Raw genomic sequence first — 101,769 nt, forward strand, 5'->3', positions numbered from 1 at the left:
TTCCGGGGCAGCCGTGTATTTACATATCGATATAAATAATATAAAATGGAATAAGATTTCAATTGTATACGTCTTATGACGCGTGCAGGTTACAATATATTATGAGGTGATTAAATGAGTGAATTGCTTCGCGTGGAAAATCTCCACGTTTCCGTAGGCGGGAAAGAACTCCTCCACGGCATTAACCTCACCGTAAACAAGGGGGAAGTCCATGTTATTATGGGTGTTAACGGGGCAGGCAAGTCGACGCTGCTTCATGCCATCATGGGAAATCCTGTTTACAAGATAACTGAGGGTCATATTTATTTTGAAGGCCAGGAAATTACAGGCCTGTCTGTAGATAAAAGAGCAAAACTGGGAATCTTCCTTTCTTTCCAGAATCCTATTTCGGTGGCCGGCATTACCATGGAAAATTTCATCCGTACTGCCAAGACTACCATTTCCGGGAAACAGCAGCGCCTTTTCCCTTTCAAACGTCTGATGAAAGCAAGGATGGAAGACCTTTCCATGGATCCCTCCTATGCGGACCGCTACCTCAATGACGGTTTCTCCGGCGGCGAAAGAAAGAAGAGCGAAATCCTGCAGATGCGTATTCTGGATCCCAAGCTGGCCATGCTGGATGAAACTGACTCGGGTCTCGATGTGGACGCAGTGCGCATTGTTTCTAAAAATATTTCCGAATACCATAATGAGAATAATTCCCTTCTCATTATTACCCATCTGAACCAGATTCTGAAATTCATTACGCCGGAATTTGTGCATGTGCTCATTGATGGACGCATTGTTAAAGAAGGCGGCCCGGAACTGGTTGATGAGATCGAAACCAACGGCTTTGATGCATACCGCAGTGAGGTGTAGTCATGGCTGAAGAAAAGAAAAAGAGCCAGGTAGAGGATATTAACCGCAGCATTTATGATGTGAAGGATAAGGTGGAATATTCCTACAAGGCAGACAAGGGACTAACGGAAGATGTGATCCGTGAGATTTCCAGAGAAAAGGATGAACCGGAATGGATGCTGGAAAAGCGTCTCAAGGCCCTTGCAATTTACAACAAGCTGGACGTACCGCCCTGGGCGCCGGACATTTCGGAACTGGACATGGAGCACATTGATACCTATGTCCGCCCGAAGACTGATATGAAAGCCCGCTGGGAAGACCTGCCGGAAAACATCAGGGAAACCTTTGACCGGCTGGGAATTCCGGAAGCGGAAAAGAAATCGCTGGCCGGTGTAGGCGCCCAGTATGATTCCGAAGTGGTATACCACAATATCCAGAAAGAACTGGAGGAACAGGGAGTCATTTATGTTGACTTTGAAACGGCAGTCAAGAAATATCCGGAACTGATTAAACCCTATTTCGGAAAGCTCATTACACCGAACTACCATAAGTTTGCCGCCCTTCACTATGCCGTATGGTCCGGCGGATCCTTCGTGTATGTGCCCAAAGGGGTTCATGTGAAGATGCCGCTGCAGAGCTACTTCCGCCTTAATGCGCCGGGAGCAGGCCAGTTTGAACATACCCTGATTATTGTGGAAGAAGGAGCCACCTGCCACTTCATCGAAGGCTGCTCGGCTCCCCGTTACAATGTGGCCAATCTCCATGCCGGAGCTGTAGAACTTTTCGTCAAGAAAGGAGCCACCCTTCGGTACTCTACCATTGAGAACTGGTCCAAGAATATGTACAACCTGAATACCAAGAAATCCCTGGTAGAAGAAGATGGTCATATGATCTGGGTGTCCGGTTCCTTCGGATCCCATACCTCCTGCCTCTATCCGGATACGGTGCTCAAGGGAGACCGTTCCACCTGTGAATTTACAGGCATCACCTTTGCCGGCAAGGGACAGTTCCTGGATACCGGGTCCAAAGTGGAAGCACTGGGGAAAGATGTGTCCATGACCGTCAACTCCAAATCCATTTCCAAAGCCGGCGGCACCGCCATTTACCGCGGCGTAGTCTATATCGGACCCAATGCCAAAGGGACAAAGGGCTCTATCAGCTGCGAATCCCTCATGCTGGATAATGAGTCCCGCTCCGATACCATTCCGGACATTGTCATTGAAAATGATGATATTGACCTGGGACACGAAGCCAAAATCGGACGCATTCCGGACGAAGATATTTACTACCTTATGAGCCGGGGCCTTACGGAAGAAGATGCCAAGGCCATGCTGGTCAGAGGCTTTGCAGAACCGATTTCCAAGGCCCTGCCTCTGGAATATGCAGTAGAAATGAACCGCCTCATCGATCTTGAATTCGAAGGGGCCATAGGATAAGGAGGCATTATGGAAGAAATCAGAATCAACCGGCTGCCTCTTCTCACATACCGTTATCTTCATACCAACGATACCCCTGTATCCTTTGAAGCACCGAAGAGGGGCGGAGAACCTCATTTTTCCGATCTTTCCTATGTGAAAGAAGGGGGAACCCTTCCGGCGGACTTTAAAGGGGCTTCCGAAGAAACGGTGAAAGCTCTCAAGCAGGGCAGTCATTACACCATAACCATTCCCGCTGAAACAAAGGCGGAACTGACCATCACCCTTAGCGGCAAGGGCCAGGCAGACTTTGCAGGAAGTTTCCTTTTCCACCTGGGAAAAGAATCATCCCTGAACCTCATCTGGATTTTGCAGGGGAAAACAGAAAAAGGCACCTGTGTCGCAGGAGCCTACTATGACCTGGCAGAAAATGCCAATTTGAAAGTATCCCGGCTGGAAAGCGGCCTTTCCGGTGTGGAAATTTTCGACCAGCGTCATGCAGTACTGGCCAGAGGCGCCAGAGCTGATTTTTCTGCTGCCGAATTGGGCGGTGAAAATATTTACGTTCACAGCTACGGCCTGCTGGCCGGCGATCATTCTGCCATGACGGAAAAAGCAGTCTATGCCGGCACGAAGAAACAGCATCTGGATTTCTTCTACCACATCGATCATGTGGGAAAGAAAACCCATGCGGAAATCGACGTGAAAGGCGCCCTGGACGATGATTCCAAAAAGATTTTCCGGGGTACCCTGAATTTCAAAAAAGGCTGCAGCGGCTCTGTGGGCGACGAAGGAGACTATGCCATCCAGCTTTCCCCGAAGACGAAAAACATTTCCCTGCCCCTCCTCCTCTGTACGGAAGATGATGTCCAGGGAAACCATGCATCCAGTGCAGGACAGCTGGATGCCAATACCATTTATTTCCTCATGAGCCGCGGATTCTCCCTGGAAGAAGCCAGAAGAATCGTGATTGAAGCCCTGATCCGGCCGATTATTGATGGCATGGATTCATCGGTGAGAGATGAAATTATTACAGAACTCAGGCAGAAACTGGATTCGAAGGAGTTATAATGAACAGCGAATTACTTAGAAAAGATTTTCCCATACTGGAAACCAAAGTGAATGGTCATCAGATCGTTTATTTTGATAATGCTGCCACCACCCAGCGGCCGCTTCCGGTAGTGAATGCCGTTTTGGACTATGTTACCCACGACAACGGCAATCCCCACAGAGGTGCCCATATTTTCGCCATTTCCGCATCAGAAGCCTATGATACATCCAAGGAAGTGGTACGGAAATTTATTAACGCCAAAAGCGCCGGCGAAATTATTTACACCAGAAACACCACCGAATCCCTGAACCTGGTGGCCCGTTCCTATGGCGAAACCCATCTTCACAAGGGCGACCATATCCTCATTACCATTGCGGAACATCATTCCAACCTGGTCACCTGGCAGCGGGTGGCAGAAAAAACGGGCGCCGTGCTGGACTACATCTATGTAGATAAGAAAACCGGTCATTTCCCGGAAGAAGAACTGAAGAAAATCGACGACCCCAGAGTGAAAATCCTGGCCTTTGCCGAAGTATCCAACGTACTGGGCATCGATTTCGACCCCAAGCCATTGATTCAGCGGGCTCATGCCCATGGCGCCGTGGTGGTTCTTGACGGTGCCCAGTCCACCCCTCATAAGAGAGTGGATGTACAGGATTTGGACTGCGATTTCTTCGCTTTCTCCGGCCACAAAATGTGCTCCATGGGAGGCATTGGTGTCCTTTACGGCAAAGAAGAACTGCTGAACGATATGGAACCATTCCTCATGGGCGGCGATATGATTGATGAAGTGCAGGAACAGAAAACAACTTTCGCCGACCTGCCTGCCAAATTTGAAGCAGGCACCCAGTACGTGGAAGGGGCTGTCAGCCTGGTAGCTGCCATCAAATATGTGGAATCCGTAGGCTATGACGAAATCAGAGCCCAGGAACGGCGCCTTGTCACCCGCTGCCTGGAAGGCATGAAAAAACTGCCCTTCATCCATATCATCGGACCCACCAATCCCGAAGAAAAAGAAGGCCTCGTAGCCTTTGAAGTGGAAGGCGTACATCCCCATGATGTGGCCCAGATCCTTTCTGCCAAAGGCATCTGCATCCGCACCGGCCATCACTGCGCTGAACCGCTCCATCATTACCTTGGTATCAACGCCAGCTGCCGTGCCTCCTTCTATTTCTACAATACAGTGGACGAAGTGGACTATTTCCTGAAAGAATTGAAGGACGTACGGAAAGTCATGGGGTATGATGACTGATGGAATTAAAACAGCTCTACACCGATCTTATCCTGGAATATAACAAGGACAAGACCAATAAACGCAAAATCAGCAGCCCTACAGTCCACGAACATGGACACAACCCCAGCTGCGGTGATGATATCGATATCGAAGCCAAAGTAGAAAACGGAGTCATCACCGACCTGGCCTATACCGGCACCGGCTGCGCCATCAGCCAGGCATCTACCGCCATGATGGCCGAACTCCTTCAGGGAAGAACCGTGGAAGAAGGCCTCCGCCTCTGCCGCCTCTTCCTGGATATGATCTGCGGCAAAGTCACCGATGACTCCCAGCTGGAAGAACTGGAAGCCGCCATTACCCTGAAAGACATCTCCCAGATGCCTGTCCGCGTCAAATGTGCCACCCTGGGATGGCACACCCTGGAAATGGCACTGGAAAAAGTGGAAAAACAGCTGAAAGACAACGGCTGACATCAAAATAAAAAGCATGGAACCTCATAGAGGACCATGCTTTTTTATTTGACAGAAAAGGGACAGATGAGATGTGGCCTGGCTCCATGGTCTGACTGATGACTGGGGACAAAAGGAACAGGGCATCCTTCTTTTAGTTAAGTTTTATGCTGATAACAGCTATTGATACCCATACCTGAGGGCATCAAAGATGGTAAAAGAATATAAATTGAAATTTGACAATTAAAGGAAAAGAGTAGATAATGAGTAAAGACTAAATAATAATTATAATAATAAATCAGCAAATTAAACTTTTGATATATTATGATGGGGAATATGAGAACTGAAGCGCATTGCGCTTTTTTCAGTTCTCTTTTTTTATGTCAAAAAGCGGGGAGAAAACGTATGAATCAGAAAATCAAGTATGCAGCTCTGGGAATTGCTCTTGCCTGCACCGGCTGGACCGGCGCTTCGGCAGAGCAAGTGTATGAACTGAATCCCATTACCGTAACGGCACAGCGTTATGAGAAAAAGGACGTTGATGTGCCTGCCACGACACAGACATTTACTGAAAAAGACATTGCTGCTACCGGTGCAGATAATATGTCTGTAGCTTTAGGATATTTGGATGGCGTTGTTACCTCCGGCATGGGGCCCAACGGGGCGTCTAATTCTTCCATGACCAGCAAAATCGTGATGCGCGGCGTTGAAAATGGCACGGTGGTTATGGTTAACGGTACCCCTATCAACTGGAGAAATCTTTATAATCTGGAAAATATTCCGACCAGTGCGGTATCCCGGGTAGAAGTGGTTCACGGCGGCGGTGCGGTGATGTACGGCAGCCAGGCCACCGGTGGTGTCATCAATATCATTACCAAGAAAAAACTGGATAACCAGGTGGAAGCAGGCTGGGGGAATCGGGGAAGACAAAGTTATAAGGTCTCTGCCAATGCAGGCCGTTTTTCCTTTGCCTATGATTACAATAAATGGGGGACCATTGATAAGGTCTCCGATTATAATACAAAGGTGACTACAAAGAAGGATGGGAAGACAGTCACCCTTTTCCCGGTCCATATGCAGCAGAAATTCAGAGGTTCTGAAAAGAACAATTTCAATGCCATGTATCAATTCAATGACAAGCTGGATTTGCTTTACAACCATAATGAATCCACCAATCGCTGGTCCTATAAGTACAGCGGGATACCGGAGGGAAATAAATATGCGGGCCTGAATGGTCAGACTCGGTATAAGACCAAATTTGAAAGAGATGGAGATTTTATCCAGTTAAATCTTCATGATATGGATGGCTTCAGCGGCCATATTTTCTATAACTATAACTCCCTTGCCACTCACCAGACCAATTTCTACAGTTCCACAGCTTCGCCGTATAAACCGGATAATCCCAAATATAGAAGCTATAGCAAGGAAAAGAATAAGACCTATGGCTATGATTTCCAAAAGGTGTGGGACCAGAAGGACAAACAGACCTTCCTGCTGGGGACATCCCTGGTTCGAGAAGAGTATAAGAACCATGACCCCGGTGCCACCAGCGCTCTGGATAGAGAAATCAGTGAAGGAAGAAATATTTATGCAGCCTTTGGCTCATGGAACAGAAATATCACACCGAAGGATACCTTTACCTTGAGCGGACGCGGCACATGGACCACGGGAGGAAAGAAGCAGTATCACAATTTCAGCACCCAGGCACAGTACCTGCATAAGCTGAATAACAACCAAAGCATCTATGCCGGCTTTGGTCAGTCCTTTGTGCTGCCTACCCTTCGCCAGCTGCATTCCCGATTTGATATTTCTTCACCGGACCGTATTATTGGGAATCCCGACCTGAAACCGCAGAAGGGTACCCACTATGAAATGGGCTGGAAGATGGAAACGGAACATAGACAGTACAAGGCAGCCCTGTTTACCGAAAGAATCAAAGATGATATTTCTTTTTCAAAGCAGACCGGTCAGGATTACTGGGATACAGTCAATGAGGATTTCAAGAATAAAGGACTGGAATTGACGGTGAAAGGGCAGGAAAAGAACGGGTTTGGCTGGCATGCCGGATTTACTTACCAGAATCCGAAAACTAAGGAAAAATCGCAGAAAAAGACTGCTAAAACCTATTGGGACCGCCATTATGGAAGAATCCTTTTGAATGGCGGCGTGGATTATACAAAGAATAAATGGGAAACGGCATTGAATTTCAGTTACCTGGCTGACAGGGTCATGACACCTACCAGTGCCCATTCCTATGATACAAAGCCTTATCTGCTTACCTCTTTCTTTGCTAAATATTCACCCAACAAGTCCGATGATATTATTCTGACCGTGGATAATATCCTTAACAGGGAAGATGTGACGTCCCACACGTCAAGTGATTATTATTCCACGCCAACTACATTCCTTTTGTCCTATCGTCATAAATTTTAAACAGCCATTTTCATACAAAGATATATGACATAAGGGCTGGTCATAATATATGAGGAAGTGCCTGAGTGCAGGGAAACATAGATTTAATGCGGCAAGTATCGAGTATTTTGTCTTGGTTTCCTTGACTTAAAAGGCGCTTCCTTTGTATTTCAAAGGAGTTTCTCTTGAAACGGTTTGCTCTATTTCTCCTCTCCCTTCTTTTCGGTACCCTTCTCCTGTCCGGCTGCGGAAAAGTGCAGCCGAACAGCCACCTGCGGCAGGTGGTGGACGATACAGGACAGTCCGTATCCCTCCCCAGCCATCCCTCCCGTATTGTGTCTCTTACCTATGGCACCGACGAGATTCTTCTGGGTCTGGTAGATACGTCCCGGGTGGCGGCCCTCTCCCGATATGCCGGAAATCCGGATATTTCCTTTGTGACGGAGGAGGAGGCTGAGGCCGTGGGGAGGAAGGTGGACATGAATGCAGAGTCCATTATGGCCCTGAAGCCGGACCTGGTTATCGTCTCAACAGCGGTGTCTCCTCAGCTGGTCAGTCTTCTACAGCAGTCCGGCATTCCGGTGTATGTGTCCCTGGTTGCGGTAAGCTTTGATGAAATGGAAGAAAAGGTCAGAGGAGTGGCCAGGGCAGTGAACGAGGAAGCCGGCGGTGAAGCCATGGTACAGGATATGGAAAATAAAAAAGCGAAGCTTGAGGAAAAACTTTCCGCCATAGGTCCTTCGGATGAGCGGTGTGCCCTGGGACTTTCTTTCAGGGGAATTCTGGGAAAGAAGGGCACCCTTTTCAGTGAGGTGCTGGCCATGGCCCACGTGAAGGATGGAGCGGCCCGGTATGATGTACCGAAGGGGACCAATGCCTATCTTTCCATGGAAATCCTGCCGGAAATCAATCCCGATGTGATTCTTATGCCCGTATGGAAGGTGAAAACCGGGGATGATGAGGAAGCCTTTGCCCGGGAAATCATGGAAAATCTGGCTTACCGGGATGTAAAGGCTGTTAAGAATGGAAGGCTTGTACCTTTCCCGGAAAAGTATAAGTATGTCATGAGCCAGCATATAACTGAAGCCATAGAGGCCAGTGCCCGGGCGGTGTATCCGGAACTTTTTGACGAGGCTTCCAGCTGATTGCAGGCATCTGATTTCATATAAGGCAAGGGAGAATAGAGATGGCAGTGAAACTGATCTATGTAACAAATGTGGACCGCCGGTTTTTCATGATGAGCCGAGCCATGGAGTCCCTGCAGAAGGAGGGCCGGCTTTCCGAAAGCTGCTGGACGCTGAAGGTGAAAGATGACAGCAGTTTTGCTTCCTATGCGCCTCTTCTTGAGGGAGCTTCCCTGGTGATGATCAAGTTCATGGGAAATACAATCCGTACGAGGTTCTGGCAGCAGTGCCTTGCCTTTTTAGAGGGCCGTGGGATTCCCTATTACATGGATGCAGCCGGTTCGGCGGAGGAAGAATGTGGGAAGTGGATAGGAAAAGAGGACATTGACGCTATTAAAAAGTACAGCTTTTACGGCGGAATGGAAAATTATAGGAATTTATGGCTCTATGGCGCTTTCCTCTTTGAGACTTCCCCGGTAAAGCCACCGGATCCCAGTCCCCTCTGCTGGGCGGGACTCTACCATTTTGGCATGAAGGACAGGTATATGACGGATCTTTCTTCCTATAGGGAGAGATTCTGCAAGCCGGAAAGGCCTACCGCCGGCTTTCTTTTTTATCGGGATGAATGGATCTGGGGAGATACAAAATACCAGGATGCTTTCATTGCGGAGGCAGAGCGGCAGGGGCTTAATGTCATTCCTGTTTTCACTAACGGGCTTCCAGATACGAAACTGGGTATGCCATCCCTTGATGAAGTATTTCATCGGTATTTTATGAAAGATGGAAAGCCTGTGATTGACTGCCTGGTGAATGTAATGAAATTTTCATTCACCACATCCGGCTCCATATCCCGCGAGGTGCTCCATGAAATGGGAATTCCTGTGCTGCAGTGCTATTCCCTGCTTATGCCGGAGGAGGAGTGGAAAAAATCAACGGAAGGCATGAATGCCATGGAAGTGTCCATCAGTGTTTCCATGCCTGAATTTGACGGCATTATCCACGGGGTGCCCATAGCGGCCAAGCATGTGAAGAAAACAGGAGAGGTGGAATACCTGCCTTTGAAAGAACGGATAGCTGCCATGGCAGCAAAGGCCGGTGCTTGGGCCAGGCTTCACAGGAAGAGAAATGAAGACAAGAAAATTGCCATTATTTTTCACAACTATCCGCCTAAGAATTCCAATATCGGTAGTGCCTTCGGCCTTGACAGCATAGAAAGCGTGCGCCGTCTCCTGGAAAAGATGAAAGCGGCGGGGTACAGGATAGATTATGTCCCGGAAACAGGCAGCAAGCTCGTTCAGCTCATCACCAGCCAGGCCACCAATGATTTGTCCATGATGACGGAAGCGGAAGAGAAGGCCTGTCATAAAGTGACAGAAAAACAGTACAGAGACTTTTTTCAGACCTTTCCTGCAGATGTGAGGGCGCAGATGGAGAAAGACTGGGGCAGCCCTCCCGGCAGTGTCATGGTGGATGAAAAGGGCAGTATCCTTGTTCCTGGTGTCATGGATGGACATGTTTTCATCACGGTCCAGGCACCCCGGGGCTATGGTTTTGATGCAGCCAAAATCTATCATGATCCTTTTATCGCTCCTACCCATCAGTACCTGGCCTATTACCTGTGGATACGGGATATCTGGAAGGCGGATGCCGTCATTCATGTCGGAACCCATGGAAATCTGGAATGGCTGCCGGGCAAGGGCGCGGGACTTGACCGCAGCAGTTATCCGGATCTGGCACTGGGCTGTCTTCCCAATGTGTATCCTTACCATATGACCATTACCGGAGAGGGTATACAGGCCAAAAGACGGGGAAGCGCCTGCCTGGTAGACCATATGCCTGCACCCATGGCAGATGCAGGCACCTATGACGAGCTCTCAGAGCTTGAGAAGAATATGGATGAATATGCCCATTTCCTTACAGTGGAGCCGGAAATAGCATCCCGCATGATAGGGGAAATACGCAGTCTGGCTGTGAAAGCGGAGCTGGATGGGGAAGTGCCCTATGATGCATCGAAGCCATTTTCTGAATATCTGACAAGGCTGCATCAGTACATAGAGGATATTAAAAACAGTGAATGCCATGTGGGTCTCCATATATTGGGACAGATGCCGGAAGGAGAGATTCTCAGAAATGAAATTATCCAGCTCATGAGGCAGTCTGATGGTTCCTGTCCTGCCATTCTGGATGTGTTTGCAGAAAAATACGGATACACAGCAAAAGAATTGATGGAAAAATCACAGACCCTTCTTCCGGAGAAAAAAACAGGCAGTGAAATGATGGCGGCAGTCAGAAAAGAAACGGAACAATTTATCGACACTCTGATGGTTCATCATTTTAGTGAAGAAGGTATCAGAAAAGCCCTTTCAGCCAAGTCAGTACGGGAAGGGGATGCCTTGTGGCAGAAGCAGGTAGAAAAAACGGCCGGTTTTATCTGTCATGACCTGTACAAAAGGCTTTCCGGCACGATTCAGGAAATGGATCATACCCTGGAAGGAATAGAAGGGAAATATATTATGCCCGGGCCCTCAGGCTCACCTCATGCCGGTGGTGTATCCCTCCTTCCGGCAGGAATTAATTTCTATGGGATTGATCCCAGAAAGCTTCCTACCAAAGCGGCCTGGGCGGTAGGCAAAGAGCTGGGTGATGAGGTCATATCTCGATATATCAGGGAGGAAGGAAAGTACCCTGAAAATATTGGCATGGTTTTCTGGTCCGGTGCCAATATGCGAAGTCACGGGCAGTGTATAGCGGAATTTCTTTATCTCATGGGCATTCGTCCTATCTGGGAAAAAGGAAGCCTTTATGTGAAGCGCCTGGAGCCGATTCCCCTTTCGGAGCTGAAAAGGCCCAGACTGGATGTAACAGGCAGAATCAGCGGCCTTTTCCGGGATACCATGCCGGCAGCAGTTTCTCTTATGGACAAAGCAGTCCTGCTGGCTGCATCCCTTCCGGAGAAGGAGGAAGACAATTTTATACGTAAACATGTCCTTTCCGAAAGCAGTGCCATGGAAAGGAATGGAATGACGACAGAGGAAGCCTGGCGGGAAGCCTGCTATCGTATTTTTGGTGATGCGCCGGGAACCTATGGCGCCGGTGTGGGTGTCCTGCTGGAGTCACGAAACTGGAACAATTTGGATGACCTTTCCCGCGTTTTTGTCAGATGGGGCGGCCATGCCTACGGCAGCCGTTCCAAAGGAACCTACAAACCCGGGCTTTTTAAAGAGCGCCTGTCCCATATGGATGTGACCTTGAAAAACGAGGATAACCATGAAACGAATATGATGAGCAGTGATGATTACAATGCCTATCATGGCGGCATGATAGCGGCTGTACGGAGCCTTTCGGGTAAATCTCCCCGCTCCTATGAAGGCGACAGTACGGAAAGGGGCAGCGTCAAGGTCCGCAGCGTGCAGGAGCAGGCTAAGCGGGTTTTTCGCATGGAAACCATCAATCCCCGGTTTATACAGGGCATGATGAAGCATGGCTACAAAGGAGCAGCCGACCTGTCAAGCCGTGTATCCATCAGCTTCCAGTGGGATGCTACCAGCAAGGTGATGGAAAACTGGATGTATGAAAAACTGGCAGAAAAGTACGCGCTGGATGTCACAGTACAGGACTGGATGAAAGAAGTCAATCCCTGGGCACTCCAGCGCATTACAGAAACTTTGCTGGAAGCGGAAAAGCGGGGCCTGTGGCAGGCAGCGGATGAAACGATAGATCAGCTGCAGGCCCTGTACCTGGATATAGAGGGAGAGCTGGAAGAGAGCCAGGATGATACGTGAAACCAGGGCTTATGGGAAATAGAAAACTCTGTCAGGGAGATGTCTTTCATCGGGCTGCAGAGGCTTCATCCTTCTCTATGGGATTTCTGTTTTTAAAGGAACATGGACCTGCATAGAGGATCGGCTTTCATTATGAACTAATATCGGATAAATAGATAATTATAAAAAGGGGCTGTGATAAATGTAAATCATTTCTTCACAGCCTTTTTTATAATTTTTCCTGATGGTAAGATTCCAGTCCCTTTGTCATCTCGAGTGGGGAATGTGCCGGCGTGAGTGGAAAAACTTTGGACTCTATTGAAGCTCTGAACCAAGAAATCTCCTGCCACCAATGCTCTCTGTACCATTGAAAAGTGATATTTCTCTACTCCGCTTCGCAACGTTTGAAATGACAGTGGGGCGGAGTGGTATCCATGTCATTCATGTATTTTTTCACAGACCCGTCCATCATTGAAGGCACTACGAAAAGCCTGAAAAGAGCGTGCGCACAGGCAGATTCCTAGGTGAAACTGTCTGATCCATAGAAGGACACTTTCTTCAGGCTTTTCTATCGCGAAGGCGATTGATTTCTTCTTGAGTTCTTGGCCGAAAAGGATTTGAAAACTCAGAACGCATTGAACGGGCTTGAGACCCGGAGCTCTTATGTATTCATCTTTGCGAGATGGCTTGCAGCCGAATCAGGAACCGGGTATTTTTTTGTGGCCACTCCCCGGACCTTTTCCATGCTCTCATCTGTTCTCTATTATACCGGATAGGGAAGAAAATGGGAATAGGAAATATAGAAATTATGTTTGCTGATTTTGGAGGCATGGAAGGGAGAACTATGAGTTTTATAGATACATTTTCTCGGGAATTCATAGAGAATGTAAGAAAGATTCACCGGCCTTTTCCTATTTCATCGTCACTCATGGTACAATAGAATATATTATTGTATGTTCGGAGGAATGAGCATGGGATTTTTTGACAAAATCAAAAGAGGTCTCACAAAGACCAAGCAGAGTTTGATCAAGAATATTGAAAGCGTAGTTATCGGCTATGCCCAGATTGATGAGGATTTCCTGGAAGATTTGGAAATGGTACTCCTTTCCGGTGATATCGGTGTCCGTACTACGGACTATCTGATGCGCCAGATTCGCCGGGGCGTCACGGAAGGGGTAATTCATAATACGAACGAAGTCATGCCTTTCATGGAGAAAACGGTGAAGGAGCTTTTGAAGGATGATACGGCAGGTGAAGAGTTTACCCATCATCCCGAGGTGATTCTGGTGGTCGGTGTGAACGGGGTAGGCAAGACCACCACCATTGGCAAGCTTTCCGGCCGTCTCCACAAGGAAGGAAAGAAGGTTCTTCTGGCAGCGGCTGATACTTTCCGCGCTGCTGCATCGGAACAGCTCACCATCTGGGCGGAAAGAACGGGTGCTGATATTGTAAAGCATGCAGAAGGCGCCGATCCTGCAGCCGTTGCGTTTGATGCCGTATCGGCTGCCAAAGCCAGAGGGGCTGATGTGGTCCTCATTGATACGGCCGGCCGTCTCCAGACGAAGGTAAACCTCATGGAAGAATTGGGGAAAATCAGCCGGGTGGTGAAGAAAGTGATTCCTGATGCACCGCACCAGACGCTTCTGGTACTGGATGCCACCACCGGTCAGAATGCCATCAGCCAGGCAAAGAATTTCGGTGAAATCGTGCCCCTTACCGGCGTGGTTCTTACCAAGCTGGATGGCACCGCCAAAGGGGGCGTGGTGCTTTCTGTTCATGAAGAACTTCATGTGCCGGTGAAGTGGATCGGCATGGGTGAAAGGGAAGATGACCTGGACCGCTTCAATCCTGATGAATTTGCGAAGGCTCTTTTTGAAACGGATGACCATGTGCTGCAGGAAAGCACGAAGGTGTAACAGGTATTCAGTCATGGCAGGGGTGCATATCCGATGCATCCCTGCTTTTTGAGTGCTGCCCCGGGGCGGGGAGAAGGACAAGAGGAAGGAGTCAGGGGAAAAGTGATGAAAAAAAGGATGGAGGAAATGGAACCTTTCGCCTATGCTGTAACCATTACACGGAAAAGGGGACTCAGGGCTATTTACCTTCGGATTTCCAGGACCGGGAGGGTTCTTGTATCAGCACCATCGGCCATGGCTTTAAAGGAAGTGGAACGTTTCGTGGCTTCAAAGGATGGATGGATCCGGGAAAAGCTGGCCAAAATGCCTGCCGTCCCCTGCTATACCTATGACAGCGGCGAAAAACATTTCTTTCTGGGCAGGGAATACCCCATTGTTTATGAACGAGGCCCCGTGAGCTCCGTGTCGGTAAGGGAGAGAAAACTCTGTCTTACGATAAGCCCACGGACGAAGGATCGGCCCCGGGCTTACAGGAATCTTATGAAGGAAGAACTGCGGAAGGTTATAGAAACATATATAGAAATCTGGGCGCCCCGCATGGGCGTCCAGCCTTCTTCCCTGACCATTCGCATTCTAAAGAGCCGATGGGGCAGCTGCAATGTAAGGACCGGAGAGCTTTCCTTTGCCCTGGACCTCATCACCAAACCGGAGGCATGCATCGAGTCGGTGGTGGTGCACGAGCTGAACCATCTTCTGGAAACAGGTCATACCCGCCGTTTCCATGCCCTCATGGCCCGCTGGCTTCCGGACTATAAGGAAAGGACGAAGAAACTATACGACTACCCCAGAGAGTTTATTTAACAGGGCTCCTGTGGCTGGTTTCCTGGTTTCTGGTGCCAGGAATGATTGAAATACTTATGCAGTTCCCGTAACGCATAAGGTCCTTTTCTAAAATCTGCGGCGTCAGCCGCCACCACATCCTCTGAACCTTTTGAACCTTTTGAACCTTCTGAACCCTGTGAACCCTCACGCCGTAGGCGTGTCCAATAGCAAAGCCGCCACCACAACCCTCGGCCCAAAGGGCCGTCAAACTTAAGAACCTTCCGGCCCCCTGGGCCGGTCCATCTTAAGAACCCTTTCCATGCCCCCTGAGCGAAGCGATGCACAACCCTTCTACACAACCTGCGGCGCCAGCCGCGCCCCTCTTTTTAACCTGCGGCCGGTCAATTGTAAGAACCTTTCCTTACGCCCCTACTTCTCTTTACAGAAATATGGTATAATCTAATAAAATAATTTTATACCAAAAGATTTTTATACCATAGTATTCGTATTATGGTGAGTAAGGGGTATTTCAATGAATAACACGGACTGGAAAATCCTTATCTATCTTCGTGAGGAACGAAGCATCAATAAGGTAGCAAAGCGGCTTTTCATGACTCAGCCGTCCTTAACCTATCGCCTGAGCCAGATGGAAAAGGAAATCGGCTGTCCTTTATTTATTCGTACCAATAAAGGGGTTCATTTCACCGATGCAGGCAATCGCCTTTTCTCCTTTGCAGAAAAGGAGCTGCAGCAGTACCAGGACATGAAGAATTATGTGACCCATGAGCCTAATTCCATTTCCGGCGTACTCCGCATCGGTGCCAGCCAGTCCTTTGCCCAGTCCCATATGCCTGCCATCCTGAAGGGCTTTGTGGATAAGTACAGCGACATTGAAATTTCCCTGACCACCGATACCAGTGATGAACTGGTGAAGCTGGTAAAAAAAGAGGACATCCATCTGGCCATTGTCCGTGGGAACCAGGAATGGCCGGACGCCGATATTCTTCTGGAAGATGCGCCGCTGTACTTGATTTCCGCCAAGAAAATCGACTACAGCACGCTGCCGGACCAGCCTTCCATCCGCTACCGCAGCGATCCTTCCCTGGATGAGCTCCGTACCCGGTGGTGGCGGCAGAATTTCACCGATTCTCCCCATTTCATGCTTACTGTGTCTGACTGCCTGACCTGCGTGGAAATCGTGAACCAGGGCCTTGGCCACTCTCTGATTCCGGCGGACCTGCTTCCTAAGTGCGCGCCCCAGGTGAACAGGGAAATGATTTACGACAAGCAGAAGAGACCTCTTCTGCGGCCCAGCCATCTGATTTTCAAACAGCCCATGCTCCAGTCCACACCGGTAAGAATCTTCGTGGATTACCTGCGCAGCTATTTCAAGGTATGAAAAAAGCCCTGTGAAGCTATGACTTCGCAGGGTTTTATAATTTTACAAGAAATCCCAGCATGCTGAAGAGCCAGGTGGAAATTCCGAGAAACAGGGCACAGCAGAGCTTTTCCAGCTTCAGCCGGATGGCAAAGCGCCGGTGATGGTGGGCATTACCCCATACGGCATTGATGAGGCCGTGATAGTCTACATGCATCATGCGGGCCAGGGTGCAGTAATTGAGCAGCAGGTAAGTACAGATCAGGGCGGGACGGAGTTCATCCATCATGAACCAGGCCATCCAGGGAAAACAGAGATTATATACAAAGGCTATGTGTCCGCCAAGAAAGTAGGCCATTTTCTGGCCAAAGGTTTCGGACAGATCAGTTTTATAGGCAAAGACAAGGTATCCGTTGATGGCGCAAAGAAAAAGACACCAGAAAAACAGGAACGGCATACAGATTTCCTCCGGACATATTATTATTATTGTTCGCTTATAATTCGATTATAGCATGATATCTTTTGCCTGCCCATAGCTGAAAGGCCGGATGAAATCGATGAAATTAGGCCATTCGGAAGCACCGCCCATGACCGCGGAGGAGATGGAAGGACGGAAGAGGAAAAAGAATCACCGGTGGTAAGGATTTTATATTTTTGCCTGAAAAGAGGCAGAAGAAAAGTATATTCTAAAAATAAAGAGATATAGAAAAAATCTTCCAGTTCTTTATAAATAACTTATAACTAGCCAGAATAGAGGAAAGTGATAGAATGGGGCTGGAGACTGGAGGAGCGGCTGTCCGCTGTCTGCTGTCTGCTATCTGCTATCCGTTGTCCGCTTACCACTTCCTTAATGCCGACTGTTTCATACGCGGCCTGTACCGAGATTCTTCGCCTGCGGCTTAGAATGACGAGTGGGAGGAGGTCAGTTTCAGCACGTAACGCCCAGTCCCCTTTCTGTGGAAGGGGGCTCCGGATCTTCGTTATAGAGATATGGTTGACAAAAAACTAATTACGTAACGCTGACTTTGTAAGCATTGCCGCGAGGCGGCTATCCACCACCCTCTGAACCCTCTGAACCCTCTGAACCTTTTGAACCCTTATAACCAAAGGAGGTTTCCATGAAAAAACTGATTGCTTTTTTACTTTCTTTTTTCCTTGCCCTGTCCCTGGGCCTTCTGGCGGAGGCGTCGGATACACTGGAAATGAATCGGAAAATGGGGTATTTTGACAATACCCGCACGGTACTTCTCCTGTCTCCCCGTGTAAGCGGGAACGGCGGCGAAGCGGCATCCTATGTGAATCGGGAAATGAAGCAGATTTTCCGCTATCCCTATTACCGGACCTTGGATACCACGGGCTATGAGGGAGCAGTGTCTCCGGCAGACCTGCCCCGGCTGGCTGATGAATCGGGGGCAGATATAGTAGTGATGCCTGTAATCCAGTGGCATCAGTGGATTTTCCATCGGTTCCTCTTTGATGATGGCGACGATATTATCCAGACCCGGGCTATCGTGGATATTTACAGCTATAAGAAAACCGAGGGCACTGTGCGGGATGACCGGGGCACCTATTTTGATACGGAAGACGAGAGTACTGCCCGGAATGTGTACATTCTTGACGATATCATGAAAGAGGTATACAAAACATTCCCCTATCGCCGGGTGCCTACCGATGTGTCCAAGAGCCTCACAGGAGAGACGGAGGACCATACGCCCAAAGCGGTGATGAGATAGTGGGCTGGTGGGGAGAAAGAAAGCTGCCCGCTGCCGGCTATCGGCTGTCCGACTTCTGAACCATAGGGCTCTGCACCGGTGCCAAAGGGCAGGGAACCCATGACAAAAAGGACCTGGAAGAAATGGTCTATCATTTCTTCCGGGTCCTTTTATTTTACAGCCCTTTCTGTTCAATGCCGCTCACCAGGTAACCCAGATGGGCGGTGCTGTTTAATGTGACCAGCCGCCAGGTGCCTTTGTCACATTCCAGTACATTGATACAGGCATTGTCCTGCTTGATCTGCCAGAAGTGGCTCATATCAAGGCCCAGGAGGTCGCAGATAATGGCCTTGTTCACGGCGTCGTGGGCAGCCACAAGCACCGTTTCGCCATCATAGGTTTTTGCATATTCATCGAAGGCTTCTCTGGCCCGTTTCCGTACGTCCTCCAGATTTTCTCCTTCCGGCATCTGCACCAGGTCCGGGCGGGTGTGCCAGAGGCGGAATTCCTCGGGGTAGCGGGCTTCGATTTCATCGGCGTGGATGCCTTCCCACAGGCCATGGGAGATTTCCGTCAGCCTTTCGTCTTTCATCACGGGAAGGTGGTGGAAATCGGCAGCCAGGCGGCAGGTTTCATAGGAGCGGGAGAGGGGGGAGGAAATGGCCCGGTCTATGGGCACATCCTTCAGAGCCAGCGCCGCTTTTCGGCCCTGGTCCCAGCCCCTTTCGGACAGGGGTGTGTCTTCCTGGCCCTGGTAGCGGCCTTCTATGTTCCAGGTGGTTTCTCCGTGACGGAGAAGGATGATGCGTATCATAGGTGCTCCTTAATGTTCACAGTGAACGACTTTGACATCGTGGATGCCGTCGATATTCATGAGGGCCGGAATCAGGGCCGAGGGGATATCCTTGTCCACTGCCACCACCATGACGTTGGTGCCTGCTTCCTTGCCGGCGCCTACCTGCATGCCGTTGATGTTGATATGTTCTCTCCCAAGTACCGATGCTACCTGGCCGATCATGCCGGGCTTGTCTTCATGAGGCGCAATGATGATGCAGCCTTTCGGTTCGATATCCACGCGGAAGTGGTCGATGGATACGATTTTGGCTTCCTTCCGGTCGAAGAGGGAGCCTGTAATGCGGTGGCTGCCTTTGTCGGTGTCTACGGTGAGGGAAATGGTATTGGTGAAATAGTGGCCCTTCTTGGCTTTCACTTCTCTTACATCCATGTGCCGCTCTTCCGCGATACCCCGGGCATTGACGAAATTGACGGTCTGCTGCAGTACCGGAGCCAGAAGGCCTTTCAGTACGGCCGTGGTGAGAGGTGCTGTTTCTGTTTCTGCCAGTTCACCGGTATATTCCACGTTCACCCTGTTAATGCGGCCGCCGGCCAGGTCGATGGCAATATTGCCCATGCGCTCGCAGAGATCGAAGTAAGGCTGAATCACATGGAGGGTAGCTTTGGTAATGGGGGAAGCGTTCACGGCGGTGGCCACCGGTTCTCCGTGGAGGGCCTGCATAACACCTACAGCCACATCGGTGGCAACGCCGGCCTGGGCTTCTTTGGTGGAAGCGCCCAGATGAGGGGTGAGGGCTACATTGGTCATGCCCAGGAAGGGGTTGTCTTCCGGTTTCAGCGGTTCATTGGGCCATACGTCGATGCCTGCGCCGGCTACCTTGCCGCTCTTCAGCGCTTCAGCCAGGGCGTAGATATCCACCACGGCGCCCCGGGATGCATTGACAAGGCGGACGCCATCTTTCATTTTGGCAATTTCTTCTTTGCCGATCATGCCCCGGGTTTCATCGGTGAGGGGCGTATGAAGGGTGATGTAGTCTGATTCCTTCAGCAGGGTATCCAGGTCCACCAGCTCCACGCCCAGCTGCTTGCCTCTTTCCAGGGGAATATAGGGGTCGTAACCGATGGTTTTCATGTTGAAGGCCTGGAGGCGTTTGGCCACATTGGAACCGACCCGGCCTACGCCGATGATGCCTACAGTCTTGTTCAGAAGCTGGATGCCGGTGAAGCTCTTCCGGTCCCAGCGGCCTTCCATAATGGACTGATGGGCCTGGGGAATGTGGCGGGTCATGGACAGCATGAGGGCAATGGTGTGTTCGCAGGCTGCAATGGTATTCGACTCCGGCGTATTGACTACGGTAATGCCTTTTTGGGTGGCTTCCTTTATATCAATGCCGTCGATGCCTACGCCGGCGCGGCCGATGACTTTCAGGTTCTTAGCGGCGTCAATGACTTTTTTCGTGACCTTGGTCTGGCTTCTTGTAATGATGGCATCGTAGTCACCGATGACTTTTACCAGTTCCTCTTCCTTCATGTTCGGCTGGATATCTACAATAAATTCCTTTTCCAGGATTTCTTTGGCTTCTTTAGCTACGTCGGCAGTAATGAAAATTCTAAACATAATGATTTCCTCCTGTACATAATCAAATTATCCGTTGACTCTTTCGTATTCTTTCATGAACTGGGAGAGCGCTTCCGCTGCTTCCGGTGTTACCGCATTGTAGAGGGATACCCGGAGGCCGCCTACCAGACGGTGGCCTTTCACGCCTATGAAATCATGGGCCTTTGCTTTTTCCACGAAATCCTTCTCCATGGCTTCATTGGCCAGATTGAAGGTAATGTTCATGCGGCTTCTGGCATCCTTTTCCGCATGGCCCCGGTAGAATCCGCCGCTTTCATCAATCACGTCGTAAATCAGGGCTGCTTTGACCTTATTTCTTTCTTCAATGGCCTTGAGACCGCCCATATTTTTGATCCAGTGGAGCATGCGGTTCAGGGTATAAATGCAGAAAACCGGCGGCGTATTGTAGGTAGAATCTTTTTTCACAAAGGTCTGGTACTGCAGGAATTCGGGGATATCAGTGCGGGCCGTTTCCAGAAGGCTCTTTTTGATGATAGCCAGAGCCACACCGGCGGCGCCCAGATTCTTCTGGATACCGGCCCAGATCATATCGAACCGGTTGAAATCGATGTCCCGGGAAAGAATGTCTGAAGACATATCGCAGATCAGGGGCACCTTCACCTCTGGGAATTTCCAGTATTCCGTGCCGTAGATAGTATTGTTGGCGCAGATGTAGAGGTAGTCCGTACCATCCTTGATGTCATAGGTGTCAGGAATATAGGAGTAATCTTTGTCCTGGGCGGAATTGGCATCGTAGGTTTCACCGAAGAAGGCGGCCGTATTTCTTGCCTTGTGGGCCCATACGCCGGTGTCTGCATAGGCAGCCCGGGTATGGAGGAAATTGTATCCCGTCATGAGGAACTGCATGGTGCCGCCGCCCTGGATGAACACGATTTCATAATCCGGCGATAAATGCATGAGCTGCCGCAGGAGATCCTTTGTCTCATCCAGCATATCCTGGAACTCTTTGGACCGATGGCTGATTTCCGTAATACCCATGCCTGTGTTTTTGAAATTGGTGAGATCCTCCTTCATAGCCTCCAGCACTTCCAGGGGCATAGGGGACGGACCGGCGTTGAAATTGAATACTCTCTTCATCATGAACCTCCAAATAACACAAAAAGAGAAGACGTCCCATGGGACGAGCTTCTCTTTTCTCGCGGTGCCACCCAATTTAGCCAGGGCAAAAAGGAGCGAGGTATAAAAAAACGCTCTCCATCCACTAAGGGACGAGAGCACCCGCGATACCACCCAAATTGCCAGAAGGCCATCTTTGAAAGGCTGTAACGGGCCGGCCCGAAGGATTCTTCATCCATGTCTCCGAAGTGGAAAGATAATCAGCCCCTGACAGCTCTCACCGGCCGCTGTCTCTCTGAAAAGGTCTCATTACCCCTTCTTCATCATCGCTTGTTTCGTATGGCTGAATTATAGCGCCGGAACTTTCACTTTGTCAAGATGAAAATTTTTGGACACCATCTGCGGCGCCAGCCGCGTCCCTTTTTTAAAATCTGCGGCGAAGCCGCCACCGCAACCCTCAGCGCCATAGGCGCTGTCGCCCCCTGAGCGAAGCGAACACAACCTGCCGCCATCGGGCGGCCATAACCCTCGGGACGAAGTCCCGTCAACCCTCACACCGAAGGCCGCCATCGCTACCCTTTGAACCTTTATGCAGGGAGTGGTATAATACATGCATATTATCATGTAAAGTAATTATACTATGCATGGTAAATATAATGCAGAATCCATATAGGAGAAGAGAAGTATATTTCCTGGAGAAAGGCACTGACAGCCCATTCCCGGAAAATCAGGAAAAGGAGTGTGGAATTTGTATGTCTATTAAAACAAGGAAAATCGGTATTATCGGAGCAGGCAATGTAGGATCTCATCTGGCCCTCCAGTTTGCCGTGCAGGGTCTGGCAGATGAAGTGGTATTCTACGATACCAACATGGACAAAGCCATCGGCGAATCCCTGGATCTTCTGGATGCCGTCAGCTACCAGCCCCATCATTTTGAGGCCTATGCAGGCACCATGGACGATATGAAAGATGCAGATATTCTGATCAATGCATCCGGCAAACCCCGGAAACAGGGACAGAACCGTCTGGACATGATGGATGGCGCCATTGCCACCAGCAAGGAATTCCTGCCGCTGATTCAGAAATCCGGCTTTGACGGCATTATTATTTCCATTTCCAATCCCTGCGACATTATTGCAGAATACCTGCAGTACAAACTGGACTGGCCGAAAAAGAAAATCATCGGCTCCGGCACAGCCCTGGACTCTGCCCGCCTGCAGATGCAGCTTTCTACCCAGCTCAAAGTCAACCGCCGCTCTCTCACCGCCTACCTTCTGGGCGAACACGGCGATTCCAGCATGATTCCCTGGAGCCATGTCAAAGTGGCAGGCAAGCCCATCGATGAACTGCTGAAGGAAAAGCCGGAGCTCTACCATATGGATTCCAAGGAAGAAATCCTGAAGAAAGTCCATGAAGAAGGGAATATTGAAAATGCCAAGAAAGGCTGCACCGAATTTGGCGTTTCCTCTGCCACCGCCGAACTGGTCCGTGCCATTTACCACGATGAACATAAAATCCTTCCCTGCTCCGTCTATTTGGACGGCGAATACGGCATCCATGACAGCTTTGCTTCCGTACCGGTGAAAGTAGGCAAGGACGGCGTGGAAGACATTATCGAACTCCATTTGACCGATGAAGAAAATGAAGAACTCCAGCGTTCCATCAAAATTTTGAAAGAACACTTCGAAAGAGCGCTCACACTGTGATCGTTTGAACAAAAAGGGTACCCGCCGGGGCGCCCTTTTTTGTTTTGTAAGTGCTATGCCCTTATGAAACATGGTTCACTGGTTTTCTTTCTGTTTTTCTCCTCAAATTTCTTGTTTCCCCTTGAGGGGAAATGCCACGTAGTGGCAAAAGGGTGTACGGGGCTGAGCAGCAATGTGATACTCTATAGCTATCCTGACCGCCAATCGGCGGCCTCCCTCGCCACCTCATGGTTCTCTCCCCCTTGCAAGCAGGTGGCACTCGTTTTAATAAATGCAGTTCTAAAGGTTTTTTCATAAGAGGGCGCCTTCTATAAATGTAGAGGCGCCCCAGTCCCCATTTATAGAGAAAATCCCTTTTCACAGCCCCGTCCCATGGGGTATAATGGTATGACGCTTATTTTAATTTTGAGGTGAAACATGACTGATTTGGAAGAAATAAAAAGACGCCGTACCTTTGCCATCATTTCCCATCCGGATGCCGGCAAGACGACGCTTACTGAAAAACTGCTGCTCTACGGCGGAGCCATCCATCTGGCAGGATCCGTCAAGGCAAGAAAGACAGCCCGCTATGCCGTTTCCGACTGGATGGAAATTGAAAAACAGCGTGGTATTTCTGTCACCAGCTCGGTGCTCCAGTTCGACTACCAGGGCTGCCGCATCAATATTCTGGACACCCCGGGGCATGCGGACTTTTCTGAAGATACTTACCGTACCCTTATGGCGGTGGACTCCGCCGTCATGGTCATCGACGTGGCCAAGGGCGTGGAAGCCCAGACGAAGAAACTCTTCAAAGTCTGCTCTGACCGGGGCATTCCGATTTTTACCTTTGTCAATAAAATCGACCACTTCGGCAAGAACCCCTTCGACCTCATGGCCGATATTGAAGATGTACTGGGCATCCGCTCCTGCCCCATGAACTGGCCCATCGGAGTGAATGGCGATTATACCGGCATTTACGACAGAGAAACGGAAATGTGCCATCTCTTCATCAAGGACAATGCCCATGGCGTAAAGAAACTGGAAATGATTTCCGGGAAAATGGACGATGAAAAAATCACTTCCCATCTGAGCCCTGAAATCATTCAGTCCCTGAAAGACGACCTGGAACTTCTGGACGAAGCAGGGGACCCCTTCGATGAAGAAAAAGTGGCAAAAGGAGAACTGACCCCCATGTTCTTCGGCTCCGCCATGACCAATTTCGGCGTACAGCCCTTCCTGGAAAAATATCTGCAGCTCGCTCCGCCGCCGGAACCGAGAAAGACACTGGAAGGCACTGTGGCCCCGGAAGATCCCAATTTCTCCGCCTTCGTTTTCAAAATCCAGGCCAATATGGATCCCAAGCACCACGACCGGGTGGCTTTCATGCGCATCTGCTCCGGCGTCTTTGAAAAAGGGGCGAGCGTGCTTCACCGCCAGAGCGGCAAAATGATCCGCCTCTCCCAGCCCCAGCAGTTCCTGGCTACGGAAAGACAGACCGTGGAAAAAGCCTATCCCGGCGATATTATCGGCGTTTTCGATACAGGTGAACTGGGCGTAGGGGATACGGTATGCGAAAAGAAACATCCTGTCACCTTCATCGACTTCCCTGTGTTCCCGCCGGAACTTTTCGCCCGGCTTTCACCGGTGAGCAGCATGAAGAGAAAGCAGTTCCTGAACGGCGTTACCCAGCTGGCCCAGGAAGGGGCCATCCAGGTGTACAAACAGCCCTACATCATGGAATCCTTCATTATCGGTGCCGTTGGCCAGCTGCAGTTTGAAGTCATGAAATACCGGCTGGAAAACGAATACAACGTATCGGTGAACCTGGAACCCTTAGGCTTCACCGCTGCCCGCTGGACCGAAGGCGACGTGCCGCCGGAAGAACTGGTAGGCATCGACAATGCCATGGTGGTCTACGACCGCCGCGAACGGCCGGTGTACCTCCTGCCCAATGCCTGGCAGGCAGGCTGGCTGGCCCAGAGAAATCCAAAGGTCAAATTCCTGGAAAGCCCGCCCCTGGGTGTGGCAGAACTGGAAGGAAATTAATCAAAAGCAGCAGAACCATAGATGGCTCTGCTGCTTTTTTTGCATTCTGGCAAGCGCAGTGAGCTAATCAGCAGACTGTTTTTCATGCCATATAGAACAGAAAGGGAAATCCAGTCCCTTATGAGTGTGAAGGTTCAAGCGCCTTTCGACGCGGTCGGGATCGGGACCAGCGCGGTGCTTTCCAGTATTCCCGAAGGTTGACACGCTCTTACGGGCGTGAGGGTTGAGCCAGCCGTCGGGCCTTTGGCCCTGGGCTGCCAGGGTTCTGCCTGTGATCGGCTTCGCCTTACAGGCGGGCTCCATGCTCTCGCCCTCGGGAGTTATATAGTATTGTGGAGGTCCTGCATAGGACCTCCAAGTCAGCCAAAGTAGGCCCTTAGCCTGTCCATAAAAGGGCCTACCTATTGGCTGGCTGACCGTGCCCACTGGCGAGGTACGGCGCCTTCGGCGCCATTTTTTATACTGCCTTTGACGGCGAAAACCATACAACCGCCCTGGCGGGCGAGGAAATGCATTCCCCCTTTGGTGGCTGGCACCACCACCTTTCCGCCCCGCTGGGAAGCGTGTCACTGGATTCTCAGTCGCCTGCGGCTCCTTGCGAATCCAGTTCCCTTGCCACCCCGCAGTTCGGTGAGGCGGCAAAAGGAAAGCGCCTTAATGGGCAGGCTAGGTGTCCCGTGCGGCTTCCGAGGAATATTCTCTTAACGATAGACAGGGGGGGCAAGGGGGTGCATCGTTATTTGTATCAAAAAGACCTTCACACCGGACTTCCCCACGAAGAAGGTGGTGAAGAACACGGGGCAAGTCCCCAGCTACTTCGTGGAGCAGAGCCATCCCGCCATCATCGACCCTGTCACCTTCGAGATGGTGCAGTCGGAGGCAGCGCGGCGCAAGCGGGAGGGAGGCAGATACAGCGGCGTGAGCATTTTCTCCGGGAAAATCAAATGCGGCGAATGCGGCGGCTTCTTCGGAGCCAAGGTCTGGCATAGCACCGACAAGTACCGCAGGGTCATCTATCGTTGCAACAACAAGTACGACGGGCATAAATGCCAAACGCCCCATGGGTAATATGCCGGTGGCATATTACCGAGGAGGAAATCAAAGTAGCCGTCGTCACGGCCTTTAACAAGCTGGTGACGGAGCGGGCTGGCGCAAACGTCGCATCACGCTCCTGCGCCAGCACTAGCGCATCCTGCGCGTCGGAGGAGATTGCTGCCAACGCCCGGCTCGTCCGGCAGACGCTCTGCGATACTGCGGAGTTGGAGCGGGAGAAAGCCTCCTTGGGGCAGGAGCTTGCGGTGCTGGTGGAGATGACCCAGAACTGCATCGCCGAGAATGCAAGGATTGCCCAAGATCAGGGCGAGTACCAAAAACGCTACAACGGCTTGGTGGAGCGGTACGAGAAAGCCAAGGCACGGTTTGACGAGGTGATGGAGGCCATCGCAGAGCGGTCAGCCAAGGGCGAGAGTCTGGCGGGGTTCATCAGGACACTTGAGGCGCAGACCGAGCCTGTGGCAGAGTTCGATGAGCGGCTCTGGGGTACGATGGTGGATTATGTGACGGTGGGCGTGGACGGCGGCATGACGGTGGTGTTCCGCGATGGGACGGATATACTGGTTTGAATACTTGCACAGTGCAGACGGACGTCTTTCCATACGGTGAATAATTATTGGTGCATATCAGCACAAATAAGGCAAGACGCAGTCTGTATGGTTTTTAGCCTCACTGATGAATTTTTGTACGGCAGAGTTTTTGTTTAGGGCAGAGTCTTTGCGATAGTATATGCCCATTGGTGCACGGGGAGATTCGTCCCAAGGCAGAAAAGCAAGTTCCTTGTGAGGCAACGCTAAATGCTCGGGGATAAGCGCAAACCCCGCACCCGTCAGCGCCAGATTGTAGGCTTCGCTGATGGTAGCACAGAGAATATTGTCCAGTTCATCGTTGACGGGAATGATGCGGTGGCCACGGGAAAAGGTACGCTTCAGAAGATACAGCGGTATGGCGATAATTTGACGATGAGGCCATAACCCCGAAGAAGAGACGCTTTTTTGGCGTCTTTTTTTGCATTGGAGAGCAAGTGCATGCGCCTTGCTCACGACGCAGATAAAACCATCGTCATGGAGCTTTACAAAATGAATTGCCTCGTCAGAAAATTTAGCATCCTTCATGCCAATGACCAGATCAAGCTGATTGACAGCAAGGCGGTGCAGATTGGCATCTGTTTGGTCGAGGGTAAGCTCCGGCAAAATGTTGTCCTGCGTCTCAAGCAGTGGAGTGAGGATTTTGCTGATGAGCCAATTTGCGTGGGAATCGGCGTAGCCAATTCGCAGGACATTCCGCTGACTTTTGTGAAAGCTCTCCATCCATTCTTTTGAGCGGTAGTAGATTTCGAGGATTTGCCGTGCATCGGGTAGGAACTGACAGCCGATTTGCGTCAGCGTCACCGAACGGGTGGTACGCTGAAAAAGCTGCACGCCCAGCTCGTTTTCCAGACTTTTGATTTGACGGGAGACGGCGGGCTGCGTCATGGAGAGCTGCTCGGCAGTCCTGGCGTAGTTCAGTGTCTTTGCGAGGGTGGCAAAGCATTCCAACTGTTGCGTGTTCATGGAAATCACCTCATCCCTATTATGACATGTCACACGGATTATTGATACGCCTAGCGTATCAATAATCCGAAATTTGCATTTCACAACCATGGCTGTTCCTGTTATTATGAACCTGTCGAAAGTTAATGCCAGCTAAAAGAAAGGATGATTCACATGGCACTCAAGAATTTAGCAGCATGGAACAAGAAGGCAGCCATGAATCTGACCGGCTCCTCCTGCGGATCCGGCGACAAGATTATGTCCGTGGCTTGCGGTTCCGGGGATAAGGTATTGCCTGCCGCTTGCGGTTCCGGTGACAAGGTCGTGCCGACGGCTTGCGGCTCCGGCGACAAGGTCGTGCCGACGGCTTGCGGCTCCGGCGACAAGGTCGTGCCGACGGCTTGCGGCTCTGGCGACAAGGTCGTGCCGACGGCTTGCGGCTCCGGCGACAAGTAATTTTGGTGTTCCGGTGGGCATGAATGTCCCCGTGGGGGCGTAGGTGCAAAATACACCTACATCCGATGACAGGAAAAAGCAAGGAGGGCGGTCGAGTGAAACCGTATTTTTCATTTCAGTGGCATATCACCGATGATTGCGATCAGCGCTGCAAGCACTGTTATATTTTCGCCGAAAACAAGGAGAAATGTATCAGCAGAATGACGCGGCAGCAGATGACGGCTGTACTGGAAAACTGTGAGGATTTTTGCGAAACCTTTGACCGTCAGCCCTACTTCTACCTGACCGGGGGAGATCCCATCCTGCATCCAGATTTTTGGTGGTTGCTGGAAAAATTCCGGGAAAGGAGCATTCCTTTTACTATCATGGGGAATCCCTTCCACCTGACGGAGGATGTATGCAGACGCATGAAGGAATGCGGCTGTGTGCGCTATCAGATGTCTATAGACGGTCTTTGGGAAACCCACGATTGGTTCAGGAAGCCGGGTTCTTACAAAACTACCCTGGAAAAGGTTGCCACCCTGAATGCTGCGGGTATCCGCTCCATTCTGATGACTACCGTTTCCGGGAAAAATATAGATGAAGTGCCGCAGATAATTGATGCGGCGGTGGCGGCGGGAGCGAAGGTCTATGCCTTTGCCCGATACTGCCCCACAAGCGAGGAAAAAAGTACCAATATCACGCCTCGGCGCTATCGGCAGCTTTTGGCCGAGTGTGACAGGAAGTTCCGTGCCTATGAGGAATCCGGCTGCGAAACCTATTTCAATCGCAAAGACCACCTCTGGACGCTCTATGATTACGAAGAAGGAAAATTTACGATTCCAGAGGATGCGGAGCCTGATATGATTTACGGTGGTTGTAACTGCGGAAACGGGCATTTGACGATACTGCCAACGGGGGATGTCTATGCCTGCCGCAGGGTGCAAAACAGTCGTGTGGGCAATGCCTTTACAGACAGGCTGGCTGATTTGTGGGTAAACGAGCTGGAAGATTATCGGGAATATGATAAATTTGCCAAGTGCAGCAAGTGTGAGCTAAAGGCTTGGTGCCGTGGCTGTCCCGCCGTAGCATCTGCCAATTCCGGCGGAGATTTTTATGCCGCCGACCCGCAATGCTGGAAGGAGATTTGAGAGATATGGATATACTCACGCTGATGAAGGAACGCCGTTCTATTCGGAAATACCAAGACAAACAAGTTCCAAGGGAACTGGTGGACAAGATTGTAGAGGCAGGGCTGTATGCTCCCAATGCCGGAGGTGGTCAGCGCAGCATGATTGTTACTCTGCATAATGCAGAGTTGGCGAAGAAGCTCGGCAAGCTGAACTTTTCAACCTTTGACCGCAGTAAGCTCCTGGGCGGTCATGTGTCCGATGAGCAGCCTTCTGTCATTGATGATCCGAATATCAGGAACGGCTTTTACGATGCACCTACGGTCTGCGTGATTTTCGGGCAGAAGGATTTTCTTTTTAGTGTGGCGGATGCCTTCTGCATAGCAGAAAATATGATTTTGGCTGCTCATGCGCTCGGGGTTGATTCCTGCATTATTTCCCGTGCCGAGGAAACCTGTGCCCTGCCGGAAGGCAAGGCGTTCATGGAGGAATGGGGTGTGCCGGACACAATGGAGGCCAAGGCTTTTGTAACCTTGGGCTACCATGCGGGGGACTATCCGAAGGGCAAGCCCCGCAAAGCGTGCCGGAACATTGTGATTGAGTGAACTTTGTAAATTTGAGGGGAGATTCTGTCGATGAGTTTGATTAAAGGACTGCATCATGCGGCTTTGCGCTGTTGTGGCAAAGCGTAAATGGACGCTGTGATCGCGTTTTATTGTGATGTGCTTGGCATGAATATACTTCGCAGCTGGGGCGATGGCGTGGAAGCCGGAGCGATGCTGGACACGGGGAACGGCGTGATAGAGCTGTTTGCCAACGCCGAGCCGGGGCGCAGGCCGGGGCAGGTTGACCATATCGCCCTGGCTACGGATAAGGTAGACGAGTGTATGGCGGCCTGTGCCAAGGAAGGACTGAAAGTCATCATGGCGCCGCAGGACATTGTCGTACCCTGCGAGACGCCCTACCCCTTGCATATTGCCTTTGTAGAGGGCAAAGCCGGGGAAATCATTGAATTCTTTGACGAGAAGTAAGAAAGAAGGGTTAAGACCATGCATTTTTCCAGCGGTATCAATCGTCCTCCTTATGAGGCCAATGACGGATTTTTGCAGATTACATCAGGCTGCAGTCATGGGAGTTGTAAATTCTGTACCTTTTACAAGGAAAGTCCCTTTTCCCTGTCGCCCATGGAGGAAATAGAAGCTGACATTAAAGAACTGGCTCATTCGGGCTGGAGATTTGACCGCATTTATTTGCAGGGGGCTGATCCCTTCATTCGCAAGACCGAGGACTTGCTGAAAATCGCCGACATGATTTATCATTATCTTCCTCGGGTGAAATCCATCGGCGGCTACGCCCGTGTGGACAATCTCAAAAACAAGACGGTAGAGCAGGTGAGACAGCTCAAGGATGCGGGCTACAACTATTTCTACTTCGGCGTGGAAAGCGGCGACGATAAACTCCTCGACCGCATGAACAAGGGCTATCATGCCGACTATGTGCTGCACGAGTGCCGCAAAATGGACGAGGCGGGAATGCCTTGGATCGCCAATTTCCTCGGCGGACTTGGCGGCCATGGCTGGGGACTGTCCCATGCACGGGAAACGGCAAGGCTCTATAATCAGCTCAAACCAGCCATGATTTATGCTTCGGAACTGACGCTCTTTCCCGATACGCCGCTTTCCCGTGATGTGGAGGAAGGAAAATTCGCCGAGGCCACGGAGCGGGAACGCATGGAGGAAATGCAGGAGTTTATCCGCTGTCTGACCGTGCCCACAATTTTCCGCGCCGAGCATGTCACCATGCCTGTGCGCATCAATGGCCGGGTGCCGGAGGACAAGGAGGCCATGATAAGCCGCTTGCAGGAAACCATGGATACCAACGGTGAGGAAAGACTGCAAATGTATCGAAGCAGCGTGTACAGCCTGTAAGAAGGTGTCAACGTGATTCTCTACTTCAGTGCCACAGGCACCAGTAAATATGTGGCGGAACAAATCGCCAAGGCAACCAACGACAAGATTGTTCCGCTGAAAGAATTGGTACGACAGGAGACGTATTCCATCGCTGTGCCAGAAGGGGAAAATTTCGGGGTGGTCATGCCGACTTATTGGGAAGGCCTGCCTGCGATTTTGCTGGACTATCTGCAAAAAGTCGAGATAAATTTGGAAGGGAGCAGCCATTACTGCTATTTTGTGGCTACTTATGGATGCGACTATGGTAATATTTTATCCACGGCGCAAAGGGGATTCAGCAAGGTGGGAATTCAGTTTGACAGCTTGTATGCGGCTCGTTTTGTCGATAATTGGAGTCCCATGTTCTACCTGAAAGATGCCCAGCACAACCGCCTCGCCGAGGAAAATGGCGAGGCCGAGACTCGTACCATCATAGAGCAGATACTGCGCCGTGAAAAGGGGCACAGTTTGCCAGATCAGATGTCAAGTATCATGGCGGCGGCAGCTAAGGCAAATTACAACCGCATCCGAAAAACGAAAAACTTCCGTCTGGACAGGGAAAAATGTATCGGCTGCGGGCTATGTGCCAGACAATGCCCCCTCGATGCCATTGTCATGCAGGAAGGAAAGCCAAAGTGGGTCAAGGAAAAATGTACCCTGTGTCTCGGATGCTTCCATCGTTGTCCGGCGGCAGCGATTGACTACGATGGCGGACTGCGCAACGGGCAGTATGTCAATCGTCATGTCACGCTGGATGATTGAAAGGGGGATAACGATGAATTACAGGCAAATGGGTGAGCGGGTTTACATCCGCATCGACAAAGGTGAGGAAATTCTCGCACAGATGGTGGACGTGTGCCGACAGCTTCACATATCCGCCGCGACATTTCAAGGCATCGGGGCTTGCGGCGAGGTGGAAGTAGCAACTTATATCCCGGACAGGCAGGAATTTCTGCCCCATGTGCGGAATGGTATGCTGGAGATGATTTCCCTCATGGGAAATCTCGTGACCGGAAGGCAGGGGGAATTGGTGCAGCACGCCCATGCTCTCTTTTCTGCCTTTGATGAAGCAAAGGGACGTATAGACTATCTTGGCGGTCATTTGAAAAAAGCGACGGTGCTCTACACAGCGGAACTGGTTCTTGTCCCTGTGCAGGGCGGCAAGATCGGGCTGAGATATGATGCAGCTGCGGGAATTGATGTCTGGGATTTGGAGGCATAGGTATGATTTGGCAAAAAATGCTCTATGGGACTGGCGCACTTCTGCTGAGTACGGCGATTCTGCTGGCGGGAAGCATGGAAATCGGCGAGGCGGCTAAAGCCGAGAGCGGTATACGCTATTTTATGCAGGCACCGAAAGCCAAGGGCAGCGATACGCCCTACGGCAACAACACAGCGGCAGGGCATTATGCGCAGGCCGGCGATGCAAAAATTTACTATGAGATTTATGGCAAGGGCAAGCCGCTTTTTGTCTTTCATGGCGGTGGAGTAGGTACGCCATATGAGATGGGACAGATGATCGACAACTTGCGGAAGAATTACCAAGTGATTGTTGTGTCCACTCGCGGACACGGACGCTCGGAAATCGGACATTCGGAGCTGACCTATGAGCAGAAGGCGAATGATATGCTGGCGGTGATGAGGGAAGTCACCGATGAGCCTGCTGTCCTGCTTGGCTTCAGCGACGGCGCATACACGGCCTACAAGGTCGCTTCCATGTACCCGGAGCGTGCCGAGCGCATCGTGGCCATCGGTGCCGGGACTCTCAAGCCGGGCTTTTTCGGCGGAGAAATGAAGGTAGCGGATTTGGAGAAAATAGATGCGGCATTTATTGAGCAGCAGAAAAGAATCATGCCGGAGCCGGAACGCTATCAGGAATTTTGCACGAACTATATGAACTTCTGGAGCAAAATGGAAGTCGGCGAAGATTTCCTGCGGACGATTGAATGCCCAGTGCTGTTGATTGCCGGAGACGAGGATGACCATGCGCCTTTGGTGACGATGGTGGAGGCAGAGCAGTATATCCCCAAGTCCAGTCTATGTATCGTCCCCAAAGCATGGCATACGGCATTTCTTGATAATTTCGATGTGACATGGACGGCCGTAGAACAATTCCTGCAAACGGATAAAGCAAAGCTAATCGGCAGCAGGAAAGTGGAGTATAACAGAAAATAATGTGATATAGGTTTTGAGGGGGTGCAAATGCACCACCCCTTCTCTTTTTGCGGAAGCCTTGTCCTGAGCGGCTTCCAAGGCATACTCGCTTAACGATAGGCAGGGGGGTGCAAGGGGGTTCATCGTTAAGAGGGTTTGGGGGGGGCATCGTTATTTTGTATCAAAATTTGCGGTAAAGGGGAACTCCTCATCACCATCATGAGCAGCCTGGCACAGGAAGAGAACCGGAGAATTTCGGAAAACGTCACCTGGGGCCATCGGAAGCGATTCGCTGACGGGAAGGTGTGTGTGCCGTTCGGCCATTTCCTTGGCTATGACCGGGGACCGGACGGGAATCTGGTCGTCAACCGGGAACAGGCCAAGACGGTGAAACTGATTTACCGCTTGTTCCTGGACGGGTATACCTTCCACTCCATTGCCAGGGAGCTGACTTCCAGAGGGCTGGAAACTCCGGCAAGAAAGAAACGCTGGTATCCGGGGACGGTAGAGAGCATCCTGACAAATGAGAAATACAAGGGCGATGCCCTGCTGCAGAAGCGGTTCACCGTCAACTTCCTGACCAAAGAAACGAAAGCGAATGAAGGGGAAGTGCCGCAGTACTATGTGGAAAATAACCACGAAGCCATCATCAGCCCGCAGGTCTTCGACTGGGTACAGGAAGAAATCAAGCGGCGGCGTGAAGGCAGGGGACGTTACAGCGGCGTATCCATCTTCTCCAGCAAAATCAAGTGCGGCCAGTGCGGAGGCTGGTACGGGGCCAAGGTCTGGCATTCGACCGACAAGTACCGCAGAACCATCTACCGATGCAACGATAAGTTCAAGAGCCATTGCAAGACACCACATCTGACAGAGGATGATATCAAGGAAGCCTTCGTCCGGGCCGTCAATCAGCTCATCGAAAACAAAGCGGACGTACTTGACAGCATCACACTGCTGAAGGAACGGCTCACTGACACAGAAGACTTGGAAGAGGAGCGGGACAGGATAAGCACAGATTTGAACCTGCTGGCCGACAAGATACAGCAGCTCATAGCCGAGAACGCCAGGGTCGCGCAGAACCAGGATGATTATGACCGGAACTACAACGAACTGGTCAGTCGGTATGAAGCAGCGAAGACGCAGTACGACAAGACCTGTGAAGCCATCCAGTATCGCAAGGCCCGGAGCCGTCAGATGGACAGCTTCATCAAGGAGCTTAGGAATCAGGATCTCATTAAGGAGTTCGATGCCCGGCTGTGGGGCAGCCTGGTGGATTTCATCACAGTGTACAGCAAAGACGATATCCGGGTGACCTTCAAGGACGGGACGGAAATCAGAGCATAAGCAGGAAAAAAGGATTACGGCAGAGAATCCAAGAGGAAACGCAGGATTCTCTGCCGTATTTTTGATGAAGAAAATCGGAATATGATATAATAGTAAGGGTTTCAGGTGTGCGAAGTTTGAGTGAGATATAAATGTTTGGCGAAATATTTTTGCGTGATGGCCCTCTCTGCCCATCGGCAATACCGATGCTATCAAGCCCCTTTAAAATACTAAATTATCAAAAATTCGTTTTGCCGCCTCCGCAATCATAGCGTCGTCAGATTTTGCATTTTTTTCCGTGCGGCGCGACATTATCGCCATGACAATGGGTTTGCGATTGGGCGGATAAATCACGGCAATATCATTCCGCGCCCCATAATCGCCTGAACCGCTCTTGTCGATAACTTTCCAACCTTGCGGAGTTTCTGCCTTGATAAGCGTGTCGGTTATGGAATTGTCGCTCATCCAATCAATCAGCAGTTTTTTCTTGTCGTCGCTCAAAATATCGCCGAATATATAGACTTGCAAATTTTTTACCATCTGTCTCGGCGTGCTAGTATCACGATTATCTTTTGGATTGAAAAGATTAAGTTCAGGTTCATTTCGCGCAGGTTTGGTAGTTTTGTCGCCAATATTTTTAAGTGCCACCTTGAAATTTTCCACGCCGCCGATCTCCTGCAAAATTAAATTTGCCGCCGTGTTGTCACTCCACCTGAGCGATGCCGAACAAATTTCCGCCAGCGTCATGCCATCAGCAACATGGTCTTTGGTGATTGGCGCGTAGGACAAAATATCTTCCGCCGAAAACTTACGAATTTCATTCAAATCGGAGGTATTTTTTTGTCTTAGCAATTCTGCAGCCGTAAAAACTTTGATTGTCGAGCAGTAGGAAAAACGCGTATCAGGTTTGTAGCAAATTTTTTTTCCATTCTCCATGTCAACGGCGTAAACACCAATCACGGCGTTATATTTATTTTCCAGATCAGCAAGATTTAATTTCTGCCGCGCTTGACAATCCTGAAGGCTGAAAACCATCAAGCCACAGATTATCAAAAACAAAAAACAAAATTTCTTCATAATAACCTCCTACTATCTGTTGAACGACCCGCCAAATTCAACGGGTCGTATTGGCTCAATAGAGCGTGATCATCAGCAATTAGCACTCTTATTGCCATTACTAATACATCACTTCATACAATCAAAGATGCAGTCACTTGCACTTGTCAACAAAAATTGGACACAAAACTAAAAAAATCAGGCATAAAAAACGAATCGATGTACAAGATTCATCAACTTTTCTGACATCCTTCAAGCTTGTTAGACAAACCATGCCATCGATAATGCAGACGAGATCAGCAGATGGGCGTGTGACGTTCCCGATACTGCTTCGGCGTCAGGTAGCCTAAGGAATAGGCTGGCCTCTGTTCATTGAAGAAAAGAATGTAGTCATCCACCTCCTCCTTGACCGGTTTCTCGCCGGTCACATGCAAGTCCATGAACAGCTTCGCCTTGATCCATCCATTGATGGACTCCATAGCGGCATTGTCTGTGGGGGTCCCGGCACGTGACATGGATCGGGTGATGCCGTACATGGGCAATAGCTCGTTGTAGGCTTTGGAGGCGTAGACCGATCCCTGGTCAGAATGGAGAACCATTTGGTGCTCCGGATGCCGTTTTTGCCACTCAATCAGATTTTCCAGTCCGCTGATGTAAGTCATGCGATCACCGCGTTTTGCAGAGAGGGAATGACTGACAATCTCATTGTTCCATAGATCCATATAAAGAGTCAGTTCATGGTAGATGCCTTTCACATAAAAAGCGGTCATATCACTCACGATGCACTGCATTGGCCCATCGATCTGCATTTCAGACATGAGCAGGTTGGGAAATATCCGCGCTGGATCGCCAGCCTTCTTGTACCTGTAGTGCTTGGATTTGCTCTTGATTCCCGCAATCCTACAGCATTTGTGGGCATAGGGATCGGACAGGACAATCTCTTTGTCCAACCGTATCTTGGCGTTCAGCCAGCGATAGCCGTGCGATGGATACTTCCAATGGTACTCCTGGAACAGCAGGACGTTGCTCAAAAGGCGCTTTTCTTTGCCCGACGGCTGAGAAAGATGTTTTTTCCAAGCGTAGAAACTGCTCCTCTGGATGCCCATTGTCTTGCAAAGAAGCTTCACCGGAATTTCTCCGGATAGTTCCATGATTACTTGATAATCTTGTTGCCGTACAGAATTACAGTACCATCCCCCTTCACCTCGTAGCCTTTTTTTAGCCGTGCCTCGGTTATCTTGGCCTTGATTAGTTCCTGGATAAGTTCTTCCTTTGTCATCGCCTTCAGTTCATCCAGCTCTGCCGGAGCTTTCTTGAACGAGGGCGCACAGATGCTTCTTCGTCCCTGCTTGGGCGGCAACTGGTTGGCATCCCGGTACATTCTCATGTAATTCCGTGCCGTCTGCTCATTGATAACGTATTCCTCTGCAGCTTCATACCGGCTGATTTCGCCGTCGTAAATGCGGCGGCCAATGTCCAATCTCTGTTCTTTTGTGTACTTCACGGCAAACCTCCTGTCCTGTGAGGGAGAATTTCTGTCCGATAATTAATTTCGTACTATCCGTACAGTATACACCGTATGTCCAAAAATTACCCCCTCCGTGTCCAATTTTAGTTTACCACTTCAAGATTCACCACAAACCAAACACGAGAGGTGCTACGTGATGTCTCAATTATACACCAGTCAGCCGACAGTTAACAGACTCCTGACGACTTTTTCTTCCTTGTTCCCATCTGCGACGAGACGGACGCGCCATCTGCTGGCGTGGTTACTCATTGCTCAACTGGCTCTGGAGTCGGCGCCGTCGGTGCGCTGCCTGTTCCGGCAGTTCCTATCGAAGCAGACGGACGCATCGCTCAACAGCTATTACCGCGCCCTTGGCAACGGCCTCGTCACGGATGCATCCATTCGCCAGGCCTTGGCGCTGCAGGCGCTTGCCATAGTGCCAGAGGCACTGCGGCAGGAGCCTATCCGGCTCAGCGTGGACGACACGTCCATTGCCAAGTGGGGCAAGCACTTCGACGGTGTAGGCATCCTGTACGACCACGCCAAACACGATGGCAAGTCCTATTTCAATGGGCATGCCTTCGTCAGCCTGACGATGAGCGTGCCGGTCCTCCATGAGACCGCAGGCAAGCAGCAGATCCGTTATATCGCGGTGCCGATTGGCTACGTCATGAGCAACGGCGAAGCCTCGAAGCTGACACTTGCCTGCCAGCTTCTCGATGAAGTCATGCCAATCCTTGAAAAACGCCAGGTCATCCTGCTCTTCGATAGCTGGTACGCCAAGCGCGAGTTGCTCGCACATGCTCTCAGCTATCCGAATCTCAATGTGACCTGCAATGCACGCCACGATACGGCCATGTTCGAGTTGCCGGATTCGACGGCAGGCCGTCGCGGCCGTCCACCAAAGTACGGTAAACGCTTGATGCTGGACGAGATTGCCAATGATCTCACGAATTACCTTTGCCGGATGGACAACTATTTTGTTGCTCACCGTCTGGTGAAAACGCGCATCTTTGGCGACCATACCGTCCATGCCTATGTGACGCTGAGCAAGAGTGGCTCGTACCGTCTCTTTTTCAGCACCATAGATCCGATGGCGCTGCACATGAGCATTGCTTGGCAGGAGAACAAAGGGCTCCGCAACACCAGCTCCAAGCATATGGCGATTTACCCGCTCAAGCTCTACAAGCTCCGCTGGGGCATTGAGACGAACTACTACGAGCAGAAGATGTTCTGGGAGCTCGGCAGCTACAAAGTTCGCACAAAGACTGCGATTGAGCATCTGCTGAACCTAACGAATTCCGGGCACGCTCTCATGAAGATCCTGCCGTATGAGGACGAGCGGCTGAACACCTACCGGGACAAGAGCCCGCAAGAGCTGCGGCACGCGCTAAGCCAGCAGATCCACAAGGAAGTATTTTTCGCCACTTTGGTGTCCAAAGCCCAAAGTAGCATAAATTCAAGCACATTGCTCAAGGCTTTGCAAGCATTGGCTTGGGGCGATGAGCAAGCGGCTTAAAAGCTGTAAACTGTTGTATAATAGTAGAAAATTATGGAACTCAGGGACGGCAGGTGAAGCGACAATGGAACGGATTGAAGGAACAGTTACAACGGCAATATCGTATGCCAAGAGTATCGATGAGAAAGCGAGGGAACAAATCCGCCGCATGTGCAGCTATGAGCTGACGAAGGGGAGCCGGGTGCGGATTATGCCGGACGTCCATGCCGGGAAAGGCTGTACGATTGGTACGACGATGACAATCACAGACAAGGCAGTACCGAACATCGTCGGCGTGGACATCGGCTGTGGCATGTATACGATTGCTCTTGACAAGCAGCCGATTGATTTTGCCAGACTCGATGAAGCGGCTCACATCGTACCTTCCGGGATGAATGTCTGGCCTGAGAAACAGGCTGACTTCAATTTGCAGCGGCTCTATTGTTATGACAAGCTGAAAAAACTGTCTTGGATTGCCTGCAGTATCGGTACCCTGGGAGGCGGGAATCATTTCATCGAGGTCGATAAAACCCATGATGGTCGACATTATCTCGTCATCCATACAGGAAGCCGGAACCTGGGAAAACAGGTGGCGGAGATTTATCAGCGCATGGCCGTTGAGCTGAATGCCCATGATGAAACACTGGAAGAACGGCTCCAGCATATCATAGCAGAATACAAGGCAGCAGGACGGCAAAAAGAAATCCAGAAGGCCATCCAGCAGGCGAAGTCAGAACAACGCAGAGAAAAGCTGCCGGAAGATCTTTGCTTTGTCTCCGGAAAATACCTGAGGCAGTATCTGCATGATGTGGCTCTTTGCCAGCAGTTTGCTAGACTGAACCGGGAGCAGATTGCCAAAAAACTGCTGGAAAGAGCCGGCCTTCAGCCCGGCGAAGCGTTTCATACCATTCACAACTACATCGATGTCGATGAGATGATTCTCAGAAAAGGAGCCATCGCCGCACATAAGGGTGAAAAGGTTCTCATTCCCATCAACATGCGTGACGGAAGCATCCTGGCACTCGGCAAAGGCAATGCCGAGTGGAATTACTCTGCCCCGCACGGCGCAGGCCGCATCATGTCCCGTACCCAGGCAATCAAAGAGCTTTCCCTCAAGGAATACCAGCAGGAGATGGCAGGCGTATATACAACATCGGTAAACGAAGGTACCATTGACGAGGCTCCTATGGCCTACAAATCCCTTGACGATATCTTGGATGTCATCGGTGACACCGTGGACGTTATCGACGTGATGAAACCAGTCTATAATTTCAAGGCGGCAGAGGAGAAGCATTTCTAAAGCATCGGGAAGTGAAGTGACATATATGGAAAAACTAGGGTGCATGAAACGGATTGATGACTTGCGGTCTATCTGGCCGCATGAGGAACAGGATTTTTCAAAATGGCTTGCCCAAAAAGAAAATCTGGAACAGCTGAGTGATGCCATTGAAATTGACCTAGAGCTTGAGGAAACGGAATCTCCAGTAGGAAGTTTCAGTGTAGACATCTACGCCCGCGAAAGCGGGAGTTCCCGTGGGATTATCATCGAGAATCAGCTGGAAGATACCGACCATGATCATTTGGGAAAAATCATTACGTATGCGGCAGGGAAAGACGCTGAAATTATAGTCTGGATTGTCAAAAGGGCTCGTGATGAGCATAAACAGGCTATCGGATGGCTGAATCAGCATACGGATGAAAATATTGGTTTTTTCCTGATTGAAATTGAACTCTGGCGCATTGGGGATTCGCTGCCAGCACCACGGTTTAATGTTGTAGAACGTCCCAACGAATGGGCAAAAACGGTGAAAGCTGCAGAAACCCTGACGCCGCTGCGGAAATTCCAATTGAACTTCTGGCAGCAGTTCTGTGACTATGCCTTCGATAAAGACAGTAAGTTCAGCAAGAGCTTCTCATGCAGAAAGGCTTTCGCGACCAATTGGTACAACCTGAGTACCGGCGTATCGTCTGTGGTGGTAGAATTTACAATCAACACATCCCGCCATCGGGCGACAGCGGGCTTGTATGTTGCCAAGGGGAAGGATTGGTATAGGCAGCTGAAAGATAATCAAGATACGATAGAAAAGGAATTAGGCGCTTCCATTGAGTGGTCAGAAGGTGAAAAAGATGGACGTATGCTTTTGACCAAGGAGCTTGATGCGGCGTTTGATAGAAAAGAATATAAAAACTACTTTGACTGGTTCATGGAAAAAGCACTTCTGCTCAAGAAGATAGCCAATCAGTACAACACCGATTGAAGTGAACACGGGGGTGTTCAAAATCCCTGCTATCGTTCGATTGTATCAAATACAGACACCTTTGAGACCCCGATGGCGGAATAGTTGGCTTTCTGAACGATGCGGCCATCTTTACGGACGTTGACAGGGTCAAAAATACCAGGTTTATTAACAGGAATCTAATTTACACAAAGAATTTTACACTCTCGGCAGTCGGGATAGCGATAGAGTATCACATCGCTGCTCAGCCCCGTACACCCTTTTGCCACTACGTGGCATTTCACCCATAGGGAAGCGTGTCACTGGATTCGCGGGTCGCTTCTCTCCCCTATGAATCCAGTTCCCTTGCCACCCTCGCTTCGCGGGAGCACTATAACCCGTGCTTACTGTAGAGCCGCTTATGAAGCGAGGCTTCGAGGTGTTTTATTGTCCCACCGCTTCGCGGGGGGAAGGTGGTGCCGTAAGGCACCAAAGGGGGGAAAGCCACCGAAGGTGGCTGATCACCATAATGCTTATTTTGCCATATGACACTGAAAGCCAATCCCGTAACGCTGACTTTATAAGCATTGCCGCAGAGCGGCAATCCGCAACCCTCGGCTCGAAGGGCCGTCAAACTTAAGAACCTTTAGAACCCTCGGGCCGTAGGCCCGTCAACCTTCACACTGCAGGCCTGTCCTTCTATCTTAATAACCTTTTTCCTGTTGCCGTAAAATGGTATAATATCCTAAATAGCGGAAAAGGCGGTGGAACGATGGCACGGCGCAAAGGGCTGAAGAAATGGGACCGGATTACGGAAGAGGGCTGGCTCATGCTCATGGGAGATACCTCTGTCATGAGTCGTCTCATGATGGATATTTTTGATAGGCTCTATGATTCCACGGACCATATGGACAACGGCAAAAGCATTGCTGCCGCTCTCCACATGGAGTATCGGGCCCTGAATTCCGCTGTGGGATGGGCCGGCGGAAAAATCCGTGACATGGCGGAAAAGGGACTCCTTCCCCTGTATCCGGAAGAAAAGAAGGCCCGGAGGCCGAAGAAATCAGCGCCTCTTGTGCAGGAAAACCTGGAGAAGGAAGAAGAACCGCTGCAGGAATCCTTGGCCATGGCGCCCTGGGAGTATGTGTTTGACGGGGTGGAAGGGGAAAACGGTACCTATTTCTGGATATTGAAGCCTGCAGCCGCCGCCGCTTTCGGTGAAATGAAGGAAGCCGGGGACCGGAGGATTCGAGCCATTTCCAAAATCCTGGAGGATGATAAGACCGCAGAGGGGCGGGAAGAAAATCTCTTTTCCAATTCTTCCGACACCTCGGTGAGGGCGATCCGGCGGCTTCTGGAGAAGGACCGGGATTTCCAGCGCAAATCCTTTGGCCGGGACCACCCCTGCTGTCTGGTCTGCGGAGCGGATCGGATGTCCCTTCTGCGGGCCTTTCCCTATGGGGAGAAGGAAGAGGGGGAGAAGGGGCTTCTCTTCTGTCCCACCCATGGCGCCCTGTTTGCGGCCCATCTCATTTCCTTCAGCATGAAAGGGGAGCTTCTCGTTTCAGAGAGGCTCACGGAGAAGGAAAGGGAGCTTTTCCATCTGACGGCGGGGGAGAAGGCTCATGGACATTTTGTGCGGCGCCGCATGGCGGAGCACCGGAGGATTTTTAACCAGGAAGGCAGGAAATTGAAATGATTTTATCCGGCAGGGAAATCGTAAGACATATGGGAGAGGAAATCATTATCGATCCTTTTGACCCGAAAAAGGTCAATCCCAACAGCTATAACCTTACCTTGTCTGACGAGCTCATGGTCTATGACCATCATGAGCTGGATATGAAGAAGAAAAATGAAGGCCATCTGCTCCACATTCCCGAAGAAGGTATCGTGCTCCAGCCTAATAAACTGTATCTGGGGCGCACCAGGGAGTACACGAAGACCAAGTGCTTCGTGCCCATGCTGGAAGGCCGTTCTTCCATCGGCCGTCTGGGTCTTTTCATTCACGTCACCGCAGGATTCGGCGATGTAGGCTTTTCCGGCTACTGGACATTGGAAATGTTCTGCGTCCAGCCTATCCGTATTTATGCAGGTGTAGAAATCTGCCAGATTTATTTCCATACGGTCCTGGGAGAAGCGGACAGCTATAACGGAGGCAAGTACCAGAACAATCAGGGGATTCAGCCCAGCCTCCTTTACAAAGATTTCGAAAAGTAGTATTATAATAGTAACTTTATAACACATGGGGCAAAGAAGCTGCAGCTGACGTATAGGTTTTTCCTATGCGCCGGGCTGCTTTTTTATTTCACCCTTTGTGGATTTCGGGACATTCCGATGGAATTTCAAGGAGAACCGGATGGTCCCAGTGAGGGTATTCAAGGAGGACAGTATGATGAAGAAGGCATTGAAAAAACTGATGGTAGCAGGTGCATTTTGTCTGGCTGGTACGGCACTTCTTGCAGGCTGCGGCGGCAGCTCCGGCTCCGGTTCTGCTTCGGCAGGGGGCAAGCAGTTCCTGAATATCGCCACCGGCGGTACCGCAGGCACCTATTATCCTCTGGGCGGCGCACTGGCTGAACTGCTGAACCAGAATATCAAAGGCATGAACGCTTCTGCCCAGTCCACCGGCGCATCGGTAGCCAACGTGAATATGCTGAAGGACGGCTCCGTAGATATCGCTTTCATTCAGAACGATATCGCCTACTATGCAGCTAACGGCAAGGAAATGTTCAAAGACAACAAGATGGATAATATCCGCGGCCTGGCTGCCCTGTATCCGGAAACCATCCAGTTCGTTACCACCCAGGATAAGGGCATCAAGACAGTGGCTGACCTGAAGGGTAAGAAAGTTGCCGTCGGTGCTTCCGGCTCCGGCGCCGAAGCCAATGCCCGCCAGATTCTGGAAGCCTATGGCATTACCTATAATGATATCGACGTACAGTACCTCTCCTTCGGCGAAGCTGCCAATGCACTGAAGGATGGCAACGTAGATGCGGGCGTAGTGGTAGCAGGCTTCCCGACTGCCGCTATCCAGGACCTGGCTGCCAACAAGTCCGCTGCCATCGTCAACATCGATCCGAAGATCGTTGACCAGCTCATGCAGAAATATCCGTACTACACCAAGATGACCATTCCGAAGGGCACCTACCCTGGACAGGATGAAGACGTCAACACGGTAGCTGTAAAGTGCGTCATCGTCACCACCGATAAGCTCAGCGACGATCTGGGCGAACAGATTGTGAAGGCCATCTATGAACATCTGGACCGTATGAAAGCAGCCCATGCCGTAGGCAAGTACATCACCAAGGACACCGCTCTGGAAGGCATGTCCGTGAAGATGAACGCCGGCGCTGAAAAGTACCTGAAGTCCAAATAAGGAAGAATCCCCATCGGATCCATACCTTGCATAGAAAGGAGGGAGAACGGGCCTGACAGGGGTCCGTTCTCGCTTTCATGAAAAAACAGAAAAATGGGACACTGGAAACAGTGATTATTATCATCGGCATTATCGTGGCCCTGGTGACAGGAATAGGCGGCTGGTACATCCGCATGCCTTTCCTCTTTGCCCAGACCTCGGACGGTATCATTTTCAGACAGCGGGTGGACGCCGGCACGCCGGTGACCCTGGCCTATCGCCATTCCGTCCAGAAGACCATGATTTATGAGTATCTGGAAGTCAATCAGATAGCAAACGGATTTGTCCTGAAATCCACCAAGTATCAATCCATGGGGGTGGGGCTTCCCTTTTCCGCTGACGAGGGAAAGTTCCGGGAAGAGGACGGCTGGTTTATTCTGGATGATATCAACCGGAATTATCCTGAGCTCTCTATCCGCAACGGAGTAACAAATCATGGAGTCCTGACCGTAGGAGACAAAGACTACGATCTGGATGCCATGGTCCCTCTGGGAAAAGAAATGAAGCTATATGTAGCGCCACTTTATAAAGGGTGGTACATGAAAAAAGAAATTAGGAGTTGATTATTTTGGCTGATTTAGAAAAAAAGGGAGCCCCCGCCGGAGCAGAGGCTCCGGCAGACGGCAAAATGACGGACGAACTCCAGGAAAAACTGAAATCCCTGGATAAAGAGTCCAATACCATGGAATACGGAGGAATCTGCGGCAAAATCGTAGCCGCCATCTGCATCTGCTTTTCCCTCTTCCAGATTTACACCGGTATTTTCGGCACACTGGATGCCATGATCCAGCGCTGCGTCCATCTATCCTTCGGCATCTGCCTTGTATTCCTTCTCTGCCCTACGAAGAAATCCTGGGTCAAAGGCGGCAGATTCCATCCTCTTGACCTGCTTCTCACGGTGCTGGCCGTGATTCCGCCGCTCTATATCCTGGTCAACTACCAGCAGCTGATTCTCCGCGCCGGTACCGTGACCCCCACCGATGCGGTAGTAGGCCTTCTGGGCATTGTGATGGTACTGGAAGCAGCCCGCCGTATCGTAGGCCTTCCTATCGTGATTGTGGTTCTCTGCTTTTTGGCTTACGGCTTCCTGGGCCCCTACATGCCGGGACCGCTGGCCCACAGAGGATTGACCATCAACCAGATGGTAGGCCACCTCTTCTTCACCACCGAAGGCGTTTTCGGTATCCCCCTGGGCGTATCGTCCACCTTCATTTTCCTCTTCATCCTCTTCGGTGCCTACCTGGAAAAGACGGGCCTGGGCAAATTCTTCATTGATATTGCCAACGCCCTGGCTGGCTGGGCTTCCGGCGGACCGGCCAAAGTAGCCGTTATCTCCAGTGCCCTCCAGGGCACCATTTCCGGCTCCTCCGTAGCCAACGTGGTCGGTTCCGGCTCCTTCACCATTCCTATGATGAAGAAACTGGGCTATCACAAGAACTTCGCCGGCGCCGTAGAAGCAGCTGCATCCACCGGCGGACAGCTCATGCCGCCGATTATGGGCGCTGCCGCCTTCCTTATGGCTGAATTCGTAGGCATTCCCTACATGGAAGTAGTGAAAGCCGCCATCGTACCGGCCATTCTCTACTTCCTGGGCGTGTTCCTGGGCGTGCACTTCGAAGCCAAGAAAAATCACCTGGAAGGCACACCCAGAAGCCAGCTGGAACCCTGGGGCAAGATTATGAAGGAAGAAGGCCATCTGGCCATTCCGCTGATTGCCATCATTGCCCTTCTGGCCTCCGGCTACACACCTATGAAAGCAGCGCTGGCAGGAATCTTCATTTCCATTGGTACTGCCATGCTTCGCGCCAGTACCCGCATGAGCTTCTATGACATTGTGGACGGCCTGGTCAAAGGTGCCAGAGGAGCCCTGGGAGTCATCATCGCCTGCGCCTCTGCCGGCATGATTATCGGTATCGTTACTAAAACCGGCGTAGGACTGAAACTGGCTTCCGCCCTGGTCACCGTGGCAGCAGGCAACTTCATGCTTCTGCTTCTCTGCACCATGCTCACCTCCCTCATTCTGGGCATGGGCGTGCCTACCACGGCCAACTACGTCATTACCTCCACCATCGCCGCACCGGCACTGATTCAGCTGGGCGTACCGATTCTGGCGGCTCATATGTTTGTATTCTACTTCGGCATTATCGCCGACATTACCCCGCCGGTAGCCCTGGCTGCCTACGCAGGAAGCGCCATTTCCGGCGGCGATCCTCTGAAAACAGGGGTGAATGCGTCGAAACTGGGCATTGCGGCATTCATTATTCCTTATGTATTCGTCCTCTCGCCCCAGCTTCTGGGCATCGGTGCCACCTTCGGCAGCGTACTTTTCACCACCTGCACCGCCATCATCGGTATGACCGGTATCTCCGGTGCCATGATCGGCCAGTTCTACTGCAAAGCCAATGTATTTGAACGGCTCCTCCTTCTGGCCGGCGGCCTCTGCCTTATTGATCCCCATACCCTCACGGATATTATTGGCGTGGCCATTCTGGCCGGTGTCTTTGCACTTCAGTACTTCCGCACCAAAAAGGCAAAAGCCGCAGAAGCCTGAAGTATCGAAAAAGCTCTCCCTCTCGGGGAGCTTTTTTCGATGGAAAGAAAAAGGCTGTGAAGAAATGCGTATCCATTTCTCACAGCCTTTTTTATGACTTTTTTCGGGGAACCTGTCTGCCCATGGGTCATCTCTGGCGGAGGCAGGGGCCGGCAGGGATGGTAAAGTTTCCTGCTCCATGCTCACTGTACCATAGGGGCGTGAGATTTCTCCACTCTGTGGAGACTCTGCATAGAGTTTCCAAGTCAGCCGAAGTTGGCCTCTAGCCTGCACAATAAGAGGCTTTCCTATTGGCGGCTGACCGGCTACGGTCGAAATGACGAGGGGGGTGACGTCCCTGTCATTTGAGGAATGAGATTTCTCCACTCCTCTCCGCTTTCGTCGAAATGACGAGGGCGGGGGCGGCGGTTTTTGTCATTTTTTCTCCCTTTGAAATGACTGTATGCTGCCTGCCACTATCGTCATCTCCAGCGGAGGCAGGGGCCGGTATTGAAACAGAGGGACTTCGGCTCTGTTGTGGCTCAGAGCCGAGAGATCTCCTGTCCTGATGCTCACTGCACCAATGAGGTGTGGAAATTTCTTACATCCTCTTTTGATGGGAAAGGAAGGCGGACCTGTTATGGGCAGCTTCTTTCTACCTATCTTCTAATGCAAAATAATGATTTCCGTTTACATTCTCTAGAAATAGAGATACAATAGTAAAACCATCACTTATAAGTATTAAAACTATCATCTATGAGTCCTGCCTGATTAGGGTTTGCTCGGGATCTGCTGATTCATGGCAATAAAAGTCATGAATCAGCGCCTGCTTTGGGAGCCCTTTTTCCGGGCAGGCGGTTTTCAGGAAGCTCTGGCTTCATTCTAAGAGAGAATGAATCATCGTTTCCTTAGGAGGCATCTTTTCATTATGGCAAGTGAGGAACGGAAGAGCGCATGGAGGCCCTTTGATCAATTTCCTTCCGGAGTATGTCTGATTTCTATGGATAGTTCTGAGCGCATTCTCTATGCGAACCGGGAACTTCTCCTTATGTATGAATTCAAAGACCAGGAATCCTTCCTCCGAAATGTCCGTTCTTATCACGGCATGGTACAGCCCCATGAGTATGTGCCTCTTTCCGAAATTTATGAACGGCGGCTTCCGGGGGAGAATTATTCCTTCTTCACCATACTTATCAACAGCAGCAGTCATGATTTCCGAAGGCTCGAGGGCATCCTTGGCACTTATGAAGATGAGAGCCTGGGAAAAGTGTGGATTCTGAGCTTCATAAACAGCCCTTCCAGAGGAGAAGTGCTGGAACAGGACAATCTCACCGGTTTCATGGGCCGCCATACTTTTTATGAAATGGTTCGGAAGACGGCGCTGGAAGATATGAAAAATGGCGTTTTTGGCCGTTTTCTGCCGGCTTATGTGAATCTCACCAATTTCAAAATGTACAACTCCCGCCGGGGCGTGAAGGCAGGGGATGCGCTCATCCGGAAAATGGCGGAGCTTCTCAGAAAGCATTTTCCTGATTCTCTCATCGGCCATTTGGCAGGGGATAATTTCATCCTTCTGGCGCCGAAAGCAGATATCGAATCTTCTTTCCGGCATATGGCAGGAGAGCTTGATAAATTGGCCGATGACCGCTCCATTGCCCTGAAAGTGGGCATTGTGACAGATCAATTAGAAGGGACCATAAGCCTGCAGCTGATACGCGGTGCCTTCGATGAGGCCCGGATTGCCTGTGACTCCATCAAGGAGGACAGCAGCCGCCTTTTGTCAGTGTATGACAAAACCATGGGCCAGAAGCTGGCGGACCGGGCCTATGTACTTCGAAATTTTGACGAAGCCCTGGAAAAGGGTTACATCAAAGTGTACTACCAGCCGGTGGTGCGTACATTGACCGGCAAGGTCTCTAGCATGGAAGCCCTGGCCCGGTGGGAAGATCCGGAAAAAGGGCTGCTCACGCCGGCCATTTTCATTCCTGTGCTGGAAGAGGCCCGGCTCATTCCCCGGCTGGATTCCTATATGATAGAAGAAGCGGCCAAACTCTGCGCAGTTCTCCGACGGCATCGCCGCCCGGTGATTCCGGTATCGGTGAACCTGTCCCGGGTGGATTTTGACGTGATGAAGCCTTTCCAGTTTGTGGAATCCATAGTCAGCAAATATGAAATTCCCCGCAGCGCATTGCGGATGGAAGTGACAGAGTCCGCCCTCACCGTGGACAGCGGCCGGCTGAAGGAGGAACTGGCGAAGTTCAGGAAAGCAGGGTACCAGTGCTGGCTCGATGACTTCGGCAGCGGTTATTCATCCCTCAATGTACTGCAGAATTTCAGCTTCGATGAGCTGAAGATGGACATGGCTTTCCAGCGGCAGAGCGGCAGGAAAAGTCGGGAAATCATGCGTTCCATCGTGACCATGGCCAAAGCCTTGGGCATCCATACCCTGGCAGAGGGGGTGGAAACGAAGGAGCAGGCCGATTTTCTTAAAAGTATAGGCTGCGAAAAAATCCAGGGCTATTACTACAGCAGGCCCCTTCCTTTTGAAGACCTCAGCCGCCACTTGGAAGCCCGGTCCCTGGAAGTGGAAACACGGCAGGAAGAAGATTTGATGGAGAAACTGGGACTGGTAGATGTGCTCACGGACCTGCCGGTATCCCTTTTCCTGGACGATGGAAAGAACTCGAAAATCCTTCTGGAAAACGAAGCACTCCGCCGTACCATGGAATCCATCATACCGGGAAGGCATTCTCCGGAAGGAGAACTTCTCACTGTGAAGGACGCACCGGCCATGGAAAAATACCGCAGCCTGGTGAAACGGGCTGTGGATTCCGGACGAAAAGAATCCATGATTTATGTGGACCACGGTCAGTATATCAACTGCCAGGTCCAGATCATAGCAGGCCGGGACGGCTTATATGCAGGACGCTGCGAAATTTATAATATGAATGCCCTGAAAGGACTGAAAAAAGAGAATCAGGGAAAAGACCAGGTCTTTCGAAATCTGGCCATGATATATGATGGCCTGTACCTGTTTCATCATTCCGACAGACAGGTGGAAATCCTGGGATCCCGGCAGCCCTTCTTCCATCCGGGACAGTTCATTTCCTGGGATGAATGGATGCAGCGCATCCAATATATTCATGCCGAAGATAGAAATCGGTTCGAGGTTTTCATGAATCCCCGCTATCTCTTCAAGAAAGCGGAAAAAGCGGATAACCCGGTGGTTACCGGCATCTTCCGCGTGCGCTGGGGCGGAGGATACAGCTGGAAAGAAATGAATGCCCTCATGCTGGATCGGGAAGAAAAGGCGGATATTCTTTTCTGCGTTAAGAAAGCCTCCCTGTCTATGGTGGATAACCGGGACGAAATCCTTTCCCTTTATGCCACATCCAGGGGCTATACCTTTTCCTCACAGAATGTGGGAAAATGGGAAAGCAAAGGCCGTATTCTGGAGGTGCTGCAGAAATCCGATGATATCATGTTCTTCTGGAAAGACCGGCAGCGCCGGTTCCTTGGCGCCAGCAGAGCTTTCCTTGAATGCTTCGGAATCACCGATGAAAAAGACCTGATTGGAAAAACCGATGAAGACATGGGATGGCATGTGGACGACCTGGATTGCAAAGACATAGAGACAAAGGTACTGGAAGAAGGGCTCATTTCCCGAAGAGCCCGGGGAGAATGCATTATCCGGGGAAAAATCCACCACATCGAATCCACCAGATTCCCTGTGTATCAGGGAAATGAAATCGTAGGCCTTCTGGGCTATTTCCGGGATCTGGACCATGTGGAGCAACGAGAGGAAACCGATAAAAAACTGGGCTTTGTAGATAAGGAAACAGGACTTCTGAGTTTCCGCGGCATGATTATGACCGGCATGGCCTATATGGAAAATTACGAAAAGCAGGGTGAAGATTTCCTGGGCCTTCTGATTCATATTCCCGAGCTCCATGAAACCCTCAAAATGCAGGCCGACACGTTTCGGAAAGACCTTCTGCACCAGGTGGTATCTGCGATTCTTTCCTTCTTCCCCCTGAAGGAAACCCTGTCTTATCTGGGTGAAGGCAGATTCCTTATTTTGGTAAAAGTCAGGCAGGCAGACTATTACCAGATCCGCACCCGTCTTCTGGATATGGCCAATCACATCCACCATATCCATGAAGTGGACGGACAGCCGGTGACCCTTTACCTCCACTATGCCCTGGCTCACGGCAGCGAAGCTGAAAATCTGGACGAATTCCTCCGCATCCTTTTCCAGCGTCTCCATGTGGCGGAAAAAGAACGATGGAGCCAGTCCATGTATACCGGCGACCGGGTCAACTTTGACCGTGAAGCCTTTGACCATGCCGATGAAGCTGTAGCCATCTGCGATTTCGACAATTATGACCTTCTCTATCTGAACCGGGAATCGCTGAGAGATCTGGGCCTTCCGGCATCCTATCCCTACAGAGGGCAGAAATGCTATGCCCTCCTCCATGGCAATGAAAAACCCTGCGACGACTGTCCCAAGGACCTGCTCCGCCGGGGCCGTTTCTTCAGCAGCTTCATGCATAACCGGAAAATAGGGAAGGAGTACCTGGCCCGGCACATCCTGGTGCCCTTTGAAGGACGAAAATGCCAGTTTATCACCGCCTTGGATTTGGGAAAATATGTGGAAAAGGAAAACAGGAAAAATTACTTCCTCTATAAAGAAGCGGCCGTGAATGACGCCATCGAAGCGGGCATGAAAGAAGGGGACCCCTCGCAGGGCATCATGCAGATGCTTTCCTGCGTAGGGAAAATCCTGGAAGCTGAAAAAGCCTGCATCTTTGAAGAAATGCCCGACGGCACCGTCAGAAATACCTATGAATGGTGCAGGGAAGGAATCCCTTCCACCAAAGCCATGCTGCAGCACGTGCCGAAAGAAGATGTACGATACATTTATGATTCCTTCGGTCCCGAACAGGTAGCCATCGTGGAAGATGTGCCGGCGGTATTGAAAAAATACGGGAAGAAGGCTGCTCATATGCCTGGACTGGAAAGTTTGATTTCCGGTCATCTCATCATGGCCGGCCAGTCCCTGGGATACACGGAAATTGTGAATCCCTCTGCCAGCATACTGGAAGAAGCCAGCCCTCTTCTGGCCACCCTCACCCGATTCTTTTCCATTATGATGAGAAATCGCAATACCATGCATCAGCTGAGGGACTGGAGCTATGAAGACCAGCTCACCGGTGTGAAGAACCGGCGGGCCTTCCTGAAATTCATCCGCTCCCTCAGGAAGGGCAGCAGCTGGACCTTCTTCTTCGGTGACCTGAACGGTCTGAAAACCATGAATGACGAAAAAGGCCACGAAAAAGGAGACGAAGCCCTCCGCCAGGCCGCCCGGGTACTGGCGGAACCTGCCGGCCCGCGGCATGTCTTCCGCATGGGCGGCGACGAATTCATTCTGGCCCTGGAAAACGGCTCCCCTGAAAAGGCAGAGGCCCTGAAAAAAGAACTGAAACAGAACTTTGCCCGCCATGGAATCAGTATGGCCCTGGGATGGGCCATCCGCCAGGCGCCGGTGAAGGACATAGACGCCCTCATTACCGAAGCGGACCGGAATATGTATAAAGACAAAAAGAATCCAAGAAAATAAAAGAAATCATCAACGCCCCGTCCGGCCCAGTGCCCTGGAGCGCAGCGAGCCGGAAGGGGTCGGCTGCCGCTGGATTTCTTAGTGAACTAGGGAAGCACTGATTAATTCATAGAGTTTGCTTTTATAAGAATTTTCATGCACTGCTTCGTCATGAGGCTCCTTAAATAGCTCGCTATTCGCGTCGCCTCATTCCTTGCATTGCATAAAAATTCAAGAATAAAAGCAAACAACGATTTAATCAGCGCTTCCCTAATGAGCTGGTGGACTAGTGGGCTGGTCGGAGTTAATGTCAGGGTGCACCAAGATTCTTTGCCCGGGGTTAGAATGGTCGGTCGGCCAAATAAAAGGAAGGCCCTTTAATGTGCAGGCTAAGGGAGGGCTTTGGACGACTCGCGCATTCTATGCAGAATGCGCGCAAGTGGGGGCAGGAAGGAAAGTACGTAACGCTGACTTCATACTCATCGCCCGATAGGGCGATACCACCACCCTCAGCGGCGAAGCCGCTGTCAAACCTAAGAACCCTTGGGCCCGAAGGGCCCATCAATCTTAAGAACCTTTTGCGTCCAAAGGGTGCTGCCGGGAATTTCTATTTCCGTAAAAAATAAATTGACAGATAGGCCGTTGTAATTTATAATTTATAAGTGTGCAATAGCACCCCATCAGTCTTATTGGGAGGGAGGGATATAGATGTCTGAGATCAAAGTTCAAAAGGGCGAATCTCTTGATAGTGCTCTTCGCAGATTTAAACGTTCCTGCCAAAAAGCCGGGGTTCTTTCTGAAGTAAGAAAACGTGAACATTATGAAAAGCCCAGCGTTAGACGTAAACTGAAATCTGAAGCCGCAAGAAAACGCAAGTATAAGTAATAACAGGTTGTAAGGTGATTAGTTTTGTCAATTAAAGAACAGCTTATGGCTGACATGAAGACAGCCATGAAAGCTAGAGAAGAAGGTAAGCTTGCACTGAACACGATCCGTATGGCCCGTGCTCACATCAGGCAGGCTGAAATCGACGACGGACACGCGGACTTCAATGATGATCAGGTTCTTGCCGTTCTCCGGAAAGAAGTGAAGCAGAGGAAAGAAACCCTTGCTGAAATCGCTGGTTCCGGAAGAGAAGACCTGGTTAAACAGACCAAAGCGGAAATCGAAGTACTGGAAAAGTACCTGCCGGCAGAAATGTCTGCAGAAGAAGTAGAGAAGATTGTAAAAGAAACAATCGACGCCTTGGATCCTGGGCAGAGAAATATGGGTTCTGTGATGAAAGCTGTCATGGCAAAGCTCAAAGGTAAGGCAGACGGCAAACTGATTAACGGGATTGTTCGTAAACTGCTGGCCTGAGCTCAAAGGCTTGACAAAAGTAAGACACGTGGTGTATCCTTATTACATAAGTTCATATGCTGCGTCAAAGATGACTCATTCCTATCGGGATGGGTCATTTTCTTTTGTAACACATAGGACTTTATAGATATAAAAAAATGGAACAATTTAAGTCTATAGGAGGGCTCAAATGAACAAAGAATTATTGTACTGCATTCCGGCCGGCCAATACGGTAAAGAAGGGGTTCTTTCCCTGCTGGCACAGCACCCGGAAATCCGGTTCGTGTCTCTCGTAGGCATTGACCTGGCAGGCAATGATACCGATGAAAAGATCCCCATCGAGATTTTTATGAAAGACTACGAAGACTTCTTCGCCGGCAAGGCTGTGCAGACCGATGGTTCTTCCGTAGTATTCATGAATATCGCTACTCTGAACGATGCACGGGTAGACATGGTGGCCGACAGCACGGTCAACTGGTATGTGGATTATAATGATGATAATGTGATGGAAGAAAACGGACGTCCCGTAGGCACCCTGCGGATTCCCTGCTTCCTCATCCATAACGGAAAATTTATCGATTCCCGCTCCATTCTGAAAAACTCCTGCGAATATGTGGCCAGAGAACTGAAGAAAATGCTCCTCGGCGCCACTGTGAAGGGCATGGAAAACTTCCCCTTCTCTGAAATCCAGGATATCGTATTTACCACCGGCACGGAACTTGAATTCTGGGTGAAAACCCCCAGCGAAAAGGAAACGGTACAGCACCTGTCCATTTCCCAGCGCCTCCAGGAACAGTACTGGCAGCGCATGCGCGGCAACGTCCGTACCGCCATGGAACAGACCATCGAAGAACTGGATGCCCGGGGCCTCCATGTAGAAATGGGCCATAAAGAAGTAGGCGGCATCAAATCCAAAATCGATGACGACGGCCATATCTTTGATGTATGCGAACAGCTGGAACTGGACTGGCTCTTTTCCACCAATCCCCTGCAGGCAGCAGATAATGAACTGGAAGCCCGCATCGTGGTACGGGAAGTCTTCCGCCGCAACGGTCTGGACGTATCCTTCAAGGCAAAGCCCATTATCGGCGTAGCCGGCAGCGGCGAACATACCCATGTAGGCATTGCGGCCCTCCTGAAAAACGGTAAAACCATCAATTTGCTGGCACCGGAAGACATGTCTTCCGATTTCCTCTCCACCATTGGCTATGGCTTCATCATGGGCATTCTCCACAACTACGAAGCCACCAATCCCTTCGTTTCTTCCACCACCGACGCCTTCAACCGCCTGAAACCGGGCTTTGAAGCACCGGTATGTATCGTCACCTCTCTGGGCCATACGCCGGAAGTACCGTCCCGCAACCGTTCCATCCTCATGGGACTGATCCGGGATATCGGAAATCCGAAAGCCACCCGCTTCGAACTCCGTGCGCCGAACCCCTTTACCAATACCTACCTCTGCGTTTCCTGCCTCTACCTCACTGCCTTAGACGGCATCGAATATGCCTTGAAATCCGGCAAATCGGCAGCAGACCTTCTGGCTGAACTTTCCAAGAAGCCCGGCGAAGACGCAGACTACCTGGAAAAAGACAGAGCCTACCGCTGCGAAGAAAACGTATTCGAAGACTTCACCGACGAAGAAAGAGATGCAGCCTTCGGCAAACCACCTGCCACGGTTTGGGAAAACGTGAAAATCATGAAAGCCAACCCGGACAAGGTGGCAGTCCTCACCAGAGGCGGCACCCTTTCCGAAAAGATAGTAGACTCCTTCCTCGCTTCCATCGTATACCGCTGGAAGAACGAACTCATCGACCGGATTATCCCCGGTGTGGAAGCTGCCGTGAGAGGCTATAAAAAACTGGATAATGATGACAAGATTGATGAAAGACGCTGGAAATCCATCAAAGCCAAACGGGTGGAACTGGCAAAAGATCTGGACGATGAAAAATGCATCTGCACCAGGCTGAAAGAAGCCCTGGAAAAAGACGACTACGACACCGCCTCGGACCTCCAGCTGGAAATGATGAAAAAAGCCCAGGCCCTGGAAAAGGAATACCGCGTGTATGCCCTGAACATTCTCGACTGATTCAATCTGCCAAAGCTGAACATCAGGCCAATGATGACCCATTCTTAACAAAGGATGGGTCATTTTATATTTCATGACATAGATGAAAATGTATATACAGGAGGCATGGATGATGAGGAACTGGAAAAAGAAATACCGCTTTTCCATTCTGGGTTTCCCGTTAGATACCTGATGGGGGACTCATCTGAAAAATATTTTATATAGAAAAAATGATTATAACAGGAGGAATTCAACATGAACAAGGACTTACTTTACTACATCCCCACCGGTGAATTTGGCAAGGAAGGCGTACTTTCCCTTCTGAAAACCCATCCGGAAATCCGCTTCGTATCCCTGGTAGGCATTGACCTGGCAGGCAACGATACCGATGAAAAGGTACCGATTGAACTGTTCCTCAAGAACTACGACGACTTCTTCGCCGGCACCGCCGTACAGACCGACGGCTCCTCCGTAGTACTCATGAACATCGCCACCCTGAACGATGCTAGGGTCGACATGGTAGCAGATCCCTCCGTCAACTGGTATATCGACTACAATGAAGACAACATCTATGAAAACGGCCGCCCTGTAGGCACTCTCCGCATTCCCTGCTTCCTCCTGCACAACGGCAAATTCATCGACTCCCGCTCCATTCTGAAAGACTCCTGTGCCTTCGTGGCAGATAAACTGAAAGGACTTTTGGCCGGCGGCAAAAAAGTCAAAGGCATGGAAGACGTTCCCTTCGAAGACATTGAAGACATCGAATTCACCATCGGCACGGAACTGGAATTCTGGGTCAAGACCCCCAGCGAAAAAGAAACCATTCAGCACCTCTCCATTTCCCAGCGCCTCCAGGAACAGTACTGGCAGCGCATGCGCGGCAACGTCCGTACCGCTATGGAAGAAGCCATTGAAGAACTGGATGCCCGCGGCATGAGCGTGGAAATGGGCCATAAAGAAGTGGGTGGCATTAAACCGAAAGTGGACGACGCCGGCCACACTGTGGACGTCTGCGAACAGCTGGAACTGGACTGGAGATTTTCCATGAACCCCCTGCAGGCTGCAGACAATGAACTGGAAGCCCGCATCATTATCCGTGAAGTATTCCGCAAATACGGCCTCGACGTATCCTTCAAGGCAAAGCCCATTATCGGCGTAGCCGGCAGCGGCGAACACACCCATGTAGGCATCTGCGCCACCTTGAAAAACGGCAAAACCATCAACCTCCTGGCACCTACAGAAATGAAAGCCGACTTTCTTTCCACCATCGGCTACGGCTTCATCATGGGCATCCTGAAGAACTACGAAGCCACCAACCCCTTCGTATCCTCCACCACCGACGCCTTCAACCGTCTGAAACCGGGCTTTGAAGCACCGGTCTGCATCGTCACCTCCCTGGGCCACAAACCGGAAGTTCCGTCCCGTAACAGAACCATCCTCATCGGCCTGGTAAGAGACATTGACAATCCGAAAGCCACCAGATTCGAACTCCGCGCTCCAAACCCCTTCACCAACACCTACCTGGCAGCCTCCTGCCTCTTCCTCTCTGCCCTTGACGGCATCACCTACGCTGTCACCTCCGGCAAGACACCGGCAGACCTTCTGGCCGAACTCTCCAAGAAACCGGGAGAAAAAGCAGACTACCTGGAAGAAGGAAGAGCCTATCGCTGCGAAGACAACGTATTCGAAGACTTCACCCAGGAAGAAAGAGATGCAGCCTTCGGTAAACCGCCGGCTACTGTCTGGGAAAACGTGAAGACCATGAAAGCCAACCCCGACAAAGTGGCAGTCATTGAAGCAGGCGGCACACTCAATGCCACCATCGTAGACTCCTTCGTAGCCTCCATCGTATACCGCTGGAAGAACGAACTTATCGACCGCATCATCCCGGCCACCGAAGCCCTGGTCAAAGGCTTCAAAAAACTCTCCAGCGAAGACGACCTGGACGAAGAACGGTGGGCTGATATCCTTGATAAGAAATACGAACTCATCAAAGACACCAAAGCCGGCAAATCCCTCTGCACTAAGCTGAAAGACGCTCTGGAAGCCGATGACTACGACACCGCCTCCGACCTGCAGATCGAAATCAATAAGAAAGCTGAAGCCCTCGAAAAAGAATACGGCGAATACGCCCTGAACATCGTAGGCTGATACAGGAAATCAAAAAAGACTGTGAAGAAAGGTCAATCATTTCTTCGCAGTCTTTTTTATTGTCATATGATGACATGCAGCCTGCTGCTATCGTCATCTCGAGCGGGGGAACGTGCCGGTATGGATGGTAAAGCCCCTGGGGCTATGGAAACGCAGAGCCGAGAGATCTCCTGCCCCCATGTCCTGTGTACCATCAGGGAGTGAGATTTCTCCACTCTGTGGAGACTCTGCATAGAGTTTCCAAGTCAGCCGAAGTTGGCCTCTAGCCTGCACAATAAGAGGCTTTCCTATTGGCGGCTGACCGGCTGCGGTCGAAATGACGAGGCGGGGGGACGTTTTGTCATTTGAGGAGTGAGATTTTTCCACTTTGCCCTTTCAGTGGAAGAAGCAGTAATAGGGGCAGGGACCGCCAGCTATTATCTTCATACAAGTGAGTTTTATGAATGAGTAATTGCTTTTTGAGCATAAAGACATAAATTGTTACGTTACGCCTGCAGGCGGCCCCCTTTGCAGTTCTCTCCCGTTTGTTATATGATGGATGCAAATCAAAAATAAGAGGTGGTACCTTTGGATTTAGATACAGAAAAGATTTTGAAACGGTTTGAAGATTATATTTCCTACAACACCCAGTCCGACGAGGAGAATGACCAGGTCTATCCCAGTACGCCGGGGCAGATGGTGCTGGCCCGCCATTTGAAGGAGGAACTGGAGCAGCTGGGGCTTCAAGAGGTGAGTCTGGATGAAAACGGCTATGTCATGGCTACCCTTCCGGCTAACGGCGCAGAAGGCAGTGTGGTGGGTTTCATTTCCCATATGGATACCAGCCCCGATGCCCCCGGCGGCCCCATTCACAGCCGGGTGGTTCATGACTATGATGGGAAGGACATATGCCTGAATAAAGAAAAGAATATCGTCCTTTCTACGAAGGATTTCCCGGAAATTTTGAAATACAAGGGCCAGGACATCATAGTCACTGACGGTACCACTCTTCTTGGCGCCGATGACAAGGCGGGAGTGACGGCTATTGTGAGCGCCATGGAGTACCTGCTCCATCACCGGGAAGTGAAGCACGGAAAAATCCGCATTGCCTTCACACCGGATGAAGAAACGGGACGGAGTCCTCTTCGTTTTGATGTGAAGAAATTTCATGCGGACTTTGCCTACACCATTGACGGCGGCGAGCTGGGCGGCCTGGAATATGAAAATTTTAACGCTGCCAATCCGGAAATCATCATTCATGGAAGAAGCGTGCACACCGGCGATGCCAAGGGAAAAATGGTGAATGCCATTTCCATTGCTTCCCAGTGGCAGTCCCTGCTGCCGGAAGGGGAGAAACCGGAATGCACGGAAGGCAGGGAAGGATTTTTCCATGTGTATAAAATCAGCGGCTCTGTGGAAGAATGTACTCTGTCCATGCTGGTGAGGGACCATGACCGGGCGAAATTTGAAAAGAAGAAACAGTACCTCCAGCACATGGCGGATTTCCTGAATGAGAAGTATGGGGAAGGCACGGTGGAAGTGAAGCCCCATGATGTGTACTTTAACATGCTGGACATTATCCGGGACGGCCATATGGATATCGTGGAGCTGGCGCGGAAGGCCATGAAACAAGCGGGGGTCACGCCGGTGGAACTTCCTATCCGCGGCGGTACTGATGGCGCCCAGCTTTCCTTCAAAGGACTGCCCTGCCCCAATATTTTCACCGGCGGTGCTAATTTCCACAGCCGTTTCGAATACCTGCCCATACCTTCGCTGGTAAAGGCTTGTGAAACGGTCATCGAAATCGCCTGCCACGGGTGGGAAATCAGGTAAATCAGTGAACTGGTGGGCTGGTGAGCTAGGGAAGCACTGATTAATTCATAGAGTCTGCTTTTATAAGAATTTTTATGCACTGCTTCGTCATGGGACTCCTTAAATAGCTCGCTATTCGCGTCGTCCCATTCCTTGCATTGCATAAAAATCCAAGAATAAAAGCAGACAGTGATTTAATCAGCGCTTCCTTAACGGCATTTGTCTCATATGCTTCAACTACTGAGATTCTTTGCTGGCGCTCAGGATGACAAGTGTGAGGCAGGAAGGATAGCACGTAACGCTGATTATAAAACTCATCGCCCCCTAAAGGGGAAACGACTCACTACATTTTGCGCGTCGCTAGCGCTCCTTCACCCACTGCTGTCACTGACTCACTGGATTTTCAGGTCGCTGATGCTCCCTTACAAATCCAGTTCGCATAGTGCATCCACTGCTGTCACTGACTCACTGGATTTTCAGGTCGCTGATGCTCCCTTACAAATCCAGTTCGCATAGTGCAAAATGTGTTCGCTGTGCACCGTAAGGGCGATACCACAACCTTATGAACCATCTGAATCCGGGCCGCAAAGCGGCCCAAAGGAGGAATATGATGAAAGATATTTCAGATACCCTGCTTCAGACATTTCGCACATCCTATGAAGCAGATAAAAATGCCCAGGTGCTTCATGGCGCTTTGGCGAAGACGGATATGATGAATCTGGCCTATTATCCTGCAAAGGGAGCGGCCCTGAAAGGGGCCTTCACAGTGGAAGTGAAGACCCGGGGAATTACGGCCCAGGAACAGTCTGGGCGCTGCTGGCTCTTTGCGGCGCTGAACATTCTAAGGGAGAAGGTGGCGGAAAAGTGCCACCTGGATCAGTTTGAGCTGTCCCAGAATTACCTTTCCTTCTATGACAAGCTGGAGAAAGCGAACAATTTCCTTGAAATGGTGATTGAAAATGCAGATGCGCCGGTGAAGGGACAGCTTATGCAGTATGTGCTTCGCGGCATGAGCGACGGGGGATACTGGACTGAGGCGGCGGACCTGGTGGAGAAGTACGGCGTGGTGCCGAAACAGGTGCAGCCGGAAACATACCAGTCCGGCCATACGGACCGTTTCGTTTCTACCCTGAACCGCCTCCTCCGGAAGGATGCCATGGAGCTTCGGGAGCTGGTGAAGGCGGGCAGGGATCCCTACGCCAGAAAAACGGAAATGATGGAAGAGGTGTATAAGGCAGAATGCATTGCCTTCGGCGAGCCGGTGCAGACTTTCGATTTCTCCTATCGCGATAAGGATAACCATTTCCATGAGGACCGGGGACTTTCGCCCCTCGATTTCTATCACAAGTACGTAGGGATTTCTCTCTATGACTACATGGCTGTCATCAATGAACCTACCTTTGATAAACCTCTGGGCCGCCTCATCGCATTCCACGGGGTGGAAAACATGGCAGGCCGGGATATGAAGGGGCTGAATCTTACGGGGAAGGATATGGAAGATCTCTGCGTGAAGCAGCTGAAAGCCGGAGAGCCTGTGTGGTTTGCCTGCGATGCCGGTGCGGCAGGCGCCAGAAAAGAAGGGGTGTGGGACCCGGTGAGCGTGCGGTATGAAGATCTTCTGGGCGGGTTCTCCATGGACATGGATAAGGGAAAACAGCTGGAATACAGCGCCAGCTCCGCCACCCATGCCATGCTTCTCACCGGCGTCCATCTGGACGAAAAAGGAAATCCGGACCGCTGGAAAATCGAGAATTCCTGGGGCAAGGATGTAGGGGACAACGGGTACTTTGTGTGCTCAGAAGATTATTTCCAGAAATTTGTGTATGAAGCAGTGATTCCGAAAAAACACTTCACCGAAGACCAGAAGAAAATGATGGAACTGGAACCGGTATATATCAACGCCTGGGATGAAGACTATTGAAATCAAAAGGGGCTGTGAAGAAATGATTTACAGGAAGCCCCTTTTTGTACGTGAAATATAAGGCTTGCAAAGAGCCTGCCCCTGGGCTTGGGGAGGCTCTCTTCAAAGGCACAAACCTGAGGGAGCCTTTTCCTTGTGCCAAAGGAAAAGGCTCCTTCAGGTTTACTGTTATGCCACAGGCTGAAAAGAAAAAATAAAAATTTTCCCCCAAAAATCCATTGACAGATTGCAGGTCTGCTGGTATAATCAATTACGTTGTCGGGGCATAGCGCAGTTTGGTAGCGCACTTGGTTCGGGACCAAGGGGTCGCAGGTTCAAATCCTGCTGCTCCGACCATTTATGCGGGTGTAGCTCAATGGTAGAGCGCCAGCCTTCCAAGCTGGTTACGAGGGTTCGATTCCCTTCACCCGCTCCATTTTTTTATCCGCTTTTTGCGGATTTTTTATTTGCCCTTCCTGGGAGAGGGAAAATAGAGTTTGACAAATACAGGGGCGTCCTGTAATATATATATGTTCATGCCGGTATAGCTCAGCTGGTAGAGCGGCGCATTCGTAATGCGTAGGTCGCAGGTTCAAATCCTGTTGCCGGCTCCAAGAATTTAAGGTCTGGAATTCATCGATAAATACGATTCATTCCAGACCTTTTTTCTATTGTTTTGAAGTGCTGAAATACTCCTAAAAAATAGCCATAATCGGGTTACTAACCAGATTTTTTGTGATGAGTGGTTTATCTCGGATCATTCTGCAGCTCCGATGGCATATTAGGTCATCAATTGGCCGCCGGGGATTTAGAGACCAAAATGGTAAAAGGCACAGCAGGCTACGGAGAGTCTTAGGTTTTCAGTGAAAATCCTGCTATCCTCCGTCGCCTGCGGCGCTACTGTCGGGCATTAAGGTGCTCGCTTACTGTGCAGGCTATATATTTCGGCGAAGCCGACACCACCCTCTGAATCTTTTGAAACCTATGAACCCTATGAACCTTCACCCCGAAGGCGTGTCCAAGGGCGCAGCCCCGTCAACGTACATCCTTTCCCGCTGCTCGGGAATTTCCCCCAAGGGGAAACAGGAAGTAAGGCGGCCAGGGCACTCCGCCTTTGAGAGACTGCGAAAAGAATTTTCTGGCCCCCACAGTATGATATAATACAGAAAACAGGATTGCCATGATTTCAATGAAAGAGGTTGATTCCTATGAAACTGGTTGTGATTAACAAGTTATCCGATGAAAAAATCGATGCATTGAAAAAGGCGGTGCCCGGCTCCGTGGTGGAAGCCTACAAATCACCGAAGGAAGCCCTGCCCCATGTGGCAGACGCCGATGCCATTGCTCTCTGGGGATTCCAGGATGTGGAGCCCCTCCTGCAGGCAGCGCCCCATGTGCGCTGGGTTCATTCCCTGTCTGACGGGGTGGAAAAACTCCTCACTCCCAGTATGATGGAAAGGCCCATTATTCTCACCAATTCCCACGGTGTCCATGACCGGGCGGTATCGGAGCACACCATGGCCCTTCTTCTTTCCTGGTTCCGCCGCATCCCTGACGCCGTCCGCAGTCAGAGCGCCCATACCTGGTCCAGGCCCCACGGGGAATCCCTTTTCGGCAAGACCATCCTTATTGTAGGTTTCGGCAGCATTGGCAGGGCCATTGCCCAGCGGGCCAAGGTTTTTGAAACCCATATTCTGGCAGTGAAGAAACATCTGTCCCATGAAATGTTTGCAGACCATGTATACACCCAGGAAGAAATCATGGATGTCCTGCCCAAGGCAGACATCATCATCGCTGCTCTTCCTGCCACACCGGAAACGGATAAGTTCTTCGATGAGGAAAAATTCAAAGCCATGAAGAAATCGGCCCTTTTCATCAACATTGCCCGGGCCTCCGTGGTGGATGAACCGGCCCTGGTAAAGGCTCTTGAGGAAGGGAACATTGCCGGCGCCTGCATGGACGTTTTCTCCAAGGAACCGCTTCCTGAAGATCATCCCTTCTGGGACATGAAAAATGTGATCATGACCCCTCACATTGCCTCCATGGTACCGGATTTCTGGAATAAGCTCACCTTCCTTCTGGAAACCAATTTTATCGCCTTCAGCCGCGGCGAGAAGCTGCTGAATGAAGTGGATAAGAAAAAGGGTTACTGATGGCTATGTAAAAAGAGGACTGCCCGGGCAGTCCTTTTTTTATGGCTGTCCATGGTCAGTATTTTTTGCGTTTCAAAGTCCTTCCGCATAGCCTGCCTGCTGCAGCAGGCCATAACCCAGGGCGAAGCGGTGACTACTTTGAGGCTCTGAACCTTTTTCTCCCGTATGCTATAATATAGAAAATAAATTCGATGATTACTATTTCATACATGAGGAGAATACCATGGCAGGAAAAAAGCGGGTGCGGAGAACGAGAGCGGCAAAGAAGGGAGGCCATCCTTTTCTGGTGCTTCTCTTCTTTATAGCCCTTATTATGGGTTCTGCCTATATGACGGACCGCATGACCAATGCCCCTGATTCGGAGGTGGCCCAGAACGTTACCACTATTGGCCACCTGTTTAACGATAAGGAAATGCAGGGACTGGTGCCGAAAGAAGATCAGGGTACGCCGGAAAGCGTGAAAGAAAAAATCAAAGCCGCCATGGATAAGGTGGTGACGGTGCAGGTAAAGGCCGATGATGAAGAACCGGCGGGAAGCAGCGGAAGCAGTGTTTCCTCCAATGAAAAAAAGGACGGCAGCCAGACAATGGAAAAGGGGGAAAAGGCTTCCTTCAGTCTGCTTTCCATTGTGTCTAAAATTACAGGAAAAGAGGAAAGCTATGAAAACACAGCGGCCCCTTCTTCCCTGCAGGGAAAGCCAACGGAAGCGGCTTCCTCCGCTGTTTCATCTACCTCTTCATCCACTGTTTCTGTTTCCTCCTCTGCTCCTGCGGCCCCGGCAGCCGCTGCTCCTTCCGTGAAGAAGGATGCAGGACATACGAAGGCTCCTGCCAAACAGAATGCAGCTCCCCTGAAAGCTGCACCGGCAGCTTCGCCAAAGCCCAATACACCTTCAGCAGTAAAAGGAAAGCTGGCCGTGGTCATCGATGATGCAGGACGGGACCTGGCATCCCAGCATGTCTATGAATCCCTGGGCATTCCGCTGACTCTGGCCGTCATGCCGAACCAGGTGCACACCAGGGATGCTGCCCTGTCCTGGCATGCCCATGGCCTTCCTGTCATCCTTCACCAGCCTATGGAATCGGTTTCCGGTATCGGTATGGAATCCAAGGTTATCCTGACTTCCATGAACGATGAGGAAATCCGGGGCCTTCTGAAGAGCTCCCTTTCCCAGGTGCCGGAAGCGGTGGGCATCAATAATCACCAGGGTTCCAAGGCCACTACCGACCGTCATACCATGGAGGTGGTGATGAATGAGCTCCACCACCGCCATCTCTTCTTCTTCGACAGCCGCACCAATTCCACCACCGCTGCCGATGGAGCAGCGGCCTCTTACGGCGTGCCCTATGTAAGAAATGATCTTTTCGTAGATAATGAAGCCGACGTGGCGGCCATATCCGCCATGATCCGGGAAGCGGCCAAACGGGCGCAGAAATACGGCACCTACGTGATTATCGGACACTGCCGACCCAAGACGGCGGAAGCCTTCCGCCAGATGGTGCCCCAGCTGGAAAAAGAGGGCATCCAGTTCGTTTACGTTTCTTCTCTTGCCAAATAAGGAGAATTCCATGGTACAGACAGTTCTTATTTCCGGCGGCACTTCCGGCATCGGTCTTGCCACTGCCAAAATTCTGGCAGGTGAAGGCATTCGGCCCGTTCTTCTGGGAAGAAATGAAGAGCGGGGACAGAAGGCCCGGGAGCAGGTCAGGGGAAGCCTTTACGTTCCCTGCGACGTGACAGTTACAAAAGACTGCCAAAAGGCGGTGAAAGCGGCATCGGCCATTGGAAAAATCACGGGCCTTGTCCTTTCAGCCGGCATCTATGAAGAAAAACTGCTGGAAAATACGACTGATGAGGAAATGGAGCATTTCTTTGCTGTCAATGTTTTCGGCGCCATGAAACTGACCAGGGAGGCCATCCCTGCCATGAGAGGGGCGGCAGGCAGCATTGTGGCGGTGGCTTCTGACGCTGCTCTCCAGGGCAATGTGCAGTGCAGCCTCTACGGCGCCACCAAGGGCGCCCTGGTTTCCTTCATCCGCTCCCTGGCCCTGGAAATGGCAGTGGAAAACATCCGGGCCAACGTGGTGTGTCCCGGAGATGTGGATACCCCCCTTTTGGACAGGCAGCTTCGCGACTATGGCGGCAGCCGCAAAGAAATGGGGGACTGGTATCCCCTGATGCGCATTGGACGGCCGGAAGAAGTGGGAGAACTCATTGCCTTCCTTCTCTCACCGAAAGCTTCCTTCATCACCGGCGCCGCCATTCCGGTGGACGGCGGCCTTACAGACTGGTAAAAAGAAAAGAAGGTCTTTCCTCACCGGGAAAGACCTTCTTTTTTTGCTTTTATCTCCGAGACGCCATCCATTTACATCATGCCAAAAAGGCCTCACCGGAGAGGTGAAGCCTTTTTTGAAAAGGCACTTCTCATGAATGAAATGAAGAGGCCTCCTCCATCAGGGTTTTCATTTCGGGGGCCGAAGAGACTTTTCTGTTTTCAGTGCACTGAAGGGAAGCAGCCGGGCTCTTTACACCTCCTCCCTCCTGCTCCATGGATGGGCGCCTGCAGGATTTACAAGAAGGCTTTCGGCATTGGCTGTTTCTATATGCATAGTCAGGGAGAAGGGGAAAGGGTATCAGGGGAGAGAAATAGAAAGAGGAGTATAGCCGGTCAGGGAATATTTCATTTTAAAGGACAGGGACTGCCTGGCAGGTGCCTGTGAAATCAGAATTTCTATTGGTGCTTTTTATGTTTTTAGGTATAATAGAGATAAGTAATGGTTTGAAATCACCATACATCAGCCATTCTTTACACTGGCAGATTCATGGTTTACAGCCCGGATGTCCGGGCAGGGAGGTTTCTATGAGCGAAGAAAGAGATATGGAAAAGACACCGGTTGTTCGTCCTGAAGCAGCTCCTGAGGTGAAGGAAGCGGCTAAGCCGCCCATGGAAAAGGAGGAGACAGGCCTTCCGGCAGAAAAAGCGGAAGCCGGACTTCCTGCCGAGAAGGAACCGGCAGGCCTGCCGGCGGAGAAGGAAAAAGGAGAGGTACCGGCAGCTGCGGAGGAAGCAGAAGAAGTCCATGTGGATTCTCCGGAGCCTGATATGGAAATCAATATCATTGATGACCGGGATAAGGAAGCGGAAGGGCTCATCCGCTGGGCTGCGGGCCGGGCCGGAGTCATTGTGGCGGCTCCCCTTCTGGGTACCGCTGCCCTGGTGGCCAATGAGGTGTACATGATTTCTAAAATTGGGACGGTCTATGGCGTGGAACTGAACCAGAAGGCGGTATTGTCCTTTATCGGCTCCCTGGGGGCTACGGTGGTGGGATCCACGCTGGCCACGCTGATTCCTATTTCCTTTATGCAGATCCCCATCGGCGTTTCTGTGACCTACGGTATCGGCAAGGCAGCCCAGCGCTGGATCAAGGACGGCATGCCCGATGATACGAAACCCTATCGTGCCGTTTTTGAAGAAGAAAAGGCGGAAGGGGAAAAGGATGTAAAGGAACTGGAGGAGAATCCGAAGAAGGATGAACCTCTGGGTGATGAGAAGAAGGATTTCACAGCCGAACTGAAGAAGAACTGGAATGACGTATATCCGGAAAAGGCTCATGAAGCAGTAGACAAGCTGGCCCGCCAGCTCACCGAGTCTGCCGGCATGCTGGGAAATAAGCTGGTAGATGCGCTGAAGAAGGCCGGCGTCACTGACGAGCAGATCGAAAAAGCCAAGTACACCGCCCTCGGTGCATCGGAAGTGGCCCAGGAAACGGCGGAAAAAACGGCGCGGGATCTGCAGGCCATTGCCCGCATCAAGTCCAGGGAGTTCAGAAAAGATGCAGCCCGCCGGGCTGATGAAATGAAGGCCCAGGCCCGGGTGCAGATGGATGAGTTCCAGAAGAAGACGGAGGAAATGAAGCGGCAGTCTGAAATCCAGTCCCAGCAGATGAAACTGAAGTCGGACAAGCTGAAGGCCCAGGCCCGGGTACAGATGCAGGAGGCCAGAATCCAGGCAAACAAGCTGAAAATCCAGGCCCAGGAGCAGGCGGAAACGGCCCAGGCCAAAGCCCAGGAGATTTCTGATAAGGTCATGGAATCGGCAGGCCGGTATCGGGATGCTGCTGTGGAAGCGGCCACTCAGGCAAAGGCAGATATGATGAGCGCCGCTGAGGAGTATCGGGCAAAGATTGAGGAAAGGGCCCGCCAGAAACAGGCCGAAGCGGCAGAAAGGGATGGAAAAAGCGTTGAAGGTGCTGGAAAAGCTGAAGAAACTGCTTCTTCCCCTGACGAAAAAATTAAAAGCGAATAACCGGGAAGTGAAAGGGGACCTGTCTGATCTTCATAAGGAAAAGGTGGGACCTGTCACGAGAAACGTGGTATCTCCCTGGGGCAGAAGGCGGATAGGCCACCGGCGGTCCAATCACCCCTGGGTCAAAGGAAGGTAAGAGAAAGGAGCGGTGAAATCACAGGTTCAATGATTTCACCGCTCCTTTTATTTATATACCATATATGCCTTTCCGATGACGGAAAAGAGACCATGCAAAAAAGCCGGCTTTGGCCGGCTGAAAATGCAAAGAAATCAGATGTCTCTGTTTACTTTATGAGAACGAAGGCAACGAGTGCAGACATTCATTCTCTTGACCTGTCCGTCTACCAGTACGCGAACTCTCTGGATATTCGGTTTCCAGGTTCTCTTTGTTTTCAGATGGGAATGGGATACGTTGAATCCCGTAGCGGTTTTCTTGCCGCAAACTTCACAATAGTTAGCCATGTGCTACACCTCCTTGCACTTCCGCAATTGCAACATTCATAATATATCACAATTGCTTTTTTTAAGCAAGTCTTTTACGTAATCAATTTTCAGGAATATAATAAATAGAGACATTGCTGTTTTGTCCCGGGCACACTTTTTTCCGGGTTCTGTTTTCGGAAAGGTTTTCCTCATGCATTTATCAGATTCCGTACAATATATTAAGGGCGTAGGGCCCAGTATGAAGGAAAAGCTGGCGCGGCTGGGCATAGCCACGGTGGAAGATCTGATTTCCTTCTATCCCCGGCGCTACCAGGACTGGACCAAAATCACAAAAATGGAGGAGCTTCGTCCCGATGATGAGGCTGTCATTTACGGCAGGGTGGCGGATATGCGGATGCTTACGCCAAGGCGGGGCATGAGCATACTGAATGTGCTTTTGGTAGACGGAACCGGCGCCGTGACCCTGGTGTATTTCAACCAGCCCTGGAAAGGGGAAACTTTCCGGAAGGACACCCATGTGCTGGCCTATGGCCGGATTGAGTACAACTACGGTAAGCTCCAGATTTCCAATGCAGAAATCGAAATCGTAACGCCGGAGGAGCTTTCTTCTTTTCAGAAGCTGGTACCGGTGTATCCTTTAACCGAAGGCATACGCATTGGGAAGATGAGGGATATGATTTCTATTGCTCTGGACCAGGTGGAGGATATGGATGAAAACCTGCCGCCGGACACTTTGAAAAGGGAGCATCTCATGGGCCGGCTGGAGGCAGCCCGGGCCATGCACAATCCGAAAAACTGGGAGGAGCAGAAGGAGGCCCGGCGCCGTACGGCCTTCGAGGAGCTCTTCTTCATGCAGGCAGGCATCCTGCTCCTTCGGAAGAAGCGGGAGAGCCATGTGATGAGCATCAAGTGCGCGCCGTCGGGAAAGCTGGTGCGGTCGGTGCTTGATAATTTCCCCTTTCATCTGACTGCCGGGCAGCAGCAGGCCTTTTCGGATATTGAGGACGACATGGAGGGACTCATCCCTATGCAGCGCCTCATCCAGGGAGACGTGGGCAGCGGCAAAACCGCCGTGGCGGCGCTGGCACTGGCGAAAATCGTGGAGAACGGATACCAGGGAGCGCTGATGGCGCCTACGGAAGTGCTGGCAGGACAGCATTACAGGACCTTCCAGGAGTTTTATAAGGGACTTCCCATCCATGTGGCTTATTTGTCAGGCCAGACGAAGACGAAGGAAAGAAATGAAATCCTGAAGGGGCTGAAGAATGGGTCCATTGATGTGCTCATCGGCACCCATGCCCTCATTGAGGAGGATGTGGTGTTTGCCCATCTGGGACTGGTCATTACGGACGAACAGCACCGGTTCGGCGTGAAGCAGAGAAAGGCCCTGGAAACGAAGGGAGGCTATCCCCATATCCTGGTGATGACGGCTACGCCCATTCCCCGGACCATGGCTCTTTCCATTTACGGGGATCTGGACCTCTCCTCCATCCGGGGCATGCCGCCGGGACGGCATCCGGTGAAGACCTATGCCATCGGCAGCGCTCTGCTTCAGCGGGTATTCAATTTCATGGGAAGGGAAATGACTGCCGGCCATCAGGTGTATGTGGTGTGTCCGCTGGTAGAAAAGAGCGAGAAGCAGGATCTGGCCTCTGCGGTGGCGGTGTATGAACAGCTGAAGGAAAAGGTGTTTCCCATGTTTCAGGTGGGCCTGGTGCACGGCCGCATGAAGAATGCGGAAAAGGACCGGGTCATGACTGATTTCCATGACGGAAAAATCAATCTTCTGGTGGCCACGTCGGTCATCGAAGTGGGGGTGAATGTGCCCAATGCCACCATCATGTTCGTCTATGGGGCGGACCGGTTCGGCCTTTCCCAGCTCCATCAGCTCCGGGGCCGGGTAGGAAGGGGCAGTGCCCAGTCCTACTGCATCCTCTATTCCGACAACCAGAATGAAATCACCCGGCTCCGCATGAAACTGATGTGTGAAATCCAGGACGGCTTCCTCCTTTCCGAAAAGGATCTCCTCCTGCGGGGCTCCGGCGAATTTTTCGGTTACCACCAGCATGGCATGCCGGACCTGAAGGCGGCGGATATTGTGAAGGATCTGCCTCTTCTGGAAAGGGCGAGGAAGGAGGCAAAGCGGGCGGTAGATGGCGGCGCTGATTTCAGGGATGAGCTTTCCCATCGCTTCGGCGGGGCCTTCTTCAAGAAACTGTATGAAGAGGATGGAAAGTAAAGGACCGCAAACCTTTCCCCTTTGCAATTCCTGTTTTCCTGTACCTTTTATTTATGTTATAATGATTAAATTAATGGATTCAAAATCATATACCTGAAGTGAAAGAGGAAATCTGATTTCAAGAAACGGAGGCTATGATGAGAGCAGATAAGTTTGGCAAGAGAGGGCTTACTTTTGATGATGTACTTCTGATTCCGGCCCATTCCACGGTACTTCCCCGGGATGTGGACGTAAGCACGAAGCTCACAAGACATATCCGGCTGAACATCCCCATTATGAGTGCCGGTATGGATACGGTAACGGAAGCGGAAATGGCCATTGCCATGGCTCGTGAAGGCGGTATCGGCGTCATCCATAAGAATATGAGCATCGACGAGCAGGCCCGGGAAGTGAAGCTGGTCAAGCGTTCCGAACACGGCGTCATTGTGGATCCTATTTACCTGGCTCCGGACAATACCCTGGCTGATGCGGACGAACTGATGAATAAATACCATATTTCCGGCGTTCCCATTACGGAAGAGGGAAAGCTGGTAGGCATCATTACTAACAGGGATATGCGTTTTGAGACGGACCTTTCCCGCCCAATCAGTGACATCATGACTCATGACGGTCTGGTGACAGCTCCGGAAAATACCACCATTGATGAAGCCAAGGAAATCCTGAAGGCCCACCGCATCGAAAAACTGCCGCTGGTGGATAAAGAGGGATACCTGAAGGGCCTCATCACCATCAGGGATATCGAAAAGATGAAGAAATATCCCAATGCCGTGAAGGATGAGGACGGACGCCTTCTGGCAGCCGCAGCCATCGGTGTGACACCGGATGTGGAAGACCGGGTGGAAGCACTCCTTGCTGCCAAAGCAGATGTGCTCGTGATTGATACGGCCCATGGCCACAGCGAAGGGGTGCTTGAAACTATCCGCCGCCTCCGCAGAGATTTCCCCCATCTGGAACTGATTGCAGGCAATGTGGCAACCTATGAAGCCACCAAAGCGTTGATTGAAGCCGGCGTAGATGCGGTGAAGGTAGGCATCGGCCCCGGATCCATCTGCACTACCCGTGTAGTTGCCGGTATCGGTGTGCCCCAGATTACTGCTGTTTATGACTGCGCAAGGGCGGCTGAAGGCACAGGGGTACCCATCATTGCCGACGGCGGCATCCAGTATTCCGGCGATATTGCCAAAGCCCTTGGCGCCGGCGCTTCCTCTGTCATGCTGGGGAACCTCCTGGCCGGCACCGACGAAAGCCCGGGAGAAACCATCATTTATCAGGGTAAGAAATACAAGGCTTACCGCGGCATGGGCTCTCTGGGAGCCATGCAGGCCGGAAGCAAGGACCGCTATTTCCAGCAGAATGCGAAGAAACTGGTGCCGGAAGGCATTGAAGGACAGATCCCCTACAAGGGCCATGTGTCCGATGTGCTTTTCCAGCTCATCGGCGGTCTCCGTGCGTCCATGGGCTACTGCGGTACGCCGGATATCAAAACCATGAACGAGGAAACCCAGTTTATTGAAATCACCGGCGCCGGCCTCCGTGAAAGCCATCCTCATGATGTAAGCATTACGAAGGAAGCACCGAATTACAGTACGAAATGAAGGATATAACGTTGACATCCCATGTAGTCATGGATATCCGCATCCATGCGGTGACCATGAAAGAAGCACTGGCCTTTGCGGAAAAGAGAATCATGGAAGGGAAGCCTTCCATGATTGCCACGGCCAATGCAGAAATGATTATGATTGCGCAAAAGGACCCTGAGCTGGCCCGCATACTGAACGGCGCAGATCTTGTGGTTCCTGACGGCGCCGGCGTACTCTGGGCCGGCGAAAAGCTGGGCACCCCCTTCCCGGAACGGGTGACCGGGGCGGATTTGACTACAGAGCTTTTGAAAAAGGCCTCGGCCATGAACTGGCCGGTCTATTTTCTGGGGGGAAATCCGGGGGTAGCTGCCAAAGCAGCCAGAAAATTCATGGAAGACCACGGAAGTTTTTCCCTGGTAGGCTGCCATGACGGCTATTTCAATGAAGAAGAAGAAAAGAAAATTATCGAAGATATTAAAAAAAGCGGGGCAAAGCTGCTTTTTGCCGGCCTTGGCGTGCCAAAGCAGGAAAAGTGGCTCTATGCCCACAAGGAGGAATTGGGCGTTCTTTCTATGGGAATCGGCGGTGTATTTGACGTCATGAGCGGCAACCTGAAGAGGGCGCCTCTCTGGATGCAGAGAAACCGTCTGGAATGGGCTTACCGCCTGTACCTGCAGCCCAGCCGCATCGGCCGCATGATGGCTCTGCCGAAGTTCATGCGGGCTGTAGGGAAATGGAAAAAAGAACGCAGGAGTCAGTGATGCTGAAAAAACCTATCATATTACAGGAAGGCTATCCCTTCATGGCGGTGACTTTCCTTCTCGGAGTTCTATTCTGTTATCTGAAATGGTATTACGCAGCAGTGATACCGTTCGTACTTTGTCTGTATTTTACTTATTTTTTCCGGTGCCCGCCGCGGAACGGGAAAATCGTCCCCGGTGATGATACCCTGGTGTCCCCGGCAGACGGCACGGTGGTGGATGTGTCCCATGATGTGGAGGAAGATACGTTCCTTGGGGAAAAATGTCACAGGATTACCATTTTCCTCTCCATTTTTGATGTCCACTGCAACCGCAGCCCCATGGCAGGTGAAATCAAGTACCAGTCCTATACCCAGGGCCGGTTCCTTCCTGCTTACAAGGAAGGGGTAGGTTTTGAAAATGAACGGGGTGCCATTGGTATTACAGGAAAGAAGCGGTCCATCCTGGTCATCCTCATTGCCGGCATCCTGGCAAGGCGGGTGGTTTCCTGGAAGAACCTGGGAGACAAGCTCACCAAGGGAGAACTGTACGGAATGATTAAGTTCGGCTCCTGCACGGAGCTCTACATTCCCGGTGACTGCGAAATCTGTGTAAAAAAAGGCGATAAGGTCAAAGGCGGTCTGACTGTCGTAGGGAGGCTGAAGTAAGTGAGTAAATCTTGGATTGCAAATGCCGTCACAGCAACAAATGCATTATTTGGCGGTCTGTCGATTATGATGTCCATTGAGGGCAATTTCAAAACGGCAGCTGTATTCATTCTTATCGCCATGGTGGCGGATGCTCTTGACGGAAGAGTGGCCCGGGCCCTCCATACGGCAGGCCCCATGGGCGTGGAACTGGATTCCCTGTCCGATGACATTTCCTTCGGCATCGCCGCCGGCGCTCTCATGTATGCCTACCAGCTGCATGAACTGGGACCGGTGGGATTCATTCCCTGTGCCCTTCTGGGGACCTTCTGTGCCTTCCGTCTGGCCCGGTTCAATGTGAAGGTCACCAGTGTGCACGGCTATTTTGAAGGATTGCCCTGCCCGACGACCGGTGTCATTGTGGCAGCTTATGTACTTTCGGGCATTAAGATCTGGAACTGGCTGGCCGTGCTGTGCGTACTTCTTCTGGCCTTCCTCATGGTCAGTGAAATCCACTATCCCGACAACAAAGGGGCCAGCGCCGATCAGCTTCATCTGCCGGCTCTTCTGATCTGCTTTGCCTTCTTCATTATCTGCACCATTTTCTACTGGCCTGTATGGGCAGCAGCTCTCTGCGCCGGCTATATCATGTTTGGCATGATGAATACCTTCCTGAACCGCAGAAAGGCAAAACGGAAAGCAAAGAGAACCAGGAAAACTGCCGGAGAAAACGGCGAAGGGAAAGAATAATGACTTACATACTCGATATAATCATGATCCCCGTACAGCTGATCGTGGCGTTTTTTACCATTTACTATACGGTCATTGCTGTATGCGGCATGTGGCATCGAAAAGAAAAAAATCTGGCACCTCCAAAGAGCAAATTTGCCGTGGTGATACCGGCCCATAATGAAGAAATGGTGCTGGCAGACCTTCTGGAAAACCTGAAAATGCTGAAATACCCCAAAGAGCTCTACGATGTGTATGTGATTGCAGATAACTGCACCGACCATACCGCCGATATTGCCCGCGCCCACGGAGCCCACGTCTTTGAACGGACCAACAGGGAGCTGGTGGGCAAGGGGTATGCCATGGATTGGGTATTCCCAAAGATTTTCGCCCTGAACAAAGGCTATGATGCTTTCTGCGTCTTCGACTCTGATAACCTGGTCCATCTGGATTTCCTGGCGGTTATGAACAACCGCCTTCTGAAGGGCCAGAAGGTGCTGCAGGGCTATTTGTCCGCCAAGAACCCCACGGATACCTGGGTATCCGGCACCTTTGCCATTGCCTTCTGGACCATCAACCATCTGTGGCATCTGGGCAAGTATAATCTGGGCCTGTCCTCCTGCCTCGGCGGTACAGGCATGTGCATTGCGGCGGATATTGTGAAGAAATACGGCTGGGGCTGCGACTGCCTCACTGAGGATATGGAATTTTCCATGAAATGCCTGTCCCATGGCATCCGTACCTGCTGGGTTCATGATGCCATTATTTATGATGAGAAACCGCTGGGCTTCATGGCTTCCTGCCGCCAGAGAAAGCGGTGGGCCCAGGGCCAGTTCGACTGCTCTGAACGATACATTCCCATCCTTTTCAGAGAAGGCATCAAAAGGCACAGCATTGTCATCCTGGATGGCATCATGCAGCTTTTGCAGAACTATTTCCTTCTGCTCTCCACCTTCTACCTCATCATGACATATATCAATATGTTCTATCCCTGCTTCACGGTGATTTTGTACAACGATGTGCTGGTGCCCCGTCAGTTCTGGGCGGTGCTTGGCTTCATCCAGTCCGTGGTGCCCCTCATCGTGCTGCTGCAGATCGAAGTGCCTCTGAAGATTTATCTTTACTGGCTCATTTATCCTGTATTCATGTATTCCTGGATTCCTGTCACCATCCTGGGCTGGAAGGACCGCCACAAGAAGGGCTGGGTCCATACCATCCATACAAGAAGCATGCATTTTGAGCAGGCCAAGCTCACCAGAAAGAAAGAAATCGATCAGTAAAACAGCGGTGAAGAAATGTTCCTCATTTCTTCACCTTTTTTTTTGCCGCTTTACCGGGGCTTATGGGTCGGAAATGTTAAATTCTTCGTAAAAATCTTTGAATCATATCATGGGCCCTGTATAATGAAGGAAGCAGACGATTCATGGCGGTCATGAATCATCATGGGGAGGATTTTATGCAGCTTTCATGGCTTCATTCTAAAAAAGCAAAAATCATCATATGGACTGTTATCCTTGTTTTCCTGCTTTGCGGCATTTACGCCTACACCCACCGCAGCCGGGTCAGCGTGGGGAAAACATCGGCCCATCCGCTGGTGAAGGTGGAAAAAATGGAGAAAAAGGACATGATGAAACGGGTGGTACTGTCGGGAGAGACAGTGCCCCGGGAATCGGTGGATATTTCTCCCAAGTATGCAGGCCGGCTGGAGAAAGTATATGTGGATCTGGGGGACAAGGTGACAAAAGGAGATATCCTTATTTCCCAGGACACGAAGGATATCAGCTATTCCATCGCCCAGAACCGGGCCGGCAGCCATGAGGCTGCGGCAGATGCAGTGGAAAGCAGGGCTTCCTATGACGCAGGCACCCTGAAAGCACAGAGTGATTATGATAATGCCCTTTCCACTTTTAACCGCTATGACACCCTGTTCCAGGAAGGCGCCGTTTCCAGACAGGAGCGGGATGACAAGTACCAGGCCATGATGGAAGCCAGAGCGGCCCTTCAGAACCTGACCGGTCAGGATGTGGAGGGCGTGCCGGCAGTGATTGCAAGCAAAGAAGCGGCAGCAGAAAAGGCGGCTTATACTGTAGATTCCCTGGAAAGTCAGAAGGGGGATATGACCATGTATGCCCCTGTGTCCGGTACCATCGGCTATCGGGATGCGGAAGCGGGAGAGTGGGCGTCGGCAGGCCAGAAGCTTTTAACCATTGTGGATAACAGTGCTCTGTACCTGGACTGCGCCGTGGCGGAACAGGACATCGGGGTTCTTCGGGAAGGCATGGACATGGATGTTTCCATCGATTCCCTGGGAGAGAAGGTAAAGGGAAGAATCATTTATATCAGCCCGGACCTGGATTCCTCTACCCATTCCTACAAGGTCCGCATCCTTCTTGACGGGGATGGAAGGAATCTTCGGGGCGGCATGTTTGGCCGAAGCGTTGTGATGGCCATGGAAAGGAAGAATGCCCTGTACCTGCCCAAGGAAGGGGTGCTTGAAAATAATGGAAAGAAGTGGGCCTTCCTGATTGACAGCAGCCATAAGGTGAAAAAGGTGGAAGTTACCACCGGCCTTTATAATGATGACTCCATTGAAATCCTTACAGGAATTTCTGAAGGAGACCGGGCTGCAGTCACCAATATTTCCAAACTGAAGGACGGTATGACGGTGGATGTGGAGGGAACGGTATGAATCGGTTGAATATGACCCGCTACGCCGTCACCCATCCTGTGGGCATCATCATGATTGTCCTCTTCTTCGTGACCCTGGGTCTTTACAGCTACTACCGCATCGGTGTGGAACTGTATCCGAAAATCAATACGCCCTATGTGGTAGTCAGCGTCACCTATGACGGCGCCGATGCGGAATCGGTGGAGCAGCAGGTGACCAAGCCCGTGGAGGATGCCCTTTCCTCGGTGTCCGATGTCAAGCATATTACTTCCAAGTCAAGGACCGGGAAGTCCCAGGTTACCCTGGAGCTTAATTTTGATGCCGATGTGGATGCAGCGGCGGTGGACGCTTCCCAGAAGGTGAATGCCATCAGGAAAAGCCTTCCTGATGATGCCGATGACCCGGTGGTGGAAAAGCGGGATATGGATGCAGCGCCTATTCTGGATTTGGCCCTGGTTTCGCCCCATCCGCTGGATGAAATGTATTCGCTGGCAGACAATACGCTGACCAACGATTTCACCAAGGCCGACGGTGTGTCGGATGTGGAACTTTCCGGCGGCAGAGACCCCGAAATTGCGGTCAAGATAGACAGGGACAAGCTGTCCTACTACGGGATTTCCATGAATGACATCATTTCAGCGCTGAAACGGGAAAACAAGCTGGCCCCCGCCGGCTCCTCCTACACGGACCGCCGGCAGACCCAGATCCGGCTGAATGCGCAGTACCATTCGGTGGAGGATATCAAGAAAATCTATGTCACCGCCCAGGGCGGCGGCGCCATACCCATTACCGCCCTGGGAGACGTGGTGAGGGAAGATAAAAAGGTGTCCCGCTATGCCCGGATCAATGGCCAGGACGCCGTGGGCATATCCATTTACAAGAACAGCAATGCCAACCTGGTTTCCACGTCCGACGCTGTCATGACAGTGCTGGAGCAGCTGAGAAAAGAGTATCCGGACTATCAGTTCATTGTCGTCAACGATTCTGCTGCTTACGTGCGGACAGCTCTCCATAATACCCTGGGCACCCTGGTGGAAGGCCTTTTCACCACAGGCCTGGTGCTCTTTCTCTTCCTTCGGGGCTGGCGCTCCGCAGCGGCTGTCATGATTGCTATTCCTACCTCCCTGATTGCCTCCTTCTTTGCCATGTACATGGCAGGCTTTACCTTCAACATGATGTCCCTCATGGGCATGACCCTCTGTATCGGCATCCTGGTAGATGATTCCATTGTGGTGCTGGAAAATATCCACCGCCATCTGGCCAGAGGGGAAAGTCCAAAAGAGGCGGCGGTGAAGGGCCGTATGGAAATCGGTATGGCGGCGATTGCCATTACGATCTGCGATGTGGTGGTGTACCTGCCCATCGCCTTCATGACCAGCATGACCGGCCAGTTTTTCCGCCAGTTCGGACTGACCATCGTTTTTGCATCGCTCTTTTCCCTTTTCATTTCCTTCACCCTCACACCCATGCTGGCCTCCCGATTCTTCCAAAAAGGCCTTCACGTACCGGACAGAAAGCTCTGGCGGGCGATGGACCGGATGGAAGAAGGCATGCAGGATTTCTACGAAGAGGCGCTCCACTGGAGCTTTCACCATAAAAAGAAACTCTTTGCAGGCACAGCCCTGGCGCTGGCCCTCTTTACGGCCATGGTGCCTCTGGGCATCATCGGCAGGGAGTACATGCCCCGCACCGATGAAAGCGGTTTCAATGTGCAGATCAAGCTTCCCACCGATGCCAGCATTGAGCGCACCGATGCGGTGACCACCCAGCTGGAGGACTATCTGTCCAAGGTTCCGGAAGCCAAGTACTACATGGCCATGGTGGGCGGCGGTAGCGGCGTCAATTCCGGCCGCATCCGGGTGTCTCTCATGGACAGGCAGGACCGGAACCGTTCCATCTGGGACATTACCGATGAAATGAGAAACTGGATTTCCCAGAACATCCATGACGGCGATGTGAGAATCAAAGAAGACCAGGCCTCTGTGTCCGGCACTTCCGGCGGCGGGTTGGGTCAGGGCGGCGGCGCTTTCCGCCTGGAACTCCGGGGCAACAACATGCAGGATCTGATTCTTGCTTCTGAAAAGGTCCAGGATATGCTGAAGCAGGGGGACTATGGCATTACCGATGTGAGCTCCACCTATCAGGAAGGACTGCCGGAGCTCTCCATCGTTCCGGACAGGGAGAAGCTGAAATACTACGGCGTCACCGTGGGAAGCCTCTATGATACCCTGTCATCCGCCATCAGCGGCAGCGGCGGCGGCGTCCTTCCAAACGACGTGAAAAACAGCGGCAATGATACAGATATCAATGTATATTTCAGGGGCGGTGAATCCTATAAGAAATCGGATCTCGCAGTCATTCCCATTGAAACATCCAAAGGCCTGGTCCATATTTCCGATGTGGCGCAGATCAAAGATGAAGAAGGGCCCATTACCATTAATCGCACCGATAAGCAGCGGTCCATTATTATCGGCGGAAATCCCGGCAGCCGTCCGCTGAGCCAGGTCATTGAAGAAGTGACCCATGACCTTAAAGACGCCGGACTGCCTGAAACCGTGAGCTTCCGATTCTCCGGACAGGCGGACAGCATGAATGAAAGTTTCACCGAACTTCTGGCGGCCCTCCTCATGGGCATGGTGCTGGTGTACATGGTCCTGTCCGTGCTCTACGAATCAGCTAAGACTTCCTTCATCCGCATGTTTTCCCTGCCCTTCGGACTGATCGGCTCTCTCTTCTTCCTCTTCCTCATGAATGATTCTTTGAATATTTACTCCATGATCGGCATTATCGTCATGGATGGCGTGGTGGCAAAGAACGGCACCCTCCTTCTGGACTACACCCTGACCCTCATGCATACCAGGGGCATGAATCCGAAGGACGCGGTGCTGGAAGCCGGCAGGACCAGACTCAAACCTATCCTTATGACCACCTTTACCATGATCGTAGGCATGCTGCCTACGGCCCTGGCAGTGACGGCAGGCTCCGAAACAAGAAGCTCCATGGCCTGGGTGATCATCGGCGGTCTTCTAACCTCCACCATTTTCACGCTCCTTGTGATGCCTATGATTTTCCTTTTCTTCGAAAATCACTCGTTCCTTCATTTCCTGAAAAAAGAGGAAGGAAGAATCGGCGCTGCAGCCAGGAAGTAAGGCCTTGGGACTTTACAGAATCTATATAGAACCTTGTCTATTTATATGGTACAATAAAGGAATCAGAATCTATGTGTTAGAAATCAGGTGAACCATGCATATTTTTATGACCAATGATGACGGCTTCGAGTCTCCCGGACTGATTGAAATGGCAAAAAAACTCTCCCGCCTGGGCCGGGTCACCGTTATTGCTCCCAATCGGGGAAGAAGCTCCTGTTCCTCCTCCCTGTCCCTCCAGACCTATCTGCGTATGTGGCACAAGGAAAGCTATGGAGAAAATATTTCCGTCCTTTCCTGCAACGGCACCACTGCAGACTGCTGCAAGCTGGCTCTGGAACACTGGCTCCGGAATGACATGCCGGATCTGGTGGTATCCGGCATCAACAACGGCTACAACAGCGGCACCGACTGCCTTTACAGCGGTACCGTAGCCGGCGCCCTGGAAGGGGCGGTCTTCGGTATTCCTTCCATCGCCCTTTCTGCAGAAACCATAAAGGACAAGGATTTTCTGGATAAAGCCTCCACCTTTGCCTTTGACATCGTAAGGAAATATTTCGTCCAGGAAAAATACAGGGGCACCTTAAGCCTCAATATCCCTAAAGAGGGGAAGGAACTGTCCCTGGACAATCTGAAGGTGGTGAAGCTGGGCGTGCAGCGCTATGAAAATGCCATTCGCGAAATGAAAGACCCCTCCGGTCATCTGGGTTTCTGGCTTTCCGGGAAAATGCTGCCCGATGCAGCGCCGGACACCGACGTTTTCTGGATTCACCGCGGCTATCCTACCCTGACGCCCCTGACCTGGAATATGACGGACCGGGACGCTTTGGAAAAAGTAAGAGCTTCCATTCAATAAAAAAACCATCAAAAAAAACAGCCCTCGGGCTGTTTTTTGATGGTTTTTTTATTGGGGGAAAGAGGATCTTACCTACCTCTGCGGCACCACTCGATGAGTGCAGGTGGGATTCTTTCCCGCGGGGCAGGGAAATCGCCGAATGAATCCAGTTCCCCTGCCACCCAAAGGGAAGCGCCGGAATGCTTTTCATGCCATATGATACAGAAAGCCAAATCCCGTAACGCTGACTTCATACTCATCGCCCTGCGGGCGATACCACAACCCTCGGCCCGAAGGGCCGTCAAACTTAAGAACCTTAAGAACCTTCGGGGCGAAGCCCCGTCAACCCTCACACCGAAGGTGTGTCCAAAGGCGAAGAAATCAGTTTTCCAAAAGTTTTGCAAGGCAGGGCTCCACCTGCACCCCTTCCCGGTAATCGCTGCCGTCTTTATAGGTGTATTCGATGGCATAGGAAAGGAAGGAAGCTGCTTTCTTGACTGCGTCGGAAAGACTTTTCCCCTGAAGAAGGGAACCGGTCACCACGCTGGTGAAAAGATCGCCGGTGCCGCAGGTGGCAAAGGGGATGCGTTTTACCTTGTAATCGGAGTAGGTGCCTTCATTGGCATCGAAGCAGGCAATGCGGATGGTGCCTTTATCCGATGGCACGCTGGTAATTACCACCTGTTTGGGACCCCGGGCAGTGAGGTCATGGGCAATGGAAAGAAGGGCATCCGTGGTAACCGGCTTGTCATCATAGGGACGGTCTGTGAGAAGGCAGGCTTCCGTATAGTTCGGCGTCACCACGGTGGCGGCGCTGATGAGTTTCTTCATTTCCTTCACAATGTCCGGAGTAAAAACGGGGTAGAGCTTTCCGTCATCTGCCATGGCCGGGTCCACCACCACCAGGGTATCCTTCCCGGCAAAACGGGAAATGGCGTCGAGCACTATGCCGATCTGGCCAGCGTCTGCCAGAAAACCGCTGTAAATGGCATCATAAGAGTAGCCAAGCTTCTGCCATTGATCCATAAATTCCTTCATGTGAGGAGTGAAATCAGAAAAAGTGAAATCACCGTAGGTCAGATTATTGCTGAAAATAGCAGTGGGGAAGGGATTCACCTGAAACCCCATGGCGGAAATCACCGGCAGCGCTGCGGTGAGTGAACAACGCCCGAAGGCGCATAAATCATGAATAGCGAGTACGCGTTTTGTAGACATAAGTACCTCCTGCTGTATAGAATAATTCTATTTTACAATGGCCTTGGTACTACGTAAACGACCAATTTCTGAAAGAAATATATGACCAGATTGTCGGCTGACCGCTGACCGATATCGGCTGTCGGCTATCGGCTATCGGCTGACCGCTGACCGCTGACCGCTAGCCGTTGGCCTTCCCCCGTTCCCCAGCCCCAGTCCCCGGTCCCGATCCCCCAGTCCCCAGCCCCGATTCTCCAGTCCCCGGTCCCGATCCCGATCCCGACTCTCCAATCCCCAGCCCCCATTCCCCAATATCCCCTTGACAGGGGACCCCAGGGGGGTGTAGTATGGTGGACGTTAGGGATACAGAAATTTTGATTTCTCAGAAATATAAATTCAGCAAGGAGAAGGAAATGGAACACTGCGAATGTCGACACACCATGCGAACGGAAAAGGAAAGAAAAGTACTGATGACCCGTCTGAAAACGGTGGAGGGCCAGATCCGGGGCATTGAAAAAATGGTGGAAAGCGACGCCTACTGTCCGGATATTGTGATGCAGGTGTCTGCGGTGACCAATGCGCTGAACAGTTTCAACAAGCTCCTCCTGGCTGCCCATATCCGCGGATGCGTCACAGAAGACATCCGGGAAGGAAAGGAAGACAAAGTGGATGAACTCTGCAGCATGCTGCAGAAAGTCATGAAATAGGATTTCCCTTTGTCTTTATCCTTAACAGAAAGATGGTGATTTTATGAGTGAAAATAAATGCCAGTACATGGTGACCGGCATGACCTGCGCCGCCTGCCAGGCTCACGTGGAAAAAGCGGTGAGCCGGGTGCCGGGAGTAGACAAAGTGACAGTGTCTCTTTTGACCAATTCCATGTCCGTAGAAGGAAAGGCTTCTGCCAGTGATGTGGTGGAAGCGGTGGAAAAGGCAGGCTACGGTGCTAAACCCATGAATGCTTCCTCTGCCGGTATGTCCCGGCTGGAAGCAGAAAAGGAAGCCCTGGAGGATCATGAAACGCCGAAGCTCAAAAGACGGCTTCTCATTTCTATTTTTTTCCTGATAGTCCTCATGTACTTCACCATGGGACACAATATGCTGGATCTGCCGGTGCCTTTCTTTTTGAATCATAACCATCTGGGCCTTGCCCTGACGGAAATGATTCTGGCCTTTATTGTTATGGCAGTGAACCATGCCTTCTTCGATTCCGGCTTTAAGTCCCTTTTCCACAGGAGTCCCAATATGGATACCCTGGTGGCTCTGGGCTCTTCCGTATCCTTCGGCTGGTCCCTTTATGTATTTTATAAAATGACCTGGCTCATAACCCAGGGCTCTTCCAGTATGGATATCATGCCCCTCTATCATGACCAGCTTTATTTCGAATCAGCTGCCATGATTCCTGCCCTCATTACGGTAGGAAAACTCTTGGAATCCATTTCCAAAGGACGCACCACCGATGCGCTGAAGGGGCTCATGAAGATTGCCCCGAAAACGGCTCTGGTGGAAAGGGAGGGGAAGGAATCCCTCATTCCTGTGGAAGAAGTGCGGGCAGGAGACATATTTATAGTAAAGCCCGGCGAATCGGTGCCGGTGGACGGCGAAATTTTGGAAGGGGAATCGGCGGTGGATGAGTCCGCCTTAACCGGGGAATCGGTGCCGGTGGATAAGAAACCCGGCGACCGGGTGAGCGCCGCCACTATGAATACCAATGGCTATATCCGGGCCCGGGCCCTTCGGGTAGGAGAAGATACCACCTTTGCCCAGATTATCCGCATGGTCAGCGATGCGGCTGCCACCAAGGCGCCCATTGCCCGCATAGCCGACAAGGTATCGGCGGTCTTTGTGCCGGCAGTGATTCTCATTGCTATTCTGGTATTCATCCTGTGGATTCTGCTGGGCGCTCCCGTTTCCAGGGCCCTGGAATACGCCATCTGCGTCCTTGTCATTTCCTGCCCCTGCGCCCTGGGCCTGGCGACACCGGTGGCCATTATGGTGGGCAATGGCATGGGTGCTAAAAACGGCATCCTCTTCAAAACCAGCGAAGCCCTGGAAAATGCAGGAAAAATCGATATAGCCGTCATGGATAAAACCGGTACCATTACGGAAGGAAAACCCAAGGTGACCGATATGGTGCCGGCGGAAGGGGTTTCGGAAAAAGAACTTCTGGAAAAAGCTTACGCCCTGGAAGTGAAATCGGAACATCCCCTGGCGCTGGCAGTGGTGGATTATGGAAATCGGAAATCAGTGAAAGCCCTTCCCTTGACTGATTTCAAAATCCTGTCGGGGCACGGACTGGAAGGAAACCTGGGAGGAAAGAAACTCCACGGCGGTTCTGCTTCCTATATTTCCACCTTCACCTCCATAAAAGAACTCAAGGATCGGGCGGAAGCCCTTGCAGAAGAAGGAAAGACGCCCCTTTTCTTTGAAGAAGAAGGGAAACTTTTGGGACTCATGGCCGTGGCTGATGTGATTAAGGAAGACTCGCCCCGGGCCATCCAGGAGCTTAAGGATATGGGCATCCAGGTAGTCATGCTGACCGGCGACAATGAAAAGACGGCGGCCGCCATGGCCCGGAAGGCCGGCGTGGACCATGTGATTGCCGGTGTCCTTCCTGATGGAAAGGAAGCGGTCATCAGAAAGCTCCAGGCCTTTGGGAAAGTGGCCATGGTGGGTGACGGGATTAATGATGCCCCGGCTCTGGTGAAGGCGGATACAGGCATTGCCATCGGTGCCGGCACTGATGTGGCCATTGACTCCGCCGACATTGTACTCATGAATTCCCGTCTCACCGATGTGTCCGCCGCAGTGCGGCTTTCCCGGGAGACTTTGAAAAATATTCATGAAAACCTTTTCTGGGCTTTCGCCTACAACGTGCTCCTCATCCCCATGGCTGCCGGCCTGTATCCCGGCATCCGCATGAACCCCATGTGGGGCGCCGCCGCCATGTCCCTTTCCAGTTTCACTGTCTGCATGAACGCTCTAAGGCTCAATCTCTTCAACGTCCGCAACTCTTCCCGGGACAAAAAGAAAAAGATGACGGCCCTGCCGGACTGGGATACCATTTCCGGCAAGCCCTCCTCTGAAGAAAAGCCAAAGGCGGCGGGAGGAAAGGCAGTGGTGCTGGTAGAAGGCATGATGTGTGAAAACTGCGAAAACCACGTGAAGAAAGCGCTGGAATCGCTTCCCTTCATTACCGGTGCCCGGGCAGACCACAAAACAGGCCGCGTGTCCATTACATACAGCTCACAACCCGACGAAGCAGCCATGAAACAGGTGCTGGCCAAGGCGGATTATGAATATAAAGGCATTTTATTTCCAAAGGAGGAAACAAACATGAAAGAAACAGTTAAAATCGAAGGTATGATGTGCAATCACTGCGAAATGACAGTAAAGAAAGCTTTGGAAGCCCTGGACGGTGTGGAAAAGGCCGATGTATCCCATACCAAAGGCACCGCTGTTCTTACTCTGGATAAGGCAGTAGCTGATGGAGATATTAAGAAAGCCATCGAAGACAAGGACTACACCTTCAAAGGCATTGAAAAATAAGGAATCAAAAAGCCGTGAAACGGGAAACCGCTTCACGGCTTTTATGTTGTAGAAATCAAAAAACCAGCCTGCAGGCTGGTTTTTATGGTGCCGGAGGCGGGACTTGAACCCGCACGATGTTGCCATCGCCAGATTTTGAGTCTGGTGCGTCTGCCATTCCGCCACTCCGGCATATCGGTAATTATTTTATCATACAGACTGACCTATCGTCAATGAAAAAATGGGGAAGCACGTAACGCAGGCTCCTTTCCTGAAAAGGAGCCTGCGAAGCGGTGAGAATAGCCTCTACAAAAACTGCGGCGAAGCCGCCTCCACCACCCTCTGAACCTTTTGAACCTTCTGAACCCTCTGAACCCGGGCCGGTTCATCTTAAGAACCGGCCCTTTTGAATCCCTTGTCCCCCTGTGTTATGATGGATGTATCCTTTTCAAAGGAGATGAGAGTGTGAATATAAAGCTGGTGCTGCTGGGGCTTCTGGCCTTGTTCAGCCTGTATCGTTTGTATGAACATAATGATTTCATGACTCTCTGTGCCACGGTGATCGTGGTGGCGGCCTTTGTGCTGTCCGCCTTTCATCTGTGGCGGAGACGACAGTAGGAACGCGTTGCTTTTATGAAATGGATGAGCGTTTTCCCATAAGAAAAGCCTGACTGGCTTTAACAGAGGAGGGATTCTTTTGGATTGCAGAGATGCAGCTGAAAAAGAAAGGGACACAGTGATTTCACTGCGCCGCCATTTTCATGAAAATCCTGAGCTTTCACAGAAAGAGTTCAGGACCATGGATTTTATTGAAAAGTTTCTTCATGAATTAGGAATTGAAACGGTACGGGTACCTCATGGCGGGGTATTCGGATTTATTGACAGCGGCAGGCCGGGCTGGACGGTGCTCATGCGGGCAGACATTGATGCCCTTCCTATTAAGGAAGATCCGGTGAACCTGTCTAAGGAAAGGGTGTGCATTTCCCAAAACGATGGCGTCATGCATGCCTGCGGCCACGACGGCCATATGGCCATGCTGCTGACAGAGGCCAAAATCCTTTCTCTCCATAAAAAGGAGTGGGAAGGAAAGGTGGTTCTCATGTTTGAGGAAGCCGAGGAAATGGGAGAAAGAGGAATTGCTCCCATGCTCCGTTACCTCAGGGACCATCATATCCATGTGGATACCTGCTTTGGCACCCATGTGAAATGGGATCTGCCGGCAGGAAAGGTAGGCATCCTTTACGGCACTGCCATGGCAGGAGCCTATTTCTTCCGCATCAAGCTTCATGGAAAGAGCGGCCACGGTTCCCGCCCCGATATGGCGGTGAGCCCCATTGAATGCTTTATTTCCATTGCTTCCGAGCTCCGTTCCTACCGCATGCGGATCACGGCGCCTACGGACAGCTTCACTTATTCTTTCGGCTCCGTGGAAGCCGGTCATGAACCGAATATTATTCCTGAAGAGCTCATGTTTGCCGGCACAGCCCGCTGCACGAAAAACGAAGACGGCCTGGCTTTCCGCAAGACCCTTCTGGAGGTCACGAAGAATACCGCCGCCCTTCATGGCTGCACGGTGGAAGTGGTGGAGGACCAGTACTTCCCGGTGACCGTCAATACGAAGGAATGCGTGGACCTGGCAAGGAAGGCAGTGGTGGACCAGCTGGGCGAAGGGGCCCTGGACAGAAACTGCCCCATGTGGATGGCTACGGAAACGTTCTCCATTACCGAGTCTACCTGGCCGGGGGTATTCTTCTTCACCGGCATTTATGACAAAGATGTGGGAAGCGGCAGCCCTCATCATACGCCGAAATTTGATATAGCCGAAAATGGTCTGGTTACCGGTGTGGCAGCAGCCCTGTCCTATGTGACAGCGGTGCTGAAAGAAAAGCCGGCCTGCCCCTCCTTCCATGCAGTGGATCTGGAAAGCATGCTGAAGCTCACAGAATGATCTGAAAAAAGGCTTTGGAGAAATGGGAATCCTTTCTCCAAAGCCTTTTTGGCCGTTGAAGTTTTCGGGCCGGCATGGGATAAATGGGAATCACCTCTGGAACATGATTCGCAGAAGGACTATAATATAGACAGGAGATAAAGTAAGGAAGCATTCATGAAATCTATTTCTTTTTTCATGAAAGAGGCGATAGGTATGCTTCCATCAGCATTGCTTTTTATTGGCAGTATTCTTTTTATAGGCGCCGGTATTTTCTGTATTGCGGAGCCGGCGGAGTCTCTTCTGGCGGTGGGATATTATATCGGATTTGTCCTTGTCCTTGGCGGGGTATGCCAGATTCTCCGCTGGATGAAAACGGAGGGCGCCGGTCGTTCTCTCTGGCATCTTCTCATGGCAGTCCTTGATACGGCCTTCGGCCTGTGGATGATGATTTCCCTGGCCTTCGCCGTGGTGGCCTTCATGCTGCCCCTCCTCTTTGCCCTCTATATTCTTCTCCGCGGTATTTTCATGATGATCCTGCGTTCCAGAAAACAGGCATCTTTGAGAAATCCCGGACTTTATATGGTGGCAGCGGTGGTGCAGATTCTTCTGGGGCTGCTTCTGGTATTTCGTCCTGACGCAGCGGGGCTCCTCTTCATGTACATGGTAGGGGCGGCCCTCATCTGGAGCGGCATCAGCACTTTCCTTACTTGGAGGAAAGACGGTATGGATGCATGAAAAAAGGCTCTGAAAAATGAGAAACATTTTTCAGAGCTTTTTTTGTGTGGAATGACAGCATTTCCAAAGGTTCATCCTTGTATATGTGATGCAGGGAATGTGTTGTCCTGTCGCCTCTCGCTGCAGCCATACGTTCTATATCCGGCTGAAGCGCTGAATCTCTCCGGGAGGGGTCAACCATTCCGGAGAAAGCCCATAAAACTTCGGGAAGTATATCCCTGCACAGGAGGCAGGATTTGGAGCAATAAAAAACTGCGCCGTAAAGGGCACAGTTTCTTTTGAAAGGGCTCAGGCCTTTTCTTCCATCTTTTCCTTGTAAGCTTCCTTTGCTTCTTCCTTGGCAGCTTCTGCTTTTTCTTTTGCTTCAGCAGCTTTAGCCTTGGCAATGGCAGCGTTTACGTTTGCGTTCAGACGGGATTTCTTACGAGCGGCTGCATTCTTATGAATGACGCCCTTCTGGGCAGCACTATCAATGATGCTTACAGCGGCGCGAAAAGCTTCTTCTTTATTGTCAGAGTTAGCAGCAGCTACAGCTTTCTTCATAGCGCCGTGAATCTGGGATTTAACAGCAGCGTTGGCAGCTCTTTTAGCAGCGTCCTGTCTCATGCTTTTCATGTTGGCTTTAATCTGTGGCAATGTATTTCACCTCCCGTCTGCATTATTCATACCATGCCATTCTATCATATTTTGACTGCCATGGCAAGGAAACTTTCAAAGAAATATAAAGACTTGCTTTTATGGCTCATTTCCCATGTTTTTATCTTTCATTTGAATAAGATCATGGGCTTTTGTACAATAAGGAGGAAAGGAAAAGAAGTGCTGATTCATCCATAGGGGCTGTGTTGATTCCTGGATTCCAGGGAGGAAATCAAAGCCGTGGGCCCTGGAATCGGTGCTTTACAGTCGGATGTAGCGGTTTCACGAAAGGAGAAGCCCATGTATGTAGGTGTAGACTTAGTAAAGATAGACCGGTGGGAACGGATACTGGAAAAGTTCCCCGCCCGGGCGGAGAAGATTTTCACAGCAGAGGAAATAGCCCACTGCGAGAAGAAGGGAAAGAAGCGGGCCGAGTCCTATGCGGCTCTCTGGGGAGCCAGGGAGGCGGCAGGGAAGGCGCTGGGCATCGGTATTTTCGGCTCTGCCTGGCAGGATGCCTTTGTGACCTGGACGAAATGGGGAGCGCCGGTGCTTCATCTGCAGGGCACTTTCCAGAAAAGGGCGGAGCAGCTTGGCATCACAGACATGTCCATTTCCATTTCCCATGAAGAACATATGGCCATTGCAGTGGTTGTAATGGCAGGAGGCAGGCATGATACTGACAAAGACTGAAGAGTCAAGACTTCTGGATTCCATGGCCATGAAGGAATACGGGATTCCGGAGATGGTGCTTATGGAGAATGCAGGATCATCGGTGGTCCGTCTGACGGAAAAATATGTGGACTGGGACGGCGCTTTTACGGTGATTCTCTGCGGCACAGGAAATAATGGAGGCGACGGGTTCGTAGCAGCCCGCTACGCAGCAGGCCGGGGAGCCAGGGTGCTGGTGCTCCTCATGGGAAACGAGGCCCACATGAGCGAATCATCAAAGCAGTACAGGCATGTAATAGATAAAATGGGCATCCCGGTGATTCCTATTTCCAGGGCTGAAGAAGGGGCACCCTACATCCATGACGCCGATATCCTGGTGGATGCCCTCATAGGCACCGGTCTTTCCAGCGAGGTAAAGGGGGAAAAGGCCCTTCTGATTACTTTGATGAACGAGGCCCAGGGCATCATCATTTCCGTAGATGTGCCAAGCGGCATGCTGACCGATACCGGCAGGGCTGCCGGAGTGGTGGTGGATGCAGACTATACGGTGGCGCTGGGTTCGGTGAAACGGGGCCATGTGCTGTATCCCGGATCTTCCTACACCGGCACCCTGCTCTATTCGCCCATTGGCATTCCTGATGAGGCACGCATGGATTTTCCTGTCCATCTGACGGAAAAGGAAGATGTGTTCAATATCCTTCCCGTGAGAAATCGGGTGTCCCATAAAGGAAAGAATGGTTTCATCGGTATTTTTGCCGGCTCCTATGGCATGGAGGGAGCGGCCCTTCTCTCAGGCCAGGGGGCTCTCTATGCCGGCGGCGGCAAGGTGGCGGTGGTAACTTCTGCCGGTGCTCATTCTGCGCTGGCTGGCAGGATTCCGGAGCTCATGGTTTCCTCTCTGGGGAAAGGCCCCTTCTTTACAGAAGCGGACAGCGCAGAAGCGCTGGAAAAGGCGAAGGCCTACGATGTCATAGCCCTGGGACCCGGTCTTGGCAGAGAGAAGGAAACGGGAAAGTTTGTGAAGCGTCTCATCACTTCTTTTGATAAGACCATGGTCATTGATGCGGATGCCCTTTTTGCAGTCAAGGAAGAGCACATTGCCCTGGATACCTGTCCCGGGCGGCTCATCCTCACGCCCCATGTAGGGGAATTTTCCCATCTCACCGGACTTTCGCCCAAAGAAATCGAGAATGGACGGATTGACGAAGCCATCCGGTTTGCCGTGGAGAACCATGTGGTGCTGGTGCTGAAAGGGGCGCCTACGGTGACTGCCATGCCCGACGGCTCGGCCTATGTAAATACCACCGGCAACCCGGGCATGGCCACCGGCGGCATGGGAGATACCCTGACCGGTATCATTGCCGCCCTGGCAGGACAGGGCATGAATGCGTCCGGCGCCGCCCTGGCAGGGGTATACCTTCATGGGCTGGCAGGAGATATGGCGGCAGAAAAGACACCGGTAGGCTACCGGGCCGGTGATCTGGCAGAATGGATTCCATTGGCCCGGGCAGAAGTGATGAAAATGGGGAGATAACCATGCATATATTTCAAAAACTGATGAAATTTCTGGCAGTGTTTCTTTTGTCACTGTCATTAACCGCTGCTTTTTCCGCCTGCGGCAGCAGCGCGTCCTCTTCGGCCAGTCCGGCGAAGGCCTCTGCTGCCGCCAAAGGAGGCCAGCTCACTGTGCGTATGCTGGACATAGGCCAGGGAGATGCCTTCCTTCTGGAAAAGGATGGGAAGTTTGTCATGATTGATACCGGGGACATTGAACACCGGGACCAGATTGTGGCGCTCCTTCATAAATACAAGGTCAAAGAAATTTCCAAAATCATTATTACCCATCCCCATGCAGACCATCTGGGCGGCATGAATGCCATCTTCAAAAATTTCAAGGTGGATGCCATTTACGATGACGGCATGCCTGCGGCCACCGGTTCCTACAAGAACTACCTGAAGCAGATCAAGGCGAATAAGATTCCCTACCATGTGCTGAAGGCAGGGGACGAGGTGGATTTCTTCGACGGTGTCAAATACAACGTGCTGGGGCCTGTGAAGGTCATCAAAGACCAGAAGGGAAATTCCGATTTCAATAACAATTCCGTAGTGGGCCGTCTGACCTATGGGAAATTCTCCATGATGTTCACCGGCGATGCAGAAAAAGAGGAAGAAAAGACCATTCTTGACAAGGGAGGCACCCTGAAGAGCGATGTGCTGAAGGTGGGCCACCATGGCAGCCGTACCAGTACGTCTCCTGCTTTCCTGAAAGCCGTTTCTCCGAAGGATGCTTTCATTTCCTGCGGACAGGGCAATGATTACGGTCATCCCCACAAAGTGACCCTGGATAAGCTGGAAAAAGCCAAAGTCCATGTATACCGCACCGACAGAAACGGCACGGTTACGCTGACCACCGACGGCAGCAGTTATCATATTGAAAAGGAGCGGGCATGATGAAGAAAGAAGCCATTGTAGACCGCATCGAAGGGAAAAAGGCGGTACTGATTACGGACGACGAGGAAACGGTGATTCTTCCGGCGGCCTGGCTGCCTCATATCCATGAAGGCATGGCGGTGGATATGGATTTCACAGAAAATCCTGAAAGAGAGAAGGCGTCCATGGAAGAAGCGGAAGACCTTCTGGCGGAAATCAAAAGGATGAACGGGGAAGAATAAAATGGGGGAGCGCTGATGGCGCTCCCTTTTCCCTATATGATATGATAGATGGAAAGCCTTTGGAAAAGCACTGACATTATCATGGCCCGCTTTTATATAAGCAGACTCTATGAATGAATCGGTGCTTCTCGAAGACGGTAATTATTGAAATGCAGGAGGCATTTATGGCACAGACTAAGAGAGAACTAGTAAAGGCAGCTCTTGACTGCAAACCGGTAGATCGTGTACCGGTCGGTTTCTGGCATCATTTTCTGGCAGATCAGAGACACGCAGACGCACTGGCCCATCACTCCGCCTGGGTGGACAACCTGGCGGGACATGACACCTTTTACAAATCCTGGAAACCGGACTTTGTGAAAATTATGACTGACGGATTTTTTCTCTATCCCCACGAGCAGCTTCATGACCTGAAGTCCATCAGGGATGCGGAAAACATCAAACCTCTGGGCAGGGATTCAGAGTGGATTCAGAAACAGGTAGAACTCTGCGGTATCCTCACAGAAAGATACGGGAAAGAAGTGATGGTATTCTACAACCTCTTTGCCCCTACCCGGTGCATTGAATTCCAGCAGACCGGGAGCGATGCGAAGACCGTGATTACCCGCTTCATGAAAGAAGACCCGGAGGCGTTGAAGGAAGTCATGGCAGTGCTTACGGAAGATATTGCCACCCTGGCCAAAGCCGTTATTGCCGATGGTCATGCCGACGGGATTTACCTGTCAGTACAGAACATTCCCCATCCCGACATGACCTATGAGAAATACAGGGAATTTATTACTCCTTCAGAAATCGCCGTGCTGGAAGCAGCCAACTCGGTGTCTGACTATAACCTGCTCCACATCTGCGGCTACATGGGCTGCCACAACGACCTGACCTGGTACAGGGACTATCCCTTCAAGGCCGTGAACTGGGCTGTGGCTTTCGAAGGAGTGCCTCTGGAAAAGGGAGAGGAAATCTTCAATCACCGCTGCGTCATCGGCGGTTTTGACAACAACCCGGAAGGAGTCCTCTATTCCGGCACCAGGGAAGAAGTAGAAAAAGAAACGGTGCACATCCTGGAAAAAGCAGGCACCAGAGGCGTTATCCTGGGCGCCGACTGCACCGTGCCCAAGGACATTGATCCCGAAAGATTCAACTGGGTCAGAGACGCCGCTGCCGCTTTCGGCGTGAAATAGGAACATAATAATAGATAATAAAAAAAGCCTAAAAGGGGCTGTGAAGAAATGATTTACATTTTTTCACGGTCCTTTTTTCGTGGAGAAAAGAGGGAACCCTAACGATCCCTGCGCCACCCATCTATGAGAGCCGGCAGGAAGCTTCCCACCGGATTTGCGGTTCGCTTTGCATCGCTTCGCTCGGGGTGGGCCGCCGATTGGCGGTCAGGGAAATGATAGAGTGTCATATCTCTGCTCAGACCCGTACACCCTTTTGCCTCTTCGAGGCATTTCCCCTCAAGGGGAAACGAGAAAATAGGTGGCACTGGATATTGTGTCACATATGACACAGACAGCCAATCCCGTAACGCTGACTTTATAAGCATTGCCCACAGGGCAATCCGCAACCCTCGGGGCCTGAAAGGCCGTCAAACTTAAGAATCCTCCGGCCGTCAGGCCGGTCAATCCTAAGAACCTTCACACCGAAGGTGTGTCCACGGGCGAAGCCCTGTCAACCCTCACACCGAAGGTGTGTCCCTCTGAGCAGCAGCTCCCTTTACGTTTCTTTTACAATCTAAATCAAAGCTATACTTTTTTCTCCCTTTGTTTTTTACATCCCTGCTTTACACTTAAAGCATCGAAAACAAAAGCAAACATCATTCGTTTCAAGGGAGGATTTATAATGAATCTTAAAAAGTGGATGGCTCTGGCTCTTTCTTCGGCAGCATTGGTTGCAGCAGCAGGCTGCGGCGGAAATTCCGCTCCGGCTAAAAGCGGCGCCGCTTCCGGCAGCAAGGTTTCCGGACAGGTAACTGTTTCCGGTTCATCCGCACTTCTTCCGCTGGCTAAAGATGCAGCTGCCAAGTTCAAAACAAAGAACCCTGATGTATCTATCACACTGAATGCAGGCGGCTCCGGCACCGGTCTGAAACAGGTAGCTGAAGGCTCTGTAAACATCGGCAACTCCGATGTACCGGCAGAAAAGAAGCTCCCCGCTGACAAGGCAAAGGGACTGGTAGACCACAAGGTCTGCACCATGACCGTAGCGACCATTGTGAATAAGGACATTGCAGACAAGGTGAAGAGCCTTACTTCCCAGCAGCTGCAGGATGTATTCACTGCGAAAGTGACCAACTGGAAAGATGTAGGCGGCCCTGATGAACCAATCGTTCTCGTAACAAGACCTACCACTTCCGGCACCCGTGCCCTCTTCACAGAACTGGCACTGGCAGGACAGGAAGAAGCATCCAATAAATCCCTTGAAACCGATGATAGCGGCACACTGATCCAGAGCGTAGCTCAGACAAAGGGTGCTATCGGCTATGTAGCTCTTCCTTACTTGGTAAACAACAAAGACGTATCAGCCATTGCTATTGATGGCGTAGAACCGAGCCTGGAAAACACCTACAACGGCAAGTACAAAGTCTGGGGTTATGAACACATGTACACCAAAGGCGAAGCCACCGGCGCTGTGAAAGCTTATCTGGACTATGTTCTCTCTGATGAATACGGTGTAGAAATCGAAAAACAGGGCTACGGCGTATCCTCCAAAATGAAGACAAAATAATTTGAGTTTAAAAGCGTAATACGAAATAGCTGCGGGAAAAGCGGCCGCGTGAATATGCGGCTGCCTTTCCCGTCTTTCAAAAGGAGAACCATTCATGGACGGTAATATGCGCCAGCAGCATATGTTCAGGCGAGAAATTCTGGGAAAGAGCGTATCCACTATATGCGGTTTCTTCCTCATTATTCTCACCGTTGCCATTGGCTGCTTTCTGCTCGCCAAAGGCATGCTTACATTCACCGATTTTCACCACAGCATAGGGGAGTTTCTCTTCTCCTCCGCCTGGAAGCCATCTGATACCGATGCAGGCGGCGGCCAGGTAGGGGCAGCCATCTTCATCTGGGGCTCCATCCTTACCTGCTTCCTGGCGCTGGTCATTGCCATTCCCTTCAGCCTTTCCACCGCCGTATTCATGACCCAGATTTCCCCGAGACTGGGTGAAAAACTGATTCGCCCCGCCGTGGAAATATTCGTCGGCATTCCCTCCGTTGTTTACGGCTGGGTAGGGCTGGTGGTGCTGGTGCCATTCCTGCAGAAACTGTTCAAACTGCCTCATGGGCAGTCAGTGCTGGCAGCAGCCATCGTCCTTTCTGTCATGATTTATCCCACCATTACCTCCGTTTCTGCTGATGCCATCCGCAGCGTGAATAAGAAATATATCGAAGGGGCCTATGGACTTGGTTCCACCCGCTGGCAGATGATTTACAAAGTGCTCCTGCCGGCAGCCCTGCCGGGCATTCTGACAGCCATTGTGCTGGGCCTGGCCCGTGCCTTCGGTGAAGCCCTGGCAGTTTCCATGGTTATCGGCAAGATGAAATCTTTCCCCAAAAGTATTCTGGATCCCACCAACAGCCTTACCGCAGCCATTGCTTCCGATATGGGCGGTGCCATGGACGGCGGCGAACTGAATGCAGCCCTGTGGACCATGGCTCTTCTCCTCTTCATTATTTCCCTTCTCTTTATCCTGATGATTCACCTCATTGCAGCTAGAAAGGAGTCCCTGGCATGAGTACACAGCCGGCAGAGCCGATGAACGGAAAAATGTCTGATCTCCGCTTCATTGACGGAGGACTCAAGAGAGCCCGTTTTGCTGATAAAACAGCAACCTTCTTCTTTTATTTCATCTCCGCAGCCTTTGTGTTCCTGCTCATTGCTTTTACCCTGTATGTAGTATGGGGCGGAATCAAAGCTTTTAAACCGGAAGTCTTTTCCTTTGGACCCCAGGGCATTGGCAGCCAGTTCTTCAATACGGTATACCTGGTGGTTCTTTCCCTTCTGATTTCAGTTCCCATTGGCGTCATGGCCGGTGTTTACATGGCGGAATATGCCACTCCCGGCAAGGTGACCAATACGCTTCGCATTGCCATTGAAACCCTGTCTTCCCTGCCTTCCATTGTAGTCGGCCTCTTCGGATACCTGGTATTCATCATCATGGTGCACAGCCAGTGGAATCTGTTCTCCGGCGCCCTGGCCGTTTCCGTTCTGTCCCTGCCCCTCATTACATCCACCACCTATGATGCTTTCAAGGCCCTCCCGGAAGGGTATAAAGAAGGCAGTCTGGCTCTGGGGGCTACCCATTTTGAAACCATCTGGCATGTCATGCTGCCTGCCACGGTGGGACCTATTGTGACCGGCGTCATCCTGGCCGCGGGGAGAGGATTCGGCGAAGCGGCCGCCCTCCTGTACACGGCTGGTATGAGTACCGATATTAATTGGAATGTGTGGGATGTGACTTCTCCCACCTGCCCATTGAATCCTTTCCGTCCCGGCGAAACCTTGTCCCTTCAGGTGTGGGCTGCCCGTACTGAAGGCCTTGGCTCCGGCGCCATGGACACAGCAGCAGCGGCTTCTGCCGTACTTATGATTATGGTATTAGCATTCAGTATCGGAGCCAGAATGGTGAGCCGGTATATTTCCAGAAAAACTGAAGGAGAAAATTCATGATGACAAATAACAATTCTATGGCTGTCCAGGCTCCTGCCAGCGCAGCGTCCCTGTCCGTTTATTCCAATATCATTTTTGACTGCAAAGGCCTTGATCTTTACTACGGCGCTTTCCAGGCATTAAAGAAAATTTCCATGCGCATTGAAAGAAACCAGATTACTGCCCTCATCGGACCTTCCGGCTGCGGTAAATCCACATTCCTCAGGACTCTGAACCGCATGAATGATCTGGTTCCCGGATGTCGCGTAGAAGGACAGGTCCTTCTTTCCGGCGTAGATATCTACAAGGAAATCGATCCCATTGTGCTGCGCCGCCATGTAGGCATGGTTTTCCAGCAGCCAAACCCCTTCCCCAAGAGCATTTATGATAATGTAGCCTATGGCCCCCGTCTGAAAGGCATTACCAGGAAGAGCGACCTGGACGAAATCGTGGAAAGAAGTCTTCGTCAGGCAGCCATCTGGGATGAACTGAAGGATCGTCTCCATAAGTCTGCCTTAGGTCTTTCCGGCGGCCAGCAGCAGCGTCTCTGCATTGCCCGTGCCCTGGCAGTAGAACCGGAAGTACTCCTCATGGACGAAGCCACCTCCGCCCTGGACCCCATTTCCACCGCCCATATTGAAGAACTGGCTGTGAAGCTGAAAGAAGATTACACAGTGGTCATGGTTACCCATAACATGCAGCAGGCCCAGCGTATCGCTGATAAAACCGCTTTCTTCTACCTTGGCGAAATGGTGGAATACGGAGATACGAAGCAGATTTTCGAAAATCCGAAGGAAGAAAGAACTATTCGTTACGTTTCCGGCAATTTCGGTTGATGTGGTAAAATAAATATGATGAAATTCATGAAATGGACAGGGGACTGTCCATTTCATAGTCTTTGGTACAATAACCGGCATGGGAGCCTGGAAGGCCTCTGCCGGCTTTGACTGTTTTCAAGGAAGCACCGATTCAATCAGTCAGCCTGATTTCATCAGCGCTTTTTAAAAGGAGAACTGACATGCCGCTTATTTACTGTGTAGAAGATGATGAAAGCATTCGCGAACTGGTAAGCTATGCCCTTCGTGGACAGGGATATAAAGTAGGAGGCTTCGGAGAAGCAGCCGAATTTTATGAAGCGCTGCAGAAGAATATTCCGGACCTGGTGCTTCTTGATATTATGCTTCCCGGCGAGGACGGCCTTACCATTTTGAAAAAAATCCGGGCTTCCGGCAAAATGCAGAACATTCCGGTTATTATGATGACCGCGAAAACCAGTGAATTCGATATTGTCAAGGGCCTGGACCTGGGAGCCGATGATTATGTGACCAAGCCCTTCGGCATTATGGAACTTCTTTCCCGTATCCGCTCTGTGCTCCGCCGCACCAGAAAGCCCCAGGAAGCAGGGAAAAAACTCCTTTCCTTCGACGGCATCGTGGTGGATCAGGAACAGCACAGCGTCACCTCCGGCGGCAGGGAGGTACAGCTTACATTAAAAGAATTTGACTTATTATGTTATTTGTTATTAAATAAGGGCATCGTTCTTTCCAGAGACCAGATCATGCAGGCCGTCTGGGATTCACCCTTTGAAATGGAAAGCAGAACCATTGATATGCATATCATGAGTCTGCGCCAGAAACTGGGAAATGAAGGCGCCTGCATCCGTACTGTCAGAGGGGTGGGATACCGCCTGGGTGACAGAAAATCATAAACAGGAGCGTTTATATTTATGAAAGTTCGGATTTATAGAAGTCTTCTTCTCATGGGCATTGTGTCCGTGATTACCACCTTTATCCTGTCCGCCATCCTTTACTACCAGGGCATGCAGGAACAGTTCAGCCATGAACTGCAGCACCTGAACAGTGTCATGGCCGGTGCCGTTTCCACCGATGATGAAGAGGGAAGCCGAGCATACCTCAGCCGTATTTATGATGACAATCATAAGGCCATCCATATCGTATGGCTCGACAGGGATGGTACGGTTCTCTATGACAGCGATAACAAAGATGAAGACTATAAAAACGGCCCGGAAGTGAAGGAAGCCATGGCGGAAGGGAAGGGAGCTGCTGTTCATAAAGATTCCAACGACAACCCCAAGAGCTACTATGCCCAGAAAGCCCCTGACGGCTCCATCCTGCGCCTTTCCAGCGCCCGTACTGTTTCCTATATAGGATTTTCCGCCTACCTGCCGGAAATCATTCTCTTTCTTGTGGTATTTGCAGTAGGCTGTCTCTTTGCGGCGGAAAGGGAAACAGAAAAAATCCTGAAACCCTTCCACCTTCTGGGAGACCTGGTACAGAAAATTATGGAAGGACAGAAGGTGGACGACGTGCCATCAGACTATAAGGAACTGAACCCCCTCATCCGGAAGGTAGAGGAACAGCATGATGAAATCCAGAACTACATGGATGACATTGAAGAGGAACGGAATACCATCCGTACCGTGGTAGATACCATTTCCGACGGCATCATCCTTTTGAACGAGCATAAGGAAATCGTAGACTACAACCGGAAAATCGAGGAAATCTTCCACCTCACCGAAGACAAAAGATATCGCCGCATTGCCAGCCTTTACCATGATGAAGACTGGCTTCGGGTCATCGGGAAAGCCTATCGCACCGACGGCAGGCAGGAATATACCATGAGCCTTTTCAACAATCCCTATCGGATGGTGATGAACAAAATAGAACTTGCTGACGGAGAAACGGGTCTTCTTATCGTGCTCCGCGATATGACCGCCTCCTATATGGCAGAAAAAATGAGACGGGAATTCTCTGCCAACGTGTCCCATGAACTGAAAACACCGCTCACCTCCATCAGCGGCTTTGCAGAAATGATTGCCAACGGCATGTACCAGAAACCGGACGATGTGAAACTCTTCGGCAGCCGCATTGTCAATGAATCCCAGCGCATGCTCACCCTCATTGACACCATTATGCACCTGTCACGCATAGAAGAAACAGAAACCACCATTACCTGGAAAACCGTTTCCTTAGACAGCCTCGTCCACTACGCCGCCGATCTCATCGAACCCCAGGCCAAAGCAAAGGGTGTTGCCCTCACCGTAGATGCAGAGCCCCTCTATACCTACGGCAACGCTGCCCTTCTTTCCGAACTGGTTATGAACCTTCTCGACAACGCGGTGAAATACAACAACGAAGGAGGCAGTGTTCATGCCCTCCTGAAACCGGAAGGGGAGGACAAACTGCGCCTCACCATTTCAGACACAGGCATCGGCATCCCCAAAGACAAGCAGGGAAGAGTGTTCGAGCGGTTCTACCGGGCGGAAGAAAGCAGAAACAAATCCACCGGCGGCAGCGGACTGGGCCTTGCCATCTGCAAGCACATTGTAGAAAAACATAAAGGCACCCTTTCCATGACCAGCGAAGAAGGGAAAGGCACCACCGTCACCGTCATCCTGCCCCGTATGAGCGATGCCGACGTATCCAAAGAAACCAAAGAAGCCCTCACCGCCCGGCAGGAAGCAGAAGACGCTGAATCCGGCCGTCTGGCCCAGCAGGAAGCGGAAGAAGACCAGGCGGCCAAGGCAGCGCTGGGAGAGGCAAAGGAAAACGGGAAGGAACCCAAACACCTCCACAAAGCGAAAAAACTGAAGAAGGACAAAAAGACCAAAAAGAAATCCAATGGTCATTCCCGCAATGCAGAATCGGCGAATAAGCCCGACGGAAAGGCAGGCAAGCCCGGCCGCAAAGCAGGAAGGAAAAAAGAAGTCAAATAAATGAGAAAAGGCTGTGAAAAATGGAAATCATTTCTTCACAGCTTTTTTCGTGGAGAAAACAGGGCACCTTAACCACCCTTGTGCCACCCATCTATGAGAGCAAATAGGACGCTTTAGCCGGAGCGGGGGAGGGACCGAGCTCCTATCCAGTTCGCTAGTGCAAAATGTGTTCGCTGTGCATCGCTTCGCTTAGGGGGCCGCCGATTGGCGGTCAGGAAAATGATAGAGTGTCATATCTCTGCTCAGTCCCGTACACCCTTTTGCCTCTTCGAGGCATTTCCCCTCAAGGGGAAACGAGAGATATGAGGGAAAAAACAGCGAGTCATATACTTCACGTACCATTTCGGAGTTTTCCCCCTTTGGTGGCTGGCGCCACCACCTTTCCCCCGCAAGCGGGGGCACTATGGATGCTTAGCCATGAGGCCATGTCTCTACAGGAAAGCATAGAGCGATTTATTCTGTCCCCCGGATGGGGGAAAGTCCGGCGCAGCCGGATAAGGGGGAGCCGCGTGGCGGCTAATCACCAGAATGCCTATCATGTCATATGACACAGAAAGCAAATCCCGTAACGCTGACTTTATACTCATCGCCCCCTAAAGGGGAAACGACTCACTACATTTTGCG

At 51.2% G+C, this 101,769-nt stretch carries 81 protein-coding genes and 4 tRNA genes; 72 read left to right on the forward strand and 13 right to left on the reverse strand.

The window, feature by feature from the left end; all coding sequences use genetic code 11:
- Positions 1–114: 114 nt before the first annotated feature.
- The 8 genes from sufC (at position 115) to cobN (ending at position 12,304) form a co-directional block, all read left to right on the forward strand.
- Positions 115–858, forward strand: a complete 744-nt coding sequence (gene sufC, locus HMPREF9453_RS00310) for a Fe-S cluster assembly ATPase SufC (protein ID WP_008858559.1) — start codon at positions 115–117, stop codon at positions 856–858.
- A gap of 2 nt (positions 859–860) precedes the next feature.
- On the forward strand, positions 861–2,273 hold the full coding sequence (gene sufB / locus HMPREF9453_RS00315) for a Fe-S cluster assembly protein SufB (RefSeq protein ID WP_008858560.1): 1,413 nt from the start codon (positions 861–863) through the stop codon (positions 2,271–2,273).
- 9 nt (positions 2,274–2,282) lie between these two features.
- Complete coding sequence (locus tag HMPREF9453_RS00320) at positions 2,283–3,323, forward strand: SufB/SufD family protein (protein ID WP_008858561.1); 1,041 nt, start codon at positions 2,283–2,285, stop codon at positions 3,321–3,323.
- The gene (locus tag HMPREF9453_RS00325) at positions 3,323–4,555 is read left to right on the forward strand and encodes an aminotransferase class V-fold PLP-dependent enzyme (RefSeq protein WP_008858562.1); all 1,233 of its coding nucleotides are present in this window, start codon (positions 3,323–3,325) and stop codon (positions 4,553–4,555) included. The genes HMPREF9453_RS00320 and HMPREF9453_RS00325 overlap by 1 nt, the downstream gene beginning before the upstream one ends.
- Entirely contained in the window at positions 4,555–5,007 is a 453-nt protein-coding gene (gene sufU / locus HMPREF9453_RS00330; protein WP_008858563.1) for a Fe-S cluster assembly sulfur transfer protein SufU, read from the forward strand. Before HMPREF9453_RS00325 ends, sufU begins: the two co-directional genes overlap by 1 nt.
- 384 nt (positions 5,008–5,391) lie before the next feature.
- On the forward strand, positions 5,392–7,419 hold the full coding sequence (locus tag HMPREF9453_RS00335; RefSeq protein ID WP_008858564.1) for a TonB-dependent receptor plug domain-containing protein: 2,028 nt from the start codon (positions 5,392–5,394) through the stop codon (positions 7,417–7,419).
- A gap of 164 nt (positions 7,420–7,583) precedes the next feature.
- Positions 7,584–8,543, forward strand: a complete 960-nt coding sequence (locus tag HMPREF9453_RS00340; RefSeq protein WP_008858565.1) for an ABC transporter substrate-binding protein — start codon at positions 7,584–7,586, stop codon at positions 8,541–8,543.
- A 41-nt stretch (positions 8,544–8,584) separates the two neighbouring features.
- The gene (cobN, locus tag HMPREF9453_RS00345; RefSeq protein WP_008858566.1) at positions 8,585–12,304 is read left to right on the forward strand and encodes a cobaltochelatase subunit CobN; all 3,720 of its coding nucleotides are present in this window, start codon (positions 8,585–8,587) and stop codon (positions 12,302–12,304) included.
- Between the two features lie 742 nt (positions 12,305–13,046).
- Here the strand turns inward: cobN and HMPREF9453_RS11840 are convergent.
- Positions 13,047–13,184: a hypothetical protein gene (locus tag HMPREF9453_RS11840; protein WP_156792541.1), complete on the reverse strand. Its 138-nt coding sequence runs from the start codon at positions 13,182–13,184 to the stop codon at positions 13,047–13,049.
- 64 nt (positions 13,185–13,248) lie between these two features.
- On the opposite strand from HMPREF9453_RS11840, the gene ftsY reads away from it, so the two are divergent.
- The 3 genes from ftsY (at position 13,249) to HMPREF9453_RS00365 (ending at position 16,360) form a co-directional block, all read left to right on the forward strand.
- On the forward strand, positions 13,249–14,199 hold the full coding sequence (gene ftsY, locus HMPREF9453_RS00350) for a signal recognition particle-docking protein FtsY (RefSeq protein ID WP_187368022.1): 951 nt from the start codon (positions 13,249–13,251) through the stop codon (positions 14,197–14,199).
- A gap of 105 nt (positions 14,200–14,304) precedes the next feature.
- Positions 14,305–15,000, forward strand: coding sequence for a M48 family metallopeptidase (locus tag HMPREF9453_RS00355; RefSeq protein ID WP_040379376.1), 696 nt, complete (start codon positions 14,305–14,307; stop codon positions 14,998–15,000).
- Between the two features lie 493 nt (positions 15,001–15,493).
- The gene (locus tag HMPREF9453_RS00365) at positions 15,494–16,360 is read left to right on the forward strand and encodes a LysR family transcriptional regulator (RefSeq protein WP_008858569.1); all 867 of its coding nucleotides are present in this window, start codon (positions 15,494–15,496) and stop codon (positions 16,358–16,360) included.
- 34 nt (positions 16,361–16,394) lie between these two features.
- On the opposite strand, the gene HMPREF9453_RS00370 is transcribed toward HMPREF9453_RS00365, so the two are convergent.
- Positions 16,395–16,796: a hypothetical protein gene (locus tag HMPREF9453_RS00370; RefSeq protein WP_008858570.1), complete on the reverse strand. Its 402-nt coding sequence runs from the start codon at positions 16,794–16,796 to the stop codon at positions 16,395–16,397.
- A 661-nt stretch (positions 16,797–17,457) separates the two neighbouring features.
- Between HMPREF9453_RS00370 and HMPREF9453_RS00375 the strand changes: the two genes are divergently transcribed.
- On the forward strand, positions 17,458–18,072 hold the full coding sequence (locus HMPREF9453_RS00375; protein WP_008858571.1) for a hypothetical protein: 615 nt from the start codon (positions 17,458–17,460) through the stop codon (positions 18,070–18,072).
- Between the two features lie 154 nt (positions 18,073–18,226).
- On the opposite strand, the gene HMPREF9453_RS00380 is transcribed toward HMPREF9453_RS00375, so the two are convergent.
- From HMPREF9453_RS00380 to serC, 3 genes are read right to left on the reverse strand one after another with little or no spacing between them, the layout of a single operon-like run.
- On the reverse strand, positions 18,227–18,865 hold the full coding sequence (locus HMPREF9453_RS00380) for a histidine phosphatase family protein (RefSeq protein ID WP_008858573.1): 639 nt from the start codon (positions 18,863–18,865) through the stop codon (positions 18,227–18,229).
- A gap of 9 nt (positions 18,866–18,874) precedes the next feature.
- Positions 18,875–20,464, reverse strand: a complete 1,590-nt coding sequence (gene serA / locus HMPREF9453_RS00385) for a phosphoglycerate dehydrogenase (RefSeq protein WP_008858574.1) — start codon at positions 20,462–20,464, stop codon at positions 18,875–18,877.
- A gap of 27 nt (positions 20,465–20,491) precedes the next feature.
- A complete protein-coding gene (serC, locus tag HMPREF9453_RS00390) occupies positions 20,492–21,565 on the reverse strand; it encodes a 3-phosphoserine/phosphohydroxythreonine transaminase (RefSeq protein ID WP_316244708.1) in 1,074 nt (357 codons plus the stop codon).
- 728 nt (positions 21,566–22,293) lie between these two features.
- Here serC and HMPREF9453_RS00400 point away from each other — a divergent pair.
- The 4 genes from HMPREF9453_RS00400 to HMPREF9453_RS12030 all read left to right on the forward strand — a co-directional run bounded on the left by HMPREF9453_RS00400 (position 22,294) and on the right by HMPREF9453_RS12030 (position 26,894).
- A complete protein-coding gene (locus HMPREF9453_RS00400; protein ID WP_008858577.1) occupies positions 22,294–23,247 on the forward strand; it encodes an L-lactate dehydrogenase in 954 nt (317 codons plus the stop codon).
- Between the two features lie 417 nt (positions 23,248–23,664).
- Positions 23,665–25,272 (forward strand): peptide chain release factor 3, encoded by a 1,608-nt coding sequence (locus HMPREF9453_RS00405; RefSeq protein WP_008858578.1) that lies wholly within the window; start codon positions 23,665–23,667, stop codon positions 25,270–25,272.
- 786 nt (positions 25,273–26,058) lie between these two features.
- Positions 26,059–26,340 (forward strand): recombinase zinc beta ribbon domain-containing protein, encoded by a 282-nt coding sequence (locus HMPREF9453_RS12025; protein ID WP_071986729.1) that lies wholly within the window; start codon positions 26,059–26,061, stop codon positions 26,338–26,340.
- Entirely contained in the window at positions 26,319–26,894 is a 576-nt protein-coding gene (locus HMPREF9453_RS12030; RefSeq protein WP_008858581.1) for a hypothetical protein, read from the forward strand. The genes HMPREF9453_RS12025 and HMPREF9453_RS12030 overlap by 22 nt, the downstream gene beginning before the upstream one ends.
- Before the next feature lie 57 nt (positions 26,895–26,951).
- On the opposite strand, the gene HMPREF9453_RS00420 is transcribed toward HMPREF9453_RS12030, so the two are convergent.
- The gene (locus HMPREF9453_RS00420; RefSeq protein WP_071986739.1) at positions 26,952–27,878 is read right to left on the reverse strand and encodes a LysR family transcriptional regulator; all 927 of its coding nucleotides are present in this window, start codon (positions 27,876–27,878) and stop codon (positions 26,952–26,954) included.
- Between the two features lie 153 nt (positions 27,879–28,031).
- Between HMPREF9453_RS00420 and acgA the strand changes: the two genes are divergently transcribed.
- The 9 genes from acgA (at position 28,032) to HMPREF9453_RS00465 (ending at position 34,869) form a co-directional block, all read left to right on the forward strand.
- Positions 28,032–28,313, forward strand: coding sequence for an ACGX-repeat peptide (acgA, locus tag HMPREF9453_RS00425; RefSeq protein WP_008858583.1), 282 nt, complete (start codon positions 28,032–28,034; stop codon positions 28,311–28,313).
- 95 nt (positions 28,314–28,408) lie between these two features.
- Complete coding sequence (gene acgM, locus HMPREF9453_RS00430; RefSeq protein ID WP_008858584.1) at positions 28,409–29,443, forward strand: radical SAM/SPASM domain protein, ACGX system; 1,035 nt, start codon at positions 28,409–28,411, stop codon at positions 29,441–29,443.
- A gap of 5 nt (positions 29,444–29,448) precedes the next feature.
- Positions 29,449–30,027, forward strand: a complete 579-nt coding sequence (locus HMPREF9453_RS00435; protein WP_008858585.1) for a nitroreductase family protein — start codon at positions 29,449–29,451, stop codon at positions 30,025–30,027.
- 87 nt (positions 30,028–30,114) lie between these two features.
- Positions 30,115–30,453 (forward strand): VOC family protein, encoded by a 339-nt coding sequence (locus HMPREF9453_RS00440; protein ID WP_008858586.1) that lies wholly within the window; start codon positions 30,115–30,117, stop codon positions 30,451–30,453.
- Positions 30,454–30,471: 18 nt separating this feature from the next.
- A complete protein-coding gene (locus HMPREF9453_RS00445) occupies positions 30,472–31,350 on the forward strand; it encodes a radical SAM protein (protein ID WP_008858587.1) in 879 nt (292 codons plus the stop codon).
- A 12-nt stretch (positions 31,351–31,362) separates the two neighbouring features.
- Entirely contained in the window at positions 31,363–32,133 is a 771-nt protein-coding gene (locus HMPREF9453_RS00450) for an EFR1 family ferrodoxin (protein ID WP_008858588.1), read from the forward strand.
- Entirely contained in the window at positions 32,102–32,593 is a 492-nt protein-coding gene (locus tag HMPREF9453_RS00455) for a PPC domain-containing DNA-binding protein (RefSeq protein ID WP_187368023.1), read from the forward strand. The genes HMPREF9453_RS00450 and HMPREF9453_RS00455 overlap by 32 nt, the downstream gene beginning before the upstream one ends.
- Before the next feature lie 2 nt (positions 32,594–32,595).
- On the forward strand, positions 32,596–33,546 hold the full coding sequence (locus HMPREF9453_RS00460; RefSeq protein WP_008858590.1) for an alpha/beta fold hydrolase: 951 nt from the start codon (positions 32,596–32,598) through the stop codon (positions 33,544–33,546).
- A 198-nt stretch (positions 33,547–33,744) separates the two neighbouring features.
- Complete coding sequence (locus tag HMPREF9453_RS00465) at positions 33,745–34,869, forward strand: recombinase family protein (RefSeq protein WP_008858591.1); 1,125 nt, start codon at positions 33,745–33,747, stop codon at positions 34,867–34,869.
- A gap of 201 nt (positions 34,870–35,070) precedes the next feature.
- On the opposite strand, the gene blaACI is transcribed toward HMPREF9453_RS00465, so the two are convergent.
- From blaACI to HMPREF9453_RS00480, 3 genes are all read right to left on the reverse strand, one after another.
- On the reverse strand, positions 35,071–35,925 hold the full coding sequence (gene blaACI / locus HMPREF9453_RS00470) for an ACI family class A beta-lactamase (RefSeq protein WP_008858592.1): 855 nt from the start codon (positions 35,923–35,925) through the stop codon (positions 35,071–35,073).
- A gap of 275 nt (positions 35,926–36,200) precedes the next feature.
- Positions 36,201–37,055, reverse strand: coding sequence for an IS3 family transposase (locus HMPREF9453_RS00475; RefSeq protein ID WP_008858593.1), 855 nt, complete (start codon positions 37,053–37,055; stop codon positions 36,201–36,203).
- A 2-nt stretch (positions 37,056–37,057) separates the two neighbouring features.
- Positions 37,058–37,408 carry a hypothetical protein gene (locus tag HMPREF9453_RS00480; RefSeq protein WP_006555381.1) on the reverse strand — a complete coding sequence of 117 codons (351 nt, stop codon included), beginning with the start codon at positions 37,406–37,408 and terminating at the stop codon, positions 37,058–37,060.
- A 160-nt stretch (positions 37,409–37,568) separates the two neighbouring features.
- On the opposite strand from HMPREF9453_RS00480, the gene HMPREF9453_RS00485 reads away from it, so the two are divergent.
- The 22 genes from HMPREF9453_RS00485 to HMPREF9453_RS10980 all read left to right on the forward strand — a co-directional run bounded on the left by HMPREF9453_RS00485 (position 37,569) and on the right by HMPREF9453_RS10980 (position 68,373).
- Positions 37,569–38,930, forward strand: coding sequence for an IS701 family transposase (locus HMPREF9453_RS00485; RefSeq protein ID WP_008858594.1), 1,362 nt, complete (start codon positions 37,569–37,571; stop codon positions 38,928–38,930).
- 64 nt (positions 38,931–38,994) lie between these two features.
- Positions 38,995–40,209, forward strand: a complete 1,215-nt coding sequence (locus tag HMPREF9453_RS00490; RefSeq protein ID WP_008858595.1) for an RtcB family protein — start codon at positions 38,995–38,997, stop codon at positions 40,207–40,209.
- 43 nt (positions 40,210–40,252) lie between these two features.
- Complete coding sequence (locus HMPREF9453_RS00495) at positions 40,253–41,167, forward strand: DUF4268 domain-containing protein (RefSeq protein ID WP_229778450.1); 915 nt, start codon at positions 40,253–40,255, stop codon at positions 41,165–41,167.
- Between the two features lie 730 nt (positions 41,168–41,897).
- Positions 41,898–42,824, forward strand: coding sequence for a hypothetical protein (locus tag HMPREF9453_RS00500; RefSeq protein ID WP_008858597.1), 927 nt, complete (start codon positions 41,898–41,900; stop codon positions 42,822–42,824).
- Positions 42,821–43,342: a dCTP deaminase gene (dcd, locus tag HMPREF9453_RS00505; protein WP_008858598.1), complete on the forward strand. Its 522-nt coding sequence runs from the start codon at positions 42,821–42,823 to the stop codon at positions 43,340–43,342. The genes HMPREF9453_RS00500 and dcd overlap by 4 nt, the downstream gene beginning before the upstream one ends.
- A 172-nt stretch (positions 43,343–43,514) precedes the next feature.
- The gene (locus tag HMPREF9453_RS00510; protein WP_040379389.1) at positions 43,515–44,501 is read left to right on the forward strand and encodes a TAXI family TRAP transporter solute-binding subunit; all 987 of its coding nucleotides are present in this window, start codon (positions 43,515–43,517) and stop codon (positions 44,499–44,501) included.
- Between the two features lie 77 nt (positions 44,502–44,578).
- Complete coding sequence (locus tag HMPREF9453_RS00515) at positions 44,579–45,103, forward strand: DUF1850 domain-containing protein (RefSeq protein ID WP_008858600.1); 525 nt, start codon at positions 44,579–44,581, stop codon at positions 45,101–45,103.
- 5 nt (positions 45,104–45,108) lie between these two features.
- Complete coding sequence (locus tag HMPREF9453_RS00520; RefSeq protein ID WP_008858601.1) at positions 45,109–47,091, forward strand: TRAP transporter permease; 1,983 nt, start codon at positions 45,109–45,111, stop codon at positions 47,089–47,091.
- Between the two features lie 979 nt (positions 47,092–48,070).
- Positions 48,071–52,690: an EAL domain-containing protein gene (locus HMPREF9453_RS10970; RefSeq protein WP_187368024.1), complete on the forward strand. Its 4,620-nt coding sequence runs from the start codon at positions 48,071–48,073 to the stop codon at positions 52,688–52,690.
- 687 nt (positions 52,691–53,377) lie between these two features.
- Positions 53,378–53,554, forward strand: a complete 177-nt coding sequence (rpsU, locus tag HMPREF9453_RS00535; protein ID WP_008858603.1) for a 30S ribosomal protein S21 — start codon at positions 53,378–53,380, stop codon at positions 53,552–53,554.
- Between the two features lie 24 nt (positions 53,555–53,578).
- Positions 53,579–54,028 carry a GatB/YqeY domain-containing protein gene (locus tag HMPREF9453_RS00540; RefSeq protein ID WP_040379396.1) on the forward strand — a complete coding sequence of 150 codons (450 nt, stop codon included), beginning with the start codon at positions 53,579–53,581 and terminating at the stop codon, positions 54,026–54,028.
- Positions 54,029–54,197: 169 nt separating this feature from the next.
- Positions 54,198–56,093, forward strand: a complete 1,896-nt coding sequence (locus HMPREF9453_RS00545; RefSeq protein ID WP_008858605.1) for a type I glutamate--ammonia ligase — start codon at positions 54,198–54,200, stop codon at positions 56,091–56,093.
- 234 nt (positions 56,094–56,327) lie between these two features.
- Positions 56,328–58,223, forward strand: coding sequence for a type I glutamate--ammonia ligase (locus tag HMPREF9453_RS00550; RefSeq protein WP_008858606.1), 1,896 nt, complete (start codon positions 56,328–56,330; stop codon positions 58,221–58,223).
- Between the two features lie 558 nt (positions 58,224–58,781).
- Positions 58,782–60,035 carry a peptidase T gene (gene pepT / locus HMPREF9453_RS00555; RefSeq protein WP_392389369.1) on the forward strand — a complete coding sequence of 418 codons (1,254 nt, stop codon included), beginning with the start codon at positions 58,782–58,784 and terminating at the stop codon, positions 60,033–60,035.
- A gap of 589 nt (positions 60,036–60,624) precedes the next feature.
- Positions 60,625–61,935, forward strand: a complete 1,311-nt coding sequence (locus tag HMPREF9453_RS00560) for a C1 family peptidase (RefSeq protein ID WP_008858608.1) — start codon at positions 60,625–60,627, stop codon at positions 61,933–61,935.
- 259 nt (positions 61,936–62,194) lie between these two features.
- Positions 62,195–62,271 (forward strand) — tRNA-Pro (locus HMPREF9453_RS00565).
- A gap of 5 nt (positions 62,272–62,276) precedes the next feature.
- A tRNA-Gly gene (locus tag HMPREF9453_RS00570) sits at positions 62,277–62,350 on the forward strand.
- Between the two features lie 102 nt (positions 62,351–62,452).
- Positions 62,453–62,528: transfer RNA gene (locus HMPREF9453_RS00575), tRNA-Thr, on the forward strand.
- Between the two features lie 594 nt (positions 62,529–63,122).
- Complete coding sequence (locus tag HMPREF9453_RS00580; RefSeq protein WP_008858609.1) at positions 63,123–64,067, forward strand: D-2-hydroxyacid dehydrogenase; 945 nt, start codon at positions 63,123–63,125, stop codon at positions 64,065–64,067.
- Between the two features lie 223 nt (positions 64,068–64,290).
- Positions 64,291–65,625 carry a divergent polysaccharide deacetylase family protein gene (locus tag HMPREF9453_RS10975; RefSeq protein ID WP_008858610.1) on the forward strand — a complete coding sequence of 445 codons (1,335 nt, stop codon included), beginning with the start codon at positions 64,291–64,293 and terminating at the stop codon, positions 65,623–65,625.
- Between the two features lie 10 nt (positions 65,626–65,635).
- Complete coding sequence (locus HMPREF9453_RS00590; RefSeq protein ID WP_008858611.1) at positions 65,636–66,361, forward strand: SDR family NAD(P)-dependent oxidoreductase; 726 nt, start codon at positions 65,636–65,638, stop codon at positions 66,359–66,361.
- A 566-nt stretch (positions 66,362–66,927) separates the two neighbouring features.
- On the forward strand, positions 66,928–68,373 hold the full coding sequence (locus HMPREF9453_RS10980) for a DUF697 domain-containing protein (RefSeq protein ID WP_008858612.1): 1,446 nt from the start codon (positions 66,928–66,930) through the stop codon (positions 68,371–68,373).
- Positions 68,374–68,643: 270 nt separating this feature from the next.
- On the opposite strand, the gene rpmB is transcribed toward HMPREF9453_RS10980, so the two are convergent.
- Positions 68,644–68,835, reverse strand: a complete 192-nt coding sequence (rpmB, locus tag HMPREF9453_RS11155; RefSeq protein WP_008858613.1) for a 50S ribosomal protein L28 — start codon at positions 68,833–68,835, stop codon at positions 68,644–68,646.
- A gap of 172 nt (positions 68,836–69,007) precedes the next feature.
- Here rpmB and recG point away from each other — a divergent pair, with 172 nt between their 5' ends.
- The 9 genes from recG to surE all read left to right on the forward strand — a co-directional run bounded on the left by recG (position 69,008) and on the right by surE (position 81,422).
- Positions 69,008–71,056: an ATP-dependent DNA helicase RecG gene (recG, locus tag HMPREF9453_RS00605; protein ID WP_040379401.1), complete on the forward strand. Its 2,049-nt coding sequence runs from the start codon at positions 69,008–69,010 to the stop codon at positions 71,054–71,056.
- Positions 71,057–71,193: 137 nt separating this feature from the next.
- A complete protein-coding gene (gene guaB, locus HMPREF9453_RS00610) occupies positions 71,194–72,651 on the forward strand; it encodes an IMP dehydrogenase (protein ID WP_008858615.1) in 1,458 nt (485 codons plus the stop codon).
- Positions 72,648–73,397 carry a WecB/TagA/CpsF family glycosyltransferase gene (locus HMPREF9453_RS00615; protein ID WP_008858616.1) on the forward strand — a complete coding sequence of 250 codons (750 nt, stop codon included), beginning with the start codon at positions 72,648–72,650 and terminating at the stop codon, positions 73,395–73,397. Before guaB ends, HMPREF9453_RS00615 begins: the two co-directional genes overlap by 4 nt.
- Complete coding sequence (locus HMPREF9453_RS00620) at positions 73,397–74,044, forward strand: phosphatidylserine decarboxylase (RefSeq protein ID WP_008858617.1); 648 nt, start codon at positions 73,397–73,399, stop codon at positions 74,042–74,044. The genes HMPREF9453_RS00615 and HMPREF9453_RS00620 overlap by 1 nt, the downstream gene beginning before the upstream one ends.
- Complete coding sequence (gene pssA / locus HMPREF9453_RS00625; RefSeq protein WP_008858618.1) at positions 74,045–74,773, forward strand: CDP-diacylglycerol--serine O-phosphatidyltransferase; 729 nt, start codon at positions 74,045–74,047, stop codon at positions 74,771–74,773.
- Positions 74,773–76,032, forward strand: a complete 1,260-nt coding sequence (locus HMPREF9453_RS00630; protein ID WP_008858619.1) for a glycosyltransferase family 2 protein — start codon at positions 74,773–74,775, stop codon at positions 76,030–76,032. Before pssA ends, HMPREF9453_RS00630 begins: the two co-directional genes overlap by 1 nt.
- A gap of 176 nt (positions 76,033–76,208) precedes the next feature.
- Positions 76,209–77,441 carry an efflux RND transporter periplasmic adaptor subunit gene (locus HMPREF9453_RS00635; RefSeq protein ID WP_008858620.1) on the forward strand — a complete coding sequence of 411 codons (1,233 nt, stop codon included), beginning with the start codon at positions 76,209–76,211 and terminating at the stop codon, positions 77,439–77,441.
- Complete coding sequence (locus HMPREF9453_RS00640; protein ID WP_008858621.1) at positions 77,438–80,569, forward strand: efflux RND transporter permease subunit; 3,132 nt, start codon at positions 77,438–77,440, stop codon at positions 80,567–80,569. The genes HMPREF9453_RS00635 and HMPREF9453_RS00640 overlap by 4 nt, the downstream gene beginning before the upstream one ends.
- A 94-nt stretch (positions 80,570–80,663) precedes the next feature.
- Positions 80,664–81,422 carry a 5'/3'-nucleotidase SurE gene (gene surE, locus HMPREF9453_RS00645; protein ID WP_008858622.1) on the forward strand — a complete coding sequence of 253 codons (759 nt, stop codon included), beginning with the start codon at positions 80,664–80,666 and terminating at the stop codon, positions 81,420–81,422.
- Positions 81,423–81,782: 360 nt separating this feature from the next.
- Here surE and HMPREF9453_RS00650 read toward each other — a convergent pair whose 3' ends face one another.
- Positions 81,783–82,616: a pyridoxamine kinase gene (locus HMPREF9453_RS00650; protein WP_008858623.1), complete on the reverse strand. Its 834-nt coding sequence runs from the start codon at positions 82,614–82,616 to the stop codon at positions 81,783–81,785.
- Between the two features lie 326 nt (positions 82,617–82,942).
- On the opposite strand from HMPREF9453_RS00650, the gene HMPREF9453_RS00655 reads away from it, so the two are divergent.
- Together HMPREF9453_RS00655 and HMPREF9453_RS00660 are read left to right on the forward strand one after the other, a co-directional pair.
- A complete protein-coding gene (locus HMPREF9453_RS00655; RefSeq protein WP_008858624.1) occupies positions 82,943–83,302 on the forward strand; it encodes a metal-sensing transcriptional repressor in 360 nt (119 codons plus the stop codon).
- Between the two features lie 43 nt (positions 83,303–83,345).
- Positions 83,346–86,144 (forward strand): heavy metal translocating P-type ATPase, encoded by a 2,799-nt coding sequence (locus HMPREF9453_RS00660; protein ID WP_008858625.1) that lies wholly within the window; start codon positions 83,346–83,348, stop codon positions 86,142–86,144.
- An 85-nt stretch (positions 86,145–86,229) separates the two neighbouring features.
- On the opposite strand, the gene HMPREF9453_RS00665 is transcribed toward HMPREF9453_RS00660, so the two are convergent.
- Positions 86,230–86,315: transfer RNA gene (locus HMPREF9453_RS00665), tRNA-Leu, on the reverse strand.
- Positions 86,316–86,588: 273 nt separating this feature from the next.
- Here HMPREF9453_RS00665 and HMPREF9453_RS11845 point away from each other — a divergent pair.
- From HMPREF9453_RS11845 to HMPREF9453_RS00675, 3 genes are all read left to right on the forward strand, one after another.
- Entirely contained in the window at positions 86,589–86,741 is a 153-nt protein-coding gene (locus HMPREF9453_RS11845; RefSeq protein ID WP_156792542.1) for a hypothetical protein, read from the forward strand.
- Positions 86,742–86,820: 79 nt separating this feature from the next.
- Positions 86,821–88,071 carry a M20 metallopeptidase family protein gene (locus HMPREF9453_RS00670; RefSeq protein ID WP_008858627.1) on the forward strand — a complete coding sequence of 417 codons (1,251 nt, stop codon included), beginning with the start codon at positions 86,821–86,823 and terminating at the stop codon, positions 88,069–88,071.
- 156 nt (positions 88,072–88,227) lie between these two features.
- On the forward strand, positions 88,228–88,788 hold the full coding sequence (locus HMPREF9453_RS00675; protein WP_008858628.1) for an HdeD family acid-resistance protein: 561 nt from the start codon (positions 88,228–88,230) through the stop codon (positions 88,786–88,788).
- 288 nt (positions 88,789–89,076) lie between these two features.
- On the opposite strand, the gene rpsT is transcribed toward HMPREF9453_RS00675, so the two are convergent.
- Positions 89,077–89,424, reverse strand: a complete 348-nt coding sequence (rpsT, locus tag HMPREF9453_RS00680) for a 30S ribosomal protein S20 (RefSeq protein ID WP_008858629.1) — start codon at positions 89,422–89,424, stop codon at positions 89,077–89,079.
- A gap of 300 nt (positions 89,425–89,724) precedes the next feature.
- Here rpsT and acpS point away from each other — a divergent pair, with 300 nt between their 5' ends.
- The 11 genes from acpS (at position 89,725) to HMPREF9453_RS00735 (ending at position 101,145) form a co-directional block, all read left to right on the forward strand.
- Positions 89,725–90,117, forward strand: coding sequence for a holo-ACP synthase (acpS, locus tag HMPREF9453_RS00685; RefSeq protein ID WP_008858630.1), 393 nt, complete (start codon positions 89,725–89,727; stop codon positions 90,115–90,117).
- Positions 90,098–91,630 (forward strand): bifunctional ADP-dependent NAD(P)H-hydrate dehydratase/NAD(P)H-hydrate epimerase, encoded by a 1,533-nt coding sequence (locus HMPREF9453_RS00690; protein WP_008858631.1) that lies wholly within the window; start codon positions 90,098–90,100, stop codon positions 91,628–91,630. Before acpS ends, HMPREF9453_RS00690 begins: the two co-directional genes overlap by 20 nt.
- Positions 91,631–91,632: 2 nt before the next feature.
- Positions 91,633–92,547 (forward strand): ComEC/Rec2 family competence protein, encoded by a 915-nt coding sequence (locus HMPREF9453_RS00695; RefSeq protein WP_008858632.1) that lies wholly within the window; start codon positions 91,633–91,635, stop codon positions 92,545–92,547.
- Complete coding sequence (locus HMPREF9453_RS00700; protein WP_008858633.1) at positions 92,544–92,768, forward strand: DUF3006 domain-containing protein; 225 nt, start codon at positions 92,544–92,546, stop codon at positions 92,766–92,768. The genes HMPREF9453_RS00695 and HMPREF9453_RS00700 overlap by 4 nt, the downstream gene beginning before the upstream one ends.
- A 164-nt stretch (positions 92,769–92,932) precedes the next feature.
- The gene (locus HMPREF9453_RS00705) at positions 92,933–93,943 is read left to right on the forward strand and encodes a uroporphyrinogen decarboxylase family protein (protein WP_008858634.1); all 1,011 of its coding nucleotides are present in this window, start codon (positions 92,933–92,935) and stop codon (positions 93,941–93,943) included.
- A gap of 661 nt (positions 93,944–94,604) precedes the next feature.
- Entirely contained in the window at positions 94,605–95,489 is an 885-nt protein-coding gene (locus HMPREF9453_RS00710) for a phosphate ABC transporter substrate-binding protein (RefSeq protein ID WP_008858635.1), read from the forward strand.
- Between the two features lie 94 nt (positions 95,490–95,583).
- The gene (pstC, locus tag HMPREF9453_RS00715) at positions 95,584–96,495 is read left to right on the forward strand and encodes a phosphate ABC transporter permease subunit PstC (protein ID WP_008858636.1); all 912 of its coding nucleotides are present in this window, start codon (positions 95,584–95,586) and stop codon (positions 96,493–96,495) included.
- A complete protein-coding gene (gene pstA, locus HMPREF9453_RS00720; RefSeq protein ID WP_008858637.1) occupies positions 96,492–97,430 on the forward strand; it encodes a phosphate ABC transporter permease PstA in 939 nt (312 codons plus the stop codon). The genes pstC and pstA overlap by 4 nt, the downstream gene beginning before the upstream one ends.
- Positions 97,427–98,245, forward strand: coding sequence for a phosphate ABC transporter ATP-binding protein PstB (pstB, locus tag HMPREF9453_RS00725; RefSeq protein ID WP_008858638.1), 819 nt, complete (start codon positions 97,427–97,429; stop codon positions 98,243–98,245). The genes pstA and pstB overlap by 4 nt, the downstream gene beginning before the upstream one ends.
- A gap of 182 nt (positions 98,246–98,427) precedes the next feature.
- On the forward strand, positions 98,428–99,117 hold the full coding sequence (locus tag HMPREF9453_RS00730; protein WP_008858639.1) for a response regulator transcription factor: 690 nt from the start codon (positions 98,428–98,430) through the stop codon (positions 99,115–99,117).
- 18 nt (positions 99,118–99,135) lie between these two features.
- A complete protein-coding gene (locus HMPREF9453_RS00735) occupies positions 99,136–101,145 on the forward strand; it encodes a sensor histidine kinase (protein ID WP_008858640.1) in 2,010 nt (669 codons plus the stop codon).
- Positions 101,146–101,769 lie beyond the last annotated feature (624 nt).

The sequence above is a fragment of the Dialister succinatiphilus YIT 11850 genome (genome assembly GCF_000242435.1).
In the GTDB taxonomy this organism is placed as follows: Bacteria; Bacillota; Negativicutes; order Veillonellales; family Dialisteraceae; genus Dialister; species Dialister succinatiphilus.

Coding starts and splice junctions, on each gene's coding strand:
- sufC (WP_008858559.1), top strand. CDS start 115: ATGAGTGAATTGCTTCGCGTGGAAAATCTCCACGTTTCCGTAGGCGGG.
- sufB (WP_008858560.1), top strand. CDS start 861: ATGGCTGAAGAAAAGAAAAAGAGCCAGGTAGAGGATATTAACCGCAGC.
- HMPREF9453_RS00320 (WP_008858561.1), top strand. CDS start 2,283: ATGGAAGAAATCAGAATCAACCGGCTGCCTCTTCTCACATACCGTTAT.
- HMPREF9453_RS00325 (WP_008858562.1), top strand. CDS start 3,323: ATGAACAGCGAATTACTTAGAAAAGATTTTCCCATACTGGAAACCAAA.
- sufU (WP_008858563.1), top strand. CDS start 4,555: ATGGAATTAAAACAGCTCTACACCGATCTTATCCTGGAATATAACAAG.
- HMPREF9453_RS00335 (WP_008858564.1), top strand. CDS start 5,392: ATGAATCAGAAAATCAAGTATGCAGCTCTGGGAATTGCTCTTGCCTGC.
- cobN (WP_008858566.1), top strand. CDS start 8,585: ATGGCAGTGAAACTGATCTATGTAACAAATGTGGACCGCCGGTTTTTC.
- ftsY (WP_187368022.1), top strand. CDS start 13,249: ATGAGCATGGGATTTTTTGACAAAATCAAAAGAGGTCTCACAAAGACC.
- HMPREF9453_RS00355 (WP_040379376.1), top strand. CDS start 14,305: ATGAAAAAAAGGATGGAGGAAATGGAACCTTTCGCCTATGCTGTAACC.
- HMPREF9453_RS00365 (WP_008858569.1), top strand. CDS start 15,494: ATGAATAACACGGACTGGAAAATCCTTATCTATCTTCGTGAGGAACGA.
- HMPREF9453_RS00370 (WP_008858570.1), bottom strand. CDS start 16,796: ATGCCGTTCCTGTTTTTCTGGTGTCTTTTTCTTTGCGCCATCAACGGA.
- HMPREF9453_RS00375 (WP_008858571.1), top strand. CDS start 17,458: ATGAAAAAACTGATTGCTTTTTTACTTTCTTTTTTCCTTGCCCTGTCC.
- HMPREF9453_RS00380 (WP_008858573.1), bottom strand. CDS start 18,865: ATGATACGCATCATCCTTCTCCGTCACGGAGAAACCACCTGGAACATA.
- serA (WP_008858574.1), bottom strand. CDS start 20,464: ATGTTTAGAATTTTCATTACTGCCGACGTAGCTAAAGAAGCCAAAGAA.
- serC (WP_316244708.1), bottom strand. CDS start 21,565: ATGATGAAGAGAGTATTCAATTTCAACGCCGGTCCGTCCCCTATGCCC.
- HMPREF9453_RS00400 (WP_008858577.1), top strand. CDS start 22,294: ATGTCTATTAAAACAAGGAAAATCGGTATTATCGGAGCAGGCAATGTA.
- HMPREF9453_RS00405 (WP_008858578.1), top strand. CDS start 23,665: ATGACTGATTTGGAAGAAATAAAAAGACGCCGTACCTTTGCCATCATT.
- HMPREF9453_RS12030 (WP_008858581.1), top strand. CDS start 26,319: ATGCCAAACGCCCCATGGGTAATATGCCGGTGGCATATTACCGAGGAG.
- HMPREF9453_RS00420 (WP_071986739.1), bottom strand. CDS start 27,878: ATGAACACGCAACAGTTGGAATGCTTTGCCACCCTCGCAAAGACACTG.
- acgA (WP_008858583.1), top strand. CDS start 28,032: ATGGCACTCAAGAATTTAGCAGCATGGAACAAGAAGGCAGCCATGAAT.
- HMPREF9453_RS00435 (WP_008858585.1), top strand. CDS start 29,449: ATGGATATACTCACGCTGATGAAGGAACGCCGTTCTATTCGGAAATAC.
- HMPREF9453_RS00440 (WP_008858586.1), top strand. CDS start 30,115: ATGGACGCTGTGATCGCGTTTTATTGTGATGTGCTTGGCATGAATATA.
- HMPREF9453_RS00445 (WP_008858587.1), top strand. CDS start 30,472: ATGCATTTTTCCAGCGGTATCAATCGTCCTCCTTATGAGGCCAATGAC.
- HMPREF9453_RS00455 (WP_187368023.1), top strand. CDS start 32,102: ATGTCAATCGTCATGTCACGCTGGATGATTGAAAGGGGGATAACGATG.
- HMPREF9453_RS00460 (WP_008858590.1), top strand. CDS start 32,596: ATGATTTGGCAAAAAATGCTCTATGGGACTGGCGCACTTCTGCTGAGT.
- HMPREF9453_RS00465 (WP_008858591.1), top strand. CDS start 33,745: ATGAGCAGCCTGGCACAGGAAGAGAACCGGAGAATTTCGGAAAACGTC.
- blaACI (WP_008858592.1), bottom strand. CDS start 35,925: ATGAAGAAATTTTGTTTTTTGTTTTTGATAATCTGTGGCTTGATGGTT.
- HMPREF9453_RS00475 (WP_008858593.1), bottom strand. CDS start 37,055: ATGGAACTATCCGGAGAAATTCCGGTGAAGCTTCTTTGCAAGACAATG.
- HMPREF9453_RS00485 (WP_008858594.1), top strand. CDS start 37,569: ATGTCTCAATTATACACCAGTCAGCCGACAGTTAACAGACTCCTGACG.
- HMPREF9453_RS00490 (WP_008858595.1), top strand. CDS start 38,995: ATGGAACGGATTGAAGGAACAGTTACAACGGCAATATCGTATGCCAAG.
- HMPREF9453_RS00495 (WP_229778450.1), top strand. CDS start 40,253: ATGAAACGGATTGATGACTTGCGGTCTATCTGGCCGCATGAGGAACAG.
- HMPREF9453_RS00500 (WP_008858597.1), top strand. CDS start 41,898: ATGGCACGGCGCAAAGGGCTGAAGAAATGGGACCGGATTACGGAAGAG.
- dcd (WP_008858598.1), top strand. CDS start 42,821: ATGATTTTATCCGGCAGGGAAATCGTAAGACATATGGGAGAGGAAATC.
- HMPREF9453_RS00510 (WP_040379389.1), top strand. CDS start 43,515: ATGATGAAGAAGGCATTGAAAAAACTGATGGTAGCAGGTGCATTTTGT.
- HMPREF9453_RS00515 (WP_008858600.1), top strand. CDS start 44,579: ATGAAAAAACAGAAAAATGGGACACTGGAAACAGTGATTATTATCATC.
- HMPREF9453_RS10970 (WP_187368024.1), top strand. CDS start 48,071: ATGGATAGTTCTGAGCGCATTCTCTATGCGAACCGGGAACTTCTCCTT.
- rpsU (WP_008858603.1), top strand. CDS start 53,378: ATGTCTGAGATCAAAGTTCAAAAGGGCGAATCTCTTGATAGTGCTCTT.
- HMPREF9453_RS00545 (WP_008858605.1), top strand. CDS start 54,198: ATGAACAAAGAATTATTGTACTGCATTCCGGCCGGCCAATACGGTAAA.
- HMPREF9453_RS00550 (WP_008858606.1), top strand. CDS start 56,328: ATGAACAAGGACTTACTTTACTACATCCCCACCGGTGAATTTGGCAAG.
- HMPREF9453_RS00560 (WP_008858608.1), top strand. CDS start 60,625: ATGAAAGATATTTCAGATACCCTGCTTCAGACATTTCGCACATCCTAT.
- HMPREF9453_RS00580 (WP_008858609.1), top strand. CDS start 63,123: ATGAAACTGGTTGTGATTAACAAGTTATCCGATGAAAAAATCGATGCA.
- HMPREF9453_RS10975 (WP_008858610.1), top strand. CDS start 64,291: ATGGCAGGAAAAAAGCGGGTGCGGAGAACGAGAGCGGCAAAGAAGGGA.
- HMPREF9453_RS00590 (WP_008858611.1), top strand. CDS start 65,636: ATGGTACAGACAGTTCTTATTTCCGGCGGCACTTCCGGCATCGGTCTT.
- HMPREF9453_RS10980 (WP_008858612.1), top strand. CDS start 66,928: ATGAGCGAAGAAAGAGATATGGAAAAGACACCGGTTGTTCGTCCTGAA.
- rpmB (WP_008858613.1), bottom strand. CDS start 68,835: ATGGCTAACTATTGTGAAGTTTGCGGCAAGAAAACCGCTACGGGATTC.
- recG (WP_040379401.1), top strand. CDS start 69,008: ATGCATTTATCAGATTCCGTACAATATATTAAGGGCGTAGGGCCCAGT.
- guaB (WP_008858615.1), top strand. CDS start 71,194: ATGAGAGCAGATAAGTTTGGCAAGAGAGGGCTTACTTTTGATGATGTA.
- HMPREF9453_RS00615 (WP_008858616.1), top strand. CDS start 72,648: ATGAAGGATATAACGTTGACATCCCATGTAGTCATGGATATCCGCATC.
- HMPREF9453_RS00620 (WP_008858617.1), top strand. CDS start 73,397: ATGCTGAAAAAACCTATCATATTACAGGAAGGCTATCCCTTCATGGCG.
- HMPREF9453_RS00630 (WP_008858619.1), top strand. CDS start 74,773: ATGACTTACATACTCGATATAATCATGATCCCCGTACAGCTGATCGTG.
- HMPREF9453_RS00635 (WP_008858620.1), top strand. CDS start 76,209: ATGCAGCTTTCATGGCTTCATTCTAAAAAAGCAAAAATCATCATATGG.
- HMPREF9453_RS00640 (WP_008858621.1), top strand. CDS start 77,438: ATGAATCGGTTGAATATGACCCGCTACGCCGTCACCCATCCTGTGGGC.
- surE (WP_008858622.1), top strand. CDS start 80,664: ATGCATATTTTTATGACCAATGATGACGGCTTCGAGTCTCCCGGACTG.
- HMPREF9453_RS00650 (WP_008858623.1), bottom strand. CDS start 82,616: ATGTCTACAAAACGCGTACTCGCTATTCATGATTTATGCGCCTTCGGG.
- HMPREF9453_RS00655 (WP_008858624.1), top strand. CDS start 82,943: ATGGTGGACGTTAGGGATACAGAAATTTTGATTTCTCAGAAATATAAA.
- HMPREF9453_RS00660 (WP_008858625.1), top strand. CDS start 83,346: ATGAGTGAAAATAAATGCCAGTACATGGTGACCGGCATGACCTGCGCC.
- HMPREF9453_RS00675 (WP_008858628.1), top strand. CDS start 88,228: ATGAAATCTATTTCTTTTTTCATGAAAGAGGCGATAGGTATGCTTCCA.
- acpS (WP_008858630.1), top strand. CDS start 89,725: ATGTATGTAGGTGTAGACTTAGTAAAGATAGACCGGTGGGAACGGATA.
- HMPREF9453_RS00690 (WP_008858631.1), top strand. CDS start 90,098: ATGATACTGACAAAGACTGAAGAGTCAAGACTTCTGGATTCCATGGCC.
- HMPREF9453_RS00695 (WP_008858632.1), top strand. CDS start 91,633: ATGCATATATTTCAAAAACTGATGAAATTTCTGGCAGTGTTTCTTTTG.
- HMPREF9453_RS00700 (WP_008858633.1), top strand. CDS start 92,544: ATGATGAAGAAAGAAGCCATTGTAGACCGCATCGAAGGGAAAAAGGCG.
- HMPREF9453_RS00705 (WP_008858634.1), top strand. CDS start 92,933: ATGGCACAGACTAAGAGAGAACTAGTAAAGGCAGCTCTTGACTGCAAA.
- HMPREF9453_RS00710 (WP_008858635.1), top strand. CDS start 94,605: ATGAATCTTAAAAAGTGGATGGCTCTGGCTCTTTCTTCGGCAGCATTG.
- pstC (WP_008858636.1), top strand. CDS start 95,584: ATGGACGGTAATATGCGCCAGCAGCATATGTTCAGGCGAGAAATTCTG.
- pstA (WP_008858637.1), top strand. CDS start 96,492: ATGAGTACACAGCCGGCAGAGCCGATGAACGGAAAAATGTCTGATCTC.
- pstB (WP_008858638.1), top strand. CDS start 97,427: ATGATGACAAATAACAATTCTATGGCTGTCCAGGCTCCTGCCAGCGCA.
- HMPREF9453_RS00730 (WP_008858639.1), top strand. CDS start 98,428: ATGCCGCTTATTTACTGTGTAGAAGATGATGAAAGCATTCGCGAACTG.
- HMPREF9453_RS00735 (WP_008858640.1), top strand. CDS start 99,136: ATGAAAGTTCGGATTTATAGAAGTCTTCTTCTCATGGGCATTGTGTCC.